Consider the following 88,471-nt stretch of genomic DNA (forward strand, 5'->3'; position numbering starts at 1 on the left):
AGCTGGTCGTACAGCGCGACCACCTGCGACCAGTCGGTGTCCGCCGCCGTGGGGGCGTCGGTGTGGACGGCGTTGACAGCTGCGAGCAGCTGGTAGCGGCCGGGCCGGTTGATGGCCAGGCACTCGCGCACGAGGGCATGACCCTTGGCGACGAGCGCCGGGTCCCAGCCTGCGCGGTCCTGCTCGTGGAGCGGGACGAGCTGGCCGTTCCGCACGCGGGCCTCGCGACGCGCCTCGATGAGCAGCATCATCGCGAGCAGGCCCGTCACCTCCGGCTCGTCGGGGAGGAGTCCGCGCAGGACCCGGGTGAGCCTGATGGCCTCACGCGTGAGCTCGGTCCGCACCGGGTCGCCGTCACCGCTGGCGAGGTAGCCCTCGTTGAACACGAGGAACAGCACCGCCAACACGGTGCCGAGCCGCTCCGGCAGGTCGGCGGCCTCGGGCACGCGGTAGGGCACGTTCGCCGCCGCGATCTTCTTCTTGGCCCGCGTGATCCGCTGCGCCATCGTGGTCTCGGGCACCAGGAACGCCTGCGCGACCTCGGCGACCGTCAGACCACCGAGCAGCCGCAGGGTCAGGGCGATCCGAGCCTCCGGCGCCAGGGCTGGGTGGCAGCAGGTGAAGATGAGCCGCAGCCGGTCGTCCTCGACCGGACCGGTGGGCTCGTGGGCGGTGCCGTCGTACGTCATCAGTGCCGCCTGGTGCTTGGCGTCGCGCTTGCTCTCGCGGCGGATCCGGTCGATCGCACGGTTGGCGGCAGTGGTGGTGAGCCAACCGCCGGGGTTGGGCGGCACGCCGGTCTCCGGCCACTTCTCCAGCGCCACGACGAGGGCCTCGCTCGCCGCCTCCTCGGCGACGTCGATGTCACCGAACCGGCGGACCAGCGAGGCGATCAGGCGGCCGTACTCGGCGCGGAAGACCCGCTCGACAGCCACCGCCCCCTGGCGTCCGGGCCCCTGCGGGCCCGGGTCGTGAGCCGACACGTCGCGACCGTCCCGGCTCAGGCCAGCCCCTCGAACGGCCGGACCTCGACCTTGCCGCGGCAGGCCTTGGAGCCCTCGGCGGCGAGCTTGATCGCCACGTCGAGGTCCGGGGCGTCGATCACCCAGAAGCCGCCGATGTACTCCTTGGCCTCCAGGTAGGGCCCGTCGGTCACCACTGGGGTCTCGCCCTGGCCGTCGACGACGGTCGCGGTCGTCGCCTGCTCGAGCCCCCCGGCGAACACCCAGTAGCCGTCGGCCTTGAGCTTGTCGTTGAAGGCGCCGGTCGCGGCGAACGCCTCCTCCATCGCCTCCTTGGAGCCGTACTCGCCGAACTCGTTGCGCTCGGCGGGGCCGTGAACGGAAAGCAGGTAGTGCGTCATCTCGGTACTCCTCGTCTCTGGGGCGGTCCGGGCGACCGCCTCCACCCTCTCCACGAGCGGGCTCACGCCGATACGACAACCTGCCACAGAAGGATCCGTCCCGGAGTGGTTCGGCGACCCGCAGGAGAGGGCTACTCGCTGACGCGCACGTCGCAGGAGAGGTCGGCGAGGTAGACGAGGCTGCGACCGCTGGGGTCGAGCCTGACGGGGGGTTGGTCCTTGCTGGCGGTGCGGATGTCCAAGGAGCTCGACTGGCTCGTCTCTGCGGGGTCTTTGAGGGTCAGCTCGCACTGGGTGTTGCCACTGGGCCAGTTCTGCACCTCCACCGTGACCGGGCCGGTCGCGGCGAAGGCGTCGGTGTCACCACGGTAGGCAGAGAAGACAGCGGGCAGTCGGGCTTCTCCAGGCGTGGCCCGGGTGACGACCTGGCAGGCGGTGTCGTTCACGGTCCAGGTGAAGGAGCCCGCGTACGGGATCTGGTAGGAGTGGGTGCCGTACAGGCCGTCCCACGACCACGAGTTGTCGGATCCGTTCCTCGCGAGGGTGACCGCGCACCCGTTGTCCTGCCCGGAGATCCGGTCGTGGACCTCGAACCGCCAGGGGCCGGACGCCGTGTAGCTGCTGCCTCCTGCGTGGCTGCCACCTTCTCGTTGGCTGTTCCAGGCCAGGCCCCCGACAACGGCGCCGAGGCCGACCACCCCGGCCAGCGCGCCGTAGCGGACGCGTCGTGAGGACGTCCACTGCCGCCACCGCGACGCAGCCTCCGAACGCCCCGCCTCTGCTTGCGCCGGTGGCGGTCCCGTGGAAGGCCGACCGCTGGCAGACGACTGCGGTGGAGCATTGTGGGCTCGCAGGTGGTTCCTGGCCCGTTCCGCCACCTCCGGCCGGTCACTGCGCGCCACGTGGTCGAGGGCCTGGCGCGCGGCGAGGACGCGCGCCGGGTCCGGATCGGACAACCACTCGGCGAGCGCGTCGACGGCGCCGGACCGGACGGGGAGGTAGGAGCTCTCCAGCGACGACGAGATACCCGCCGGCAGCTCGGCCGGGGTCACGGTGACGCCGCGCGGGTTGCGGGCCAGCACGATGGTTCCCTCGGCGCCGTACAGCCAGCGTTGAGGTGTCTGGGCAGCATCGGAGGAGCGGACCTTCTCGTACGCGTAGCCGTAGGCGTCCTCGACCGACACGTACCCGTCGCCGTCCAGGTCGGCCGAGCCTGTGCGGATTCCCTCGACCAGTGCGTGGGTGAACACCGAACCAGGCATGTCGTGTCCGGGCACGGGCTGGCCCTCGAAGGAGTACTCACTCCCTCGGGACGCGGTCAACACGACCCGACCACGCCCCGGTCCGAGGAAGCGTTCTCCCAGGCCGAGCTCGTCTCCGCCCTTGGCGCCAGCCGCGAACGCCCCGCTGAAGCAGCAGTCGAGGATCAGGACCTGGCGCTTCGCGCGGCACTCCTCGAGCTGGTCGAGCAACCACTGCGCCTCGAGGCCGGTGGCGGCCAGCCGGTCCTTCCTGGTGTCGCTCGTGGCGAAGTACAGCCGACGCCGGAGGTCCATGAGGCCGTGGCAGGAGAAGTACACGAGGACGAGGTCGTCGGGTCGGCGCTCGGCGAGGAAGTCGGCGACGGCGATCCGCACCGACTGGGCCGTGGCGTCGACCATGGAGGTGACGCTGAAGCCACCGATGGCGGGGTCCGCCAGGACGCGGCCGAAGTTGTCGGCGTCGTGGGCCGGTGACCGCAGACGGCCCAGCGCAGGGTCCTGGTACGCCTGCGTCGCGACGACGAGGGCGACTCGCTGCTCGTCGGGCAGGTCAGGAGCTGGTTGCGTGTCGGGCGAGCCAGGCATCGATGATGTGCTCCTGCTCGGCGGCGGTGATGCCGTTGAGCTTCAGGGTGTCCCCGCCCATGGTGACCTCGACGTCCCTGCTGCGCCGCCCGGCCCAGCCGCGGAGCAGCTCGATGACGGCCCGCACCGTCTCGACGGAGCCCACCTGGACGGCCAGCCAGCCGGCCAGGTCGACGACGCCCTTGGCGCCCACCGGGGACTCGCCCGGGGTCAGCGTGCGCACGTCCTCGACGTCGAGGTCGAGGAGCTCTCGGCGCAGGAGAGCCGCCTGGTCGAGCAGGTCCCCGTCCTCGTCCCCGTCGACCGGTCGCACCTGGACGACCAGACCATCGCCGGCGTCTGCCATCTCCCAGATCCTTTCGGAGTCACCATCGATACTCCTCCGCGGTGGCCGACCCGGTAAAGGCCCAGCCTCACCGCTCGTCGTGGACGAGCAGGAACGGGCCGCCGGTGGCTGCCGCCTGGACTTCGAGGTAGGGCTGCTTCTGGTCGAGGTCGTCGGTGGAGTGCAGGGAGCCGATGGCCCTGAGGGCGTCGACGAGGGTCTGGCGGGGGACGGCGGTGGCCTCGCTCTCGCCGTGGACCCCGGGGCGGGTGGACATCAGGCTGGTCAGGGGTGGAACGGTCGGGGGACGCTCCTGCCACAGCGCGTAGAGGCTGCGCGGGGTGGCGTTGCGGCTGCCGTGGTGGCCGACCTTGTAGAGGTCGACGTCACGCAGCGTCGCCCGGAGGTCGGGGTGGGCGGCCAGCTTGTCGAGGGTGTACTGCCAGTTCTCGATCTGCGCGTCACCGGGGAAGAGCAGGCTCAGGTTCCCGACGTGCAGCAGGAGGATGAGACTGGTGTTGTTCAGGACGTCGTCGAGCCGGTGGACGAGGCGGGCGGCCGAGTCAGAGCGCTGCCCTGCCAGCCGTTCGACGAGCCAGCGGACTGGCCCCGGGCCGAGGTCGACGTCGGAGAGTGCTCCGGTGGACCCCGTGGACCCCGTCGACCCCGTGGACCCGGTGGCGCCGGTGGACCCGCGGCCCCCGGTGGGGCCGGCGACCGACGCCAGCGAGGCGCGCAGGCGCAGCATCCAGAACTCGTCCTTGTCGTCCTCGCGCTGGCCGGTCACGGCCGGCGACTGCTCGACGGTGGGCGGCCCGAGCACGGTGACGGTCAGACCGGGGATGAGGTCGGCGGTGTCGGGGTCGCTGCCGGCGTGCAGGTACCGGCCGCGGCCCGTGTCGGAGAGGGTGTCGAGGAGTCGGACCGCGTCTGCGTTCTTGAGCTGCTGCTCGGCAGCCAGGCGCACGTCCTCGTGCAGTCCGGCGGTGCTGGCCAGGTGCTCTGCGGCGGCCTGCACGCCGGCGAGGCCGGCGGCGAAGGACCGGGACCCGGCGCCGAGCGCAGGGTTGCCGTCGGTGTGTGCCGGTCCGGTGGCGTCGGCCTGGAGGGTTGGGTCCTCGGTCCACGGACGGAGCACCCGCGCGGGGGAGAGCCGGCGGAGGGTGGCCTCCCCGGTGCTGTCGCCGAACCCGGAAAGGTGGTCCTTGTGCCTGTGGGTGAGGGCGAGGACGTCCAGGACGCCGTGGGTGTGCTCCTCGATGAGTGCGGCAACGTCACGCATCCGCCCCTTGGCGCGACCCTCGCGGGCCGAGCGGGAGGAGCCGTAGTCGATGAGGAGGTGCCGCTCGGCGCGCCCGTCCGGGAGGGGCTCGTCGTACTCGACCGTGACGAGGAAGCAGTCGCCGAACCCGACCTGGTACATCCGGACCCGGACGGTGACGGGGGTGCTCACCAGGCCTCCCCGGACATCGTCTCGGTGTTGTGCAGCTCGGCGAAGGCCTGCCCGCGTGCGGCGCCGTCGGAGAAGCCCAGCCGGTGCCTGGTGTCCTGTCGTCCGGTGCGCTGGAGGTACTCCAGCCGGCGCAGCTGCCGCCACCAGTCGTCCAGGTCCTTGTGCAGGTGCAGCTTGAGGTGGCCGAACTGGTCGAACACCAGGGTGCCGCCACCCAACAGCTGGATGGGGGTGTCGGGGTCGATGCCCTCGGGGACGTTGAGCCCAGAGATCCGCTCGAGCTCCCCAGCACGGAGCTCGAGCATCTGCACGTAGGTGGCGACGCTCTCGGAGACGATGAGCCCGTCGGGGCCGATCCGCTGGCTGGGCAGGACGGTGTCGACCAGCGTGTAGTACTGGGGGTCCAACCCGAGCCGGCGAGCGTTCCGCCACAGGAAGCGGTAGACCTCGTCCCTGCCCGAGCGCAGGGCCGCGAAGTTGATGCTCAGGTAGCTCGGCGGCGCCTCGACGTCGAGTGCCTTGTCCTCCCAGTCGTCGGGGACGGTGACCCCGGCTCGGGTGAAACGGTCGACCAACATGCCCCGGTAGTCCAGGTCGTCGTCGGGGGCGACCGCGACGTCGGCAAGGAGGACGGCGTAGAGCAGGTCGGGCAGCTCGAACTCCACGGGAGGCAGGTAGTCCAGGCCGCGGATGAGCATGGTGAGCAGCTGGGTGGCAGCCTTGGCGCCCTCCTCCGCGGCGCGGGCCCGGTCCAGGCTGGCCCTGGCGTGGTCCTCGCCGGGCGGGAAGAGCGCGACGAGCCGCTTGAGCCAGATGTCCAGGAGCACGTCGAGGACCACGGCGACGAGGACCTCGCCGCGGCGGTGCGGCTCTGCGAACTCAGGCAGGTCGGCCCAGTTCGCCGGTGGCGGGTCGAGGGCGGAGTGGCGCAGTGCGCCGCGACCGTGGCTCAGCACGTGCCCTATCTGCTCGGCGACCCCGGTGAGGACGCCGCGGCGAAGCCGCTCCAGGGTGACCTGCCGCCCGCTGATCCTGCCGTTCTTGTCTGCGGGGCCGAGGGCCTGCTCGACGACCGGCCGCATCGAGAAGACCGACAGCAGGGCGACCATGTCGGCGAGTCCTTCGTGCAGGGCGGCCTGGTCGGGCAGGCCGGGCTCGAGGTACCGGCGTCGCAGCCCGTCGAGGACCGCGTGGGTGGTCTCGTGCACGACGACGTCGTAGCTCAGGCACGTGTACACGGGGCCGGACCGCCCGACGGCCGGGACGTACCCGAACAGCAGCGACCGGTCCTCGTAGGAGTAGTACGCGTTGGCCTCGGCGAAGGCGTGCGGGACCAGGTGCAGGTGGTGGCCGGGGAACCCCCAGGGGAGCCGGCGCCCGAGCGCCGACTCGAACGTCGCCAGGGTGCGGGTCGCGACCGTGTACACCTGCTGGGCGTGGAAGGCGAAGCTCCTCACCAGCTCGGTGTCGGACGCGTCCGCGTAGGGGTCCTTGCCCGTGATCGCGGGGTGCAACCGGTACTGGCCGGAGGAGGCGTCGAAGTCGACGACGTGGAACCGCGGCCCCCGCGGGCCGTCCTCCACCCGGTCCCACGGCACCCGCACGGTGGCGGTCAGGATGGAACCGTCGTCCCCGGTCACCGACGGGTCCTGGGCGATCACCCGCAGGTCGATGTGCGTACGGGTCGCCTGGGTCCCCACGTCACAGGCCCTTCGGGCGGTACGGGTGTGCGGTGCCCGTGGTCCCGTCCACGCGAAGGCGCACCGAGCTGTGGAAGGTGTCGCCCGGTCGTGGGTCGCGGGGCCGCCACCCGGGTCCGGCAAGCGCCCAGGGCCACGGGTGTGGATGGATGGCGCCCTCGACGGCGTACGCCTCCGGCAGGGGCTCGCCGACTCCTGCGCCCAGCATCTTCTCGTGCCGTGCAGCGTCCAGCTGCAGCCCAGCCTTGTCGGCCTCACCGGTCATCCATGCCAACGTGATGTCGGCGAGCCGATGGTCCGGGTACAGGCCGCCGACGTCGCTGTGCACCCCCGGGAACCAGGCCTCTGCCAGCGCGCCTCCGCGCTGGGCGAGCTGCTCGGGGTCGAACCGGTAGACCGCGTACGGGCCGCGGTTCTCGTCCAGGGCCATCGCGTGCCGGCCGACCGCGACGTTGGAGACCTTGCGGGTGAACGGCCAGTGGGCCTGCTCGAACTGGGCTTTGAGGTTGAGCCAGCCGACGAACTTCACCGTGTCCCACACGCCGAGGAAGGCCACGTTGCGGGCGAAGCGGTTGAACTCGGGGTTGCCGAAGCCCTCACCGAAGTCCTGCCGCTGGGCCCAGAAGCGCTTCTCCTGCGCCTCGCTCGGGTCCGGCGCGGTGTTCCTCGCATACAGCTTCAACGCATACGGCACCAGGTTCTCGGCCCCCGGGCGCAGCAGCCCCACCGTGCGGAGCATCCCCGTCAGCGCCAACGACGTGTACGCGCCACGACTGAACCCGAACACCATCACGCGGTCGCCCGGCCGGTAGTGGTTCATCAGCCACGTGTACGCCTCGGCGATGTTGTCCCGGATGCCGTAGCCGACGACCAGACCCGCCGCCCGCGTGGCCGCCTGTCCCGCCCGGGTCGTCGCGCTCCGGGCTCCCATCGTCCCCACACCCGGGTCGTAGTACACCAGCTGATCGTCGTTCTTCACGCACAGGTCGTAGATCCGGGCGACGTTCGTGGAACCGGTCTCCGGCTCGTTCGCGGTGCCGTCCAGGCAGACCACCAGGTTGCGACCCACACCGAACCTCCGATCCCGGCACCCACCGCACGGCTCCCCACGCGCGCCGCGCTCCGTACCACCTGAAGGAGACGGGGAAGCCGACTCCTGATACTCCTCGGACCCCTGCCAGGACGCAACGAGGTGTCGGTTTCGAGCCCGTGCTGCTGCCCGGAGAGAGAGTCCGTCAAGCCGTGGCTCGCGTTGGCTGGTATCGCAGGGCGACCACCCCCGACTGGAACTGCCGGCGATCCATGAGCTGGAGCTGGATGCGTTCGCGCAGCCCGGAGAGCAACGTCGGCCCGTGTCCGGCAAGGACCGGCTGCACCAGGAACACGTACTCGTCGATCAGCCCCAGATCTGCCAACGCCAGGGGGAGCGTCACGCCACCCACGAACAGGCCCTCGCCCGGCTCCTGCTTGAGCCGCTGGACCATCTGCGCCAAGTCGCCTCGCACCAGCTCGGCATTCCAGTCGACACCGTCCAGCGTGCTCGACACGACGTACTTCTTCGTCCGGTCGATGGCCTCGGCGAAGGGGACCTGCCACTCACCCATCCAGTCCGGCCACGCGCCCGTGTCCGGCTTGCGCCATGCCGACTCCATCATCTCGTACGTCACCCGGCCGAAGAGCAGGGCGTCGGCGCGTTCCATCTCAGCGGTCCAGTAACGCATCGACTCCTGGTCGGGGGCGAGCCCTGCCTCGTGGTGGCAGCAACCGTCGAGTGTGACGTTGATCGAGTAGCGGAGTGGTCTCATGTCGGTGGTCTCCATGTGAAGTGCGCGGCCCGCCTTCACCAGACCGTCCTGGAACCACTGTCGGCGCCATCCCTCATCTCCGCCATCCCTCATCTCCGCCATCCCTCATCTCCGCCATCCCTCATCTGCGCCATCACGCAGCGGCATCTGGCCCGGGCCGCGCGTCTTTCGCCGCCGGTGGGACGGTGGGCCGGTGGTGCGCAGCGGTCGTGCAGCGGCTAGACAGGGGACGTGCCCCACGACCCGAACGACCACTTCGTCCACGTCCGCGGAGCCAGCGAGCACAACCTCAAGAACGTCGATGTCGACCTGCCACGTGACGCGATGGTGGCCTTCACCGGGGTCTCGGGGTCGGGCAAGTCGTCGCTGGCCTTCGGCACGCTCTACGCGGAGGCGCAGCGTCGCTACTTCGAGTCGGTCGCTCCCTACGCCCGCCGGTTGGTGCAGCAGATGGGCGCCCCCCACGTGCAGGAGATCACGGGGCTGCCGCCGGCGGTGGCGTTGCAGCAGCGCCGCGGCGCCCCGAGCTCACGCTCCAGTGTCGGCACGCTCACGACCTTGTCCAACCTCCTCCGAATGCTCTACTCACGCGCTGGCACCTACCCCGCCGGCACGGATCGCTTAGCGGCAGAGGCGTTCTCGCCCAACACCGTGGCCGGCGCCTGCCCTCGGTGCCACGGCCTCGGGGAGGAGCACGACGTCAGCGAGGAGCTGATGGTGCCGGACACCTCCCTGACCATCCGCGAGGGCGCGATCGCCGCGTGGCCCGGCGCCTGGCAGGGCGCCAACCTGCGCAGCATCGTGACCGGCCTCGGCATCGACGTCGACAAGCCCTGGCGGTCCCTGAAGGCGAAGGACCGGCAGTGGCTGCTGTTCACCGACGAGCAGCCGAAGGTCTTCATCAAGCCCGAACGTGACCGCGTCGACCACGGCTACCACGGCCTGTTCTGGAGCGCCCGCGCGCACGTCCACCACGTCCTGGCCACCTCCAAGAGCCAGATGATGCGGGACAAGGCGATGCGCTTCATGCGCAGCGTCCCCTGCCCGGACTGCGGGGGCAGCGGGCTGCGTCCGGAGGCGCTGAGGGTGACGTTCCGGGGCCTGAGCATCGCCGAGGTGAACGCGCTGTCGTTCACCGAGCTGGTCGCCCTCCTGCAGCCGGTGGCCGGGCTGTCCGAGGCCGCCGCGGCGACGCCGGCAGCCGACTCCGGTGAGGCGACCGAGGTGGCGGTGCGGCTGTGTGCCGACCTCGTCGCGCGGGTCCGGGTGCTGCTCGACCTCGGGCTGGGCTACCTCTCGTTGGGGCGCAGCTCCACGACGCTGTCACCGGGCGAAGCGCAACGCCTGCGCATCGCCACGCAGCTGCGGTCGGGGCTGTTCGGGGTGGTGTACGTCCTCGACGAGCCCTCGGCAGGGCTGCACCCGGCCGACGCGGCTCCGCTCCTCGACGTCCTCGAGACGCTCAAGGGTTCGGGCAACTCGCTGTTCGTCGTCGAGCACGACCTCGACATCGTGCGTCGAGCCGACTGGGTCGTCGACATCGGCCCGGGCGCCGGTGAGAACGGTGGGCAGGTCCTGTACTCCGGGCCGGTCGCGGGCCTCGAGCAGGTGGCGGACTCCGTGACCGGAGCACACCTCTTCGGCCGGGTGGAGGCGCCGCCCCGCCCCCAGCGCGTCCCCCAGGGGTGGCTGCACCTGCGGGGCATCAGCCGGCACAACCTCGAGGACCTCTCGGTCGACGTGCCGCTGTGCGTCATGACGGCGGTGACAGGGGTCTCCGGCTCGGGCAAGTCGACCCTGGTCACCCAGGTGCTGGCCGAGCTGGTGCGCCGTCACCTCGGGCAGGCCCCCGACGATGCCGAGGACACCGAGCTCGAGATCGACGTCGACGAGGCCACCGGGCTGGAGTCCTTCGACCGGCTCGTGCGCGTGGACCAGCGCCCGATCGGCCGCACCCCGCGCTCCAACCTGGCGACCTATACGGGCCTCTTCGACGCCGTGCGCAAGGTGTATGCCGCGACGCCGGCAGCCCGTGAGCGCGGGTACGGCGCGGGTCGCTTCTCGTTCAACGTGGCCGAGGGGCGGTGCGAGACGTGCCAGGGGGAGGGCTTCGTCACGGTCGAGCTGCTCTTCCTGCCCGGCACCTATGCGCCGTGCCCGGCCTGCCACGGGGCGCGCTACAACCCCGAGACCCTGGAGATCGAGTACCGGGGCAAGAACGTCGCGGAGGTGCTCGCCATGTCGGTGGACGAGGCTTCCGAGTTCCTCGCCGACGTGCCGGCGGCCGCGCGCAGCCTGATGACGCTGGGTGAGGTCGGGCTGGGTTACCTGCGTCTGGGGCAACCCGCCACCGAGCTCAGCGGCGGGGAGGCCCAACGGATCAAGCTGGCAACCGAGCTGCAGCGCGCGCGTCGAGGGCACGCGCTCTACCTGCTCGACGAGCCGACGGCAGGGTTGCATCCCGCCGACATCGCCCTGCTGTTGCGCCAGCTGCACCGGCTGGTGGACGCGGGCAACACCGTGGTGCTGGTCGAGCACGACCTCGACACGATCATCAGCGCCGACTGGGTCATCGACCTGGGTCCACGCGGCGGGGACGAGGGCGGTCGCGTGGTGGCTACGGGCACACCAGAAGAGGTTGCCCGGGCCGAGGCCAGCGCCACCGCGACGTACCTGGCCGCCCGCCTCTCGTCCCACGGGTGACACAGGTGCAGTCCGCCGGCAGGACCTATCCGCGCACGTGGGGTGCAGAGTGCACTCGTACGCCGTCCCGGGATTGTTCTGCCGGGGAGCCGACAGCGTCAGTCGTCTTCGACCAGGTCCATGCGTAGTAGACGACACCGCCCAGCAGAGCGACCTCGGCGAGGCTGCCGACGATGTAGTAGCTCCACTCGCCGATGGCGCCCCCCGCGATCGTGACTGCGTAGAGGACGGCCGCGACGAGGTTGGCCATCCGCGTGGCCCTCACCGGCAGGACGAGGCTCAGGAACACCATCAGGCTGGGGACCAGGACGTAGATCGTCACGCCCAGCAGGAAGCCCTGTCCGATGGTGAAGGCGAACATCTTGCCGGCTGCGATGTCCGCCCGTACGTCGGCTCGGAATGAGCTGAACAGGTCCACGTACGCAAAGACGAACAGCATGGACGTCCACAGCGCGGAGATCTTGGTTCTTGGGCTGATCCAAGGGTCCTGGTAATGGTTCCTGGCGGTCACGGTTGCCTCCCAAGGGCCGTTCGGGCTTGGGCGCCCGACAAGGCGGGACTGTCCCGCTGGTCCAAGCATTTCGGCCCGCTCCACCTCTCGGCAGAGGCACAGGTCCTGCGGCGAGGGGCCGCCCACGCTGCGACGTCAGGCTGTCCCGGGTGCGTCGTGAGCCGCAGCCGTCAGGACGAGAACGAGAACGAGGACGAGCCCGAGCAGGAACGCGGCCGTGCCCACGGACACCGTGGCCAGCACGATGCGCCGAGAGCGGTCGACCGCCTGCGGACTGCCGACGTAGACGATCTTGGTGGGGTCGGCGTTGGCCAGCTGCATCGACGCGGCGGCGAGCTTGGCGTCCGCTGCGTCGAGAGCCTGCACGGCGACGGTCCGAGCGGTCGTCAGCGTCCGGTACCCGGTCATCAGTGGCGCGAAGCGGGTCAGCTCGGCCTCAGCAGCGGCGATGGAGGTCGCCATGGCAGCCGCTCCCACGGCGTTGCCGGCAGCGCGGGCGAACGCCTGCTGCTGCACGAGCCCGTCGACCCGGGCGAGCTGCGCCTCATACGCGTTCTGCGGGTCGGCCACGGCGTTCCTGGCGGTGAACTGGCTGATGGCGGCGGTGGCCGCTGCCACGGCCCGCTGCGCTCCGTCGACTGCGGCCTGAGCGGACTGCACCTGGCTCTCGAAGAGGGTATGCAGCGTCTGGACGGTCACGTCCTCGAGGATCGGGACGACGGTGTCCTCGTCCATGCTGGTGTACGCGACGGCGACGCTGGCGCTCGACCCGCGCTGCGTGACGACGAGTCCTGCAGCGAGGTCGTCCGGGGAGACCTTCGTCCTGGCCACCACCGCACTGCGCACCACCGGGCCGGAAGCGGTGGCCTCGAAAGCAGAGACGAACTGGGTGACCCCCTGCGCGCCTGCGTACTGGGTGTCCAACCCGCCGACGAGGGCTGACGGGTCGACCACCGCCGTCGCCGTGTACTCGACCGGCTGGGGCAGCAACAGCCCCACCGTGGCCGACATCGCCAGAAGGGGTAGCACGATGACCAATGCAAGCAGCGGCCTGGCTGCTGTGAAGAAGCCCAAAACCCCCATGGTCACACCTTTCTCGGCATGGCTCCCCGTCCCGGCGGAGTCCACCCCGTCCTTGCCATGCAGCCGGCTCCGCCGCCAACCGCGCACCGCGGGCGGCATGCCGCCAGTGCTCACCTGCAGGACGGCCCGCATGGCGCCCAGTGCGTGGGCCCCGCTCCTGCTCGTGCAGACCCATCCACACCGATCACTTCGTCCATCCTTACAGGCCCGACCAGACCGACACTTCCCTCATTTCGCCTAGTCCACCTGATCCGACCCTTCTCGCGCCGCAACGCCCTCGGGACGATTGGCTCTGCCTGAGGGAGTCGCCGGAGGAGGACGGTGAGTAGGCGGCGAAAGGCCGGGTCGGGAGGTGGCCGCCATGTCAGGCAGCATCCGCGAGGCGTCACCCGCGGCGCGGCACCGTGTCGGTCGGAAGGCCGCGTCCGTCAGGGTGCGGCGAGCTCTGGTGGCCTGCGGCATCGCCTACGCGGTCCTCTACCCGCTGGTGAACGATGCGATCGCGGCGACGGTCTACGGCGGGTACAGCCGCATGTCGCAGGCGGTCAGTGAGCTGTCCGCCACCGGGGCACCGCCGAGGGCCTTCCTCACGGCGATGGGCCCGGTCTTCAGCGTGTTGCAGTTGGGGTTCGGGGTCGGGATGTGGCAGTCCGCGCACGGCGCGCGGGCGATCCGGATCGCCGGTGCCCTGATGCTGGGACACGGCGTCATGAGCTTCTTCTGGGTCCTCGCACCCATGTCCCGCCGCGAGGTGATCGCCACCGGGGGCTCCACGTCGGCTGACACCATGCACCTGGTCCTGGCTGCCGGAACCGGCATCTTCGTGGCGTCCTACGTGGCGGTCTTCGCGGTCGCCTTCGGCTGGCGCTTCCGCGCCTACTCGGTCCTCACACTTGCCGTCGCACTGGTCTTCGGGAGGCTCAGCGCCCAGGTCGACCGCCTGGAAGCAGGGGACCCCACCCCATACATGGGCCTGTTGGAGCGGATCGGGATTGGGGCGTGGCTGCTGTGGTTGGCAATCGCCACCGTCGTCCTGCTTCGACGCAACGCCCACAATGCCGCTGGCGGCGTGCCATGACCCGACGCCCCTCGGGCACCCAGTCGCAGGCGCACCGCGCGTCACCCGACCCGACTTGGCGGCTTCTGTACCGGCTCGGCGCCTGGGCAGCCGCAGCGTACGTGGTCATGGTCCTCATTCCGCTGGTTCTGCTCGCCACCGTCCCCATCCCTCCGTCGTCTGGCGCCGCGCTGTTGGAGTACATCGGCACCCACCGCGTGGTCTACCTCGTGGAGCTCGTGTGCTTCGTCGGGCTCAGCGTCCCGGCCCTGGTCGTGTTCAGCGCCTGGGCCATGGCGCTCAAGCACGTGGACAAGTCGCTGGCGCTCGTGGGTGGGCTCTTCGGGATCGCCTCCGAGGTCACCGCCCTGGCAGTCGGCAGCAGTCCGCAGTCGCTCAACGGCGGACTGCTCACGTTGAGCACCGCCTACGAGTCGGCGTCCACGGCCGACCAGCGCGCCGGCCTGGCCAGCGCCGCAGACGCGGTCATCGCCACGACCAACGCGATGTCCTGGGCCGGGGTCCTGACCGCAGCCGGGATCCTGGTGCTCTCCTTGGTGGCATGGCGCGGCCCCGTGCCCGCACGCGTGGCGGCATTCGGCATCCTGACCGGAGCGGTGGGCATCGTGGCCGAGGCTCTCCGTCCGGTGATCGGGGATGGCTACCTGCTCTACGGCCTTCTCCTGCCGGTCTGGTTCGCCCTGACCGCATGGACCTTGCACACCCTCGGACGCCGTCCCCCGGCTCCTGTCACCGGGAACCCTCGCATCTGAAGGCGGGCCCGAGCGGGCTGCCAGACTGAGTGCAGCCGCTAGCGGACCGCGTCGCGGATGACCTCCTCCAGCGCCTGCCGCACCTCCTGGGGATCGACGGCCATGGCGTTCTCGCCGACCGTGACCTCGAACCGGCTGCTTCGCGGCGACGTCGTGGGACGCGGGTAGAGGAACAGCTCGAGTCCCCGGCGCTCGACGAACCGGGAGTGCGCTGCCGCCAGCGCCTCGGGCGGCACGGGGACGATGACGTGGAACAGGGGCGTCTGCGGGGGATCGGGGACGACCTCGACGCCCGGGAGGTCCTGGAGGACCGCCGCGAGCTCCTTGGCCCGCTGCCAGAAGGCCGGCATCCGGGGGGCGAGGGTGTCGAGCCCGATCTCCGCCGAGACCGCCAGCGGCCAGGCGTGGTGCAGCTGCCCGCCCAGCCGCGCGCGCCACTCACGAGCCTGGTCGACGAGGTCGAACGGCCCCGCGAGGACCGCCCCGGCGAGACCTTCGAGACCCTTGTAGAGGGAGACGTAGACCGTGTCGAAGAGGGCGGCGATCTCGGCGTGCGGGCGACCGTAGAACGGCTGTGCCTCCCACAACCGTGCGCCGTCGAGGTGCGCCGCGACGCCTCGGTCGCGCGTCCAGGACGTCTGCGCGACTAGCTCCTCCCACGATGGGAGGCGGCCGCCGAGGTCGCGCTGCGGCAGCTCGAGGAGCACCGCAGCCAAGGGCTCGCGGACGGCCTCGAGGTCCTCGAGCGTGACGAGTCGGTCGTGGTCGCCGAGCAGCATCCCGTGCAACTGGTGGACGACCTCGTAGCCCTTGCGCTCGTGCACCTCGATGTGCGCCCTGGGATGAAACCCGATGGTGCGGCAGGTGCGGGCGTCGGCGTGCAGCCGCAGCGCGACCTGCGTGGCCATCGCCCCCGTCGGCATGAACACCGCCGCCTCCTTGCCGAGCAGGTCGGCCACGCGCTCCTCCAGCCGCGCCACGGCGCCGCCCCGGCCGTAGGTGTCGAGGTCGCCGTCTTGGACACGCGCCTGGAAGTCGCGCAGGCGACGGGTCGGCGCGCGGCGCTGCTGCCCGTGCACGGAGAGGGAACGCTGCGGCTGCGCAGGGTCGGTGGGGGTGGCGTGGGGCTCCATGACGCCCATCCTGACCCACGGTGGGCGGTCCGCGGCGTCGCCTCGGTCAGGCCGTCTGTGGTGTGGCGGGGTGCGATCGCGCCCACGCCACGATCTCGTCCGGCTGGTTGATCGCGGTGCCGTCGTCGAGCACCAGGACCGGGACGAAGAACGATCCCGTCAGGGCGTGGACCTCCCGCCTCACCTTGAGCTGCAGGAACGCGGGCAGGTGCTCCTGGCCCTTGGCCTTCACGGTCTGCGGGTCGTGGCCCGCCTCGACCAGCGCCTGGTGCGCCTTGTGGCAGTCGTGGTGGCTGCTGCCGTTGGTGCTCCAGCAGATGTAGAGCCTCATGCCGATCCGCCTCCTGTAGTCGTCGCGGCCCACTCGGGCGGGCTGACGGGTGTTGCCGCCGGTTCGACGACGACCGTGTCGCCGTGCCGGTGGACCACCCGCCAGGCACCGTCCTCGCGGCGGTAGACCTGCGTGGCCCGCAGCGTGTAGGTGCGCGGTTCGCCGTCGACCGAGGTCGAGGTGTGTTCGAGGCCGGCCGTGTAGGCCATGTCCCCGACCACGTCGTACGCCAACAGCTCGAACGAGTAGGACGTGCACTCGGAGAAGCTGCGGCCGAGGTCGGTGAAGAGCGCGCCCACCTCCTCCTGGCCGATCGCGGTGCGCCACGCGCCGAGGACGCTGACCGGCTCCTGCCGCGACCAGAGTGCCCGACGTGGCTCGGCGTCGCCGTCGTGCAGGGCGAGCTCCGCGGCGTGGAGGGTGCCCTCGAGCCACCGGAGGAACTGCTCCCGTTCGCCTGTCCCGCGGTCGGACTGCGGGGCGGTCACCTCGGCCCGCGATGCGGTCACCTCGGCCCGGTGAGCCGTCGCCGCGGCCTGAGGCGCGTTCACCGGGGCGCCTTCGCGAGGAGGGTCCGCGCCACCATCGCCATGCCGACTGCCGTCAGGCTCCACGCGACGAAGTCGACCTGCGGGCTGCCGAGGACCACGGTCGCCACGAAGTGCATCGGCTGGGAGACGGCGACCGCCCAGGCCGCCCACGCCGGCACCCTTCCCGACCGCAGCAGCGCCAGCCCGAGCAGGACCGTGCCGACCACGTGCCCGAGGACGAACACGCCGATCGAGATGTCGATCGTGGGGTGCGCCGCGTCCAGCACGGCCGCGCCGTCGGTGGCGCTGACGTCCGCGGTGGCGACGCTCCACAGCAGCTGGTCATAGCCCGCGAGCATGCCGAGCGAGAGGTACCCCGGCACCGACAGGGCCAAGGCCCAGGTCGTCAGGCGCGGTGCCGCGTCGCGGCATACCCGGGCCGCAGCGAAGAGACCCGGCACCAGGGTGAGGACGGCCACGTAGGTCAGCCAGACCACCGCGCTCTGCCGGCCGGGGTGGGCCTCCACGGCGGCGAGCGACGCCGCGTTGCCGTCGGCGGTGTAGTAGGGGAGGGCGAGGCGCAGGACCGCAACCGCGGCGGGGCCGACGGGGAGCAGCGCGGCGACAGCCACCAGGGACGGTGTGGCCGAGCGCGTTCGGGTGGGGGCGACGACCGTGGTCATGACGCCACCACCGCGGTGTTGCCTCGAGCGACCAGCGGGCGCAGCGGCCGCGACGGGTCGCGCAGGGCGAGGAGGCCCGCGCTGCGGATGGTGTTGGTATCCATGAGGATTCCTTTGGGTTGGATGGACCTCAACCGTCGATGCCAGGCCCACCCGAGTGGCAGGGGCCGCTTCCTGCCACGCCCGGCGGTCCGCCCGACCCGGCCGGGAAAGATTCCCGGGTGCACGCCTCGTCCGCGGCGGTATCTTCGAGCAGGACGCAGGAGGTGGTCGATGCGCACGAAGGGGCTCGCCAGCGCGATCGGCCTCATGACCGTCCTGCTGGCCGTCGGCGCGGTGGGGGCCACGCTCGCCGCGGGCTGGTCGTTCGACGACGCGGTGCAGGCCTTCGTCGTCAGCAACACCCTGATCGGCGTCAGCTTCGGCCTGTGCGGGGTGCTCATCGCCTGGCACCGGCCGGGCTCGGCGCTCGGCTGGATGTATGCCGCGGGCGGCCTCTGCCAGACCCTGTCCGCCCTCGCCGCGCCCCTGCAGGAGGTGCTCGGCGACGCGGGGGTGCCCACGTGGCTGCTGCGCCTTGATGGCGCCGTCTTCCAGTGGGCCTGGCCGGTCAACATCACGCTGGTCCCGCTCTCGCTGCTCCTGCTCCCGGACGGCCGGCTCGCCTCGCGACGCTGGCGCCCGGTGGCAGCCACCATCGCCGCGACCTGCCCGCTCTTCGTCCTCGAGGTGGGCCTCGACCCCGGGCAGCCGTCCGGCAGCCCCAGCCCGTACGGCACCCTCGGCGCGCGCACCTACGAGTCGCTCAGCTGGTTGTGGACGGTCAGCGAGGCGCGGTGGGTCCTGTCGGTGCTCGTCGGGATCGCGTGCCTCGTGGTGCGCTACCGGGCGGGCCCCGAGGTCGTGCGCCGGCAGCTGTTCTGGCTGGTCGCAGCGGCTGCAGTCATCGGGATCGCGGTGACCCCATGGGCGCTCGTCGCCGGCACGCCGCTCGCCGTGCTGTTCACGATCCCACTGCTCCCGGCCGCCGTCGCCGCGGCCGTCCTGCGCCACCAGCTGCTCGACATCCGGCTGGTGGTCGCCCGCGGGGTCACCTACGCGTTGCTCTCGGGCCTCGTGCTGGCCATGTATGCGGCCCTGGTGTTCGTCCTCACCGACGTCGCCTCCGCGCTGGTCGTCGCGCTGCTCGCGCTTCCCCTGCGCACCCGGCTCCAGGCCGCGGTGGACCGGCTCCTCTACGGCGACCGCGGTGACCCGCTGCGCGTCGCGTCGCGGGTCGGGCGCTCGCTCGGCATCAGCCTGCAGGCGACCCTCGAGGAGATCCGGACGACGCTGCGACTGCCCTATGTCGGGGTCTCCGGCGACGGCCAGGGCCTCGCTGCCGGGGGCACGCTCGAAGGACCGTCGGTGAGCCTGCCACTGGACGGCGGCGAGCTCCTCGTCGGCCTGCGACGAGGCGAGACACGACTCGCGCCCGCCGACGAGCGCATCCTCAGGCTGCTTTCGGGCCCGCTCTCGACCGCGGTGCACGCGACGGTCCTCCTGGAGGAGCTGCAGCGCTCGCGCGAGCGGCTCGTGTCCACCCGCGAGCACGAGCGTCGCCGGCTGCGCCGCGAGCTCCATGACGGGCTCGGGCCGCTGCTGACCGGCGTCGCGCTCTCCGCCGACACCGCAGCCAACCTCGCCGGCGGTGGCCCCGAAGACGCTGTGCAGCAACGTCTTTCGGAGGTCCGCACCGGAGCCAGATCGGCGCTTGCGGAGGTCCGCCGGATCGTCGACGACCTGGGATCGCCGGCGCTCGACGAGCAGGGGCTGGTCGCGGCGCTCCGTATCCGCGCCGGGCAGCTGCAGCGCCGGGCGGACGGGCAACCCCTGCACACCACCCTCGAGGCCGCCGAGCTGCCGGCGCTGCCACCAGCCGTCGAGCAGGCGGTGTACCGCATCGCCACCGAGGCCCTCACCAACGTCGTGAGGCACTCCCGCGCGGACTCCGTCGTCGTCCGGCTGGGCCACGACGGGGCCGAGCTGCACTGCGAGGTGCTGGACAACGGCGCCTCCACCGAGGACTGGCGGCCGGGCGTCGGGATCGTCGGGATGCAGGAACGGGTCACCGAGCTCGGCGGTGCCTGCGAGGTCGGCCCCGGTCCGGGCGGCGGCCACGTACGGGTCCGCGTGCCCACGGCACTCGCATGATCCGGGTCCTCGTCGCCGACGACCACCCTGTCGTGCGGTCGGGGCTCGTCGGCGTGCTGTCCACCCTGGAGGGTTTCCAGGTGGTCGCGGTGGTCGCGGACGGCCGCGCAGCCGTCCGCGAGGCGGTGATCCACCGTCCCGACGTGGCGCTGATGGACCTGAAGATGCCCGACGGCGACGGCTTCACGGCCATCCGCGAGCTGGGGCGGGTGGCGCCCGCGGTGCGCATCTGCGTCCTGACGATGTACGACGACGACGACTCGCTCTTCAGCGCGATGCGTGCCGGTGCGCACGGCTACCTGCTCAAGGGATCGGAGCAGGAGGACATTGCCGGGGCGGTGCGCGCCGTCGCGGCGGGTGAGGTGGTCTTCGGCCCCGGGATCGCGACCCGGGTCCTGAACCAGCTGACCGCCCCAGCGACCGCGGACGCACGGACGGCGGCGTTCGCGGACCTCACGGCCCGCGAGCTCGAGGTGCTCGACCTGCTCGCCTCAGCGCTGCCGACGGGCGCGATCGCCCGCCGCCTGGGGCTCAGCTCGAAGACGGTGAGCAACCACGTCTCCAACATCCTCGCCAAGCTGCAGGTCGCCGACCGCACCCAGGCGGCGATGCGCGCCCGCGACGCCGGTCTCGGACGGCCGCGTCCGCAGGACTGACGGACGACCTCAACCCGGCCGGCGTGCGAGGGTGGGCGTCGTGAGTGAGGAGCTGCCCGCCCTGACCGTCGAGGACCGCGCCGCTTGGCGAGCCTGGCTCCGCGAGCACCACGCTGGATCCCGCGGGGTGTGGCTGACCCTGGCGAAGAAGGGCGCTGCCGCGCCGACGAGCCTCACGTATGCCGAGGCGCTCGAGGAGGCGCTCTGCGAGGGGTGGATCGACGGGCAGGTCCGCAGCGGCGACGACCGCAGCTACCGGCAACGCTTCACGCCCCGTACCCCGCGCAGCGGCTGGTCCCAGCGCAACGTCGCCATCGTCGAGCGACTCATCGCGGAGGGGCGCATGCAGGCGCCGGGACTCGCGGCGGTCGAGCGCGCCAAGGCCGACGGCCGCTGGGACGCCGCGTACGCCGGGCCGGCGAGCATCGAGGTGCCGGCCGACCTCGCCGCAGCGCTCGACGCCGACCCTGCCGCGCGCGCGGCGTTCCAGGGCCTCGACAGCCGGAACCGGTACTCCGTGCTGTACCGCATCGAGACCGCCAAGCGGGCCGATACCCGGAGCCGACGCATCAAGCAGCTCGTCGCCATGCTCGCGCAAGGGGAGACCATCCACCCCAGGTCCGGGTCCACACCCGGGTCAGGGGGCGTCAGGCGCCGGGGGTGAGGATGCGGGACCGGCGCTGCACGACCCACGGGAACGGCGGACGCCACCGCTTCCACCGGCGGGCGATCACCAGCACAGGGACGCTGGCCCACCACGCGAGCGCGACGACCGGCACGGCGAAGAGGCAGAGCCACCACGGCCCGACCAGCCATCCGAGCAGCAGGGCCGCCACCGCCAGCAGGCCACCCACGACGTGGAGGACACCGACGAGCAGCAGTCCCGCGGTCTCCACCTGCTGGGCGTGGGCGAACGCCGCGTTGGCGATGTTCTCGACATCGTCCATCGAGCGCAGCGGCACCGCGACGGTGGTGCGCTCCCGCTCGGCCTCGCTCACGTGGTCCCGGTGCCGAGCCAGGACCTGGGCAGGGGAGCCGTCCGCCACCACGATCGAACGGCCGCGGGCGCAGTGGCGGGTCATCTCGGTCTCGAGGTCGGTGAGGCGCCGGCCACGCTGCATCCGCTTGGGCCACGGCGGGAAGACCGGCCAGCGCAGCTTCGTCTCGACCAGGGCACCGTCGGCCAGGAGGGTGCGCACCCGCAGGCTCGCGCCGCCGTACCAGTCGCCGACCTCCGCCGAGACCGTGCCGTCGGGGGTCACGAGGATCGGCTCGGGTCGTTCGGCGTTCTCGAGGAAGTAGCGCTGGATGTCCTGCTCGTAGGCCGCAGACCACTCCAACGACAGGTCGTGGCCGTTGTCCAGCACGAGGCAGCCGGCCGGCACGAGCCCGAGGTCCTCCAGCTCCGAGGCCAGCTCGGGGTGGTGGGCGTACTCGATCAGCCAGGGTGTGGCGCGGTACTCCGGCACGGTGTCCTCCTCCGCCGGCGCAGCAGGGCACGGGCCGCCCCCAGCCGGTCGGCGGTCACGCTAGGACGCGCGGAGCGCCGCAGTGCGTCGTTCCGCCCAAGCACCAGCCGATCGGGGGATGCGAGGAGGACCGACCGTGACCGGAATGTCCGTCAGCTCGCGGGGCCGAGGAACGAGCCGGCGAACGACCCCGCCGGCCGCAGCGCAGGCAGCAGCGCGGCCTGGTAGGCGTGGTAGACGTCCGGCTTGCCCGTCCAGACCGTCGTCGACGGCTGGTGGTGCTCGTCGAGCTCGTGCCGCCACGACCCGTCGACCCGGTCGATGAACCGGCGCTCCGCCTGGTCCCACCACACGGCGTACCAGTCGAGGTAGCCCTGCTCGCCGGTCGCCGCGCCCAGTGCCCAGGCTGCCGCGATGCCCTCGGCTAGCACCCAGTGCAGCCGGGTCCGGACGACGGGGGTGCCGTCGAAGTCGACCGTGTAGACGAACCCGTCCTCGCCGTCGACGTGCCAGCCGTCGCGCACCGCCGCGTCGAACAGCCCCTCGGCGTCCTCCAGCAGCCACTGCGGCGCGTCCTGGCCGCGGACGAGGTGCGCGGACCGCACGTGCAGGGCCAGCCGCGACCACTCCAGCAGGTGCCCGATCGTCACGCCGTACGGGCGGAACGGGTCGGCGGGGGAGTCGCGGTTGTAGTCGGGCGCAGCCACCCACGCGGAGGTGAAGTGCTCGGGCAGCCGCCACTCGGCCGGGCGGGCGACCTCGTGGACGACGCGGCGCACGATCCGCTCGGCACGCTGCAGCCAGACCGCTTCACCGGTGACGTCGTGGACGGCCAGTAGCGCCTCGACGGTGTGCATGTTGGCGTTGGCGCCGCGGTAGTCCTCCAGCGTGGTCCACGCGCGGTCCCACGACTCGGCGGCCATGCCCTCGTCCTCGCGCCAGAACCGGTCCTCGAACACGCCCACCGCGTCGGCCAGCAGCGCCTCGCCATCGGGGTGCCCGGCCGCGGTCGCGCTTGCCGCGGCCAGCAGCACGAAAGCGTGCTCGTAGCAACGCTTCTCGGGCACGGTCGGCTGCCCGGTGGCGACGTCGACCGCGGCGAACCACCCACCGTGCTCGGCGTCATACAGGGTCGTCCGCAGGGCGGCGACGCCGTGGTCGAGCTCGCGCCGGGCGTCCCCGTTGCCCCCGAGCAACTCGAGCGCTGCGACGTGCGTCATCCGGCAGGTGACCCAGGCCTCGACGGGGCGGTCGAGCACCGGCTGCCCCGTGTCGTCGAGCCAGGCGAACCCGCCCGCCGGGTGCACGGACCGGCGGCCGAACTCCCAGAGCCGGGCGCGTTCGGAGGCGAGGGTGTCGAGGTCGGGAGCCACAGGAAGCATGCCCGGATCGTATGACGCGGGGCCCCCACCACGGCCGCGCTGGTTGCTACGGTTCCGATGGCGGGGGCGGCCGGCACGCGAAGGGGAGACGATGCAGCAGGAGCACGAGGACGCGACCGTCAGGAGCGAGCCCCGGCGCCGTGCCCGCCTCCCGGAGCCGCGGCGCCGTACCCGGCTGGTGCTGGCCAGTGCGCTGATGCTGTTCGTCGAGCTGGCGCTGATCCGGTGGACGTCGTCCAACAACCTCTACCTCGTCCACCTCACCAACTTCGTCCTGCTGGCGAGCTTCCTCGGCATCGGGCTGGGGTTCCTGCGGGCCAAGGCAGAGCGCGACCTCTTCCCACTGGCGCCGGTCCTGCTCGCGGCGCTCATCGCGTTCGTCCTGGTGTTCCCCGTGCGCACCGGTACGGGGCGCGGTGGACAGTGGCAGCTCGTGGGCCTGTTCGACCTGCCGCCGCTGCCGCGTCCGCTGAGCCTGGCCGTCGTCTTCGTGCTCACCGTCGCGACCCTGATGGCGCTCGCCCAGGAGGTGGGCCGGACCTTCGCCACCTTCGCCCCGCTCGAGGCCTACCGGCTCGACGTCGTCGGCAGCCTGACCGGCATCGTCGCCTTCGCCGCGCTGTCGTTCCTGCGGCTGCCGCCGCTCGGCTGGGGCCTGGTGGCTGCCGCCGCGTTCGTCGTCCTGCTCGGCCGCCGCGCCGCCCGGGCCGGGCGCCTGCCGGCCGTTGCCCTCGCCGCCCTCGTCCTCATGCTCGGCGCAGAGTCCTTCCTGGGCAGCTTCCAGTGGTCGCCCTACTACAAGATCCACACCGCCGACGTGGCCGGCGGCCTCGTGCGCGTCGAGGTCAACAACACGCCGCTGCAGACCGCCCTGCCGGTGTCGGTGATCAAGCAGAGCTCGCAGTTCTACCTCTACCCCTACACCTACGCCGGCCCGCACGACGACGTGCTGGTCGTCGGCGCCGGCACCGGCAACGACGTTGCCGTGGCCCTGGACCAGGGAGCCAAGCGGGTCGACGCCGTCGAGATCGACCCGGCGCTGCTGCAGCTCGGCCGCGACCGCCACCCCGACCGGCCGTACTCCGACCCACGCGTCACCACCCACGTCGACGACGGCCGCGCGTTCATGGAGCGCACCGACCGCCGCTACGACCTGATCCTGCTGGCGCTGCCCGACTCCGCGACCATCGTCACCGGCCAGTCGGCGCTGCGGCTGGAGAACTACCTGTTCACCACCCAGGCGCTCACCAAGGCTCGCTCGCTGCTCAAGCCCGGCGGCACGTTCGCCATGTACAACTACTACGAGCCGTGGCTGCTGGACCGCTACGCCAACACCGTCCGCACCGTCTACGGCACCGCGCCGTGCGTGCAGCTCGGTCCGAGCTACGGCCCGCGCCAGCAGGCGGTGCTCACGCTGCGCAAGGACGCCAGCACGGGTGGGTGCACCAACACCTGGACCCCGCGCGCCGCCGCCCTCGAGCCCTCCGTCGACGACCGGCCGTTCCCCTACCTCGGCTCCCGCTCCATACCGTCGTTCTACCTGTGGATGCTCGGCCTGGTCCTGCTCGCCTCCGTCGTGGCCGTCCGCACGGTCGCGGGTCCGCTGCGCACCATGCGCCCGTATGCCGACCTGTTCTTCATGGGCGGCGCCTTCCTGCTGCTGGAGACCAAGAACGTCGTCCAGTTCGCGCTGCTCTTCGGCACGACCTGGGCCGTGAACGCGGCGGTCTTCGCCGGGGTGCTGCTCAGCGTCCTCGCGGCGATCGAGGTCGCCCGCCGGGTCACCATCAGGCGCCCGGTCCTGCTGTACCCGGTGCTCCTCGCGGCGCTCGCGCTCGCCTGGCTCGTTCCGCAGGACAGCCTGCTGGACCTGTCCGTCGTCCCGCGCTTCCTCGCCGGCGTGACGATCGCGTTCCTGCCGATCTTCGTCGCCAACCTGCTCTTCGCCGTGCGGTTCAAGGGGTCGGGGTCGAGCACGGTGGCGTTCGGCGCCAACCTGCTTGGCGCCATGGTGGGTGGCGCGCTGGAGTACCTCGCGCTCATCCTCGGCTTCAACGCCCTGCTCATCGTGGTCGCCCTGCTCTACGGGCTGGCGCTGCTCACGGGGCGCCGGCACCTGGTGGCCGCCCGCGCCTGAACCGGGCCGGACGCCGGGCGACCAAGGGGTGCTTTCGGGGTCATACCGGATGGTCGGGCAACGAGACACCACGAAGGATGGGCCGATGAGCACCAGTGTCGCTGCACCTGCACGGACCGTGCCCCGAGCGTTTGTGGTGGCCGGTCTGCTGGGCTGCGTCCACGCTGCCTTCAGCCTCTACTGGGCGGTGGGCGGCACGGCGCTCGTCTGGTCGCTGGGCAGCGACCTCGTGGCGACGTTCCGGGGGAGGGAATGGGTGCTCGCTCCGATCGGTGCACTGAAGCTCGTCGCAGCGCTGGCGCCCCTCCTCCTGGCCTCGAACGGGCTGGCCGGCCGGGCAGGTCGCGCGGTCCGCGTGCTGGCTCGGTGCGGCGGTCCTGGTCCTGTGGGGTGGTCTCAACACGGTGGTGGCCAACCTCGTGCTCGTGGGCGCGATCCACCCGTCCTCGGGCTTCGACCGCCCAGGGATGGTCGGCCACGCCTGGCTGTGGGACCCGTTGTTCCTCCTGTGGGGCGCGTCGGTCGTCCTGGGCCTCCGCGCCCGAGCAGGTGCGAGCGGCGCCCGGCGCGACCGTTAGGGTTTGCAGGGTGCTGAGGACGACGGCGGCTGTGGTCGCAGGCAAGGCCGCGCGCGCGGCGTCCCGTCTCCGCGGCGGTGGCTCCGCCCTGCCGGGGCTGGTGGCCGAGAAGGTAGACCCGGGGTTCCTCACCCACGCGCTCGCCGACGTCCGCGGCGGCATCGTGGTGGTCAGCGGCACCAACGGCAAGACGACCACCACCAAGATGCTCGTCGCCGTGCTGCGAGCCCATGGCCGCACCGTCTTCACCAACCCCACGGGCAGCAACTTCACCCGCGGCGTCATCTCCTCGATGCTCGGCGAGCTGCCGGTGAGCGGCCGCCTGGCCGCGGACCTCGCGGTGCTCGAGCTCGACGAGGCGCACGCCCTCAAGTTCGCCGCGGCCGTCAAGCCCACCCACGCGCTGCTGCTCAACGTCGCCCGCGACCAGCTCGACCGGTTCGCTGAGATCGACCACACCGCCCAGCTCCTGGCCAGCCTCGCCGAGCAGACGACCACCGGCGTCGTGCTCAACCTCGACGACTCCTTCATCTCCCGCATCCGCGACCGCGTCGCCGACGGCGTCCAGGTCCGCTACTTCGGTGTCGACGCCTCCATCGCCGACCGCCTGCCCGAGCTGCAGGAGCAGGACGTGCGGTTCGAGGACGACTTCGTGCCGCCGGTCGCCGGTCCCGACGACGGCCTGCTCAAGCCGAGCGATGAGCGGTCGTTCGAGGTGCTGTTCGGCGACGGCTCCGCCGGCTCTGGCACGGTCGGCCCGCTCGAGCTCCAGCAGCGCGGCCTCGCCGCGATGATCAACGCCACGGCCGCCACCGCCACGGCGCGCCTGCTCCTCGGCGACGTCTTCGACCCGGCCAGGGCCGCCGAGGCCCTGCGCGCGGTGACCCCGCCGTTCGGCCGGGGCGAGGTCGTCATGGTCGACGGCCAGCCGCTCGAGCTGGTCCTGGTGAAGAACCCGGCCGGGTTCACGGTCGCCCTGGGCACCTACGGCTCCACGCCGGTCGCGACGATGGTCGCCATCAACGACAACTACGCCGACGGCCGCGACGTCTCCTGGCTCTACGACGTGAGCTTCGAGAGCCTGCGGCAGCGCGGCGTCGCCGTGACCAGCGGCGTCCGCGGCTACGACATGGCGTTGCGCCTGCAGTACGACGACGTGCCCGTCGAGCGGGTCGAGCCCGACCTCGAGGCGGCGCTCGACGCGTTCCTTGCCGCGCACCGCGACGAGCCCAAGCGGATCTTCTGCACCTACACCGCGATGATGGCGCTGCGCCGGGTGCTCGCCGCCCGATACGACCTGCCCGACATCGGCGAGGAGGCGTCATGACCATCCAGCCACCAGCCCACGCGAACCCCGCGCAGTCCGAGCCCGCCCAGCACGGTGCCACGGCGGCCCACCCCCAGGACGTGTTCATCCCGGGGGAGCCGCAGGACTCCGCGGTCGTCCCCGACGCCGAGCGCGAGGGCAAGGGCGCCATCCACCTGGTGCACCTCTACCCGCGCGAGATGAGCATCTACGGCGACCTCGGCAACACCCGCGCGCTCGCCGCCCGCATCCGCCGGCACGGCTACAGCCCCGTCGTGCACCAGCACCACCCGGGCAGCGCGTTCCCCGAGACCGTGCACCTCGTGGTCGGCGGCGGCGGCCAGGACTCCGGGCAGGTGCGGGTCGAGGCCGACCTCGAGCAGATCTCCGACCGGCTGCGCGGCCTCGCCAGCGACGGGACGCCGATGCTCATGATCTGCGGGATGTACCAGCTGTTCGGCAACGCCTTCATCACCGTCGAGGGCAAGCGGCTCCCGGGCCTCGGCATCCTCGACGTCACGACCCAGGGCAACGCCAAGCGCATGATCGGCCCGGTCGTCCTCAGCACGGAGTTCGGTGACGTCGTCGGCTACGAGAACCACTCCGGCTCGACGACGCTCGGAGACGGCCAGGCGCCGTTCGGGACGGTGCGCGCCGGTTTCGGCAACAACGGCACCGACCGCACCGAGGGTGCCCGCACGGCCAACGTCATCGGCTCCTACCTGCACGGCCCTATCCTCCCGGCCAACCCGGCGCTCGCGGACGCGCTCATCGCCCTTGCCGCCGAGCGCGCCACCGGACGGCCGTTCGAGCCGGCCCCGCAGGACGACGGTTTCGCCGACGAGGCCCGCACGCGTCAGGTGCGCCGGCTCGTCAAGCGCTGACCACTGCCCGGTATGCAGCCGCAGCAGCGCCTGACCGACCGTTCCACGCCCGTGCCCGCACGGGTCTCCCCGAAGGTCCTGGACCTGTTCGCCGTCCCGGACGACGTCCGGCCCCTGCCCGGGGGCGGGGGTGGCAGTGTCGTCGCCGGCGACCTGGTGCTGTCGCCGGGGCGTGACGCGACGACCCAGGACTGGCTGAGCCCGGTCCTGGCCCGCCTAGCGGTGGCCCTCGACCTGGAGCGGCCGGGGACCGTCCGGATCGCCATGCCGATCCCTGCCCGGGACGGCTCCTGGGTGGTCGATGGCTGGGCCGCGAGCCGGTTCGAGCCCGACACGACCGCCTGCACCGACCTCGACGTCCTCGTGGCGACCGGCCGGGTGCTGCACGCCCGCCTGGCCGTCGCGGTGCCCGAGCGCCCTGCCGGGCTCGACGCGCGGACCGACTGCTGGGCGCAGGCCGACCGCCTCGTCCATGGTGGCGGCGCCGCACTGCGTGACGCGGTCGCGCGATACGGGTCCGACCTCGCCGACCAGTGGGTGGGCGAGCTCGAGGACGCGGACGGGGGAGGCCTGACGGGGCCCCAGCAGGCGCAGCTGGTCCACGGTGACCTCGCGGGCAACGTCCTGCTCGACGCGACGGGCACCCCGGTGGTCATCGATCTCGCGCCGTACTGGTGGCCGCCGTCGTGGGCCGAGGCGGTGTGCGTCCTCGACGCCGTCCTGTGGCACGGTGCGGACCCAGCGGTACTGGTGCAGTGGCAGGACCCGATCAGGCGGCCGATGCTTCTGCGGGCCGCGCTGTTCCGGCTCCTCAGCGAGCCGCCGGGCAGCCCGCTGACGGCCGACCTGGCGCGGGTCGTCGACCCGACCCGGCTACGAGCCCTCTAGGGCTTCTGCGGCAGGGACTCAGGCGTCCGGGTCGCTGCCCCAGGCCAGCCGCAGCGCGATGAGCTCGGCCAGCGTCGCTGACTCGCCGTCGCGGCCGCCGGCACCGACCTGCAGCGGCGGGGGCGTCGGCGCGATGGCGACGGTGCGCCACCGGCCGAACCGCTCCGGCGGCACGACGAGCACGTAGTAGGAGCCGTCGGTCCCGATCCCGATCGACTCGTCGCGGCGCAGGTACCAGCCCCGGACACCCGTGCGGTAGCGGCCACGGCCCGACCAGGGGCGCGCCGTGAGCTCCTCGGTGGGGAAGCCGGCCTCGGTCGCGCGGGTGACGAACTCGTCGACGAGCACCTGGGCCCGCACCGACTCCCGCTCACGGCGCCGCTGGTCGGCGGCCACGTGGTAGTCGGCGGCCTCTGCGCGCTCCGCGGCTCGGCGACGGCGCTCCTCCTCGTCCTCACCCATGCGCGTGCTCCTCGACCGGTTCCTGCTTGGGGCTGAACGACCACGCGAGCCACCCGAGGGCGCCCAGCGGGATCTCCATGAGGTGGGTGTAGACGGAGAAGAGGATGGCGCCGGCGAACGCCTCCGCCGGCCCGGCACCCCAGGCGATGAGCGCCGACGTGGTGACCGCCTCGGTCACCCCCAGCCCGCCGGGGGTGACCCCGACCGCCGTGGCCAGGCGCCCGATCGCGTATGCCGCGAAGAGCTGCCCGTAGTAGAGGTGCACGCCCGTGGCATCCATGCACACCAGGAAGAGCAGGTAGTAGACGCCGAAGAAGCCGACGAGGCCCAGGGTCATCCTGAGCCAGCCGGTCCGGACCACGTCGTTGATGCGCGCCCGGAGGTCGACGACGAGGTCCCTGACGCTCATGCTGCGGCGGCGCCACAGCCGGCCGAGCACCTTGTCGATGCCCTGGCCGATGGCCACCGCGGCCCGTTCGGAGACGAGGACCGCCACGAACGCGCCGAGGAGGAGCGCGCCGCTGAACGCACCGCCGATCGCGGCGTCCTGCAGCTTCTTCGGGACGTCGGCGTCCGCCCCGGCGAGCAGGGCGACGATCGCAACGAGGGGCAGGGCGATGCGGGCCAGCACGTTCCACACGCCGGTGACGATGGCCGACGTGGAGATGTCGCGGCGGGAGAACCCCCACGAGCGGCAGATCGTGTAGGTCGCGGCCAGGCCGGCCGCGCCGCCACCGGGCAGCAGGTTGCCCACGGACGAACCGGCGACGTTGACGATGAGGGCCTGCCAGTGCCGCAGGCCGTGCAGCGACCCCGTGAGGGTGAACGTGTAGCAGTAGAGGCCGACCACGACACCCCCGAGCAGCACCAGGGCGGTGGCCACGGGCACGCGGTCCAGCACCTGCCAGACCTCGCCCCAGGAGACGTGGGAGACGCGGGGGAGTCCCCACACCAGCAGGACCGCCGCCAGGCCGAGGCCCAGAACTCCCTGCAGGACGGTGCGACCGCGCGAGCGTGCCGGGCGCTGGGCCGGTCCCTCGGTGGTTGCAGTCCCGGCGCTCACGGCAGGCCCTCGAAGATGTCGGTCGCCACCCGGTGGCCCGGGGGGCTCGCAGGGTCAATGAACCACTCGCGCCCGAAGACGAGGTCGTAGAGGGGACGGGGGATGCGCAGGAACGCCGCCAGCGTGCGGTCGGCGCCCGCCCCCGCGCTCGCCTGCGACGCGTGGGCGCGCATGGAGGCGCGCTTCGCGGCGGCATACCGGCGCACGGAGATGCGGTGGGTGATCTCGGACCGCGCGCTGAAGGCCCGGCGGAAGCTGTCGCGGTCGAACTCCGGCGGGAAGTGGTAGAACTTCGCGGCGAGGTCGAGCCCCCGGTTGATGGCGTCCCGCGGCACGGTGGCCTCGAGCACCCGGGGTGTCCCGGCGAGCTCGGCCGCCCTGGCGCCGACGACGTGCACCTTGACGTGGTCGCGGTGGCCGTAGCCCCCGTTGCGGTCGTAGGTGAGCAGCACGTCGGCCTGCTCCTCGCGCAGGATCGCTGCCAGCCGCTGGGCCGCCTCGTCGATGTCGACCCGGACGAAGCGCTCGCGCCCCGGGGGGTCGGGGTGGGCGCCGTCCACCATCCCGCTGTCGGCGTAGCCGAGCCACTCGACGCGCGCGACGCCCAGCGCCTGCGCGCTCCGGCGCAGCTCGTCCAGGCGACGGTCGCCGAGCCGGCCGTCGGCGGCGTACTCGTCCGAGGCGAGGCCGAGGTCGCCGTCGGTCGCCACGACCGTGACCACCCGGTGGCCCTCCGCTGCGGCGCGCGCCATCGTCCCCGACGTGAGGAGCGCCTCGTCGTCGGGGTGCGCGTGGAACGCCACCAGGGTGCGGGTCATCACGAGCCATCCTGTCGCATGGCAGGCTCTAGCCCGTGAAGGTGGCGCTGCTGACGGACTGTTACCTGCCCAGGCTGGGTGGGATCGAGGTCCAGACGCACGACCTCGCGGCCCAGCTGGTCGCCCGCGGGCACGAGGTGGAGGTCTTCACGGCCACGCCCGGGGCACGCGGCGAGCGCCACGGGGTCGTCGAGCTCGTCGACGGGATCCCGGTGCACCGCATGGCGATCCGGCTCCCGTGGGAGCTCCCGGTCAACCCGTTCGCGCCGCCGGAGGTGCGCCGCCGCCTGCAGAGCGGCGGCTTCGACGTGGCGCACGTGCACATGGGCGTGGTCAGCCCGTTCGCGACCGACCTCGCGCGTGTCGCCCTCGGGCTGGGCCTGCCGACCGCCGCCACCTGGCACTGCCTGATGGAGCGCTCGCGACCGCTGTTCCGGGCGCTGGGGCACGCCCGGCAGTGGGGCGGGCGTGGGGCCGCGCTCTCGGCCGTGTCGGGCGTCGCCGCGGCCTCGGTCCAGGCGGTGGTGGGGGAGGGCGGCGAGGTCCGTGTCCTCCCCAACGGCATCGACGTGGGTCTCTGGGCGCCACCCTCGACGCCGGTGCGCGACCCGGGCGCCCCCGTGGAGGTCGTGGCGTCCATGCGCCTGGCCGCGCGCAAGCGCCCGATGGCCGCGCTCGAGGTGGCCGAGGCTGCCCGACGGCTCCTGCCCGCCGACCGGGCCATGCGGCTGACGCTCTTCGGCGAGGGGCCGGAGCGGGGGCGGCTCGAGCGGTTCGTCGCCGCCCACCAGATGGGTGACTGGGTGCGGCTGCCCGGCCGCGTCGACCGGGACGAGCTGCGCAGGAGCTACTGGCGCGGCGACGTCTACCTCACGCCGGCCCGGCTCGAGGCGTTCGGCATCGCGGCACTCGAGGCCCGCACGGCCGGTCTGCCCGTGGTCGCCCGCGCCGACACCGGGGTGGGCGACTTCGTCACCGACGGCGAGGACGGCCTGCTCGGCTCCGACGACCACGCGATGGTCCGCGCCCTGGTCGACCTCGTGTGCGACGACGCGGTCCGCACGCGCATCGCCACCCACAACCGGGAGGTGCCGCCGGCGCAGGCGTGGCCCGCCGTCGTCGACCTCGCCGAGTCCGAGTACCGCCGGGCGGGTGCGTCGTGACCCCCGTCCCCGCGACCTCCCTGCAGGTGCGCGGCCGCGGGCACGACGGCCGGGAGGTGGTCGCGTTCGTCCTCGAGCACGGCGCCGACCCGGTCCGCGAGCTGGGCCGTCGCGGGTGGGGCGGCGCGCGCCTGCTGGACGCGCTGCGCCACGGCGACGGCTCGCTCACGCTCGACTACGCCGTCCAACCGGTCGAGCCCGTCGAGGTGCCCTCCGCGCAGGTGCCCACGGACCCCGGCCTGGTGCTGGAGCCCGGGGAGGTGCCGGAGGTGCACCAGCGCACCGCGGCCTACGGCGTCGTCACCAGCGAGCGCGGCGTCCTGCTCACCGAGCTCTCCGCTCTGACGTCGGCGCCCGGGCGGTGGACCCTGCCCGGCGGCGGCCTCGACCCCGGCGAGGAGCCGGTCGCGGCGCTGCACCGGGAGGTCTGGGAGGAGAGCGGCCACCAGGTCCAGGGCGTGCGCCTGCTCGAGGCGCACACCTCCCACTGGGTGGGCCGGGCGCCGAGCGGCCGGCTCGAGGACTTCCACGCCGTGCGCATCGTGTATGCCGCGTGGTGCCCACAGCCCACCGACCCCGTCGTCCACGACATCGGTGGCTCGACGGAGTCGGTGCGCTGGGTGCGGGTCGAGGAGCTGGGCCGCTACCACCTCGGCCGGTCGTTCGGCCCCCACATGTCGCGGTGGCTCGGCCGCTCCTGAGGCCCTGAGGCCCTGTGGCTGTGACGCTCGGCCCCGCGGTCAGGAGCGGGCGTTGCGCCGGTTGGAGCCGGCCAGGCCGACGATGCCCAGCACCACCAGGACCGCGCCCATGGCGACGAACCCGAGCGGGCCCACGTCGCCCCAGTCGATGGTGAGGTTGCCCAGCTCCTGGGCCAGCACGATCCCCGCGACCGCGAGGCAGACCAGACCCAGCAGGACCGCCGGGATGTGCGGCCCGGTCGGTCGCGGCGGCACAGGTGGCGCCCAGGCGGCCGGAGCCGTGGTGGGGACCGGTTGTCCGGCCGGCGTGGCCTCGGTGGCGGCGCGGTGGTCGTCGACCGGGAGCTGCTGGGTGGGGTCGGTGGCGGACCGCTGCTCGGCCGTCGCGAACTCGGGTGTGGCCTGCTCGGCCGTCGCGTGCTCGGCGGTGGTGTCGCCCCACAGCTCCTGCGTGGCGTCCGGGCGCTCCTCCTGCAGGTCGTTCCGGGTCTCGTCGTGGGGGCTGGTCATGGCGTTCACTCCTTGCCGATCAGGATCTGGCCGAGGCCCACGTGGGCGTCGACGACGACGTCGGGGGTTCCGGTCCCGAACGTCTCGACGGTGCTGATGTTGCGGCCGTCACCGTTGCCGCTCGTGTCGACCGAGTCGAGGGTGCCGGGGGCGGCCTTGGTGATCTGGCCGGCCCCGACCGAGCTGCGGACCTCGACGGTCAGGTTGTCGGGGACCCGGATGCGCAGCTCGCCGACGCCCACCCGCGCCTCGACGTCGCGGGCCGTGCCCGGGTTGTCGGGCAGCGCGGTGAGGTCGAGCTCTGCCGACCCGATGCTGAGCCGGTAGGACTTCGTCGTGTCGGTGACCGACGGGCGCCAGACGCGCTCGCCGACACCGCCCCCGAACGTCACGTCCGGGACGACCGACGCGGTCCAGGTGACGATGACCAGGACGACGGCGACGAAGCCGGTGAGCCCGGTGCGCCGCCCGGCGAACCCGAGGGCCAGGACGCCGAGCCCGACGACGGCGAGGGCGGCGCACAGGGCGACCGTCTGGTCGCTGCCGGCCCAGTCGTTGGCCTGGTGGGCCCACGTGGTCAGCCCGTAGGCGGCGACGGCGAGGCCGCTGATGAGCAGCGTCGCGCCGAAGCCTCCCGAGCGTCGCCGTGGCGGACGAGGCGCCCGCGGCGGCTTGGGCGGACGCGGCTGCCGACCCGCGGGCGGTGCCGGGGGAGAGCCGGCCCCGGGGGGCGTCGCGGCACCATACGGAGCCTGTGGTGCCGCGCCGCCGGCGGTGGGCGCAGCGGTGGTGCCGTACGTCGCCGGCTCGGGAGCCGCGCCGTACGCCATCGCTGACGGTACGGACGAGGCGCCGTACGTCGCTGTGGGCGAGGCGGGGTAGGTCGCGGTGGGCGGGGTGCCGCCGGGTGCTGCGTACGGGGTCGGGCCGGCCACGGGTGCAGCCTCCTGGCCGCGCCTGCGGGTGACCAGCCAGACCACCAGGCCGACGGGGATCACGACCCACCAGACCCACCCCATGCCCGGCGTGTCACGGGCGAACCCGGTGCCGCCGACCAGCGACAGGCCGATCACGACCAGCAGGATGATGCCGAGGACGTCGCCGTCGCGCAGGGCCCGCTCGGCCACGATGTCGTCCTTGTCGTTGGGCAGGAACGCCCAGGCGATGAGGTAGACGGTGATGCCCAGGCCGCCCATGACGACCAGCAGGACCAGCACCGCGCGGATGACGATCGGGTCGACTCCGAGGCGGGTGGCGATGCCGGAGCACACGCCCGCCAGCCACTTGTCCTCGCCGTCGCGGCGCAGGTCGATGGACCTCAGCCAGTCGAAGAACCGGTCGATGCCGGAGGCCTGTTCGTTGTTCGTCGGGCCCGCGGCGGGCCCATGGGTCTGGGTCATGTCATCCATCGTGTCGCCGGGCGGGGCGCGCAACCATGAGGGTCGACCCTGAACGGACCCTGACGTGGCCCTCCAGCACCCTGAACAGGCTCGGTTTCGGGGCCGGGGTGCGTCAGGATGAGGGCATGCCCACCCCCTACGAGCGGCCCGTCCCGCCGACGGACACCAGGTTCGCCGAGCGCCGCGTCGCCCGGCCGACCCTCACGCGGCCGGCCGAGGGCAGGGTCATCGCCGGTGTCTCCGCGGGGCTCGCGGCGCACCTCGGCTGGTCGGTGCGGTGGGTGCGCATCCTGTTCGTGGTGCTGTCCATCCCCACCGGTGCCGGGCTCGTCGCCTACGTCTTCCTCTGGGCGCTCACCCCGCTGTCCCGCGGCGGGGTCGTCGACGGCCGGCGCCGCGCCGTCGACCCGGCCGACCCGGCAGCCGTCGCGGGCGACCCCGTCAGCGGCGACCCCGTCAGCGGCGGGCCGGTCCTGGAGGCCGAGCGCGACGCCACCCGGGTCCTGCTCGTCGGCGGCCTCATGCTGGCGCTCGGCCTGGTCGTCGTCGCCCAGAACGCCGGCCTCAACGCCCGCCTCGGCATCCTGCTGCCCCTGCTCGTCGTCGCGGCTGGAGCGGTGCTGGCGTGGTCGCAGCTCGACGACCGGCAGCGTGGGCGGTGGCTGGGCGCCGAGAGCGGGACGCGACGGTTCAGCGCGGCCCGGCTGGTGTTCGGCGGCGTGCTCGCCCTCGCCGGCCTGGTCATCATGGCGACCCGCGGCCGGTCGCTCGAGGCCATCTGGGACATCGGTGCCGCCGTGGTCGCGGTGCTCGCCGGTATCGCGCTCGTGGCGGCGCCGTGGGGCCTGCGGTTCTGGTCGGACCTGCGGCACGAGCAGGCCGAGCGCGCCCGCGCGACCGAGCGGGCCGACATCGCGGCCCACCTGCACGACTCGGTGCTGCAGACCCTCGCCCTGATCCAGCGCAAGGCCGACGACCCGGCCGCGGTCAACCAGCTCGCCCGCGCCCAGGAGCGCGAGCTGCGCGCCTGGCTGTACGCCGGTCCGGCCGACAGCGACGCGACCCTCGCCGCCGCCGTGGCCGAGGTGGCCCACGAGGTCGAGGACCTGCACGGCACCCCGATCGACGTCGTCGCGACCGGCGACCGCCCGCTCGACGACGGTGGCCTGGCCCTCAGCCGGGCGGTGCGCGAGGCCCTGCTCAACGCCGTGCGCCACGGCCAGCCCCCGGTGTCGCTCTACCTCGAGGTGGGCCCGCTCGGCGTCGAGGCGTTCGTCCGCGACCACGGCCCCGGCTTCGAGCTCGAGGAGGTGCCCGAGGACCGGCTGGGCGTGCGCCAGTCCATCCTCGGCCGCATGGACCGCCACGGCGGGACCGCGCGCGTACGCCGTCTCGAGCACGGTACCGAGGTCGTGCTCACCCTCCCGGCCGCCACCGCCGCTGCCCAGCCCAACGCCGCCCAGCCGAGCCCCGCCCAGCCGAGCCCCGCGCAGTCCGTCCCCGCCACCTCAGAGGAGACCCGTGAACACGCCTGAGAAGAAGCCCGTCGAGGTCGTCCTCGTCGATGACCACCGGATGTTCCGGTCGGGGGTCAAGGCGGAGCTCGGTGGCACCGTGACGATCGTGGGTGAGGCGCCCGACGTCGACACGGCCGTCGCGGTCATCACCCGCACGCGGCCGCCGGTGGTCCTGCTCGACGTGCACCTGCCCGGCGGCAACGGCAACGGTGGAGTGGACGTGCTCCACGGGTGCCGGGGCCTCACCACCGCCGACGGGCAGCCCGTGCGCTTCCTGGCGCTGTCGGTCTCGGACGCTGCCGAGGACGTGATCGCCGTGATCCGCGCCGGCGCCCGGGGCTACGTCACCAAGACCATCGGGGCGAACGACCTCACCCGCGCCATCCAGCGCGTCGCCGACGGGGACGCCGTGTTCAGCCCCCGGCTGGCCGGGTTCGTGCTGGACGCGTTCGGTGCCGCCGCCGGCGAGATCGCCGAGGTCGACGAGGAGCTCGACCGCCTCTCGGCCCGCGAACGGGAGGTCATGCGCCTCATCGCCCGCGGCTACCAGTACAAGGAGGTGGCGAAGGAGCTGTTCATCTCCGTGAAGACGGTCGAGACCCACGTCTCGTCAGTGCTGCGCAAGCTGCAGCTGTCCTCACGCCACGAGCTCACCGCGTGGGCGATGGGCCGCCGCCTCCTCTGACGCCGGCGACGGCCCCTGCAGGCTCCGACCGGTCAGAGCTGGACGGTCTCGTTGTCGCCGACGTCGGGCTTGTCGCCGGTGACCTTGCTCTTGACGAGTGCGATGACGCTCGCGACCCGGCCGCCGGGGCTGTCCCAGTACTCCGCGCTCTCGCCACGCACCTTGACCAGCACCACGTTCGGGTCCTGCGGTCCCTTGGCGAACCATGCCTCCGCGAACGGGTTCCACAGCTCCTCGTTCTTGGCGGGGTCGCGCACGACCTCTGCGGTGCCCGACACGGAGACCCAGGACGACGAGCCGGCGTAGGCGACGTTGACGCGCGGGTCGGCCTGCACCTCGGCGACCTTGGGGGAGGAGGCCTCGGCGAAGAACCACAGGTCGCCGTCGAACTCGACCTCCTGCGTGGCCATCGGCCGGCTCACGAGCGACCCGTCCGGCGCGACGGTGGTCAGCATGCAGGTGCGCTCGTCCTTGATGAGGTCGCGGACGGTGGCGACGGCCTCGGGGTCGTGGGTGGTGGCGGTGGCGTGGTGGGAGTCGGTCACGGTGGTTCCTTCGTCGTCATCTCGGTGTCCGCCCTGCTCAGCGGCACGTTCCTCGACGCTAACCCGCGCGCTGTGGCGCGGCACCTCGTGCAGCCGGGAGGCCGGAGGCGTGCACCGGAGAGGGCACAGGCGGCGCCGATAGGCTCTTCGGTATGCAGCTCGTGTACGACCTCTTCGTCGTTGCCCACCTCCTCGGCATGGCCGCCCTCGTCGGTGGCTGGCTGGTCCTGCTGACCGGTGCCTCCTCCACGACGGTCATGGCCTGGGGTGCTCGCGCGCAGCTCGTCACCGGGCTGGTGCTCGTGGGCCTCGCGGAAGGCGTCAGCTCGCTCGACGAGCACCTCAACCACACCAAGATCGGTGTGAAGCTGCTGGTCGCCATCGCCGTGGTCGCCCTCCTCGAGATCGGGCGCGCCCGCACGAAGCGCGGTCAGGACGGCAGCGCCCTCATCCGTGCCGCCGGCGCCCTGGGCGTGGTCAACGTCGTCATCGCGGCCGTCTGGAGCTGAACGCCCGCCCCCGGCACTCCAGCCCCCGGCACCCCAGCCGGCGCCCGGTCAGCGGGCCGAGGGGCCGCCGCGGCCCGTGGTGCGCGGCGCGGCATACCCACCCGGGGGCGGCACCATCTCGGCGCGCACGCCGAGCAGCCTGATCGGCCGGTCGTCACCGAGGGCCCGCAGCAGGTCGAGCGCCGTGGCGGCGATGACCGCCGGGTCGAACGTCGGCTCGGCCAGCTTGCGGATGCGCGTGGTGGTGAAGAACGGCGCGAACCGCACCTTGAGGTGCACCCGGGCGCAGGCGCGGTCCTCGCGCCGGATGTCCTCCACCACCTGCCGGGCGAGCACCGCGATCGCCTCCTCGACCTCCTCGGGCGACACGAGGTCCTGCTGGTAGGTCGTCTCGCGCCCGTGCGCACGGGCGACCCATGGCGTGTCGTCCACCGTCGCCGACCCGTCGCCGCGCCCGAGCCGCCCGTAGTGCGGCCCCATCGACGGCCCGAACTCGCCGACGAGCACCGCCTCGTCGGCGGCGGCGAGGTCGCGCACGGTGGCGTAGCCGTGCTTGGCCAGGCGAGCCGCGATGCGCGAGCCCACACCCCACAGGGCCGTCGTGGGCCGCTCGCCCATCACCTCGAACCAGTTGTCGCGGGTCAGCTCGAACACCCCGCGCGGCTTGCCGAAGTCGGTGGCGATCTTGGCGCGGACCTTGGTGTCGCCGACCCCGACCGAGCAGTGCAGGTCGGTGCGCTCGAGAACCGCTGCCTGGATGGCGCGGGCGCAGGCCCAGGGGTCGTCGGTCTCGAGGCCGACGAACGCCTCGTCCCACCCGAGCACCTCGACGACGGCGCCGGGCACGCCTTTGAGCGTCGCCATCACCTCGGCCGAGGCCGCGTCGTAGACCGGGCCGTCGACGGGGAGGAAGACCGCGTCGGGACACTTGCGGGCCGCCAGCCGCAAGGGCATGCCCGAGTGGACGCCGTGCTCGCGGGCCTCGTAGGAGGCGGTCGACACCACGGCCCGCTCGGTGGGGTCGCCGCGCCCACCCACGACGACCGGGAGTCCTGCCAGCTCGGGCCGCCGCAGCACCTCGACCGCGGCGATGAACTGGTCGAGGTCGACGTGCAGCACCCAGCGCGGCACGACCGCCGACCCGGAGGTCTCCTGCTCGACCATGGCCCCATCCTGCCGCGGGTCGGTGACAGCGTCAGGGGAGCAGGAGCAGCTTGCCGGTGGTCCGGCGCCCTTCGAGGTCGTCGTAGGCGGTGGCCGCCTGCTCCAGCGGGTAGCGGCCACCGATGTCGATGCGCAGCCTCCCGGCCGCGATGTCGCCGAGCACCGCGGTGCCGCGCTCGAGCAGCTCCTCGCGGGTGGCGGTGTAGTGGCCGAGCGTCGGGCGGGTGACGAACAGCGAGCCCCCGCTGTTGAGCCGCTGGAGGTCCAGCGGCGGCACCTGCCCGCTCGCGCCACCGAACAGCACCATCATCCCCCGGGGGCGCAGGGACGCGAGGGACGCGTCGAACGTCGCCTTGCCGACCCCGTCGTAGACGACGTCGACTCCCTTGTCCCCGTTGGCCTTCCGCACCTCGGCGGCCAGGTCGTCGACCTCGGCGTAGTTGATGAGGGCGTCGGCGCCGAGGCCCCGCGCGATCTCCAGCTTGGCCGCCGAACCCGCCGTCGCGATGACCCGTCCGCCCTTGGCCTTGACCATCTGGACGAGCAGCTGCCCCACCCCGCCGGCCGCCGCGTGGACCAGCGCCACGGTCCCCTCGCCGACCGGGTACGTGGAGGTGACGAGGTAGTGCGCGGTCATGCCCTGGAGCATCGCGGCCGCGGCCACGTCGAGGTCGACGCCGTCCGGGACGGGAACCAGGACGTCGGCCGGACGGTTGACCACCGTCGCCCCGGCGCCGAGCTCCTGCCCCCACGCGACCCGGTCGCCGACCTGGACCCCGTCGACGCCCGGTCCCACCGCGGTGACGGTGCCTGCGCCCTCGGAGCAGGACACGAACGGGGTCGTCAGGGGGTAGACGCCCTGGCGCTGGTAGACGTCGATGAAGTTGACGCCGACGGCCGCGACCTCGACCTGCACCTCGCCCTCACCTGGCATCGGGACCGCGACGTCCCGGACCTCGAGGACGGAGGAGTCGCCGTGGCGGGGCACGACCAGGGCCCGCGCAGTGGTGCCGCCGGGGGTCTGCACATCGGTGTCGGAAGCCATGGCCCGACCCTAGGCGAGGCCCCCGCGGGCGGCGAGGTCAGGCACCGGTGTCGATCCAGTAGCGGCGCTTGCCGCTCATCTCGCCCTCGAAGACACCGCCGCACGCCTCGATGGTCCGCGCGGATGCGACGTTGTCGAGGTCGCAGGTGACCAGCAGGCGGTCGATGCCGCGGGCGGCAGCGAGGGGCACGACCTGGCGCAGGGCGTCGCTGGCGAACCCGCGCCGCCGGGCGGTCGGCCGCACGCCGTACCCGACGTGGCCCCCGACCGTCGAGAGCAGCGGGTGGTCGATGTGGTGACGCAGCGAGATGGAGCCGACGTACTCGTCGGGCCGCTCGGGGTCCTCCATCCACCAGTACGTCGCGGTGGTCCAGCCCGGAGGTCGCAGGCTCGCCTCGTCCTCGTCCCCGACCCGGTTGGCCACGAGGCGCTCGAACTCCGCGGGGTCCTCCAGCGCCTCGCGGGTGAAGACGACACCGGGGAAGTCGCCCTCGGCCGGCCAGTTGACGATGCCGTCGTGGGCGGACTCGCCCGCTGCGTCGAACTCGTCCGCCGCGGCGAGGAAGGAGCGGTGGAAGCGCAGGTGCGGTGTCGCCAGCAGGACCATGTCGCGACTATGCCAACCGGGCGATGGCGGCGTCGAGCATGGCCTCGGTGAGCTTGCCGGTGAAGGTGTTCTGCTGGCTCACGTGGTAGCTGCCGACGAGCCGGACCGGCCGTCCCTCGGGGGTGGTGAGGACCGCCTCGGCCCCGTGCCCGAACCTCGGCTTGGGGCGCGGGACGTCCCAGCCGAGCCTTCGCGCGCTGCCGAGCGCGGCGTCCCACCCGATCGATCCAAGGGCCAGCACCGCCCGCAGCCGTGGTGCGGCGAGGGTGACGTCGCGGTCGAGCCAGGCCGAGCAGGTCGCCTTCTCCTGGGTGGTGGGCTTGTTGTCCGGCGGCGCGCAGCGCACCGCCGCGACGATGCGGATCCCCTTGAGCTGCAACCCGTCGCCGCTGGCCCACGACTGCGGCTGGCTGGCGTACCCCGCGCGGTGCAGCGCGGCGTACAGCCAGTCGCCGCTGCGGTCGCCGGTGAACATCCGGCCGGTGCGGTTGGTGCCGTTCGCCGCGGGGGCCAGCCCCACGAGGAGCACCTCCGCTTCGGGGTCGCCGAACCCGGGACCGGGGCGACCCCAGTACGGCTGGTCGGCGAACGATGCGCGTCGCCCGGTGGTCGCGACGGACTCGCGCCAGGCCACGAGGCGGGGGCAGGCACGGCACACCGACACCCGGGCGTCGAGCTCGGCGGTGTCGGGGGAGGAGCCGGCCAGGCGGACGACCTGCATCGGTGTCCGGGCGACGGGCGTCCCGGCCGTGGCGGGGTCGCCCGGCCACCCCGTGCCCGGAGGCACCGGCGAGGTGAACGGCTGCCCGGTGACCGGGTGTGGGTCGCGCACCCGGCCACCGTAGACGCGGCGTCGGCCCGGCGCTCGCCTGTCGCCCCGGCCCCGACCGTGCGAACCTCTGTGCGTGGCCGAGCTCAGGGACGTACGCGGGTGGTTGTCGGTGGTCGCCGACCGCGCCTGGCCGGGACGCCCGACGCGATGGGTCGACCTGCCCGTGCGGCTTCGACCGACGCTCGCGTGGGTGCTGCGGCTCACCTCGGCGGCGGTCATCGCCTGGCTCATCGCGGCCCGGCTCACCGGCATCTCCACCGACCTCACCGCTCCGCTGACGGCGCTGCTCGTGGTCCAGGCGTCGGCCTTCTCGACGCTGCGGATGAGCGTGCTGCGGGTCGGCGCCGTGCTCACCGGGGTGCTCGTGGCCGTGGGGTTCTCCGCCCTCGCCGGGTTGTCGTGGTGGAGCCTCGGAGCCGTGATCGCCGCGTCGCTGGTGCTCGCCCGCGTGTTCCGTCTCGGTGAGCAGGCGCTCGAGGTGCCGATCAGCGCCATGCTCATCCTCGCGGTGCGCTCACCGGACGTCGCCGCCGAGGCGCGCATCGCCCTCACCCTCGTCGGCGCCGGGGTCGGGGTCGTCTTCAACCTCGTGCTGCCGTCGGCCGTGCCCAGCGGCCGGGCGGGGTCGGCCGTCCTGCGCGTCGCCTACGCCACCGCCGACTGCCTCGACCGGGCGTCCCGCTCGATGGCGACCGAACGCCTGCGTCGCAGCGAGGTCGAGGAGTGGGCCGACGAGACCCGGAGGGTCGCCGCGCACGTCGCCGAGGCGTCGAGCGTGGTGACGCAGGTCAAGGAGGGCCGCCGGTTCAACACCCGGGCCCTGACCACGCGGGACGTCGAACCCGGCCTGCGTGAGGGGCTGGACCGGCTCGAGGCCACCGTCCTCGCGATCCGGGCCCTGTTCACGGTGATCCTCGTCGAGCTGCCGCCCGAGCACCGGGACGACCGGGACGACCGGGGCGACCGGGGCGACCGGGACGACCGGGACGACCGGGGCGACCGGGGCGACCGGGGCGACCGGGGCGACCGGGGCGACCGGGACGGGGGCGCCGGCCCCGAGGACGACGTCCTGCCCGAGGACGCGTTCGACGAGGACGCGCGGCTGGCGTTCTCGGTGGTGCTGGCGGACGTCGGCGACTGCCTGCGGGCCTACGGCCGCCTGGTGTACGCCGAGGCCGGCGGCGCGCAGGAGCGGGCCGAGGAGGCCCTCGCCGAGAGCCTGGAGATCCTGCGGGAGACCCGCGCGATCCTGACCGAGCTGCTCACGAGCCGGCCGGAGGGGCGGCTCGAGCTGTGGCTGCTGCGGGGCTCGGTGCTCGCCGCCGTGGAGCAGGTCCTGGTGCAGCTCGACCTCGAACGGCGTGCCCGCCTCCGTTCCGCGTGGCAGCGCCCGGCGCCGATCGCGGCGGTGGCCCCGCTGGTGCGTGACGCGCTGCCGCGGGCCCGCGCGCGGCGTACCGGCACCTGGTCCGGCGCCCCGGACTCCCTCTCGCCCACGAGCAGCCACCACCACCCTCGCTGACCCCGAACCTCGCCCCCGCCCCTGCCCCTGCCCCGGCCATGGTGCGCCGAAGTCCCAGACCTCGGGCCAAATCACCCTCTGTGGCCCGAAGTCCCAGACTTCGGCGCTCAGGCCGCCGCCAGGACCCGAAGTCCCAGACTTCGCCGCTCACGGAAGTGGCGCGACGGGGTCGACCTCGGGGTTGCCGACGGGCAGAGCCACGGCTGCAGGACCCGGCGCCACGAGGTTGCGCACGCCGGGGGAGGCGAGCGCGCCCAGGGTCGTGACCACCATGACGACCCCGCACACCACCAGGGCCCGGTGTGCACCGACGTGTTCCGCCGCAGGCCCGGCCAGCACGAGCCCGAGCGGCCCGAGGAGCATCGACCCCATCGCGTCGTACGAGCTCACCCGTGACAGGGCCGCCGGCGGCACCACACGCTGCATGGTCGTCTGCCACAGGATCCCGAACAGGTCGAAGCACAGCCCGAGCACGAACGCCGACGCCACGACCACCCACAGCGGGGCGCTGGCCCCGAGCAGGAGGTATGGCGGCGCGGCGCCCAGGGTGAGCAGCACGCCGAGCAGGATCGGGCGCCGGGGCCGCAGGCGCATGGCCACCAGCACCCCGACGATGAGGCCGACCGCCTCGCCGGTGAGGACCGCGGTCCACGCGGTGGGTCCGCCGAGCTCCTCCCGGGCCACCACGGGTCCGAGGACGAGGTGGGCGGCCTGGAACACCATGACCAGCACCGAGAACTGCACGACCACCACCCACAGCCACTGCCGCGAGCGGAACTCGTCCCAGCCGTCCCGCAGGTCCGCCAGCGCCGAGTTCGAGCCCGCCTTCCCAGAGACAGCTCCCTCAGGGGCCCCCGACCCAGAGGCCCCCGACCTAGCCGCTGCCACGAGGGCGGGTCGCGCCGGCAGCCGCATGAGCGCCACGAGGAGACCCGAGCAGGCGAACGACGCGCTCGCGATCGCCAGCGCCCAGCCTCCGCCGACGCCGGCCACGACGATCCCGCCCGCGACCAGCCCCGCCACCCTGGCGATGTTGGTGCCGAGGGCGAGCACGGCGTTGCCCTGCTGGAGGTGCTCCGGCGGCACGACCTCAGGGACGATGCCGGTCAGCGCGGGCCACACCGTGGCGGTGGCGGTGCCGGACACGACGGCGGCGGCGGCCAGCCCCCAGAGGGGCGCGTGCTCCGTACCCACCATCACGGCGAGCGCCGCGTGGGCGAGGGCGTTGACCCACTCGGCGACCTGCAGGACGCGGTGGCGCGGGTAGCGGTCGGCCACGACGCCACCCACCAGGATGAACAGGACGACTGCGATGGACTCGGCGGCGAGGACGGTGGACAGCGTCGTCGGGGTGGCCCCTGGCAGGTCGAGGATGCCGAACGCGAGGGCCACGGGGGCGAAGGCCACGGCCAGCATCGACAGCGTCCGGGCACTGACCAGCAGCGCGAACTGGCGCTCGCGCAACAGGTCCCGGACGGGCGTCTGGTCGGCCACGTCCTCACGCTACGCGGCGTGGCAACCGTGTTTTCGTGACTTCGAGGCTCAGCCCGGACGGGTCGGGAGCCAGTAGCGGCGGACACCTCCACGGCTGTCCTCGTACTCGCCGCGGTTGGCCTCGATCACTGCCCGCGACCCGGCGTTCTCCTCCAAGCAGGTGAGGAGCACCCGGGGGCCGTCCACGACGCCGTGGGCCAGCACGAGAGCCTGCGCGAGGGCGCGCGTCGCGTGCCCGTGCCGACGGGCGGTGGGCCGCACGCTGTACCCGATGTGGCCACCCTCCTCGATCAGCCGCTCGGTCAGCCGGTGCCTGATCGCCAGCGACCCCACGTACTCGTCGCCGTCCACCATCCACAGGAAGGTCACCGGGGTCCAGCCGCGCCGGCGCGGCGCGTCCTCGTCGCAGGCGCGCCGCCGCTGCGCCACGAACCGCGCGAACTCCCCGCGGTCGCGCAGGTCGTCCCGGGTGAACGCGAACCCCGCGTAGCCGTCCTCCGGCTCCTGGACCCAGTCGCCGTCGCCGTCACGCTGCTCCCCGGAGGCGAGGAACTCGTCCGTCGCCGCCAGGTAGGAGTCCTGGTGACGCACGTGCGGAGGGACGAGATGGGTCATGCGGCGACGCTACCTGTCGGCCGCGGCACGTAGGCTGGAGGCAACATGAGCACGCTGTTCGACGACCTGCCCTTCGACGGTTCACCGTCTCCCGACTCCCGACCCTCGGCAGCCGCCGCGCGGGCGACCGCTGTGGACGAGCGTGGCGTCCCCACGTGGGCGCAGGCCGCCGCTGAGGGCCACGGCCCCGACGGCGGGTCCGGTGGCCACGCCGACCCTGAGGCGCTGCTCGAGGGGCTCAACACCCAGCAGCGCGAGGCCGTCCTGCACGAGGGGTCGCCGCTGCTCATCGTCGCCGGTGCAGGCTCGGGCAAGACCCGCGTGCTCACCAACCGCATCGCCTACCTCCTCGCCGCCCGTGGCGTGCAGCCCGGTCAGGTGCTGGCCATCACGTTCACCAACAAGGCCGCCGCCGAGATGCGCGAGCGCGTCGCAGCCCTGGTGGGGCCGCGCGCTAAGGCCATGTGGGTGATGACGTTCCACTCCGCGTGCGTGCGGATCCTGCGCCGCGAGGCCGGCAAGGTGGGGCTGAAGTCGACGTTCTCCATCTACGACGCCGCCGACAGCCAGCGGCTCATGGCGATGGTCATGCGCGACCTCGACCTCGACCCCAAGCGCTACCCGCCGCGGTCGTTCAGCCACCAGGTGTCCAACCTGAAGAACGAGCTGGTCGACGAGGAGACGTTCGCCTCCCGAGTCGCGGAGGGCACCCATCAGGAGCGGATGCTCGCCGAGGCCTACACCGGCTACCAGCGACGCCTGCGCCAGGCCAACGCCCTCGACTTCGACGACCTCATCATGACCACGGTCAACATCCTCCAGGCGTTCCCCGACGTCGCCGAGCACTACCGGCGCCGGTTCCGCCACGTGCTCGTCGACGAGTACCAGGACACCAACCACGCGCAGTACCAGCTCGTGCGTGAGCTGGTCGGTGGGGCAGCGGGCTCGGCCGGTATGCCGGTCGGTGACGGCCCCGAGGTGCCGCCCGCCGAACTCGTGGTGGTCGGCGACGCCGACCAGTCCATCTACGCCTTCCGTGGCGCGACGATCCGCAACATCGTGGAGTTCGAGGAGGACTACCCCGACGCGCGGACCATCCTGCTCGAGCAGAACTACCGCTCGACCCAGACGATCCTGCAGGCGGCCAACTCGGTCATCGCCAAGAACCCCGAGCGACGCAAGAAGAACCTGTGGACCGACAGCGGTGACGGCTCGCTCATCGTGGGCTACGTCGGCGACAACGAGCACGACGAGGCCGCGTTCGTCGCCAAGACGATCGACGAGCTCGGCGACACCGCGGGCGTGAAACCCAAGGACGTCGCGGTCTTCTACCGCACCAACGCCCAGTCACGTGCGCTCGAAGAGGTGTTCGTGCGGGTCGGGTTGCCCTACAAGGTGGTTGGCGGCACGCGGTTCTACGAGCGTCGCGAGGTCAAGGACGCCCTGGCCTACCTGCGCGTCATCTCCAACCCCACCGACACGGTCAACCTGCGGCGCATCCTCAACGTGCCCAAGCGCGGCATCGGCGACCGGGCCGAGGCCTGCGTCGCGGCCCTCGCCGAGCGCGAGCGCATCCCGTTCGTCGCGGCCCTGGGCCGTCCTGAGGACGCCCCTGGCATCGCCACCCGCTCGGTCGCGGCCATCAAGGGGTTCACCGGCCTGCTCGAGGAGCTCGGCCGGGTGCACGAGGACGACGAGCAGGGTGTCGGCGCGCTGCTCGAGGCGGTCATCGAGAAGTCCGGCTACCTCGCCGAGCTGCGCGCGTCGCACGACCCGCAGGACGAGACCCGCATCGAGAACCTCGCCGAGCTCGTGGCCGTCGCGCAGGAGTTCGACGAGACCCGCGCGGAGACCGGTGAGGTGGCCTCGCTCGAGGACTTCCTCGAGCAGGTGTCGCTGGTCGCCGACGCCGACGAGATCCCCGACGGCGAGGAGGCGGAGGACCTCGGCGTCGTGACGCTGATGACGCTGCACACCGCCAAGGGCCTCGAGTTCCCGGTCGTGTTCCTCACCGGCCTCGAGGACGGCACGTTCCCGCACCTGCGCTCCCTCGGCGACCCCAAGGAGCTGGAGGAGGAGCGCCGGCTCGCGTACGTCGGCATCACCCGGGCCCGCGAGCGGCTCCACCTGTCGCGGGCCGCGGTCCGCTCGGCGTGGGGTGCGCCGCAGTACAACCCGGCCAGCCGGTTCCTCGACGAGATCCCTGGCCACCTGGTCGACTGGCAGCGTGCCGAGGCCGCCAACAGCTTCCGGCGCTCATCGACTCCTGCGGTCGCCCGCCTGGCCCAGCGCCCCGGCGTCCGGTCGCCCGGCAACCGGCCGCTCATCTCCCTGCACGCCGGCGACAAGGTCACCCACGACAGCTACGGCATGGGCACGGTCGTCAAGACCGAGGGCGAGGGCGACAAGACGCAGGCGCACGTCGACTTCGGCGGCGACACCGGCGTCAAGCGGTTCCTGTTGCGCTACGCCCCCCTCGAGAAGCTCTAGCCGCCCAGACGGCTCGGCAGACGCGAGAGGCGCCCCCGCGGAAGTCCGCGGGGGCGCCTCTGTCGTTGGCGCGGGGCCTACTGCAGGCCGTGGTCGCGCAGCCAGGGGGCGGGGTCGATTGCCGCGCCACCGTTGGGGTGGATCTCGAGGTGCAGGTGGGGGCCGGTGGAGTGCCCGGTGTTGCCGGACGCGCCGACGAGGTCGCCGGGGGCCACCTTGTCGCCCACCGAGACGCCGATGCTGCTCATGTGGCCGAACACGGAGACGGTGCCGTCCCAGTACTCGATCTCGACCTTGTTGCCGTAGCCGCCCTGCCAGCCGGCGAAGACGACCCTGCCGGTGGACATAGCGTGCAGCGGGGTGCCGACGGGAGTGCCGAAGTCGTCGCCCTGGTGCATGCGGCCCCAGCGCCAGCCGTAGCCGGAGGTGAAGACCGCGCCCTTGATCGGCATGATCCAGCCCTCGCGCGACTTGCGCTCGGCCTCGGCCCTCTTGACGGCGGCGGCCGCGGAGCGTCGCTTGGCGACGGCCCGGCGCTCGGCGTCACGCGCGATCCGGGCGACCTCGGCCCTGCGCTGCGTCTCGAGCACCTGCGCGGCGACGGCGCTGCTCTGGGCCTCGCGCTGCTGCACGGACTCGGTGTGGTCGAACTCCGCGAGCGCGGCGCTGCGCGCCTGCATCGTCGTGCTGTTGCCGGTGAGGGCAGCGTGCGCGGGGCTGGACTCGGCCACGGTGGCGCCGGTGGCGGTGACGACCAGTGCAGCCGCTGCCGCGCTGGGGAGGACGAACCCGCCGCGGAAGCCTGCGGGGAGGCGGGGTCCGCGCCGGGGCGCCCGGTGGCGGCCCGGGGCGCGGTGACGGCCCGAGTACGTGGGGGAGGAGCTCACAGAGAGGTGACCTTCGTGCGGGGACACGGAAGCCACGAGGGTAGCGTGACCAGTTCGTTATCCAAAATGCGCTTTGTGGATGAGGCGGCTAACATCCGCGCGCGTCGCGCTGACCTGCACGGATGCCACGACGGCGTGGTGGCGGACCTGGGGAGCAGGAAGGCCGGTCAGCCGCCTCGGCGAGGCAGCTCGGTGACGCCGGGGGTGACGGTGTGGCCCTCGGAGTCGAGGTGGGCCAGCGTCGTGGAGATGCCGTGCACCACGCTGCCGATGATGGGCAGCGACATGTGGCCGACGCCGTGCAGGTCGATGTTGCGCACGCTCAGGTCGGGGTGGGTCAGGGCCGCGTTGCGCTGGGGGAAGACCATCTGGTCCAGGTCCGACCAGTACACGACGAAACGGGTGCGGCACTGGGGGACCGGCTGCTCGAGCTCGCGCATGAGCCCGCTGCCGGGGCGCAGCTGCCGGGTGAGCTGGTTGTGCCAGCCGTATGCCGTGTAGGTGCCGTGGTGGGGGGTGCCCAGGGTGACGAGCGTGTGCACCCGGGCGTCCCCGCCGAGGCGGGTCACGTAGTAGCGCGCGATGAGGCCGCCCATGGAGTGGCCGACGACGTGGATGCGCTCGTACCCGGTCTCCGCGACGAGGGCCTCGACCTCCTCGGCGAGCCGGACCGCGGCGACGCGGACGTCGGCGGTGAAGGGGGAGTAGTTCATGCTCGTCACGCGCCCGAAGCCCCGGCGCCGGAGTCCGTGGCGCAGGAGGGTGAAGATCGAGCGGTTGTCGACCATGCCGTGCACCAGCAGGATCGGCGTGCCGGCCGCCTCGACGTCGGACACCACGAGGCCGCGCTGGGTGGGCGGCAGGTGCTCCACGCGGTACTCGAGGTGGCTGTCGCGTCCGTGGCGCCCGAACGCGCCCCACGGGTAGAGGGCGAGGTGGGTCGTCAGCCACGCGGCCTCGACGGCGGCGCCCACGAGCCCGGTCGGCGTGGCCAGGGCCTTCGCCGCACCTCCGACCACGTCCTGGGCGGCGGCTGCTGCGGCAGTCGTGGCAGCGGCGACGTGGCCCGCAGCCCGCCCGACCGCCGTCGTCGCGGCAGACCGCAGGGCGGCGGGGCCGGAGCTGGGTGCCGAGGCGCGCGCGGAGGCACCCGACGTGGGCCGCTTCGGTGCGGCTGGTCGGCGCGAGGGCGTGACGCTCTGCGACATGACCTTCCGAACCTAGTGCAGCACTTCGGTCCGCGCGCGCTCACCGCGCGCACGTCTGCGCACGCGGTGTCGGGATGTGTCCACGGAGTGGATAGTCTGCGCCCATGACTAGCTCACCGTTGCGCGTGGTCGTGGCCAAGCCGGGGCTCGACGGACACGACCGAGGCGCCAAGGTCGTCGCCCGCGCCCTGCGCGACGCCGGCATGGAGGTCGTCTACACCGGCCTGCACCAGACCCCCGAGCAGATCGTCGAGGCGGCCATCCAGGAGGACGCCGACGCCGTCGGCCTCTCGGTCCTGTCGGGCGCCCACATGACGCTCTTCGCGAAGGTGATGGAGCTGCTCGAGCAGCGCGACGCCTCCGACATCGTCGTCTTCGGCGGCGGCATCATCCCCGACGGCGACATCCCCGAGCTGACCCGGCTCGGCGTCGCCAAGGTCTTCACCCCCGGAGCCACGACGACCGAGATCGTCGAGTGGGTCCGGGCGAACGTCACCCAGCAGTAGCCTCTCGCCCGACTCCTCGCGTTTGGGGGCCAGAAGGTGACGTACAGATCACCTTCTGGCCCCCAAATGCGCTGGTGCGTCGACGAACGACGCAGGCCGCGGTGCCCCTACGGCACCACTGGGATGCTCAGTGCGGCCGGGGACGTGGGAGAGGCGTGGACGGTGACCGGCTGCACGGCATAGGCGTTCTTGTAGGCCGCGTCGGTGCTGGCCAGTACCAGCTGCAGGCGGTGCCCGGCGTCGACGCGGTGGACGATGGCCGGGAGCTCGATGTGCACCGGCTGGGTGACGTCCGCGACCCGCACGGGGCTGATCAGCTTGTGCACCAACGTCTTCGAGCCGTCAGGGGCCACGTCGTAGAGCTTGGCGAAGACCTGCAGCTGGCCGCTGGGGCCTGCCGCCTGGGTCAGCGCGACCGCCGGCGAGTCGAACTGCACGTCCAGGGTGGGGGAGCCCACGACGTCGACCGGCGAGGACAGGGGCGGGGTCGACCAGGCCCCGAACGTGCCGGGGGTGTCGTATGGCGTCGTGACCCCGGCCGGGAGCGACACCTGTCCCTCGAGGCCGGACACCTCGCTGTACGAGGCGGGGGCGCCCAACCCTGGGTTGGACCAGGACGTCGAGCCCGGCAGGACCGCCTTGCGCGAGGTGACGAGGTCGTCGGCCGAGGAGAGGTACCACGTGCGGCGCGTGCCGACCGGGTACGACGAGGCGCTGGCGTAGGCCGGGGCGGCCGTGCCGGTGTAGGGCACCCAATCGCGGAAGTACGCAAACTCCGGGCCGGTCGAGACCTTCGAGCCCTTGAGCTGGTGGTCGAACCAGTTCCTGATGCGCAGCCCGAGGTAGGTGTCCTCAATGTGCTGGCCGGTGAGGTCGAGCTCACCGGGGGCCGCGCCGGTGTTGTCGCCCGTGCCGCCGGAGTGGCCCCATGACTGCCACGCCATGGTCACCGGGACGCCCCGGGCCTTCAGGGACCGGTAGGTGGCGACCGACTCCTGGAGGTTGAACAAGGTGTCGTTCTCACCCTGGATGAGGAACGTCGGCACCGTCACCTTGTCGATGTAGTGCGCCACGGACACGCGGTCGGTGAGCTGGTAGGTGTCGGACGTGGGGTAGCCGAGCGTGTCCAGGGTCGCCTTCGCCTGGCAGGCCTCCAGGACGAAGTTGGGGCAGCCGACGTTGCGCGCGGGGTCGACCGCGGCGCCCTGCAGCCCGTCGAGGATCCCCACGCCGAAGAACAGTCCGGTCCAGCCGATCTTCTGCGTCCCCGGCGCCGAGTCGGCGTAGGTGACGCCGCGCGCGAGGCTGGTGTTGTTGGGTGCCAGTGAGTAGCGCAGGTCGTTCCAGGTGATCAGCGGCACCAGGGTGTCGACGCGCGAATCCCTTGCTGCAGTGGCGAACTGGATCTGCCCACCGTAGGAGCCACCGATCATGCCGAGCCGCGGGTCGTGGTTGGCGGCGTCGTCCAGGACGGTGAAGTCCACTTCCAGCGTGCCCGGACCGCCGGCCGCGCCCGCCACGTCCGAGGAGCTGTACGGCGCGGTGCCCCCGCCGCCGAGGAACGTCACGAGTGAGGACGCTGCGACGCCGTCGACCCCCGGGTCGTCGAGCGAGATCTTGCAGCCGCTGTCCGGGAAGCCGAGCCCGGTGTAGGACAGCACCGCGTAGCCACGCCCGGCGAACGCCATCCCGAGCCCCGCCTGGTCGGCCTTGCTGCCGCCGAAGCCGTTGGTGGTGAGGATGGCCGGCACGCGAGCGGCGGGGCCGGCGGAGTGCGGCTTGTAGAGGTCGGCGTCGATGGTGCAGGTCTGCGGACGGCCGAGGTCGTCGTTGCCGGCCGGCACGGTGAAGTGCAGGCCGGTGTAGGTGTCGACGGGCTGCAGGGCCGTGCTCGAGGTGCTGCCCGCTGCTGTGGGCGTCCCGGCAAGGGGGTCGGCCACGGCGGCGAGGGCGGGGCCGCCCGCGAGGCCGATGGCAGCGAGCGGGAGCAGCGCAGCGGCGCGGCGCCCTCGGGCACGGAACGGGGATCGGCGCGTCATCGGGCCTCCACGGTGCACGGGCCGTCCGGTGACCGCCCTCGTGGACGGACAACGACGAAGGCACCCCCGCGGTTACGTCCTCCCTGCTCAGCGGGGTGCGCGGAGGATGGCGCAGCCAGACCACATGGTGGGCTGCGCGTACCGAGCCGTGGACGTCCGCCCGTGCCGGGCGGACTGGTGCTGACGCGATCTTGGCTTGCGGCAGAAGATTCGGCAGCCCTGGACGGCTCTCGCCGCAGGTTGCCACGCATTTGGTCAAGTCTTCGCCAGATTCGTTGACCCTGTGGCAGATCGCGGGGTTGGGTCGGCTCGGCGCCGACGCCCACGGTCACGACGTGGCCGTTCACGGAGGGGGAATCGACGTCGCCTCGTGGTGCAGGAACTCCCCGCGCACCCTTGTCCGAGAAGAGGAAACCCGTGATCCGACTGTCCACCGGCGCTGCACTCGGCGTCGCAGTCGCCGCGGCAGTGGCCACCCCACTGTCCGCAGCCTCCGCCGCTCCCGCGGCGGCCCCGACCCAGGCCCCGGGCGTCACCGCCGCCCAGGGCGGGGCCGACCGGGACCACACCGCGCTGGGCCTGTCCAGCGACGAGAAGCTGGTCGTGCGCAACGTCGTCACCGACCGTGACGGCACCCAGCACGTCCGCTACGACCGCACCTACAAGGGCCTGCGCGTCCTCGGTGGCGACCTGGTCGTCGACAAGGCTCCCTCCGGCACCGTCCGCCAGGTGCACTGGAACGGAAACGGGAAGGCGGCCGTGGCCTCTACCTCCCCGTCCGTCGCCGAGACCTCCGCCGAGAGCTCGGGCGCCAAGCGCGCCGGATACTCCCCGAAGAAGAACGACGGCGAGCTCGTCGTCTGGGCCGGCACGGGCTCCCCGCGCCTCGCGTGGGACGTCGTCACGGAAGGTGTCAGGTCCGACCAGACGCCCAGCCGCCTGCACACCGTCGTGGACGCCAAGAGCGGTGCGGTCCTCTCCTCGTGGGACGAGGTCATGAACGGCACGGGCAACTCGATGTACTCGGGCACCGTGACGCTGAATTCGACCCTCTCGGGCAGCACCTACCAGCTCAAGGACGCGATCGGGAACTACACGACCGATCTCAACGGCGCGACCTCCGGCACGGGAACGCAGTTCACCGACGCCGACAACGTCTGGGGCAACGGCACCACCTCGTCGCGCCAGACCGCAGCGGTCGACGCGCAGTACGGGGCGGAGAAGACGTTCGCGTACTACAAGAACGTGTTGGGCCGCAACGGTATCTGGAACACCGGAGCCGGTGCGCGCAGCCGCGTCCACTACGGCAACGCCTACAACAACGCGTTCTGGGACGGCACCCAGATGACGTACGGCGACGGCGCGAGCAATGCCAAGCCGCTCACGTCGATCGACGTCGCCGCGCACGAGATGAGCCACGGCGTCACCGAGAACACCGCGGGCCTCAACTACTCCGGTGACGCCGGCGGCCTCAACGAGGCGACGTCGGACATCTTCGGTACCGCCGTGGAGTGGTACGCCAACTCCTCCGCCGACCCGGGTGACTACCTCATCGGCGAGAAGATCAACATCAACGGCAACGGGACCCCGCTGCGCTACATGGACAAGCCGAGCAAGGACGGCGCGTCCAGGGACTGCTGGTCCTCGACCCTCGGCAGCCTCGACCCGCACTACTCGTCGGGCCCGCTGAACCACTGGTTCTACCTCGCCTCCGAGGGCTCGGGCGCCAAGACCGTCAACGGTGTCTCCTACAACAGCCCCACCTGTGACGGCTCCACCGTCACCGGCGGCGGCCGCAGCAACATCGAGAAGGTCTGGTACCGCACGCTCTCGACCAAGCTCACGTCCGGCAGCACCTACCTCAACGCCCGTGAGGGCGCGATCGCCTCGGCCATCGAGCTGTACGGCGCCAGCAGCCAGACCTGCAAGTCGGTCGAGGCAGCCTTCACGGCCATCGCGGTGCCCGCCGGCACCCAGTCCTGCGGCGGCACGACGCCCCCGCCCACCGGGGGCAACCTGCTCCTCAACCCCGGCTTCGAGTCGGGCGCGGTGAGCTGGACCGGCTCGGCCGGCCCCATCACCAACAACACCGGGCGCCCGGCCCGCACCGGCTCCTGGAAGATGTGGCTGGGCGGCAACGGCGCCACGACGACCGAGACCGAGCAGCAGAGCGTGACCATCCCGGCCACCGCCACCGCTGCGTCGCTGTCCTTCTGGCTGCGCACCGACACCGCGGAGTCCGGCAGCACGGCCTACGACACGATGAAGGTGCAGGTCGTCGACGGTGGGACCACCACCACGCTGGCGACCTACTCCAACGTCGGCACCAACGCGACCTACACGCAGAAGTCGTTCAACGTGCTGGCCTACAAGGGCAAGACGGTGACCGTGAAGTTCCTCATGAACGAGGACTCCTCGCTGCAGACGTCGTTCGTCGTCGACGACACGTCGCTGGCCACCAGCTGACCGCGGTGCGTGGGACGGCGGAGCCGGCCCACGCACCCCGGCAGCACCTCGACCGCCCGCCGCACACGGCCGGTCGTCCCCACACGGGTGGCGGCGGGGAGGGGCACACCTCCAGCCCCGCCCCGCCGTCACCACTGCGCCGCCGACCCGAGGGTCGGCGGCGCGTGGTCGTGTCAGCGACCTTCAGGTCGGTGTCGCATGGTGAGGTCAGCGGCAGACGGTGCGCTTCGCCTTCGGCTTCGCGAGGTCCTCGAGCAGCGAGGTCACGACCGGTTCGACATCCTTGATGCGGTCGTCGGTGGTCGGGACGGCGTTGAGCAGCACCAGCATGTCGTCGGGGCGCGCCATCGTGGGCGTGCTGTCGTTCCCGCTGTCGCCGACTGCCAGGGCGGCCTTGGTGATGGCGGAGAAGCTCGCCTCGTCGAGGGTGCAGGACAGGGTCTGCCGGTTGACCTTGGCGATGACGCTCCGGTCGACGTCGATGTTGACGGTGTCGGAGAAGCCCGCCACCCCGCCGAACCGCTGGATGGCGATGGGGTAGTCGACCGACGGGGTGGTGGAGGTCGACGCCGTCGCCGGGGCCTTGGGGATCTCCGGCGTCTTCGCGACGCACCCGGTGAGCACCATGCACCCGGCGAGCGCCGCGGTGAGCAGGGTGCCGACGGCGGTGGCACGGGCGGGCGCGGGCAGGGGCGCGGTGGCGGATCGCGACATACCGGACACCCTGCCACGTCGCCCTCCACACAGGGCCACAATCGGGCATGGGCTTCTCCTCCGCGGACCTCGATGTCGCGACCGCCGTGGTGCGCCGTCACTTCCCGGCCACTCCCCAGTTCGCGTGGCCGCTGCTCGGCGCGCACGTCGGCGCCACGGTCTGGGTCAAGCACGAGAACCAGACGCCGACCGGCGCCTTCAAGGTGCGTGGCGGCCTCGTCTACGTCGACCGCCTGAGGCGCGAGCGTCCCCACGTGGCGGGCCTCGTCTCGGCGACCCGCGGCAACCACGGCCAGTCGCTCGCGTATGCCGGAGCCGCTGCGGGACTGCGCGTGGTCATCGTCGTGCCCGAGGGCAACAGCCCTGACAAGAACGCGGCCATGCGCGGTTTCGGGGCGGAGCTCGTCGTCCACGGGGCCGACTTCCAGGAGTCGCGCGAGCACGCGGCCCGGCTGGGAGACGAGCTGGGCCTGGAGACCGTGCCGTCCTTCCACCCCGACCTGGTCGTCGGCGTCGGCACCTACGCCAAGGAGCTGTTCGACGCCGCCGGTGCGCTGGACACCGTCTACGTGGGGGTCGGCATGGGCTCGGGCATCGCGGGGCTCGTGGGTGTCCGCGACCTGCTCGGGTTGGCGACCCGGGTCGTCGGTGTCGTGGCGGAGCGGGCGCCGGCGACAGCGCTGTCGTTCGCCGCGGCTGCGGTGGTGACGACCGAGCGGGCGGCGACGTTCGTCGACGGGGTCGCGTGCCGGACACCCGACGCCGCAGCCATCGCCACCATGGTGGCCGGGGTCGACCACATCGTGACGGTGGGGGAGGACGACACGGCCGAGGCGATGCGGGTGCTGCTGCGCACGACCCACCAGCTGCCCGAGCCGGCCGGGGCCATCGCCCTGGCCGGGCTCCTCGCCGAACGGGACGCCGCGGCGGGCCGGCGCGTCGGCGTCATCCTCTCCGGCGGCAACTGCGACACCTCGATCCTCACCGAGGTCCTCGCCGGCCGGACGCCGGCCGCCTGAGCCGCCGGGGGTGGGCCACCTATCCTGAGGCCATGAGGCGTGGTGCCCGTCGGGCGGTCGAGGCAGCCCTCGCCCTGGCCGTCGTCGCCACCGGGGCGGCCTGCGCCGGCGGCTCGACCAGGCCGACGTCGTCTACGTGGAGCCGGTCGAGGGCGGGCTGACCCGGCTGCTCGCGATCTTCAGCCGCGACCAGGCCCGCGAGGTGGGGCCCGTGCGCAGCGGACGCGAGACCGACGTCACGATCCTCGCCCAACTGGGGGAAGGTCGCCTTCGCCTACTCCGGCTCGTCGTCCTACACCGCCAAGGTGCTGGCCCTCGGGGCGCAGGTGAACCTCAGCAACGACCAGTCGGGCCGCGGCTACCGACGCGACCGCCCGCGGCCGGCGCCGTACAACCTCATCGGTGACCCCAAGGCCGTCCTGGCCCGCGCCGGCGGCAGTGTCGAGCCCCGCGACATCGGCTTCCGGTACGGCCCTCCGACCGCCGGTGGCGCCCCCGCGACCTCGGTCACGGCGCGATGGCCCGCGGCCACCGTGTCACTGCGGTGGGACGCGAAGCGAGGGCAGTACCTCGTCGTCACCGACGGCCGGCCGGACGTCAGCCCCTCCGGCACCCAGTACGGCGCCTCCACCGTGGTCGTCCAGTACGTCGCCTCCAAGGACTCCGCCAACCGTGACGTCAACGGCCGGCCGACACCGGTGGAGCAGCTCGTGGGTTCGGGCAGGGCCACCGTGCTGCGCGGCGGACGGGTGTGGCAGGGCACGTGGTCGCGCTCCGGCGCCACGTCGCCGACGACCTTCACCGCGGACGGGCAGGTCGTGACCTTCGCGCCCCAGGGCCCCGTGTGGGTCCTCCTCGTGCCGACCGGCCGGGTCGCGACGGTCCGCTGAGCGCTCGACGGCGCTGCGGGCACCGGCCCGACGTAGGGGGCAGCCGCATGCCGCCACCCCTGTCAGGGAGCTGTCAGGCACCGTCCCACAGCGGCCGCGGGGTCGCCGCCGCGATCTGACAACACCGCGTCTGCGCTGGTCAGCGCCGTCCGAAGGGCGCCGCGGCGTCAGGAGGCGACTTCAGGGCTGCCGGACACCGGGCCGTGCGCCCGAGGGTGGGTGCCGTCCGACAGACCGTGACCGCCCCCGCTTCTCGCGGCCGGCGGCACCAACCCAGGAGCTCCGATGTCCGCTCGTCCTTGGTCCAAGCCGCCGCGCACCGCCTCGTGGCCCGTGCTCGGTGTCGCCCTGGCGGCTCTCCTGGGGGTCGCGGCACCGGGAGGTGCCACCCCTTCCCGAGCGCAGGCCGCCACCCTGCCCGTCGTCAACATGGAGGCGACAGTCAAGGCCGCCCAGATCGACCCGCGCCGGGCCGACGACACCCTCACACAGGGAGCGAAGGCCAGCGTCCTCGCGGTCGAGAACGCGCTCCACGCCGAGCACCTCCTCGACGCCCAGTGGGTGGACGGCTACTTCGGCAGCAAGACCGTCGAGGCCTACGCCGCCTACCAGGCCTCCCTCGGGTACCACGGCCTCGATGCCAACGGGCTCCCGGGCGCGACCTCCCTGACCTCGCTGGGTAAGGGGCGCTTCAGCGTCACCCACCTCATCGGTCCGGGGTCAGAGGTACCCATGGACGGCTACGTCGTCGACACCCGCACGCGCAGCATGCTCCTGGAGGCCGAGCGCCGCCTGGGCCGCAACCTCGTCCTCGACCAGGGCTCCTACAACCCCGGCGGGGACCCGACCTCGGCGGGTACGCACGACGGCGGGGGAGTCGTCGACATCTCCGTCGCCGGCATGACCGCGAGCACCCGCACCCAGGTGGCGCGCGCGCTCCGAGAGGTGGGTTTCGCCGCCTGGGTCCGCAACCCCACGCAGGGTGACTGGCCCTGGCACATCCACGCGGTCGCCATCAGCGACACCGACCTCTCCAGCCAGGCGCAGCACCAGGCCGGCGACTACTACCTCGGCCTCAACGGCCTCGCCAACCACGCCGCGGACGACGGGCCGTCCGTCGTCATCCACACCTGGGAGGAGTACCAGCGACTGTCCTGACCTGCTCCCGACACGATCCCGACCCGCCACGACCTGCCTCGACCGGTCCCTCCTGACCGGTTGCCTGCAGAGCTCCACGAACAGCAGCTCCGACATCCACGAAGGGAAACCCATGAAGCTCCTCAGCAAGCCATTCGCCCTGGCCGCGGCGGCGGCGCTCGCAGCGCCGATGCTCGGCATCGGCGTCTCGAGCGCGTCGGCCGCCACGCGCGACGGCGCCTGCAACGACGGCGAGTTCTGCTACTACTACAACAGCGACCAGGCCGGCTCGGTCTCCGACTTCGGCGGTTCCATCGGGGACTACGGGACGACCCAGCCGGACTGCTACGACTTCAAGGGCGCTGGCAACGGCAAGGGCGTGTGCGTCAAGAACAACGCGGCGTCGGTCTGGAACCGCAGCAGCAAGACGGTCCGCGTCTACTACAACAGCAACTACGCCGGCTCCTACCAGGACATCCCGGGTGGGACCAAGCGCAACCTCAACACCACGCTCAAGAACAACAACGCCTCGCACCAGTTCATCAGCACGAGCACCGAGTCCTGCAAGAACTCGTTCGGGAACCCCCGCACCTGCGCGGAGGCTGTGACGTGGGCGAAGAACCACATCACGACCAGCTACCACTCCGAGTACGTCGGCATGTGCGACCACGTCATGGGCCTCGCCTACGGCTGGGCCCACAGTGGCTCCAGCACGGCATACGTGCACTGGACCCAGATCCCGACCAGCTACCGGCACGGTGGTGACCGGTCCGTCCCCGCAGGCGGCCTCGCGTTCTTCAGCGGCGGCAGCAGTGGTGCCGGCCACGTGATGATCTCGATCGGCGGCGGTGACTTCATCTCGACCGACATCAACGGCACGGGCACGCTCACCAAGACCACGATCGGCGCCATCGAGAGCCGGTGGGGCCAGCACTACCTCGGTTGGGCCCAGCCGTGGTTCAAGGCGAACCACTGAGCCGGGACGGGCGGGGGAGGACGACCGTGAGAAGGGGACCGGCCCGTCTGGGGTCAGCCGTGGTCAGTGTCCTGGTCGCCCTCGTCGGGGTCGCCACGTTCGCCTCACCGGCGAGCGCGGCGGCCCGCGACGGGGCCTGCAACAGTGGCGAGTTCTGCTACTACTACAACAGCAACCAAGCCGGGTCGGTCTCCGACTTCGCCGACTCCCTCGACGACTACGGCGCGACCCAGCCCAGCTGCTACGAGTTCAAGGGCGCAGGCGCAGGCCAGGGGATCTGCGTCAAGAACAACGCGGCGTCGGTCTGGAACCGCACCGGCAAGACCGTCCGGGTCTACTACAACAGCAACTTCGCCGGAGCCCACCAGGACTTCGCGCCGGGCGCGCAGGCAAACCTCAACGCGACGCTGAAGAACAACAACGCGTCGCACGAGCTCCTGGCCTCCGGCCCGACGGGGTGCCACACCGACGGGACCAACACCACGCTTCCCAGCTCGATCCTGGTGTACCGGGTCTCGCTCGGCCGCGTGGACCGGGTGGCGTTCAAGACGTACGTCAAGAACGTCCTGCCGAACGAGTGGGTCCCGAGCTGGCCGGCGGCGTCGCTCAAGTCCGGGGCCATGGCGGTGAAGAGCTACGGCTGGTACTGGGCGCTGCACTCCACCCGCACGACCTCGTGGGGAGCCTGTTACGACGTCCGGGACGACACGGGGGACCAGGTGTACCGGCCCGGTACCGCGGTGTCCTCGACCAGCTCCGCGGTCGACGCGACGTGGGGCACCCGGATGACCCGCAGCGGCAACATCCTCCAGGCGCACTACTGCTCGACGACCACGGCATGTGGCGCCTGGGTGGCGGGCAACTGGATGTCGCAGTACGGCTCGCGTGACCTGGCCCAAGCGGGGCACGGCTACGCATACATCCTCAACCACTACTACGACAACGTCGTGCTCACCTCCTAGGCCAAGCACTCCAGGTCCCGTCCGGGTGGTCGTCCAGCAGGCGGCGGCTCCGGGCGGGACCTTGGGCCATCCCGGGCAACAACTCCCATTTGATGGCTTCTGCGGTTGATTGCCCCTTTTGGTATCGGCCCTCGTGGCGTAGCGTCCCTCTCGCGGCCCCGACGGGCGGGGCCGGGGGACGGCCGGGAGGGCGCCGTGGGGGACGTCGCGGGGCAAGCCACGTGGACGACGAGGGCCGAGGCCATCGAGGACTTCGCGCGGGAGCTCGCAGACCTGCGCGAGTCGGTGGGACGACCGTCGTTCCGGGCCATGGCGGGGCGGTCGAAGGTCATCTCGCACACGACCCTGCACGAGGCGGTGCACGGCAACCGCCTGCCCAGCTGGGCGACGACCGTCGAGTTCGTCAAGGCCTGTGGAGCCGATCCGGCGGCGTACCGGGACCGGTGGGAAGGGGCGGCCAGGTCGGCCGGGTGCCTGGCCAGGGCCGTCGTGCCGTCCTTGCCTGACCCGGCCCTGCCACTCGTCGTCGAACCACTCGTCGTCGAACCACCCGTCGTCGAACCACTCATCGGCCCAGCGGCGTCCCCCACCACAGGCCGGCGTCGACCGCGACGGGCTGTGACGGCGCTCGCCGCAGCTGCCCTCCTCGCATCGGCGGGTGGCGTGGCATGGTCGGTCGCAGGCCACGCCGAGACGCCGGCGGCCGCGCCGCCGCCGGTCGCCCGTGACTGCCCCGTACGCCGGGCCAACCCCCCTGCGGCAGCCCCGGTCCACGCAGGGGACCGCGCGGCGTTCGTCGCCGACGTGACCTTGCCGGACTGCAGCCACGTGGCCAGGGGACAGCGCGTCGACAAGGTCTGGCGCCTGAAGAACGCGGGCAGTGTCCCGTGGGCCGGCTACACGCTGCACCGTCTCGACGTGCCGCAGGGCCGTGACGAGTGCCAGACGATCCCCGATGTCCCGGTCCCGGACACCGCGCCCGGTGGCCTGGTCGACGTCGAGGTCCAGGTCAGCGTCCCCCCGACGGCCGGGTTCTGCCTCGTGCGCTACAAGATGGTCGACGGCGACGGCGTCGTGGCGTTCCCCGGGAGCCGGCCCGTCACCTTCCAGCTCGTCGTCGACTGAGCCGGTCACGTCCCGACGGGACCGGGTCGGTGAGATTCCTCGCACCCGTCGCACCCGCGGAGCCCGACCGCGCACGACAGGACTAGTCTCGGGGCCGAACCTCACCCATCAGCAGACGAGGACGTCAGACGTGGATCTGTTCGAATACCAGGCTCGAGACATGTTCGAGAAGCACGGCGTACCCGTGCTGGCCGGCGCCACCGCCACCACCCCGCAGCAGGCTCGTGAAGCCGCCGAGGCCATCGGCCCCAAGAGCGGCGGGGTCACCGTCGTCAAGGCCCAGGTGAAGACCGGCGGGCGCGGAAAGGCCGGCGGCGTCAAGGTCGCCAAGAGCGCCGACGAGGCGCAGCAGCACGCGCAGGCCATCCTCGGCATGGACATCAAGGGCCACACCGTGGGCACCGTGATGATCGCCCAGGGCGCGCGCATCGCCGAGGAGTACTACTTCTCCGTGCTGCTCGACCGGGCCAACCGCTCCTACCTCGCGATGTGCAGCAAGGAGGGCGGTATGGAGATCGAGCAGCTCGCGGTCGAGCGTCCCGAGGCCCTCGCCCGCATCGCGGTCGACCCCAACACCGGCATCGACGCGGCCAAGGCCGCCGAGATCGTCGAGGCCGCCGGGTTCGACGCCGAGACCGGCGCCAAGATCGCCCCGGTGCTCGAGAAGCTGTGGGAGGTCTACCGCGACGAGGACGCCACGCTCGTCGAGGTCAACCCGCTGGTGAAGACCGAGGACGGCGACATCGTTGCGCTCGACGGCAAGGTGACCCTCGACGCCAACGCCGACTTCCGCCACCCCGACCACGAGGCGCTCGAGGACAAGGCTGCGGCGGACCCGCTCGAGGCCGCGGCCAAGGAGAAGGGCCTCAACTACGTCAAGCTCGACGGTTCAGTCGGCATCATCGGCAACGGCGCGGGCCTGGTCATGTCGACCCTCGACGTCGTCGCCTACGCCGGTGAGGAGTTCGCCGGGTCGCCCAAGCCCGCCAACTTCCTCGACATCGGGGGCGGCGCCTCCGCCGAGGTCATGGCCAACGGACTGCACATCATCCTCGGCGACGCGCAGGTGAAGTCGGTGTTCGTCAACGTGTTCGGTGGCATCACCTCCTGCGACGCCGTCGCCAACGGCATCGTCGGCGCGCTCAACGCGCTCGGCGACGAGGCGACCAAGCCGCTCGTCGTGCGGCTCGACGGCAACAACGTGGAGGAGGGCCGGCGCATCCTCGCCGAGGCCAACCACCCGCTGGTGACCATCGAAGAGACCATGGACGGCGCGGCCCGCAAGGCCGCCGAGCTGGCTTCGGCCGCCACGAACTGACAAGGGCCGGGAAAACACAACAATGGCAATCTTTCTCGATGAGAACTCCAAGGTCATCGTCCAGGGCATGACCGGCTCCGAGGGCATGAAGCACACGCAGCGCATGCTCGCCTCGGGCACCTCGATCGTCGGCGGCGTCAACCCGCGCAAGGCCGGCACCACGGTCGAGTTCGACGGCGGCACCACCGTGCCCGTCTTCGGCACGGTCGCCGAGGCGATGAAGGAGACCGGCGCCAACGTGTCGGTCATCTTCGTCCCGCCGGCCTTCGCCAAGTCGGCCGTGGTCGAGGCCATCGACGCCGCCATCCCGCTCGCCGTGGTCATCACCGAGGGCATCGCGGTCAAGGACTCCGCGGAGTTCTACGCCTACTCCAGGACCAAGGGCACGACCCGCATCGTCGGCCCCAACTGCCCGGGCCTGATCAGCCCCGGGAAGTCCAACGCCGGCATCATCCCCGCCAACATCGCGGGTGCCGGCCGCATCGGCCTGGTGTCGAAGTCGGGCACGCTGACCTACCAGATGATGTACGAGCTGCGGGAGTTCGGCTTCTCCTCCGCCGTCGGCATCGGCGGTGACCCGATCATCGGCACCACCCACATCGACTGCCTCGAGGCGTTCGAGAAGGACCCGGAGACCGACGCCATCGTCATGATCGGCGAGATCGGCGGCGACGCCGAGGAGCGCGCGGCTGCCTACATCAAGGAGCACGTGACCAAGCCGGTCGTCGGCTACGTCGCCGGGTTCACCGCCCCCGAGGGCAAGACCATGGGCCACGCCGGCGCCATCGTCTCGGGCTCGGCCGGCACGGCTGCCGCCAAGCAGGAGGCCCTCGAGGCCGCGGGCGTGAAGGTCGGCAAGACGCCGTCCGCCACGGCCGACCTCATGCGCGAGATCATGCGAAGCCTCAAGGGCTGAGCACCTGCACAAGTAGCCTGTCCCGCAAGGGATCGCACGAAGGCCGTCACCCCGGTGGGGTGACGGCCTTCGCGTTGTCCGCTGTGCCCTGTGCCGTGTGGCCGGCGGCTGCTGCCGGCCACACGGACGTGCTACTTCTGGCGGGCGAGGTTGAGGAGCCGGTCGAGCTCGGCGAAGCCCTGGGCCGGGTCGGACGCCTTGGTGATGACGACGGTCGACACGGCGCCGGAGGTGCGCTGGGCGGTGACGCCCACCCACTCCAAGAGCGTCGGGGTGCCGTCGGTGGAGACGGTGTCCAGCCGCCAGGTGCCGGCGGTCGGGCCGGCAGTCGACCGCACCGTGCCGTTGCCCGTCGAGCAGCCCTTGCCGAACAGCGCCTTCGCCTCAGCGAGGCGCGCGTCGACGTAGGCCTGCTGGGCGTCAGGACCGGAGGACTCGTCGAGCTGGACGCGCTGCCGTCCGATGTACCCGGTGCTGCTGGTGCCGACCCGCACCGAGACGACCCCGACCCGGCCGCCGACACCGGCCTGCTGCTGGTCGGTCTCGCACGAGGCGACCGCGGTCGAGCCCTCCATCGCCCCTGGTCCGGCGGTCGTCGCGGCCCCACCGGTGAGTGCGGACGACTTCCACTGCGAGGCTGCGACGAACAGCTTCCACGACGGGACGGGCGACGGCCCGACGACCGTCATCTGCTGGTCGACCGCCTTGGGACCCGTGAACGTCGGGCTGCTCGTGGTGGAGGCGGTGCCCTTGGTGCCGGTGCCGTACCGCGCGAGGCGCTTCTGCGCGGTGGAGACGAGCTCCTGCACCTGGGTCAGCGTGAAGCCCGACTTCGGGCGGTCGTTCTGGTTGACCTGGAGGACGACGACGTCGTGCTTGCCGGCCACCACCGCCCACCAGCCTGACCCGGCGTCGCCGGCGGTGTAGGAGTAGACGCGCTGACCCGTGCCGGACGACGCCGGCGTGACCTTGTAGCCGGGGGCGAGGCGGCAACCGGCGATGTCCGAGGCGACGCCGTCCGCGGCGGTGGTCGCGTCCTGGCCGGCACCGATCCGGAACCGCACCTGGCCGCCCTGCATCTCCGGAGTCCGGGTGACCTCCTCCTGCTGCACCTTGGTGCCGGGCTCGGACTGCAGGCACTCCACGGGCCCGAAGCCCTTCACCGGGGTGAGCAGGACCGAGCCGGTGAGCCCGAGCGACGAGGCCCACTCGCCGACCAGGGGGAGTGCCCCGGGTTGGTCGAGGGTGTCGGCCGGTGTCGTGGTCGTGGTCGTGGTCGACGGGGGCGTGGTCGTCGCGGTCCGCGCACTCGAGGCGGGCGTCAGGGGCGTCCTCGTCGAGGACGGGCCCCACGCGGCATACCCGACGGTACCGGCGACGACCACGGCGGCGGCCGCTGCCGCGGTCAGCCCGAGAAACCGGTGGCGCCGACGCGCCCGCCCCCTCGCCCTGACGAAGCGGACGTCCGGCAGCGGCACGGCCTCGACGTCGCGGCGCAGCGTCGCCATGGCACGACGCAGCTGGGCGTCGTCGCCCGCTGTCCAGTCCTCGTGCTCAGCCATGACTGCTCTCCTCGTGACGCAGGGCCTGCGCGAGCTGCGCGCGGCCCCGGTGCAGGCGCGCCTTGACGGTGCCTGCGGGGGTGTTGGTCTCGTGGGCGATCTGCTCGATGCTCAGGTCGCCGATGTAGTGCATGGTCACGGCCTCGCGGACCGGGGCGGGCAGCGTGCGCAGCGCCGCGACGACGGCCACCCGGTCCTCCGTCGGCGGGCCGGTGGTGTCGTGCGTCCCGTGCCGCTCGTAGGCCCGGTCCTGGCTCGTCTTCTTGCGCCACCCGGAGATGGCGATCCGCCGGGCGACAGTGCGGACCCAGGCGAGCGGGTCCTCGTGGGTCCGGACCGTCGACCACTGCTGCCAGGCGCGCGCATACGCCTCCTGCGTGCTGTCCTGGGCGACGGTGAGGTCGCCGGTGAAGGCGTAGACGAGGTGCACCACCCGGCGGGCGGTGTCACGGTAGAACGCGTCGAACTCCGCCTCCGCGGACTGCGCGCCCATCGCCACCTCCCGCCTGTGCAGCGCCGCGGTGCCGACGCCTGGTTCCCTCACGGCCATCACACCGCAGCAGACGCGCTCGTGCCCGCTCCGGTTGCGGCGCGTTCGGACATTTCTCGCCCCTGCCCGGCGTTGCTGCGTCGGCGCGGCGTGGTCGTCGGCGACGATAGGCCGGACATGACTGTGATGGAGCTGCTGCGCAAGGGAACGTCGACCACGGGCGGGCCCGACCCCCGGGGGCTCCACCGCACCCTCCTCGCCGGCGCGGGCGCCGCGAGCGCGTCGGCGCTCGCCTTCGTGCTCCCGGCCCTGCTCGTCTGGGTGGCCGCGTCGCAGAGCACCGTCGAGTGGACGACCGCCCTGGGCGTCGGTGCCGGCCTCTGGCTCCTCGGGGGCGGCGCGCACCTCACCCTCGGCGGGACGCCCGTGACCGTCGTCCCGCTCCTCTTCCTCGCGCTCGCCGTCGTCGGCGGCGCGTGGGCCGCGCGTCGAGCCGTGCGGGAGACCACCGAGGACCGCACGGTCACCCTGGCCGGCGACGTCCTCCACCGCCCCCTCGCGCTCGCGACCGGTGCCTGGACGGTCGGGTATGCCGTCGCGGCGGCACTGTGGGCGGTCGTCGCCTTCGCGGCCGGCCCCGAGCCGGTCCTGTGGACGCTCGTGCTGCCGGTCGTCGTGGTCCCGGTCGCCGCTGCGGCTCTGGCGCTGAGGCGCTGCGTGCGCGCACGACCCGAGCTGGCCGGCCCGCGCCTGAGCCGACCCCCGTGGCTGCCGGACGTGGTCCGCAGGGCCCTGCGCCCGGGCGTCGAGGGCGCGGTCGGGTTGGTGGGCGCAGGCCTCGTCGCGTGCACCGTCTTGCTGGTGCTGCACTGGGGGCGCGTCACCCACCTGCAGGGCGAGCTCGCGCCGGGCCTCGTCGGCGGAGCGGTGCTGTCGCTGGCCCAGCTGCTGGTGCTGCCCAACCTCGGTCTCTGGGCCGTGTCGTTCATGGCCGGCACCGGGTTCTCCGCCGTCGAGGGAGCCTCGGCGACCTGGACCGGCTCGCGGACCTCGCTCATGCCCATGGTCCCCGTGCTCGGTGCGCTGCCCGAGCCGGGCGCGTTCGCGGGCATCGTCCCGGCCGTGGTCCTCGTCCCGGTCGCGGTGGGCGCCTTCGTGGGGTGGCGGTCGCTGCGCTCGGTCGCACGCCTGTCGCGCACCCGTACCAAGCTCCTGGTCACCGGCACCGCGGTCGCCCTGGCCGCAGGCCTGCTCGGCCTGCTCGACGTCCTCGCCGGGTCGTCGCTCGGGGCCGCCCGCCTCTCGTCGATCGGGGCACCCGCCGGTGCGATGACGCTGGCCCTCCTCGTGGAGCTCGCCATCGGCGCCGGTCTCGTGCTGCTGTGGGACCGCTGGAAACTCCGGCGCTGACCCCGGCTGTCGGGCGCGAATGATGCGGTGCCGGATTCCCGCGCGAGCCGCTGAGCCGGTTCCCGGCAACCTGCTGACCCGCTCCCGGCCTGCTCCTGACCTGCGGGTTCGTGTTCGCCCAGAGCGGACACCCTCGAGTGGAGGACCTCCGGCCGCCGTGTGACGGTGGGTCCATGACGCGATTCGGGTACACCCTCATGACTGAGCAGTCAGGACCGCGAGAGCTCGTGGGCTATGCCGTCGACGCCGAGCGCAGCGGGTTCGACTTCGCGGTGAGCAGCGACCACTACTCGCCGTGGCTGACCGAGCAGGGGCACGCGCCGTACGCGTGGACCGTCCTCGGGGCGGTCGCCCAGGCGACGTCGACGCTGGACCTCATGACCTACGTGACGTGTCCGACCATCCGCTACGAGCCGGCGGTCGTCGCGCAGAAGGCGGCCACCCTGTCGCTGCTGAGCGAGGGGCGGTTCACCCTCGGCCTCGGGAGCGGCGAGAACCTCAACGAGCACGTCGTGGGCGAGGGCTGGCCGATGGTCGGCGTGCGGCAGGACATGCTCGAGGAGGCCATCCACATCATCCGCGAGCTGCACACCGGCGAGCTGGTGACGTGGCAGGGGGAGTACTTCCGGGTCGACTCGGCCCGCGTCTGGGACTGCCCCGACGGTGGCGTGCCGATCGGCGTCGCGGTCTCGGGGGAGAAGTCCTTCGAGCGGTTCGGGCCGCTGGCCGACCACGTGATCGCGGTGCAGCCCGACGGCGAGCTGGTCAAGGGCTTCCTCGACTCGCGGCGGAAGGCGCAGGGCGACGGCCGGGCCGAGAGCACCCCGGCCGCAGGGGAGGCCCGCGCCATCGGGCAGATCCCGATCAGCTGGGACGCGGACGCCGACCGCGCCAAGGAGCGAGCGCACGAGCAGTTCCGCTGGTTCGGTGGTGGCTGGGCGGTCAACGCCGACCTGCCCACGCCGGCCGGTTTCGCGGCTGCCTCGCAGTTCGTCACCCCCGACGACGTGGCTGAGTCGATCCCCTGCGGGCCGGACCTCGACGCGATCGTCGAAGCCGTCTCGGCGTACTGGGAGGCCGGCTTCACCGACATCGCCCTGGTGCAGGTGGGGGACGAGGGACAGCAGAGGTTCCTCGACGAGGCAGCCCAGCCACTGCTCGACAAGCTCCGCGCCGCCGCCCCCTGACGGCCTGGCAAAGCGGGTGTCGTTCGACAAGACCCCGAGAAATACGTCCCGGGTTGCCGAACGACGCCCGCTTTGCAGGGGGAAGGGGTGGCCCGCGTGACCTCCGGGCGTGGACGCGGGTGCCGTGCCACTCCCCACGGTCGGTATGGTCGTGGCCGTGACCGCGCCTGAGCCCACGGGGATCGTCGTCCTCGTCTCCGGCTCCGGGACCAACCTCCAGGCCCTCATCGACGCCACCGCAGACCCTGCGTACGGCGTGCGGATCCTCGCCGTCGGCGCCGACCGGGCCGGCATCTCGGGCCTGCACCGTGCGGCGGCCGCCGGCATCCCGACGTTCGTCTGTCGAGTCGAGGACCACCCCACCCGAGCCGACTGGGACGCCGTGCTCGCCGAGCGGATCGCCGACCACCAGCCGGCGTTCGTCGTGTCGGCGGGCTTCATGAAGATCCTCGGCCCACGGGTCCTGGGCGAGCACGTCGTGCTCAACACCCACCCGGCGCTGCTGCCCGCGTTCCCCGGCGCCCACGCCGTACGCGATGCGCTCGCGGCCGGCGCCACGGTCACGGGGTGCACCGTCCACGTCGTCGACGCGGGGGTCGACACCGGACCCGTGCTCGCCCAGACCACCGTCGAGGTGCGGCCTGACGACACCGAGGACGCGCTGCACGAGCGCATCAAAGCCGTCGAGCACCCGTTGCTCGTCAACATCGTGGGCCGCGCGGCCCGCGAGGGAATCACCGTCACCGATGGGAAGGCCAGCATTCCGTGACCCAGCAGTCCAGCCCCCAGCCCGCTGACGACGCAGGACGGCGCCCCGTGCGCCGGGCGCTCGTCTCCGTCTACGACAAGACCGGGCTGGAGGAGCTGGCACGGGGGCTGCACGAGGCGGGCGTCGCCATCGTGTCGACCGGGGGGTCGGCGAAGCTCATCGAGGGCCTCGGAATCCCGGTGACCGAGGTCGCGGACCTCACCGGCTTCCCCGAGTGCCTCGAGGGCCGGGTCAAGACGCTGCACCCGCGCGTCCACGCCGGCATCCTCGCCGACACCCGCAAGGACGACCACGTGCGCCAGCTCGAGGAGCTCGGGGTCGAGCCGTTCGAGCTGGTCGTGGTCAACCTCTACCCGTTCCGGGAGACGGTGGCCTCCGGCGCCGCCCCCGACCAGGTCATCGAGCAGATCGACATCGGCGGACCGTCGATGGTGCGGGCTGCGGCCAAGAACCACCCGAGCGTCGCCGTGGTCACCGACCCCGCTGCATACGGCGCGGTGCTCGCCGCCGTCGCGGCCGGCGGGTTCACCCTCGCCGAGCGAAAGCTGTTGGCAGCACAGGCGTTCGTGCACACCGCCGACTACGACAACGCCGTCGCCAACTGGATGGGAAACGTCTACACCGACACCTCCGACGGCACCGGGTTCCCGGCCTGGACCGGTGCCACCTTCACCCGCGCGGCGGTCCTGCGCTACGGCGAGAACCCGCACCAGAAGGCGGCTCTCTACCGCCACTGGCGTGGCGGCGTCGCCTCGGCCGAGCAGCTGCACGGCAAGGAGATGTCCTACAACAACTACGTCGACACCGACGCCGCCGTGCGTGCCGCCCACGACCACGGCGACCAGCCGACCGTCGCGGTCGTCAAGCACGCCAACCCCTGCGGCATCGCGGTCGGGTCGAGCATCGAGGAGGCGTATGCAGCCGCGCACGCCACGGACCCCGTGTCCGCCTTCGGCGGCATCATCGCGGCGAACCGCACCGTGAACCGTGCGATGGCCGACCAGGTCAAGGACGTCTTCACCGAGGTCATCATCGCCCCGGACTTCGACGCCGATGCCCTGGAGGTGCTGCAGGCGAAGAAGAACATCCGGATCCTGCGCCTGCCCGCAGACGCCACCCGCACTGCCGACGCCATCGAGATGCGCCCCATCAGCGGTGGGGTGCTCCTGCAGACCGTCGACAAGGTCGACGCGGTCGTGGAGGGCGACAAGCCCGGCGGCGACGACCCGTCGCGCTGGACCCTGGTGTCCGGCGAGGCGGCCGACGAGGCGACACTGGCCGACCTCGCGTTCGCGTGGCGCTCGGTGCGGGCCGTGAAGTCCAACGCGATCCTGCTCGCCAAGGACGGTGCCGCCGTCGGCATCGGCATGGGCCAGGTCAACCGCGTCGACTCCTGCCACCTCGCGGTGTCGCGGGCCGGTGCCGACCGTGCGCGTGGTGCGGTGGCGTCGTCGGACGCGTTCTTCCCGTTCGCCGACGGCCTGCAGGTGCTGCTCGACGCTGGCGTGCGCGCGGTCGTCGCGCCCGGCGGGTCGATGCGCGACGCCGAGGTCATCGAGGCGGCCAAGGCGGCTGGCGTCACGATGTACTTCACCGGCACCCGCCACTTCGCCCACTGACGGGAACGGCCCCGGGCCCACTCGCCACCCCTTCACGCCGCTCCTTCACCCCGCTCCGTGCGGCCCTCCTTCCGACATTGGGGGCCGAAAGGTGCTGAATACCGCACCTTTCGGCCCCCAATCTCGGGTCGGTGGCAGGGCTGGCGCACGTGCTCAGCCGCGTGGGACCGTTGCACCAGGCCGACACGTGCGTGCGGCCATGAGGGGGTGGCGCGGTGTTCTGGATCGTGATCGGGGTTGTCCTGGTAGTCATGCTCGGTTTCGCCTGGTTCTATGACCGCAAGTGGGGTGGCGACCCCAGCTCCCCGCCGTCGCAGACTCGAGCCCAGGCCGAGTCCGACCAGGCCTGGACCGCCTACCAGAGCGGTGGCGGGAACAACCCGGGCCTCTGACGCGTCACCCCAGCACACCCTCACTGTGATCACTCAGCGCCGCCGCGACCACTGCCTCAGCGCAACACGCCGTCACTGTGATCAGTTGGTGCTGCGGTGACACCCGACCCAACGCAACACGCCGTCACTGTGATCACGCAGCGCCGTCGGGGAGGGACGGGTCGGGGCGGCTGCCCCGCGAGGGTCAGCTCGGCTGGGGACCGCGGTAGCCGGTGGGGTCGCCGGAGCCGAGGTCGACGATGGCGGCGACGGGGCCTCCACCGTCAGGGCCCTGGTGGGCAGCCGACACCGACACGAAGACAGCGGGGTCGCCGGTCACCGAGGCGGTGACGCCGCCCACGGCCGACTTGATCTGGCGGTGCCAGTGCACGTCGGAGTCGTCGAGCATGGCGTTGCGGCGCCCGCGGACCTGGCCGTCCTGGCTGGCCTCGCACTTGAGGAACACGTTGACCAGTCGGCCCTGCAGGTCGGACGAGTGCGGACGGTCGGGCAGGTCGAGGCCGGCGTCCTTGATGGCGGCCCACACGCCGTCGGCGTCGAGCGCGTCGCGCATGACGGAGTGGCCGATGCGGTAGCGGCCGCCGATGCCCCGGGCGTTGCCGACGACGACGACCTGCGCCCGGTCGAGCTCGACACCGGACGAGCACGACGCCACCGACGAGAACAGCGACCGGTCGCGCAGCACGTCCTCGTCGCGGGGCATCTCGATCTCCCCGAGGGCGACCGCGATACCCAGGGCGGTCCCGCCGTTGGAGACGTCCATCGACGCGAGGGTGTCCTCGGTGAACACGTCGTGGCCGCGGCTCTTCGCGTCGCGGATGGTGTCGATGGTGAGCAGCGGCGTCTTGGTCTGCACGTAGTGGACGTCGCCGGGGTCGGTGATGCCGGCGCGCTCCATGGCCACCTTCACGGCGGCGGCCACCTTGGTGACCATGGCGGTGCGGCCGATGTCCTCGGGCAGCAGCACGTCGCTCATCGCGAACCCGACGGTCAGCCGCGGCTCGTCGGACGGCTCGGCCTGGTCGTCAGGCACCGTCGCGAAGATCGTCGCGTGCGGGCTGATGATGCCGTCGGTGCCACCGGACCACACGATCGGGACCTGCTTGACCTGCTCGGGGTCCGCGCCCTTGGCGACGAGCACCTCGCGGAACGCCCGGTCGGCGATGATCCGCGTGTAGTCGTTGACACCGCCGTTGCCCTCGGTCTTGCCGATGACGGCGATGACCCGGCCGGCCTCGATGACGCCGTCGTCGATGAGCTTGGCCAGCTCGCTGGCGTCGGTGACGCTGTACAGCGGCACCTTACGGACCTCGATGGGCTCGGGCACGTGACTCACCTGTCTGTCGGAGTGGATGTCGTTGCAGTTGTCGGGGACTCGATGATGGTGCCCACCTCACCCGCGACGGCGTCGGCGATGCGGTCGAGGGCGGTGATCACGCTGCGGCGGCCTCCGGCGCGGACGAACCGGAGCGCGGCCTCGACCTTGGGGCCCATGGAGCCGGACGCGAACTCGCCGTCCGCGGCATACCCCTCCATCTCCTCGAGGGAGACGCGGCCGAGGGGGCGCGCCCGCTCGGTGCCGAAGCCGACCTCGGCGTGCTCCACGTCGGTGGCGGTCACGAGGATGTCGGCGTGCAGCGCGCGGGCGAGCACGGCGGCGGTGAGGTCCTTGTCGATGACGGCCTCGACGCCGTGGACCGTGCCGTCGGCCCCGCGCGCGACGGGTATGCCGCCGCCACCGGCCGCGATGACGACGTAGCCCGCGCGGAGCAGGGTGCGGACGGCGTCGGTGTCGAGCACCTCGAGGGGTTCGGGGGAGGCGACCACGCGGCGCCAGCCGTGCGCGCCCCGGTCCTGCCAGGTCTCGCCGTGGTCGATGAGGCGCTGAGCCTGCTCGCGGGGCAGGAACCTGCCCACGGGCTTGGTCGGGTGGGTGAACCCGGGGTCGGAGGCATCGACGAGCGTGCGGGTGACCAGTGCGGCGGCCCGGCGGTCGAGGCCGCGCTCGGCGAAGGCGGCCTCCAGCGCGTCGACCGCAGTGAAGCCGATGGTCCCCTGGGTCTGGGCGCCGCACCAGTCCAGCGGCACCGGTGGCACGACGTGCGCGGCGAGCTCGTTCTTGACGAGCAGGTTGCCCACCTGGGGGCCGTTGCCGTGGGTGACGACCACCTCGTGCCCCGCCTCGACGACGTCGGCCACGCACTGCATCGCCCGCCAGATCGCCTCGCGCTGCGCCTGCGGGGTGGCGCTGCCGTCCGGGCCGGTCATGGCGTTGCCCCCGAGGGCGACGAGGACCAGCATGGCCACCTCCCCACGGTTCGCCGGACGACTGTGCGGCGAGCCTAGGGACGGCTCGCAGCGCCTGACCTCGGCAGGACCTGCCCAACGCGCGAGGGTGCGTTGGCAGATGTGCGCGCCCGACCGCCGGGTCGAGCGTGGCCCGGAGGGCGGTCAGCCGAGCGCGACGACCAGGTCGCGCACGGTGTCCGGGTCGTCCAACGAGTCCCCGAAGAGCTCGCGCAGCTGCCCGACGCGGTAGCGCACCGTCTGCGGGTGGACGAACAGCGCCTCGGCGACGGCCTCGCGCGTGCCTCGGTGGAGCAGCCACAGCCGCAGCGTCTCCTCGAGCTTCTCGCGGGCCACGGGCGTGAGGTCGTCCAGCGGGGCGAGCGACGTGCGCCGCAGGTCGGCGAGCGCCTCGGGGTCGGCGCCCCGCACGAGGTCGGCCAGGTGCGCCTCGGTGTCGTAGGCAGCGGGTGCGGGTGCGCCGCGGGCGTGCAGCAGGCGGTGGGCCCGCAGTGCCCGGCGGTAGGACCCGACAGTGAGCAGCCACGGGCGGGACGGACCGACGACGACGGCCCGGGCGCCGATCGAGCGCACGAGCCTGGCACGGGCGCCGGGGGAGAGATCGGGCACGAGGAACGCGGCCACGTCCTCGTCAGGGGCAGTGTCGGGCAGGTCCTCGGCGAGGACCAGCGACCTCGTGTCGACCAGGCCGCGCACCACGTGCAGGTCGGCGTCGCGCGTGAGCACCACGGTGAGGGTTGTGGGGCGCTCCCACCTCGCGCGGTCGGCCCTCCGCAGCAGCAGCTCCTCGGACGCCCCGCGCAGGAGGTCGAGCGCGAGGCGGTCGCGGTGCTGGCGCTGGAGCCGCTCGGACGTCGCCAGCTCGTCGGCGTGGCCGGCGACGCTGGCTGCCGAGAGCTCGTCGATGTAGGCGAAGACGAGCTCGGCGAACTGCGCGAGCAGCCCGGCGCCCATCCCGGCGTCCACCGCGACGGCCGAGAGCTCACGCCAGGAGACGCGGGCGCCCACGCGGTAGGCCGACAGGAGGGCGTCCACGCTGCGGCCGCTGCGGGCCTCGCCACGTCCCAGCTCGTAGGAGCCCTGCTGGGCGGGGCGCAGCGGGGTGCTCGCGTCGCCGGACCGGGCGGCGAGGGTGAGGAAGCTGCCGAGGGCCATCTGGACCGCGGCCTCGATGTTGTCCACCATGAAGCTGCGCGCGGCCGCGTAGACCGGCACCTCGACGATGATCGCGGCGACCGCGTGCTCCGCCACCCGGGGGAGCGCGGACCGCAGGGCACGCTGCACATCGGGTGAGAGGGTCAGGGCGGCGGCCCGGTCGGCGGTGACGGTGGCCGGTTCAACCGCCGGGTCGGACTTTTTTGTCATCTGCGAACAACTCTCTTCGGAGAACTCACCCTTGCCGGTCAGGATTTTAGACCCCTGGGTCGGCATGATGGAAGCATGACCGCAGTTCTCCCCAGCCGCGTGACCCGCGGCACCCCCCGGCGGTCCCTGCGTGACGTCGTGGCCCGCGCCGCCGCAGCCGTCACCACGCCGGTCCTCCCCGCCGACTACCTCGACCTCATCGCCCCGCTGCGCAGCGGGGCCGACCTTCGCGGAAAGGTCGTCTCGGTCACCCCCGAGACCCGCCACGCCGCGACGGTCCGCATCAAGCCCGGCCGCGGCTGGCGCGGGCACGTCCCCGGCCAGTACATCCGCATCGGCGTGGACGTCGACGGCGTCCGCAACTGGCGCGCCTACTCCGTGACGTCCCTTGCGGGCGAGCCCGACGGCACCGTGTCGATCACCGTCAAGGCGATCGACGGCGGCAAGGTGAGCAACCACGTCGTGCGCGAGCTCACCCCTGGCACGCTCATCCACCTCGACCAGGCGACCGGCGAGTTCACCCTCCCGGAGCAGCGGCCCCGCAAGGCGCTGTTCCTCACCGCCGGCAGCGGCATCACGCCGGTCATGGGGATGCTGCGCAACCACCTGGCCGAGCTGCCCGACGCGGTGCTCGTGCACTCCGCACCGACTCGCGACGACGTCATCTTCGGCGCCGAGCTGCGTGACTGGGCCGAGGCCGAGTCGCTGAAGCTCGTGGAGCGGCACACCGAGACCGACGGGCTGCTGTCCGCCGCCGACCTCGACACCCTCGTGCCGGACTGGCGCGAGCGGGAGACCTGGTGCTGCGGGCCCACGGGCATGCTCGACGCGATGGAGGACCACTGGGCCCAGGCCGGCCTGGCCGACCGGCTCCACACCGAGCGCTTCCGCCCGGTCGTCGTCGCCGAGGGCGAGGGCGGCACCGTCACCTTCCGCAAGAACGGCACCGTCGTCGAGGCCGACGGCGCGACCCCGATCCTCGACGCCGGCGAGGAAGCCGGCGTCCTCATGCCCTCGGGCTGCCGCATGGGCATCTGCTTCGGCTGCGTGCTGCCGCTGCGCGAGGGCGCAGTCCGCGACCTGCGCAACGGCGAGCTCACCGTCGCCACCCCGGACGACGACGTCCGCATCCAGACCTGCGTGTCGGCAGCCGCCGGCGCCTGCGAGATCGACCTCTAGACCCCGGTCCTCGACCAGATGGGAGCAGACATGTCTGCCGCAACCACCGAAGGATTCGACCTCACGATCGACGGCGCCGCCGCCGGTACGCCCCGCGCGCCGCAGCGCACCAAGAGCGTCAACAGCCGCCTGTCCGTCGTGACGACCGAGCGTCGCCACAGCCCCAAGCCCTCCGGCAAGCCGGACCCTGCCGCGCACCTCACCGCCGAGGACATCGAGGCCCTCGGCCTCGAGCTCGACGCGCTGCGCCAGGAGGTCCTCGACTCGCGCGGCACCCGCGACGCGGAGTACATCCGCAAGGTCCTGAAGTGGCAGCGCGGGCTGGAGATGAGCAGCCGAGCGGTGCTGCTGTTCTCGCTCTTCCCGCCGGCGTGGTTCGTCGGCACCGCCGGCCTGTCCGTGGCGAAGATCCTCGAGAACATGGAGCTCGGGCACAACATCATGCACGGGCAGTGGGACTGGATGCGCGACCCGCGGATCCACAGCCAGGAGTGGGAGTGGGACAACGCGTCCCCGTCGGAGTTCTGGAAGCACTCCCACAACCAGCTGCACCACACGTTCACCAACGTCATCGGCCGCGACAACGACCTCGGCTACGGCATCATGCGCGTCGACGAGGACCAGCGGTGGACCCCGGCCTACCTCGGCCAGCCGGTCTACAACTTCCTCAACATGCTGTTCTTCGAGTACGGCATCGCCGCCTACGACCTCGAGCTCGGGGCCTACGTCAAGGGCCGCGGCAAGCCCAAGGAGGTGTTCCGCAAGGACGCCAACAAGGTCCTCAAGAAGATCGGCCGCCAGGTCCGCCGCGACTACCTGATCCACCCGCTGCTGTCGGGGCCGTCGTTCTTCCACACCCTCGGTGCGAACTTCGTCGCCAACACGGTGCGCAACGTGTGGACCCACTCCGTCATCATGTGCGGCCACTTCCCCGAGGGCGTCGAGACCTTCGCCAAGACCTCCATCGAGGGCGAGACCCGCGGCGAGTGGTACCTGCGCCAGATGGTGGGCTCGGCCAACATCAGCGGCAGCCCGGCGATGCACCTCATGACCGGCAACCTGTCGCACCAGATCGAGCACCACCTCTTCCCCGACCTCCCCAGCAACCGCTACAAGGAGATCGCGCCGCGCATCCAGGAGATCTGCGAGCGCTACGGCCTGAGCTACACCACGGGCCCGCTCCCGAAGCAGGTCGCCTCCGCGTGGAAGCAGGTCGTGACCCTCTCGCTGCCCAACCCGCAGCCGGGCCGGACCCGGGTGTCGATCGCGGCCGAGGCCGTGGGCAAGCGCGTTCGCCGCAAGCTGCGCCGCCCCGCACCGCGCACCGCCTGACCTAGGGGCACCCAGGGCGCGCACCGTCCAGGTGGGGCGACCCACCTCCCGTGAGGGGGAGGTGGGCCGCCTCGCCCGTATGGTGCGCGCCCTCGTGCGTCCCCCGCGCCGGTCCTGCGGGTTGGTCAGGGCTGACCGGTGGCCGGCGCCCGCCCCCCGGTCGCCTCAGGCGCGGCGGGCCGTGACGAGCAGGTACTCCCAGTCGAGCACCGTGTGCCCGTCACCCCGGTCGAAGCGCTCGGCGAGCGCGACGAGGTCGCGGTCGAGGGCCGCCACCTTCTCGGGGTCGTCGGCGATGGCCCGGTAGACCGCGATGGTCGGCCCGTAGGTCCGCTTGAAGAAGTCGCGGAACTCCTCGGGTGTCGGGAACACGTCGACCACGAGGTCCTGCTGCACCGCGGTCAGCTCCGCGACCTGGTCGCCGAAGAGGTCGCGGACGTGGTCGACGTGGCCCCAGAGCGGCGGCGGCTGCGCCCCGGGCGGCGGCGGTGGGGCGTACGGCTTCATGACGGCGAACAGCTGGCCGATGAACCCCTCCGGCGTCCAGCTGAGCAGCCCGATCGTGCCGCCGGGCCGGGTCACGCGCACGAGCTCGTCGGCGACCAGCTGGTGGTGCGGCGCGAACATGACGCCGACGCAGGAGAGCACCGCGTCGAACTCGCCGTCCGTGAACGGCTGCGCCTCGGCGTCGGCGGTCTGCCAGGTGATGTCGAGGCCGGCAGCCTCGGCGTCGGCCCTTCCGTCGGCGAGCAGCTCGGGCGTGAGGTCGCTGGCGACGACGGTCGCACCGGTGCGAGCCGCGGGCAGGGCGACGTTGCCCGTCCCGGCGGCGACGTCGTGGACCCGCTGGCCCGGCCCGATACCGGCCGCCTGCACCAGGATTGGGCCCAGCGGGGCGATGACCTCCCGGGCGACCGCGTGGTAGTCACCCAGCGCCCACATGGCGGCGTGCTTCGCCTTGAGGGCGTGGTCCTCGGCGGTGTCGGTGACAGGTGTCGTGCTGGTCGTGCTCATCGTCGTCTCCCCGTGCTCGATGGTGTGGTGTGTCCCCTGCAGGAGCGACGGTAGGAGTGGGGAGCCTCGTCGCACATCGGCGCGTGCACGCAGCCGTGGGCTGTCCGGCGCGCGGGTCGTGACGGGGTACGCGTAGGGCTAGGCGCGCGTCAGCAGTCGTGCCACCGCCGCGGTGCGGGCCGACTTCCCGTGCAGGTCGAGCTTCGCGTAGGCGTTGCTCAGGTGCCGCTCCACGGTGCGGGTGCTCAGGTGCAGCGCCGCGGCGATCTCGTCGTTGTCCAGGCCCCGGGCTGCGTGGCGCAGGATCTCGAGCTCGCGGGGCGACAGCACGTCGAGGGTGACTTGGTCGGTGGTCGGGGATGCGCGGCCCTCCCGCAGGAACGCCCGCAGCTCGGCGCGGAAGACGTCCCAGGCGGGTTCGGTCTCGAGCACGATGTGGTTGTCGCTCTCGAGGGCGACGAGCCGGGCGCCGTCGATGCCCGACGCGAGGCGCCGCGCCTCCTCGAAGTCGTTCATGCGGTCACCGCGGGAGTGCAGCACCAGCGTCGGCACGTCGAGCTCGCCGAGCAGGGCCGAGGCGTCGGCGGCGAGGCGCTGGCGGCGCGACGCCCGAGCCGTGTCGGCGTCGGTGGCCACGCGCTGGAGCTCGTCGAGCCACACGTGCTGCTCCTCGGTGGCGTCGGGGATCATCAGCGAGGTGAACACTCGCCGGAACGCCGAGTCGGGCCGGGCCCACCCGACCTTGATGAGCTGGTCGAGGGTGTCGTTCATCTCCGCCTCGACCGGGTCCTTGTCCGGCTGGCCGGAATAGCTGCCGTAGAAGACCAGCCGGGAGACACGCTCGGGGTGACGGTGGGTGTAGGTGATGGCGACCGGGCCGCCCTGCGCCATGGCCAGCAGCGCGAACGAGTCGAGGCCCGCGTCCTCGATGACCGCCTCGAGGTCGCCCAGGCGCGCCTCGAGCGAGTGGTCGGTGACCCCGCGGTCGGACAGGCCGTGGCCGCGCTCGTCGAACCGGATGACGGTGTGCTCGCGCCCCCACTCGTCGAGGTAGTGCCGCCAGACCGGCGACTGCCAGTCGTACTGCAGGTGGCTCAGCCAGCAGGAGTCGGCGACCAGCGGCGGCCCTGACCCGTGCACGGCATACGCGATGCGCACGCCGTCCGGGGCGCGGCAGAACCTGATCTCCTGCCGCGGCACGGGTGGCTGGGTCGCCATGACATCGATGGTACGACCGGGGTGGCCCCTGCCGGTCAGTCGTTGTCAGTCGAGGGTGTCGAGCCACTTCCGGATGGATTCGTCGTGCTGCCCCAGCGCCGGGGGCGCCTCGTGCACCTCGCGACCACCGGCGGAGGTGTTGTCGTCGAAGCGGATCGGGGGCCCGGGCACCTCGATCGTGCCGAGCACCGGGTGGTCGACCTCGATGACCAGGCCCTGCGACCGCGTCTGGTCCCAGTCGTAGACGCGGTCGAGCGTCCGCACCTCCCCGGCGGGGACGCCCAGCTCGTCGAGGCGTGCGAGCAGCTCGACGCGCCCGTAGGGGGCGAACGCCCGGTCGAGGAGCCGGGTCACCTCGTCGCGGTGCGCTACGCGCTCGCGGTTGGTCGCGAGGCCCGGCGCCTTCGGGTCGATGCCGAACGCCGTCGCGAGCCGGGCCCACAACGCCTCGCTGCCGCAGGCGATCTGGACCATGCCGTCAGCACAGGTGAACAACCCGTAGGGGCAGATGGAGGGGTGGTGGTTGCCCTGCCCGTGGCCGACCTCGTGCGCAACCGTGTACCGCGTGCCCTGGAAGGCATGGACGCCCACGATGGCGGCGAGCAGGGAGGTGCGCACGACGCGCCCGACCCCCGTCGTGGCGCGCTCGTGCAGGGCGGCGACGACGCCGTACGCGCCGTACATGCCGGCGAGCAGGTCGCCGATGGGGACGCCGACGCGCATGGGTGTCTGGGCGTCCGGGCCGGTGAGTGACATGAGGCCGCCCTCGCCCTGGGCGATCTGGTCGTACCCGGCGCGGCCGCCCTGCGGACCGTCGTGGCCGAACCCGCTGATCGACAGCACGACGAGCCGGGGGTTGAGCTCGTGCAGGCGCGCGACGGTGAAGCCGAGCCGGTCGAGGACGCCGGGACGGAAGTTCTCGATGAGGACGTCGCCATGGCGCACCAGCCGGGTCAGGACCTCGCGGCCGTCGTCGGACTTGAGGTCGAGGGCGATCGACTCCTTGTTGCGGTTGCAGGACAGGAAGTAGGTGGAGACCGGGTCGTCCTCGGGTCCGACGAACGGCGGGCCCCAGCCACGGGACTCGTCGCCCGTGCCCGGCGTCTCGACCTTGATGACGCGGGCACCCATGTCCCCCAACATCATTCCCGCGTGCGGTCCCGCCAGGGCGCGGGACAGGTCGATGACGGTGATGTCGCCCAACGGTCCGGGCACGGGTCCTCCTCAGAGCCAGTCGACGTCGGCGCTCGGGCGCCCGTCGGCGAGGCGAGCGTAGCCCGGGCCGCGGTCGAAGAACGGCTCCCGGTCGGGCCGGGCGGCGCGCAGCTCGGCCCGAAGCCGGTCCGAGGCCTCGACGTCGATCGCGGGTTCGTCCCTGGTGCCCGAGGCCACCACGCCGTAGTCCCGTCGGGCCCCCTCGAACGACACCTTGCCCCAGCGCAGGTCGCGCTCGACGTCGTCGTAGGGGCGCGTCAGCGGGTCGCCCCAGCCACCACCGCCGGTCGTGCGGATGCGGATCACCTGCCCGGCCCTGACCGGCTCGGCGTCGGCCAGGGCGTCGACCTCGCGCTCGTCCGTGCCGCCCGGGTCGATGGTGACGGCGAACGGCATACCGGCCCTGCCGCCCCTGACCCCCCAGCAGGCGAGGATCGAGCGGTCGGCGATGGACATGAAGTGGGCGTCCTTGAGCATCCGGATCTGCTTCTCGTAGCCGAGGCCCCCGCGGAACCGGCCAGGCCCGCCGGAGTCGACGGCGAGCCCGAGCCGCTCGACGACGAACGGGAACCGGCTCTCGGTGAACTCGGTCGGCAGGTTCCGAGAGTCGGGCACGACGTGGATGGTGTCCTCCCCGTCGGCGTAGTAGCGCCCGCCCGACCCGCCGCCGAGCACCTCGCGCATGAGGTAGTCGGCGCCGTCGCGGTCCTTGCCGTAGACCCCGGTGTAGCGGATGGTCTCCTGGTCGGCGGGCATCCGGCCGTCGACCGCCTTGGCGACGACTCCGGCCAGCACGCCGAGAAGTCGCAGGATGACGAACGTCCGGGCGTTGGTGGGCGCGGGGAAGATCGGCGTGAGCAGCGTGCCCTTGTCGGGGAAGCGCATCTCGATCAGCGGCACGACACCCTCGTTGACGTCGAGCTCGGCCATCCGCTCGGGCGACTCGGCGAGGTTGCGTAGGATCGGCGCGAGCCACTTCTTGAGGAAGTTGCCGCCGACGTAGTCACCGCAGTGGTTGATCGGGCCCTTCGCCTGGGGCGCCGTGCCGGTGAAGTCGATGATGAGCCGGGGCCCGGCCGGACGGCCGTTCTCGGGGTCGGCGGGGGCGTCGCTCACCTTGGTCAGCGTGATCCGCTGGGTGTGCAGCCTGGGGTCGTCGACACCGTCGTGCTCGGCGTAGTCCTCCCAGACGTAGGTGCCGTCGGGGATCTGCGACAGGATCTCGCGGCGGTAGGTCTCGGTCGTCCGGTCGAGGATCGTGTCGAACGCCGCCTCGACGTCGGCGCGGCCGTAGCGGGCGAACAGCTCACCGAGACGCCGCGCCCCCATGAGGCAGGCCGAGCACTCGGCGTCGAGGTCGGCGGCGAGCGAGTCGGGCATGCGCGAGTTGCGGGTCATGATCCGCAGGGCCGCCTTGTTGGGAACTCCCCTGTCCCACAGCTTGATCGGCGGGACGGCGAGCCCCTCCTCGTGGACGCTGGTCGCGTTGCTGGGCATCGAGCCCGGCACCGCGCCGCCGATGTCGTCGTGGTGCCCGAACGCCTGGACGAACGCCACGACCTCGCCGTCGTGGAACACCGGAACGGTGACGCACAGGTCGGGCAGGTGCCCGATGCCGCCCTCGGACTCGTAGACGTCGTTGTGGAAGAAGACGTCGCCCTCGGCCATCTCGGCCAGCGGGAAGTCGCGCACGATCGGGTGCACCAGCGCGGAGTACGAGCGCCCGGTGAGCTTGCGCAGCTGCCGGTCGTGGATGCCGGCGCGGAAGTCGTGGGCGTCGCGGATCATGGGTGAGCGACTGGTGCGCGCGATCGAGGTCTCGACCTCCATCTCGACACTGGCGAGGGTGCCCTGCACGATCTCGACGAGGATCGGGTCGACGTCGGCGCCCTCGGGGGTGAGCCGCTTCCCGTGTTCGTATGCCGTGGGCAGGCCGGCGGGGTTCATCGGTCGCCCCCGGCGGTGGTGGGGTGGAGGGCTTCGCGGGTGATGACGAGGTTGCCGAGCGTGTCCACGCGCACGGCGAACCCGGGGTGCACCGGGACGGTCGAGCCGAACTCCTCCACGACCGCCGGCCCGCTGAAGGTGTCACCGGCCCGCAGGTCCGGTCGCCAGTGGATGGGCGTGTCGACGAAGCCGTCGTCGGCGTCGAAGCAGACTGCTCGTCGACCGGCCACAGTCTTTGAGCGATCTGCCCGGTCCTGACCGGGCGGATCGCTCAAAGACCCGGGGGAGCCGGGGTCGCGGCCGGGGAGCTCGCGCAGCTCGGGACGGGTGATCGGGCCGACGCCGGTGACCCTCAGGTTCACCCACTCGACCTGCTGGGAGGCGTCGCCACGGAAGTCGTAGCCGTAGAGCGCGCGGTGCTCCGCGTGGAACGCGTCGGCGACCGAGGCTGCGTACGCGGCGTCCACCGGGCCGTCCGGAGCGGGCACCCGGACCTCGAACGCCTGGCCGAAGTAGCGCAGGTCGACCGTGCGCACGTAGCGGTGGGCGCTCCGCGGGAAGCCCTCTGCGTCAAGGGCTCTCGCGGCCCTGTCCGTGAGCTCGTCGAAGACCTTCTGGACGGCCCCGTGGTCGAGCGCGTCGTGGCGGGCGACGGCGGTCTGCACGTAGTCGTTCCTGACGTCGACGGTGAGCAGGCCGAACGCCGAGAGGTTGCCCGGGTTCTGGGGCACGACGACCCCGGCGAGGTCGAGGACGTCGACGAGGCGGCAGGCGAGCAGGGAGCCGGAGCCGCCGAAGGTCGTCAGCATGAAGTCGCGCACGTCGAGGCCCCGCTTGACGCTCACCTGGCGCAGCGCGTTCGCCTGGTTCCACGCGGAGATCTCCAGGATGCCGGTGGCGCAGCGCACGGGGTCGAGGCCGAGCCGGTCGGCGAGCTCGTCGACGCCCCGGCGCGCGGCATCGACGTCGAGCGGGATCTCACCCCCGAGCAGGTGCGGGGGGATGCGCCCGAGGACGACGTGGGCGTCGGTGATCGTGGGCTCGGTGCCGCCCTTGCCGTAGCAGAGCGGGCCGGGGTCGGCGCCGGCCGACCGGGGCCCCACCTTGAGGGTGCCCTCGGGGGTGACCCAGGCGACCGAACCGCCGCCCGCGCCCACCGTCACGACGTCGATCATGGGGATCTTGCTCGGGTAGGCGCCGACCGTCCCCTCCGTCGTGAGGGTGGGCTCGCCGTCGAGGACGACGCTGACGTCCGTCGAGGTGCCGCCGCCGTCGCACGTGAGCACCTTCTGGTATCCCGCGCGGTGGGCGACCAGCCCGGCCCCGAGGGCGCCGGCGGCCGGCCCCGAGAGCACCGTGGTGACCGGCTGCTTGACGACCTCGTCGGCGGAGAGCACGCCGCCGTTGGACTTCATGATCGAGAACGCCACCCCCGGCGCCAGCGCGTCGAGGCGGTCGTGGATGTTGGCGACGTAGCGGGCGACCTTGGGCTTCACCGCCGCGTCGACGAGGGTGGTCATCGAGCGCTCGTACTCTCGGTACTCACGCAGCACCTCGCTGGAGAGCGAGACCACGGCATCGGGGTGCTCCCGGCGGAGCACCTCGCGGACCGCTCGTTCGTGGCTGTCGTCGGCGTAGGAGTGCAGCAGGCACACCCCGACCGACCGTGTGCCGCGGTCGCGGAACCACCGTGCGGCGGCCACGGCCGACTCCTCGTCGAAGGGCCGGATCTCGTTGCCCTCGAAGTCGACCCGTCCCCCGACGGTGCGGACGAGGTCGACCGGCACGATGCGTGGTGGCTTCACCCAGAAGTAGGAGTTGCCGTAGCCGTCGGGGACGGCTTGCCGCGCGATCTCGAGGATGAACTCGTAGCCCTCCGTGGTGATGAAGCCCACCGACTCCACCTTGCCCTCGAGGAGCTGGTTGGTGGCCACGGTCGTGCCGTGGCAGACCGCGGTGATGTCGTTCCCCGTGGCGCCCATGAGGTCGAGGACCTTGTGGACACCGTCGATGAACCCGTCCGCGGGGTCGGCAGGGGTCGACGGCGTCTTGGTCGTGACGAGCTCGCCGGAGTCCTCGTCGAGGGCCACCACGTCGGTGAACGTGCCACCGGTGTCGATGCCGATCCGGATCCGACGCCGCGGCTTGGTGGCCCGGGGCTGCGGCTGACTCGTCACGCGGACGATTCAACCGACCCCAGGCCGCCGTTTCGTTGGCACAACCTGCCAACGGGTGGCGCGGTGGTGGTCAGTCGACGTCGTCCCCGGCTGGGAGCTCCTTGAGCCAGATGGTGCCGTCCTCGGCGCCCATCGACGTGTAGGAGCCGCGCCCCACGGGGATGCGCCACTGCTCACCCTCGGTGCCCTCGATGGCCGCCACGGCCAGGCGGATCATCACCGCGTGCGTCACGACGGCGACCTTCTCGCCGGGGTGCCGCGAACCGATGAGCGCCAGGGCCTCCAGCATGCGCTTCTGGGCGTCGCGCAGGCGCTCACCGTTGGGGCACACCGCCGTCGACGGGGAGGTCTTGTAGCGGTGGAACGCCTCAGGGTCGTACATCTGGGCCTCCTGGGAGGTCAGGCCCTCCCAGGCGCCGTAGTCGACGTTGATGAGCCCGTGCATGATGCGGATGTCGGGGATCCGGGCCTCGTCGGCGATGATCTGCGCCGTCGAGATGGTGCGCCGGAGACCGCCGGCGTAGACCGCGGACAGACCGATCGGCGACAGCTGGCGAGCAGCGTCCACCGCGTCCTGGTAGCCCTGCGCGTCGAGCGGGACGTCGCAGCGTCCGCGGTAGCGGTTCTCGACGTTCATCGTCGTCGTGCCGTGCCGGACGACGTAGAGGGAGCAGGCCTGCGCCGAGGGCTCCCGCGCATCGGTGCCCGAGCGGGAGATGGTGGTGTTCTGGGTCATGGTGGGCCCTCCTCAGTGGACCGTGCTGTGCAGGAGCGGGTAGCCGTACGTGGTCAGGGGGCGGGCGATGATGCTCTCGAGCAGGGCGGCCTGCTCGTCGCCGAGGTCGCGCTTCCAGGCCACGCCCCGGCTGGCCTGGAAGGTGTGGAGGCGGAAGCCGGCCTCGAACTCCGGCGTCCAGTCGAGGCCGAGGAAGTCCATGACCTGCTCGAGCGTCTCGCGCGGGCTCTCCATCAGGTCCTCCAGCCGGACGTCGAGCCACTGGTCGGCGGGCACGAGCCGGCGGGCCTGGTCGAGGGCGTCCATGAGCAGGCGCCACCCGATCCCGGCCAGGGCGACGAAGGAGCGACCTGACGACTCCCACTCGGCCTGGTCGCCGGGGGACAGCGGTCCCAGGTACCAGCTGTCCGGGCCGCGGTAGCCGTCCCACCACCCCATCTGCAGCCAGGAGCTGCACACCGCCCGGCCGTCCCGGATGACGTGCACGAAGCGCGCGTCGGGGTAGGCGCTGCGCAGCAGCCCGGAGCGGGGCCAGCCGGTGAGGTGGTGCACGAAGTGCGGCTTGCCCTGCGCCTCCATCCGGCTGTCGAAGAAGTCCGTGATGCGCCCCGTGAGCCACGGGGTGGCGTCCAGGGCGGTGAGGTCGCGACAGGGCTGCGGGAAGATGTTGGAGATCTGCCGCTCCAGCACCGTCCACCCCTCGGAGGGCGCGACGCGCAGGCGTCCACGCTCGAGCGGGCGCCGCCGGTCACGGAAGGGCCGCAGCGACGGGTCACGCTCCGCGGAGCGGGCGAACAGGGCACTGTTCCACTGGCCCTTGAGGTTGAGACGGGCGAACTTGTCGTCGACGTTCGACACGAAGCCGACATCCGGGTGGCGGGCCACCAGCTCTGTGACCAGCGTGGAGCCACACCGGCCACTTCCCAGCACGAACGACAGCATCTGCACCCCCTCTGGTGACGGCACCGGATCGACGCGGGACGGTCGAAGGACCGCCGCGACGGCAACGCTTCCACTCCGGGGTGACCGCAGGACCCGGCGAACGCACGAGCCCGGATCTCCCGCGCCGGTTGGATGCCGTCTACGACATTTGTCGATGGGCGGCCGGGCGGCGGAGCGGTTCACTCACCAGGACATTCACGACACCAGGGGGAACCCATGCTCGTACCCAGCCTGCTCACCGCTGCCATGGTCGCGGCCTCGGCGCTCACGTCCTCGCCCGCCCTGGTGGCCGGGTGGGAGATGAACGACCCCGCCGGCTCCACGACGGTGGCCGACTCCGGGCCCTCCCACCTGACGGGCATCCTCAAGGGTGGCGTCAAGACCACCGGCAGCACCCTGGCGTTCTCGGGCAACGGCGTCGTGACGGCCACCGGGAGCAGCAAGCTGGCGCTGGGCTCCCAGCCGTTCACGATGGAGACGCGGCTGCGGTTCTCCAAGGTGCCGAACGCGACGGTCGGTGACTACGACATCCTCCGCGGCACCCCGGGAGGTGGCTGGCGCCTCGAGATCGTGGCCCGCAAGAAGCGGACGATCGCGGTCGCGGCGTGCGGGTACGCGGGGTCGAAGGCGAAGCTGCTGCTCACCGGTGGTCCACACCTGGCGGACGGGGCGTGGCACGTCGTGCGGTGCGTGAAGACCGACACCTCAGTGAGCGTCGTCGTCGACGGCGTGGAGGTGGCCAAGCGCGCCATCGTGATCGGCAGCGTCACGACGAAGGACCCGCTGGCGATCGGTGCCAAGCCGACCGGCGCCGACCCGTACACGGGCGAGCTCGACTACGTCCGCGTGTACGCCGGCTGACGCAGCGGTGAGACGGCGGCGGCCCGACGGCGCGGCCCGACGGCCGCGTCCAGGCGGCTGCCGTCAGGATGCGCCGAAGCGGCCCCGGTGCTCTAGCGGGATGAGGGGCTTGTCGCCGCGCACCTTGAGCTGCTGCACCGCCCAGGTGTTGCCGTCGGGGTCGGCGAACCCGAAGAACGTCCCCCCGTCGCGCTCGTCGAACACGGTGACCTCGCTGCACTCGACGCCCCGCCCGACGAGCTCGTCGCGGGCAGCTGCGGCGTCTGCGACGACGAGCTGGAGGCCGCGCATCGAGCCCGGGGCCATCTCCTGCTGGGCGGGGAGGGTGCCGACGACGATGGAGCAGCCTGAGCCCCGCGGGGTGAGCTGGGCGACGTCCATCTGGTCGTTCGTCGTGCGGTGGTCGAGCTCGAACCCGACCTTGTCGCGGTAGAACTCCACCGCGGACTCGAGGTCGCTCACGGGCAGGATGACGACTTCCAAGGTCCAGTCCATGGTCTGGAGTCTTCCGGTATGGCGCGTGGCGCGCCAGAGGTCGGCGAATCCGGTTCGGCTGCAACTGGATTCGCACTGTCTACCCCTTCCGATCCGGTTCGAACACCTGTACGATTGAGGCATGTCCACCGCCCCGCTCGCGCAGTCCCGGCACCGCCG

Annotated in this window: 83 protein-coding genes (1 of these 83 running past the window's edge); 38 read left to right on the plus strand and 45 right to left on the minus strand. The window is 72.3% G+C overall.

The genetic code is table 11. The features are described from left to right. The 8 genes from ASG70_RS02985 to ASG70_RS03020 form a co-directional block, all read right to left on the minus strand. Positions 1 to 983: the 5' portion of an RNA polymerase sigma factor gene (locus tag ASG70_RS02985; protein ID WP_056882374.1), read on the minus strand. 262 nt of this gene lie to the left of the window's left edge; the window shows 983 of its 1,245 coding nt (coding positions 1–983); it begins with the start codon at positions 981 to 983; the stop codon falls past the left edge of the window. A gap of 17 nt (positions 984 to 1,000) precedes the next feature. Then, complete coding sequence (locus ASG70_RS02990; RefSeq protein WP_235531341.1) at positions 1,001 to 1,288, minus strand: YciI family protein; 288 nt, start codon at positions 1,286 to 1,288, stop codon at positions 1,001 to 1,003. A 206-nt stretch (positions 1,289 to 1,494) separates the two neighbouring features. Then, positions 1,495 to 3,210: a caspase family protein gene (locus tag ASG70_RS02995; RefSeq protein WP_056882376.1), complete on the minus strand. Its 1,716-nt coding sequence runs from the start codon at positions 3,208 to 3,210 to the stop codon at positions 1,495 to 1,497. Next, on the minus strand, positions 3,176 to 3,556 hold the full coding sequence (locus tag ASG70_RS03000; protein ID WP_056882377.1) for a hypothetical protein: 381 nt from the start codon (positions 3,554 to 3,556) through the stop codon (positions 3,176 to 3,178). Before ASG70_RS03000 ends, ASG70_RS02995 begins: the two co-directional genes overlap by 35 nt. 67 nt (positions 3,557 to 3,623) lie before the next feature. Then, positions 3,624 to 4,988 (minus strand): hypothetical protein, encoded by a 1,365-nt coding sequence (locus ASG70_RS03005; protein ID WP_056882378.1) that lies wholly within the window; start codon positions 4,986 to 4,988, stop codon positions 3,624 to 3,626. Further along, positions 4,985 to 6,688 (minus strand): hypothetical protein, encoded by a 1,704-nt coding sequence (locus ASG70_RS03010; RefSeq protein WP_056882379.1) that lies wholly within the window; start codon positions 6,686 to 6,688, stop codon positions 4,985 to 4,987. The genes ASG70_RS03005 and ASG70_RS03010 overlap by 4 nt, the downstream gene beginning before the upstream one ends. A 1-nt stretch (position 6,689) precedes the next feature. Further along, positions 6,690 to 7,757 (minus strand): DUF2235 domain-containing protein, encoded by a 1,068-nt coding sequence (locus ASG70_RS03015; protein ID WP_056882380.1) that lies wholly within the window; start codon positions 7,755 to 7,757, stop codon positions 6,690 to 6,692. A 166-nt stretch (positions 7,758 to 7,923) separates the two neighbouring features. Then, a complete protein-coding gene (locus ASG70_RS03020) occupies positions 7,924 to 8,493 on the minus strand; it encodes a dihydrofolate reductase family protein (RefSeq protein ID WP_056882707.1) in 570 nt (189 codons plus the stop codon). Between the two features lie 231 nt (positions 8,494 to 8,724). Here ASG70_RS03020 and uvrA point away from each other — a divergent pair, with 231 nt between their 5' ends. Then, positions 8,725 to 11,196 carry an excinuclease ABC subunit UvrA gene (gene uvrA / locus ASG70_RS03025; RefSeq protein WP_056882381.1) on the plus strand — a complete coding sequence of 824 codons (2,472 nt, stop codon included), beginning with the start codon at positions 8,725 to 8,727 and terminating at the stop codon, positions 11,194 to 11,196. 25 nt (positions 11,197 to 11,221) lie between these two features. On the opposite strand, the gene ASG70_RS03030 is transcribed toward uvrA, so the two are convergent. Both ASG70_RS03030 and ASG70_RS03035 read right to left on the minus strand, forming a co-directional pair. Then, on the minus strand, positions 11,222 to 11,707 hold the full coding sequence (locus tag ASG70_RS03030) for a DUF6326 family protein (RefSeq protein WP_156399793.1): 486 nt from the start codon (positions 11,705 to 11,707) through the stop codon (positions 11,222 to 11,224). Positions 11,708 to 11,842: 135 nt separating this feature from the next. Then, positions 11,843 to 12,790 (minus strand): hypothetical protein, encoded by a 948-nt coding sequence (locus tag ASG70_RS03035; RefSeq protein WP_235531312.1) that lies wholly within the window; start codon positions 12,788 to 12,790, stop codon positions 11,843 to 11,845. Between the two features lie 361 nt (positions 12,791 to 13,151). On the opposite strand from ASG70_RS03035, the gene ASG70_RS03040 reads away from it, so the two are divergent. Continuing rightward, positions 13,152 to 13,868 carry a DUF998 domain-containing protein gene (locus ASG70_RS03040; RefSeq protein WP_056882383.1) on the plus strand — a complete coding sequence of 239 codons (717 nt, stop codon included), beginning with the start codon at positions 13,152 to 13,154 and terminating at the stop codon, positions 13,866 to 13,868. 107 nt (positions 13,869 to 13,975) lie between these two features. Then, positions 13,976 to 14,620, plus strand: coding sequence for a hypothetical protein (locus tag ASG70_RS03045; RefSeq protein WP_235531313.1), 645 nt, complete (start codon positions 13,976 to 13,978; stop codon positions 14,618 to 14,620). Between the two features lie 38 nt (positions 14,621 to 14,658). On the opposite strand, the gene ASG70_RS03050 is transcribed toward ASG70_RS03045, so the two are convergent. From ASG70_RS03050 to ASG70_RS03065, 4 genes are read right to left on the minus strand one after another with little or no spacing between them, the layout of a single operon-like run. Further along, complete coding sequence (locus tag ASG70_RS03050; protein ID WP_056882385.1) at positions 14,659 to 15,753, minus strand: low specificity L-threonine aldolase; 1,095 nt, start codon at positions 15,751 to 15,753, stop codon at positions 14,659 to 14,661. Between the two features lie 46 nt (positions 15,754 to 15,799). Then, positions 15,800 to 16,084 carry a hypothetical protein gene (locus ASG70_RS03055; RefSeq protein ID WP_056882386.1) on the minus strand — a complete coding sequence of 95 codons (285 nt, stop codon included), beginning with the start codon at positions 16,082 to 16,084 and terminating at the stop codon, positions 15,800 to 15,802. After that, on the minus strand, positions 16,081 to 16,635 hold the full coding sequence (locus ASG70_RS03060; RefSeq protein ID WP_235531314.1) for a nuclear transport factor 2 family protein: 555 nt from the start codon (positions 16,633 to 16,635) through the stop codon (positions 16,081 to 16,083). Before ASG70_RS03060 ends, ASG70_RS03055 begins: the two co-directional genes overlap by 4 nt. Continuing rightward, the gene (locus tag ASG70_RS03065) at positions 16,632 to 17,297 is read right to left on the minus strand and encodes a hypothetical protein (protein ID WP_056882387.1); all 666 of its coding nucleotides are present in this window, start codon (positions 17,295 to 17,297) and stop codon (positions 16,632 to 16,634) included. Before ASG70_RS03065 ends, ASG70_RS03060 begins: the two co-directional genes overlap by 4 nt. A gap of 273 nt (positions 17,298 to 17,570) precedes the next feature. Between ASG70_RS03065 and ASG70_RS03070 the strand changes: the two genes are divergently transcribed. From ASG70_RS03070 to ASG70_RS03080, 3 genes are read left to right on the plus strand one after another with little or no spacing between them, the layout of a single operon-like run. Then, entirely contained in the window at positions 17,571 to 19,490 is a 1,920-nt protein-coding gene (locus tag ASG70_RS03070) for a sensor histidine kinase (RefSeq protein ID WP_056882388.1), read from the plus strand. Next, positions 19,487 to 20,146 (plus strand): response regulator transcription factor, encoded by a 660-nt coding sequence (locus ASG70_RS03075; protein WP_056882389.1) that lies wholly within the window; start codon positions 19,487 to 19,489, stop codon positions 20,144 to 20,146. Before ASG70_RS03070 ends, ASG70_RS03075 begins: the two co-directional genes overlap by 4 nt. 40 nt (positions 20,147 to 20,186) lie before the next feature. Next, entirely contained in the window at positions 20,187 to 20,810 is a 624-nt protein-coding gene (locus ASG70_RS03080) for a YdeI family protein (RefSeq protein WP_056882709.1), read from the plus strand. Here the strand turns inward: ASG70_RS03080 and ASG70_RS03085 are convergent. Together ASG70_RS03085 and ASG70_RS03090 are read right to left on the minus strand one after the other, a co-directional pair. Continuing rightward, complete coding sequence (locus ASG70_RS03085) at positions 20,794 to 21,615, minus strand: hypothetical protein (protein ID WP_056882390.1); 822 nt, start codon at positions 21,613 to 21,615, stop codon at positions 20,794 to 20,796. The two genes, ASG70_RS03080 and ASG70_RS03085, sit on opposite strands and share 17 nt — an antisense overlap. A 152-nt stretch (positions 21,616 to 21,767) precedes the next feature. After that, positions 21,768 to 22,997 carry an AGE family epimerase/isomerase gene (locus tag ASG70_RS03090; protein WP_056882391.1) on the minus strand — a complete coding sequence of 410 codons (1,230 nt, stop codon included), beginning with the start codon at positions 22,995 to 22,997 and terminating at the stop codon, positions 21,768 to 21,770. A gap of 91 nt (positions 22,998 to 23,088) precedes the next feature. On the opposite strand from ASG70_RS03090, the gene ASG70_RS03095 reads away from it, so the two are divergent. The 5 genes from ASG70_RS03095 (at position 23,089) to ASG70_RS03115 (ending at position 28,790) form a co-directional block, all read left to right on the plus strand. Beyond that, positions 23,089 to 25,134: a methyltransferase domain-containing protein gene (locus tag ASG70_RS03095; protein WP_082590019.1), complete on the plus strand. Its 2,046-nt coding sequence runs from the start codon at positions 23,089 to 23,091 to the stop codon at positions 25,132 to 25,134. A 404-nt stretch (positions 25,135 to 25,538) separates the two neighbouring features. Continuing rightward, complete coding sequence (locus ASG70_RS19805) at positions 25,539 to 25,712, plus strand: hypothetical protein (protein ID WP_235531315.1); 174 nt, start codon at positions 25,539 to 25,541, stop codon at positions 25,710 to 25,712. A 10-nt stretch (positions 25,713 to 25,722) separates the two neighbouring features. Further along, positions 25,723 to 27,039, plus strand: a complete 1,317-nt coding sequence (locus ASG70_RS03105; protein WP_056882392.1) for a Mur ligase family protein — start codon at positions 25,723 to 25,725, stop codon at positions 27,037 to 27,039. After that, positions 27,036 to 27,902 (plus strand): type 1 glutamine amidotransferase, encoded by an 867-nt coding sequence (locus ASG70_RS03110; RefSeq protein WP_082590020.1) that lies wholly within the window; start codon positions 27,036 to 27,038, stop codon positions 27,900 to 27,902. The genes ASG70_RS03105 and ASG70_RS03110 overlap by 4 nt, the downstream gene beginning before the upstream one ends. Positions 27,903 to 27,914: 12 nt before the next feature. Then, positions 27,915 to 28,790 carry a hypothetical protein gene (locus ASG70_RS03115; RefSeq protein ID WP_056882393.1) on the plus strand — a complete coding sequence of 292 codons (876 nt, stop codon included), beginning with the start codon at positions 27,915 to 27,917 and terminating at the stop codon, positions 28,788 to 28,790. 18 nt (positions 28,791 to 28,808) lie between these two features. Here ASG70_RS03115 and ASG70_RS03120 read toward each other — a convergent pair whose 3' ends face one another. Genes ASG70_RS03120 through ASG70_RS03130 form a run of 3 tightly spaced genes read right to left on the minus strand, consistent with a single transcriptional unit; the run spans position 28,809 to position 31,133 of the window. After that, complete coding sequence (locus tag ASG70_RS03120) at positions 28,809 to 29,252, minus strand: hypothetical protein (protein WP_056882394.1); 444 nt, start codon at positions 29,250 to 29,252, stop codon at positions 28,809 to 28,811. Beyond that, positions 29,245 to 30,315, minus strand: coding sequence for a lysylphosphatidylglycerol synthase transmembrane domain-containing protein (locus ASG70_RS03125; RefSeq protein ID WP_082590022.1), 1,071 nt, complete (start codon positions 30,313 to 30,315; stop codon positions 29,245 to 29,247). Before ASG70_RS03125 ends, ASG70_RS03120 begins: the two co-directional genes overlap by 8 nt. Next, positions 30,312 to 31,133: a PIG-L deacetylase family protein gene (locus ASG70_RS03130; protein WP_056882713.1), complete on the minus strand. Its 822-nt coding sequence runs from the start codon at positions 31,131 to 31,133 to the stop codon at positions 30,312 to 30,314. Before ASG70_RS03130 ends, ASG70_RS03125 begins: the two co-directional genes overlap by 4 nt. A 41-nt stretch (positions 31,134 to 31,174) precedes the next feature. On the opposite strand from ASG70_RS03130, the gene ASG70_RS03135 reads away from it, so the two are divergent. Together ASG70_RS03135 and ASG70_RS03140 are read left to right on the plus strand one after the other, a co-directional pair. Next, positions 31,175 to 32,296 carry a glycosyltransferase gene (locus ASG70_RS03135; RefSeq protein ID WP_369818866.1) on the plus strand — a complete coding sequence of 374 codons (1,122 nt, stop codon included), beginning with the start codon at positions 31,175 to 31,177 and terminating at the stop codon, positions 32,294 to 32,296. Next, positions 32,293 to 32,997, plus strand: coding sequence for an NUDIX hydrolase (locus tag ASG70_RS03140; protein WP_056882396.1), 705 nt, complete (start codon positions 32,293 to 32,295; stop codon positions 32,995 to 32,997). The genes ASG70_RS03135 and ASG70_RS03140 overlap by 4 nt, the downstream gene beginning before the upstream one ends. Positions 32,998 to 33,036: 39 nt before the next feature. Here ASG70_RS03140 and ASG70_RS03145 read toward each other — a convergent pair whose 3' ends face one another. Beyond that, the gene (locus ASG70_RS03145; protein ID WP_056882397.1) at positions 33,037 to 33,507 is read right to left on the minus strand and encodes a hypothetical protein; all 471 of its coding nucleotides are present in this window, start codon (positions 33,505 to 33,507) and stop codon (positions 33,037 to 33,039) included. Positions 33,508 to 33,512: 5 nt separating this feature from the next. Beyond that, positions 33,513 to 34,907 (minus strand): PspC domain-containing protein, encoded by a 1,395-nt coding sequence (locus ASG70_RS03150; protein ID WP_056882398.1) that lies wholly within the window; start codon positions 34,905 to 34,907, stop codon positions 33,513 to 33,515. A 125-nt stretch (positions 34,908 to 35,032) separates the two neighbouring features. Here ASG70_RS03150 and ASG70_RS03155 point away from each other — a divergent pair, with 125 nt between their 5' ends. Then, the gene (locus ASG70_RS03155; protein WP_056882399.1) at positions 35,033 to 36,442 is read left to right on the plus strand and encodes an ATP-binding protein; all 1,410 of its coding nucleotides are present in this window, start codon (positions 35,033 to 35,035) and stop codon (positions 36,440 to 36,442) included. Continuing rightward, entirely contained in the window at positions 36,429 to 37,109 is a 681-nt protein-coding gene (locus ASG70_RS03160) for a response regulator transcription factor (RefSeq protein WP_056882400.1), read from the plus strand. Before ASG70_RS03155 ends, ASG70_RS03160 begins: the two co-directional genes overlap by 14 nt. 32 nt (positions 37,110 to 37,141) lie before the next feature. On the opposite strand, the gene ASG70_RS03165 is transcribed toward ASG70_RS03160, so the two are convergent. Beyond that, positions 37,142 to 37,654, minus strand: coding sequence for a pyridoxamine 5'-phosphate oxidase family protein (locus ASG70_RS03165; protein WP_082590025.1), 513 nt, complete (start codon positions 37,652 to 37,654; stop codon positions 37,142 to 37,144). A 152-nt stretch (positions 37,655 to 37,806) separates the two neighbouring features. Here ASG70_RS03165 and ASG70_RS03170 point away from each other — a divergent pair, with 152 nt between their 5' ends. Beyond that, positions 37,807 to 38,163, plus strand: a complete 357-nt coding sequence (locus ASG70_RS03170; protein ID WP_056882401.1) for a hypothetical protein — start codon at positions 37,807 to 37,809, stop codon at positions 38,161 to 38,163. A gap of 48 nt (positions 38,164 to 38,211) precedes the next feature. Here ASG70_RS03170 and ASG70_RS03175 read toward each other — a convergent pair whose 3' ends face one another. Genes ASG70_RS03175 through ASG70_RS03190 form a run of 4 tightly spaced genes read right to left on the minus strand, consistent with a single transcriptional unit; the run spans position 38,212 to position 41,811 of the window. After that, positions 38,212 to 39,327: a DNA polymerase IV gene (locus ASG70_RS03175; RefSeq protein ID WP_056882402.1), complete on the minus strand. Its 1,116-nt coding sequence runs from the start codon at positions 39,325 to 39,327 to the stop codon at positions 38,212 to 38,214. Between the two features lie 31 nt (positions 39,328 to 39,358). Next, positions 39,359 to 40,372 (minus strand): quinone oxidoreductase, encoded by a 1,014-nt coding sequence (locus ASG70_RS03180; RefSeq protein WP_056882403.1) that lies wholly within the window; start codon positions 40,370 to 40,372, stop codon positions 39,359 to 39,361. Between the two features lie 37 nt (positions 40,373 to 40,409). Continuing rightward, positions 40,410 to 40,979 carry a GNAT family N-acetyltransferase gene (locus ASG70_RS03185; RefSeq protein ID WP_056882404.1) on the minus strand — a complete coding sequence of 190 codons (570 nt, stop codon included), beginning with the start codon at positions 40,977 to 40,979 and terminating at the stop codon, positions 40,410 to 40,412. Positions 40,980 to 40,986: 7 nt separating this feature from the next. After that, positions 40,987 to 41,811, minus strand: a complete 825-nt coding sequence (locus tag ASG70_RS03190; protein ID WP_056882405.1) for a uracil-DNA glycosylase — start codon at positions 41,809 to 41,811, stop codon at positions 40,987 to 40,989. Between the two features lie 73 nt (positions 41,812 to 41,884). Between ASG70_RS03190 and ASG70_RS19810 the strand changes: the two genes are divergently transcribed. After that, on the plus strand, positions 41,885 to 43,333 hold the full coding sequence (locus tag ASG70_RS19810) for an aromatic acid exporter family protein (protein WP_082590027.1): 1,449 nt from the start codon (positions 41,885 to 41,887) through the stop codon (positions 43,331 to 43,333). A gap of 147 nt (positions 43,334 to 43,480) precedes the next feature. Here the strand turns inward: ASG70_RS19810 and ASG70_RS03200 are convergent, their stop codons facing one another. Together ASG70_RS03200 and ASG70_RS03205 are read right to left on the minus strand one after the other, a co-directional pair. After that, positions 43,481 to 44,827: an MFS transporter gene (locus ASG70_RS03200; RefSeq protein WP_056882407.1), complete on the minus strand. Its 1,347-nt coding sequence runs from the start codon at positions 44,825 to 44,827 to the stop codon at positions 43,481 to 43,483. Positions 44,828 to 44,875: 48 nt separating this feature from the next. Further along, entirely contained in the window at positions 44,876 to 45,442 is a 567-nt protein-coding gene (locus tag ASG70_RS03205) for a GNAT family N-acetyltransferase (protein ID WP_056882408.1), read from the minus strand. Positions 45,443 to 45,487: 45 nt separating this feature from the next. Here ASG70_RS03205 and pcrA point away from each other — a divergent pair, with 45 nt between their 5' ends. Beyond that, a complete protein-coding gene (pcrA, locus tag ASG70_RS03210; RefSeq protein WP_056882409.1) occupies positions 45,488 to 47,932 on the plus strand; it encodes a DNA helicase PcrA in 2,445 nt (814 codons plus the stop codon). A gap of 77 nt (positions 47,933 to 48,009) precedes the next feature. Here pcrA and ASG70_RS03215 read toward each other — a convergent pair whose 3' ends face one another. Then, positions 48,010 to 48,819, minus strand: coding sequence for a M23 family metallopeptidase (locus ASG70_RS03215; protein WP_056882410.1), 810 nt, complete (start codon positions 48,817 to 48,819; stop codon positions 48,010 to 48,012). Between the two features lie 167 nt (positions 48,820 to 48,986). Further along, positions 48,987 to 50,027, minus strand: a complete 1,041-nt coding sequence (locus ASG70_RS03220; RefSeq protein ID WP_082590028.1) for an alpha/beta fold hydrolase — start codon at positions 50,025 to 50,027, stop codon at positions 48,987 to 48,989. Positions 50,028 to 50,131: 104 nt separating this feature from the next. Between ASG70_RS03220 and ASG70_RS03225 the strand changes: the two genes are divergently transcribed. After that, the gene (locus ASG70_RS03225) at positions 50,132 to 50,533 is read left to right on the plus strand and encodes a cobalamin B12-binding domain-containing protein (RefSeq protein WP_056882411.1); all 402 of its coding nucleotides are present in this window, start codon (positions 50,132 to 50,134) and stop codon (positions 50,531 to 50,533) included. Between the two features lie 107 nt (positions 50,534 to 50,640). Here the strand turns inward: ASG70_RS03225 and ASG70_RS03230 are convergent, their stop codons facing one another. Then, on the minus strand, positions 50,641 to 52,572 hold the full coding sequence (locus tag ASG70_RS03230) for a CocE/NonD family hydrolase (RefSeq protein WP_082590030.1): 1,932 nt from the start codon (positions 52,570 to 52,572) through the stop codon (positions 50,641 to 50,643). 417 nt (positions 52,573 to 52,989) lie between these two features. Between ASG70_RS03230 and ASG70_RS03235 the strand changes: the two genes are divergently transcribed. Beyond that, positions 52,990 to 55,038, plus strand: a complete 2,049-nt coding sequence (locus ASG70_RS03235) for a M4 family metallopeptidase (RefSeq protein WP_056882412.1) — start codon at positions 52,990 to 52,992, stop codon at positions 55,036 to 55,038. Between the two features lie 207 nt (positions 55,039 to 55,245). Here ASG70_RS03235 and ASG70_RS03240 read toward each other — a convergent pair whose 3' ends face one another. After that, on the minus strand, positions 55,246 to 55,752 hold the full coding sequence (locus ASG70_RS03240; protein WP_056882413.1) for a hypothetical protein: 507 nt from the start codon (positions 55,750 to 55,752) through the stop codon (positions 55,246 to 55,248). A 47-nt stretch (positions 55,753 to 55,799) separates the two neighbouring features. Here ASG70_RS03240 and ASG70_RS03245 point away from each other — a divergent pair, with 47 nt between their 5' ends. The 10 genes from ASG70_RS03245 (at position 55,800) to sucD (ending at position 64,095) form a co-directional block, all read left to right on the plus strand. After that, on the plus strand, positions 55,800 to 56,771 hold the full coding sequence (locus ASG70_RS03245; RefSeq protein ID WP_056882414.1) for a threonine dehydratase: 972 nt from the start codon (positions 55,800 to 55,802) through the stop codon (positions 56,769 to 56,771). A gap of 32 nt (positions 56,772 to 56,803) precedes the next feature. After that, positions 56,804 to 56,932: a hypothetical protein gene (locus ASG70_RS20180; protein ID WP_255353779.1), complete on the plus strand. Its 129-nt coding sequence runs from the start codon at positions 56,804 to 56,806 to the stop codon at positions 56,930 to 56,932. Continuing rightward, a complete protein-coding gene (locus tag ASG70_RS20290; protein ID WP_162253884.1) occupies positions 56,908 to 57,177 on the plus strand; it encodes a DUF3048 domain-containing protein in 270 nt (89 codons plus the stop codon). Before ASG70_RS20180 ends, ASG70_RS20290 begins: the two co-directional genes overlap by 25 nt. Then, entirely contained in the window at positions 57,077 to 57,661 is a 585-nt protein-coding gene (locus ASG70_RS03250; RefSeq protein WP_082590032.1) for a DUF3048 C-terminal domain-containing protein, read from the plus strand. The genes ASG70_RS20290 and ASG70_RS03250 overlap by 101 nt, the downstream gene beginning before the upstream one ends. Before the next feature lie 285 nt (positions 57,662 to 57,946). Next, the gene (locus tag ASG70_RS03255; protein WP_056882416.1) at positions 57,947 to 58,819 is read left to right on the plus strand and encodes a peptidoglycan-binding protein; all 873 of its coding nucleotides are present in this window, start codon (positions 57,947 to 57,949) and stop codon (positions 58,817 to 58,819) included. A 112-nt stretch (positions 58,820 to 58,931) separates the two neighbouring features. Further along, positions 58,932 to 59,774, plus strand: a complete 843-nt coding sequence (locus tag ASG70_RS18760; RefSeq protein ID WP_235531316.1) for a peptidase inhibitor family I36 protein — start codon at positions 58,932 to 58,934, stop codon at positions 59,772 to 59,774. A 59-nt stretch (positions 59,775 to 59,833) separates the two neighbouring features. Then, the gene (locus tag ASG70_RS19470; RefSeq protein WP_235531317.1) at positions 59,834 to 60,736 is read left to right on the plus strand and encodes a peptidase inhibitor family I36 protein; all 903 of its coding nucleotides are present in this window, start codon (positions 59,834 to 59,836) and stop codon (positions 60,734 to 60,736) included. A gap of 195 nt (positions 60,737 to 60,931) precedes the next feature. Further along, a complete protein-coding gene (locus ASG70_RS03270; protein WP_056882417.1) occupies positions 60,932 to 61,861 on the plus strand; it encodes an NBR1-Ig-like domain-containing protein in 930 nt (309 codons plus the stop codon). 130 nt (positions 61,862 to 61,991) lie between these two features. After that, positions 61,992 to 63,179: an ADP-forming succinate--CoA ligase subunit beta gene (gene sucC / locus ASG70_RS03275; RefSeq protein WP_056882418.1), complete on the plus strand. Its 1,188-nt coding sequence runs from the start codon at positions 61,992 to 61,994 to the stop codon at positions 63,177 to 63,179. A gap of 22 nt (positions 63,180 to 63,201) precedes the next feature. Beyond that, positions 63,202 to 64,095: a succinate--CoA ligase subunit alpha gene (gene sucD / locus ASG70_RS03280; protein WP_056882419.1), complete on the plus strand. Its 894-nt coding sequence runs from the start codon at positions 63,202 to 63,204 to the stop codon at positions 64,093 to 64,095. 131 nt (positions 64,096 to 64,226) lie between these two features. Here the strand turns inward: sucD and ASG70_RS03285 are convergent, their stop codons facing one another. Further along, a complete protein-coding gene (locus ASG70_RS03285) occupies positions 64,227 to 65,657 on the minus strand; it encodes a hypothetical protein (RefSeq protein ID WP_056882420.1) in 1,431 nt (476 codons plus the stop codon). Continuing rightward, positions 65,650 to 66,201 (minus strand): RNA polymerase sigma factor, encoded by a 552-nt coding sequence (locus ASG70_RS03290; protein ID WP_235531318.1) that lies wholly within the window; start codon positions 66,199 to 66,201, stop codon positions 65,650 to 65,652. The genes ASG70_RS03285 and ASG70_RS03290 overlap by 8 nt, the downstream gene beginning before the upstream one ends. A gap of 123 nt (positions 66,202 to 66,324) precedes the next feature. Here ASG70_RS03290 and ASG70_RS03295 point away from each other — a divergent pair, with 123 nt between their 5' ends. The 5 genes from ASG70_RS03295 to ASG70_RS19135 all read left to right on the plus strand — a co-directional run bounded on the left by ASG70_RS03295 (position 66,325) and on the right by ASG70_RS19135 (position 71,524). Beyond that, entirely contained in the window at positions 66,325 to 67,557 is a 1,233-nt protein-coding gene (locus tag ASG70_RS03295; protein ID WP_156399797.1) for a DUF6350 family protein, read from the plus strand. 173 nt (positions 67,558 to 67,730) lie between these two features. After that, positions 67,731 to 68,744 carry a TIGR03557 family F420-dependent LLM class oxidoreductase gene (locus ASG70_RS03300; protein ID WP_056882423.1) on the plus strand — a complete coding sequence of 338 codons (1,014 nt, stop codon included), beginning with the start codon at positions 67,731 to 67,733 and terminating at the stop codon, positions 68,742 to 68,744. A 145-nt stretch (positions 68,745 to 68,889) separates the two neighbouring features. Continuing rightward, positions 68,890 to 69,513, plus strand: coding sequence for a phosphoribosylglycinamide formyltransferase (gene purN, locus ASG70_RS03305; protein WP_056882424.1), 624 nt, complete (start codon positions 68,890 to 68,892; stop codon positions 69,511 to 69,513). Continuing rightward, positions 69,510 to 71,132, plus strand: a complete 1,623-nt coding sequence (gene purH, locus ASG70_RS03310) for a bifunctional phosphoribosylaminoimidazolecarboxamide formyltransferase/IMP cyclohydrolase (RefSeq protein WP_056882425.1) — start codon at positions 69,510 to 69,512, stop codon at positions 71,130 to 71,132. Before purN ends, purH begins: the two co-directional genes overlap by 4 nt. Before the next feature lie 251 nt (positions 71,133 to 71,383). Next, on the plus strand, positions 71,384 to 71,524 hold the full coding sequence (locus tag ASG70_RS19135) for a hypothetical protein (RefSeq protein WP_156399798.1): 141 nt from the start codon (positions 71,384 to 71,386) through the stop codon (positions 71,522 to 71,524). Between the two features lie 184 nt (positions 71,525 to 71,708). Here ASG70_RS19135 and ASG70_RS03315 read toward each other — a convergent pair whose 3' ends face one another. The 3 genes from ASG70_RS03315 to ASG70_RS03325 all read right to left on the minus strand — a co-directional run bounded on the left by ASG70_RS03315 (position 71,709) and on the right by ASG70_RS03325 (position 75,262). Then, the gene (locus ASG70_RS03315; RefSeq protein ID WP_056882426.1) at positions 71,709 to 72,851 is read right to left on the minus strand and encodes a ring-opening amidohydrolase; all 1,143 of its coding nucleotides are present in this window, start codon (positions 72,849 to 72,851) and stop codon (positions 71,709 to 71,711) included. A gap of 5 nt (positions 72,852 to 72,856) precedes the next feature. Beyond that, positions 72,857 to 73,825: a carbamate kinase gene (locus tag ASG70_RS03320; protein WP_056882427.1), complete on the minus strand. Its 969-nt coding sequence runs from the start codon at positions 73,823 to 73,825 to the stop codon at positions 72,857 to 72,859. A gap of 150 nt (positions 73,826 to 73,975) precedes the next feature. Continuing rightward, a complete protein-coding gene (locus ASG70_RS03325) occupies positions 73,976 to 75,262 on the minus strand; it encodes a CdaR family transcriptional regulator (RefSeq protein WP_235531319.1) in 1,287 nt (428 codons plus the stop codon). A 9-nt stretch (positions 75,263 to 75,271) separates the two neighbouring features. Here ASG70_RS03325 and ASG70_RS03330 point away from each other — a divergent pair, with 9 nt between their 5' ends. Together ASG70_RS03330 and ASG70_RS03335 are read left to right on the plus strand one after the other, a co-directional pair. Next, on the plus strand, positions 75,272 to 76,375 hold the full coding sequence (locus ASG70_RS03330) for a ferredoxin reductase (protein WP_056882429.1): 1,104 nt from the start codon (positions 75,272 to 75,274) through the stop codon (positions 76,373 to 76,375). Positions 76,376 to 76,405: 30 nt separating this feature from the next. Continuing rightward, positions 76,406 to 77,707, plus strand: a complete 1,302-nt coding sequence (locus tag ASG70_RS03335) for an acyl-CoA desaturase (RefSeq protein ID WP_156399799.1) — start codon at positions 76,406 to 76,408, stop codon at positions 77,705 to 77,707. Between the two features lie 165 nt (positions 77,708 to 77,872). Here ASG70_RS03335 and ASG70_RS03340 read toward each other — a convergent pair whose 3' ends face one another. The 7 genes from ASG70_RS03340 to ASG70_RS03370 form a co-directional block, all read right to left on the minus strand. Continuing rightward, entirely contained in the window at positions 77,873 to 78,721 is an 849-nt protein-coding gene (locus ASG70_RS03340; RefSeq protein ID WP_056882430.1) for a class I SAM-dependent methyltransferase, read from the minus strand. 138 nt (positions 78,722 to 78,859) lie between these two features. After that, on the minus strand, positions 78,860 to 79,939 hold the full coding sequence (locus tag ASG70_RS03345) for an alpha/beta fold hydrolase (RefSeq protein WP_056882431.1): 1,080 nt from the start codon (positions 79,937 to 79,939) through the stop codon (positions 78,860 to 78,862). Positions 79,940 to 79,984: 45 nt separating this feature from the next. Beyond that, the gene (locus ASG70_RS03350; RefSeq protein ID WP_056882432.1) at positions 79,985 to 81,154 is read right to left on the minus strand and encodes a CaiB/BaiF CoA-transferase family protein; all 1,170 of its coding nucleotides are present in this window, start codon (positions 81,152 to 81,154) and stop codon (positions 79,985 to 79,987) included. Positions 81,155 to 81,163: 9 nt separating this feature from the next. Next, positions 81,164 to 83,101, minus strand: a complete 1,938-nt coding sequence (locus ASG70_RS03355) for a hydantoinase B/oxoprolinase family protein (protein ID WP_056882433.1) — start codon at positions 83,099 to 83,101, stop codon at positions 81,164 to 81,166. Continuing rightward, on the minus strand, positions 83,098 to 85,278 hold the full coding sequence (locus tag ASG70_RS03360) for a hydantoinase/oxoprolinase family protein (protein ID WP_056882434.1): 2,181 nt from the start codon (positions 85,276 to 85,278) through the stop codon (positions 83,098 to 83,100). Before ASG70_RS03360 ends, ASG70_RS03355 begins: the two co-directional genes overlap by 4 nt. 70 nt (positions 85,279 to 85,348) lie before the next feature. Beyond that, entirely contained in the window at positions 85,349 to 86,014 is a 666-nt protein-coding gene (locus ASG70_RS03365; protein WP_056882435.1) for a histidine phosphatase family protein, read from the minus strand. 12 nt (positions 86,015 to 86,026) lie between these two features. Beyond that, positions 86,027 to 86,956 carry a sulfotransferase gene (locus tag ASG70_RS03370; protein ID WP_056882436.1) on the minus strand — a complete coding sequence of 310 codons (930 nt, stop codon included), beginning with the start codon at positions 86,954 to 86,956 and terminating at the stop codon, positions 86,027 to 86,029. Positions 86,957 to 87,172: 216 nt separating this feature from the next. Between ASG70_RS03370 and ASG70_RS03375 the strand changes: the two genes are divergently transcribed. Then, positions 87,173 to 87,817, plus strand: coding sequence for a LamG-like jellyroll fold domain-containing protein (locus ASG70_RS03375; RefSeq protein ID WP_056882437.1), 645 nt, complete (start codon positions 87,173 to 87,175; stop codon positions 87,815 to 87,817). Positions 87,818 to 87,880: 63 nt separating this feature from the next. Here the strand turns inward: ASG70_RS03375 and ASG70_RS03380 are convergent, their stop codons facing one another. Beyond that, positions 87,881 to 88,312: a VOC family protein gene (locus tag ASG70_RS03380; RefSeq protein WP_056882438.1), complete on the minus strand. Its 432-nt coding sequence runs from the start codon at positions 88,310 to 88,312 to the stop codon at positions 87,881 to 87,883. Positions 88,313 to 88,471: the final 159 nt, after the last annotated feature.

Origin of the sequence: Phycicoccus sp. Soil748, assembly GCF_001428025.1 — a bacterium.
Taxonomy (GTDB): Bacteria; Actinomycetota; Actinomycetes; order Actinomycetales; family Dermatophilaceae; genus Pedococcus.

Bases quoted from the DNA above. Each gene is read 5' to 3' on its own strand.
- ASG70_RS02990 (WP_235531341.1), bottom strand. From the start codon at position 1,288: ATGGAGGAGGCGTTCGCCGCGACCGGCGCCTTCAACGACAAGCTCAAG.
- ASG70_RS02995 (WP_056882376.1), bottom strand. From the start codon at position 3,210: ATGCCTGGCTCGCCCGACACGCAACCAGCTCCTGACCTGCCCGACGAG.
- ASG70_RS03000 (WP_056882377.1), bottom strand. From the start codon at position 3,556: ATGGCAGACGCCGGCGATGGTCTGGTCGTCCAGGTGCGACCGGTCGAC.
- ASG70_RS03020 (WP_056882707.1), bottom strand. From the start codon at position 8,493: ATGAGACCACTCCGCTACTCGATCAACGTCACACTCGACGGTTGCTGC.
- ASG70_RS03035 (WP_235531312.1), bottom strand. From the start codon at position 12,790: ATGGGGGTTTTGGGCTTCTTCACAGCAGCCAGGCCGCTGCTTGCATTG.
- ASG70_RS03040 (WP_056882383.1), top strand. From the start codon at position 13,152: ATGTCAGGCAGCATCCGCGAGGCGTCACCCGCGGCGCGGCACCGTGTC.
- ASG70_RS03045 (WP_235531313.1), top strand. From the start codon at position 13,976: ATGGTCCTCATTCCGCTGGTTCTGCTCGCCACCGTCCCCATCCCTCCG.
- ASG70_RS03050 (WP_056882385.1), bottom strand. From the start codon at position 15,753: ATGGAGCCCCACGCCACCCCCACCGACCCTGCGCAGCCGCAGCGTTCC.
- ASG70_RS03055 (WP_056882386.1), bottom strand. From the start codon at position 16,084: ATGAGGCTCTACATCTGCTGGAGCACCAACGGCAGCAGCCACCACGAC.
- ASG70_RS03065 (WP_056882387.1), bottom strand. From the start codon at position 17,297: ATGACCACGGTCGTCGCCCCCACCCGAACGCGCTCGGCCACACCGTCC.
- ASG70_RS03070 (WP_056882388.1), top strand. From the start codon at position 17,571: ATGCGCACGAAGGGGCTCGCCAGCGCGATCGGCCTCATGACCGTCCTG.
- ASG70_RS03075 (WP_056882389.1), top strand. From the start codon at position 19,487: ATGATCCGGGTCCTCGTCGCCGACGACCACCCTGTCGTGCGGTCGGGG.
- ASG70_RS03090 (WP_056882391.1), bottom strand. From the start codon at position 22,997: ATGCTTCCTGTGGCTCCCGACCTCGACACCCTCGCCTCCGAACGCGCC.
- ASG70_RS03095 (WP_082590019.1), top strand. From the start codon at position 23,089: ATGCAGCAGGAGCACGAGGACGCGACCGTCAGGAGCGAGCCCCGGCGC.
- ASG70_RS03110 (WP_082590020.1), top strand. From the start codon at position 27,036: ATGACCATCCAGCCACCAGCCCACGCGAACCCCGCGCAGTCCGAGCCC.
- ASG70_RS03115 (WP_056882393.1), top strand. From the start codon at position 27,915: ATGCAGCCGCAGCAGCGCCTGACCGACCGTTCCACGCCCGTGCCCGCA.
- ASG70_RS03120 (WP_056882394.1), bottom strand. From the start codon at position 29,252: ATGGGTGAGGACGAGGAGGAGCGCCGTCGCCGAGCCGCGGAGCGCGCA.
- ASG70_RS03130 (WP_056882713.1), bottom strand. From the start codon at position 31,133: ATGACCCGCACCCTGGTGGCGTTCCACGCGCACCCCGACGACGAGGCG.
- ASG70_RS03145 (WP_056882397.1), bottom strand. From the start codon at position 33,507: ATGACCAGCCCCCACGACGAGACCCGGAACGACCTGCAGGAGGAGCGC.
- ASG70_RS03150 (WP_056882398.1), bottom strand. From the start codon at position 34,907: ATGACCCAGACCCATGGGCCCGCCGCGGGCCCGACGAACAACGAACAG.
- ASG70_RS03155 (WP_056882399.1), top strand. From the start codon at position 35,033: ATGCCCACCCCCTACGAGCGGCCCGTCCCGCCGACGGACACCAGGTTC.
- ASG70_RS03170 (WP_056882401.1), top strand. From the start codon at position 37,807: ATGCAGCTCGTGTACGACCTCTTCGTCGTTGCCCACCTCCTCGGCATG.
- ASG70_RS03175 (WP_056882402.1), bottom strand. From the start codon at position 39,327: ATGGTCGAGCAGGAGACCTCCGGGTCGGCGGTCGTGCCGCGCTGGGTG.
- ASG70_RS03180 (WP_056882403.1), bottom strand. From the start codon at position 40,372: ATGGCTTCCGACACCGATGTGCAGACCCCCGGCGGCACCACTGCGCGG.
- ASG70_RS03185 (WP_056882404.1), bottom strand. From the start codon at position 40,979: ATGGTCCTGCTGGCGACACCGCACCTGCGCTTCCACCGCTCCTTCCTC.
- ASG70_RS03205 (WP_056882408.1), bottom strand. From the start codon at position 45,442: ATGACCCATCTCGTCCCTCCGCACGTGCGTCACCAGGACTCCTACCTG.
- pcrA (WP_056882409.1), top strand. From the start codon at position 45,488: ATGAGCACGCTGTTCGACGACCTGCCCTTCGACGGTTCACCGTCTCCC.
- ASG70_RS03220 (WP_082590028.1), bottom strand. From the start codon at position 50,027: ATGTCGCAGAGCGTCACGCCCTCGCGCCGACCAGCCGCACCGAAGCGG.
- ASG70_RS03225 (WP_056882411.1), top strand. From the start codon at position 50,132: ATGACTAGCTCACCGTTGCGCGTGGTCGTGGCCAAGCCGGGGCTCGAC.
- ASG70_RS03230 (WP_082590030.1), bottom strand. From the start codon at position 52,572: ATGACGCGCCGATCCCCGTTCCGTGCCCGAGGGCGCCGCGCCGCTGCG.
- ASG70_RS03240 (WP_056882413.1), bottom strand. From the start codon at position 55,752: ATGTCGCGATCCGCCACCGCGCCCCTGCCCGCGCCCGCCCGTGCCACC.
- ASG70_RS03245 (WP_056882414.1), top strand. From the start codon at position 55,800: ATGGGCTTCTCCTCCGCGGACCTCGATGTCGCGACCGCCGTGGTGCGC.
- ASG70_RS20180 (WP_255353779.1), top strand. From the start codon at position 56,804: ATGAGGCGTGGTGCCCGTCGGGCGGTCGAGGCAGCCCTCGCCCTGGCC.
- ASG70_RS03255 (WP_056882416.1), top strand. From the start codon at position 57,947: ATGTCCGCTCGTCCTTGGTCCAAGCCGCCGCGCACCGCCTCGTGGCCC.
- ASG70_RS18760 (WP_235531316.1), top strand. From the start codon at position 58,932: ATGAAGCTCCTCAGCAAGCCATTCGCCCTGGCCGCGGCGGCGGCGCTC.
- sucD (WP_056882419.1), top strand. From the start codon at position 63,202: ATGGCAATCTTTCTCGATGAGAACTCCAAGGTCATCGTCCAGGGCATG.
- ASG70_RS03285 (WP_056882420.1), bottom strand. From the start codon at position 65,657: ATGGCTGAGCACGAGGACTGGACAGCGGGCGACGACGCCCAGCTGCGT.
- ASG70_RS03295 (WP_156399797.1), top strand. From the start codon at position 66,325: ATGACTGTGATGGAGCTGCTGCGCAAGGGAACGTCGACCACGGGCGGG.
- ASG70_RS03300 (WP_056882423.1), top strand. From the start codon at position 67,731: ATGACGCGATTCGGGTACACCCTCATGACTGAGCAGTCAGGACCGCGA.
- purN (WP_056882424.1), top strand. From the start codon at position 68,890: ATGGTCGTGGCCGTGACCGCGCCTGAGCCCACGGGGATCGTCGTCCTC.
- ASG70_RS19135 (WP_156399798.1), top strand. From the start codon at position 71,384: ATGCTCGGTTTCGCCTGGTTCTATGACCGCAAGTGGGGTGGCGACCCC.
- ASG70_RS03320 (WP_056882427.1), bottom strand. From the start codon at position 73,825: ATGCTGGTCCTCGTCGCCCTCGGGGGCAACGCCATGACCGGCCCGGAC.
- ASG70_RS03325 (WP_235531319.1), bottom strand. From the start codon at position 75,262: ATGCCGACCCAGGGGTCTAAAATCCTGACCGGCAAGGGTGAGTTCTCC.
- ASG70_RS03330 (WP_056882429.1), top strand. From the start codon at position 75,272: ATGACCGCAGTTCTCCCCAGCCGCGTGACCCGCGGCACCCCCCGGCGG.
- ASG70_RS03335 (WP_156399799.1), top strand. From the start codon at position 76,406: ATGTCTGCCGCAACCACCGAAGGATTCGACCTCACGATCGACGGCGCC.
- ASG70_RS03340 (WP_056882430.1), bottom strand. From the start codon at position 78,721: ATGAGCACGACCAGCACGACACCTGTCACCGACACCGCCGAGGACCAC.
- ASG70_RS03345 (WP_056882431.1), bottom strand. From the start codon at position 79,939: ATGGCGACCCAGCCACCCGTGCCGCGGCAGGAGATCAGGTTCTGCCGC.
- ASG70_RS03355 (WP_056882433.1), bottom strand. From the start codon at position 83,101: ATGAACCCCGCCGGCCTGCCCACGGCATACGAACACGGGAAGCGGCTC.
- ASG70_RS03365 (WP_056882435.1), bottom strand. From the start codon at position 86,014: ATGACCCAGAACACCACCATCTCCCGCTCGGGCACCGATGCGCGGGAG.
- ASG70_RS03370 (WP_056882436.1), bottom strand. From the start codon at position 86,956: ATGCTGTCGTTCGTGCTGGGAAGTGGCCGGTGTGGCTCCACGCTGGTC.
- ASG70_RS03375 (WP_056882437.1), top strand. From the start codon at position 87,173: ATGCTCGTACCCAGCCTGCTCACCGCTGCCATGGTCGCGGCCTCGGCG.
- ASG70_RS03380 (WP_056882438.1), bottom strand. From the start codon at position 88,312: ATGGACTGGACCTTGGAAGTCGTCATCCTGCCCGTGAGCGACCTCGAG.